Source organism: Paraburkholderia gardini (assembly GCF_907164545.1).
Lineage (GTDB): Bacteria > Pseudomonadota > Gammaproteobacteria > Burkholderiales > Burkholderiaceae > Paraburkholderia > Paraburkholderia gardini.
On the sequence record NZ_CAJQZB010000027.1, the window covers coordinates 1 to 88,554 of the forward strand.

Below are 88,554 nucleotides of genomic sequence, written 5' to 3' on the forward strand. Positions count from 1 at the left end.
GCCCAGGTGGCGGAATTGGTAGACGCACATGGTTCAGGTCCATGCGCCGCAAGGTGTGGAGGTTCGAGTCCTCTCCTGGGCACCACGAAGATAGATCCAGATCAGTTGCTGGACTGAAGTTCACGAAAATGCCCGCTTTTGCGGGCTTTTTTGTTTCTGGAATGCCTCGCGGAGGCTCGCGTCCAACGATAAACCAACGTCGACCATCCACGATCGCTGCTAACGCCCGTTGCAAGGGCGCCCCAAAAATCCGCCCTTTTCGCAACTCGACCTCGTCGCATGTTGCAACCTGTTGATCTATCTTGACCGCGATGTTCAGCGGCAGGATGTGTGCAGGTTGAAGATACAGGACAAGGAATCGCACCTGATTTTCTCTCCCGCGTCTTCGACATGTTTAGCCGGGGCGCGCGGGTACCTGGTGATCAGCCCGGTTATTTGCGCTCTTGCAAAAAGCATCACTGAAAAAGACCCACCGGTGCACCCGCGCTATTTATGAATGGCGCTACGCACGCTCGTCACATCGCGCGTCGTGACAGGCAGCGCCGAGTTGCCCCACGTATTGCGGATGAACGTCAACACCTGAGCCATTTCCTCGCTGCTCAGCCTGTCCGCGAAGGACGGCATCTTGCGCGAGGGCGGCCCGTTCTCCGTGTGCGGACTCGCGCCGCCCTCGACCAGCAGACGCACGAGCGACGTGGTCTGCGGCGCGAGTACCGCGGGATTGCCCGCGAGGCGCGGATACTTCTGCGCGACACCGAGCCCGTTTGACTGGTGACAACGTGCGCAATAGCTCTGGAAGATGCCGGCGCCCGGCCGTTCGACGTCGCCGGTGTGCAGCGCCTGCACGGTTTGCCGCGCCGCGCGCGAATGACTGTCGTAGAGTCCAGCCGGCTCGCGCGGTGGCAAGCTCTTCAGGTACGCGGCGATGGCGTCCAGGTCGTTGTCGTTGAGATACTGCGTGCTGTCCTCGACGACCTGAACCATGCTGCCGAACGTGATGAGCCCCCCGCCGTGCCCGCTTCGCAGAAACGCTGCGAGGTCCTGCGACGGCACCCGTCCGAGGCCCGAACCCGGGTCGCCCGTGAGGTTCGGCGCGAACCAGTGATCGTTGGTGCCGCCCGTCAGATAAAGATGCGCATCACCGTCGTAGCCGCGTTCCTCATAGGCCGGACCGCGCGGCGTATGGCACGCGCCGCAATGGCCGAGCGATTGCACGAGGTAGGCGCCACGATTCCACTGCGCGTCGCGACCGGGTTGCGACACGTATTGTCCATTCGGCACGAACGCCCAGTCCCATAACATCAGCGCCCAGCGCTGGCTGAACGGAAAAGGCAGACGCGTCGGCGGTGTCGGCTGTGCGACCGGTTTGACGCCGTGCATGAAGTACGCGTACAGCGCGCGCATGTCATCGTCGTCGATCTTCGCGAAAGACGGGAACGGCATCGCCGGATAGAGTCGCTTGCCGCCGGGCGCGATCCCTTTGCGCAGCGCCCGGGCAAAGTCGTCGTAGGTATAGCGCCCAATGCCATTGACCGGATCCGGCGTGATGTTGGACGTGTAGATCGTGCCGAATGGCGAGGCCATGCCCAGGCCGCCGGCGAATGGCGCAGGTGGCGCCCCGCCGCCCGGTCGGCCACCAGTGGGCGCTGCGGTATGGCAGCCCGCGCAATCGGCGGCTTTGGCCAGATACGCGCCACGTGCGATCAGTGCCTGATCCGGAACGGCCTGCCCGGCACCGGCCAGCGGCACGGCTGGTTGGGCCGCGCGAAGCGCCGTCGACGCGCCCAGCATGCACGCGAAAACCGCGGCGCAACCCACGGCCACCACCACCACGACACGCAGGCGCTGGCTGCCGGGCCGGCCGTTGAAACGGCCTCGCGTGGCTCGGCGTGCGGATTGGCGCGCGTTCATTTTCACCACCGGCAAGGTGAGACGATCAGCACCGCGATATCGGTGGCGATCAGCGCGAACAGGAACAGGGTGCTGCACATCACCCCTACCCTTGCGAGGAAACCGTCCAGCAGATCTTTTTCATCGCTCTCATGATCTGGCATTCCAGAACGAATCCGTTTGACGAACCGGACGTTGCGCCATGCGACGAAGGCACCCAGACAGCCCAGCATCAGACAGACAAAATTGACCGCGAGAATCGCGGCATCCAGCCACGGCAATATCGGGGCCGTCAGCGGATGATTGCGGGGAAAGCAGCTGTGCGCGGCCAATGCCTCGGTGATGCCCATCTGCATCACCCACGCGAACGGCGCGGCGAGCATGCCGATCAGCGCGTGCGAACCGCGCAGGCGCGGGGTAACGGCCGATGTGGACGACTGCGCTGCTGACGACGCGTGGGTTCTGGCCGGGCTCATGACGCTTGCCTGAATAGATACGGCGTCAGATACAGCGTGGTGAAGATAAACAGCCACACCACATCGACGAAGTGCCAGTACAGTCCGCCGATCGTCAACGCGACGCAACGCCGCTCGTCGAAGTAGCCAAACGCCGTCCACAACAACAGCAGGAACAGCACGACGATACCCACGGCGACGTGCACCATATGAAAACCGGTGATCGTAAAGTAAAGCGAGCTATACAGTTGCGCAGTCAGCCCGTACGGATGGTTATGCCACTCGCGAAACTGGATGCCGATGAACGTGATGCCCAGCACCACCGCCACGCCCATCGAAGCGACACCCCAGCGAAGCCGTCTGCGCCGCACGCAGCGCTCGCAGAACCAGACGAAGCCGCTGCTCGACAACAGGATGCCGGTGTTCAGAATGCCGGGGCCGAGCCTGGGCAGCCCCTCGGGCGGCCATTGCTGACCGGTTTCCGACGCAAGGTACAGATACGAAAAGATCAGATAGCCGAACAGCGATCCCTCGGTGACGATCAGCGCGAGGCAGCCCCACCATCCGCCGGAGCGCTCGCCGGCACTGCCGACCGGGAGTGTGTATTCGCTGTGCGCCGTGACTTCGCCCATGTCAGTCTCCCGCATCGGTCACGGTCTGCGGCTCGCGCTGGATCAGCGCGCGTTCGGGCCACAACCACACCACGATGGTGATTGCGCAGGCGAGCAGCGCCGCCGCCGTAAAGAACCTGGCATGCAACGCAAGTCCGGCGAATACGAGCGTCGCGAACAGGCCGAGCCAGAACGGCGCGTACGAATCGTCGGGCATCTTCAGGATCACGTCCGGCTTGCCTTCAAGCGCCGTGGTGCCGAGCGCCTCGCGGCCTTCGCCCAGCAGGAAGCCCTCGTCGAGCTTCGAGCGGCGGCGCGGCGCTTCACCGGCTGCGCCCTCTTCCATCCGCCCTTCCCACAGCGGATGACGGCTCACGACGAACGGCACCACCGCGAAGTTATACGGCGGCGGCGGCGACGAAACAGACCATTCGAGCGTCGGCGCATCCCACGGGTTGTTGCCCGCGATAGCGCCACGTTTGACGCTATACAGCAGATCGACGAGGAAAATCAGCACGCCGAACGCGAACACGAACGAACCGAGCGAGGTCACCAGATTCACGGTGTTCCAGCCCATATCGGCCGGATACGTGTAGATGCGTCTCGGCATGCCGAGCAGTCCGGCGATATGCATCGGAAAGAACGCGGTGTTAAAACCGACGAACATCACCCAGAAACCGGTCTTGCCAAGCCGCTCGCTCATCATCCGGCCGGTGAACTTCGGAAACCAGAAGTAGATGCCGCCAATCACCGGAAACACGTTGATGCCAAGCAGCACGTAGTGCAGATGCGCGACGACGAAATACGTATCGGTCAGTTGCCAGTCGAACGGTACGGCGGCCGTCATCACCCCCGACACGCCGCCCACCACGAACAGGAACACAAAGCCGGCAAAGAACAGGAACGGCGCGCGCATGACCGGCCTGCCCGTCCAGATCGTCGCGATCCACGCGAACGTCGCCACCGCGCTGGGCACCGCGATCACCATGCTGGCCGCGCCGAAAAACGACAGCGCGAGCGCCGGAATGCCGGTCGCGAACATATGATGGATCCACACGACGAAACCCACCAGCATCGTCGCCACGGTCGAGAGCGCCACCGGCCCATAGCCGACCAGCGGTCTGCGGCAAAACACCGGCAACGCATCCGAGACGATGCCCATCGCCGGCAGCACGACCGCGTATACCCAGGGGTGCGCGAAAATCCAGAACAGGTGCTGCCAGAGCAACGGCCGGCCGCCGTTCAGGACGTCGAAGAAATGGGTGCCCACGCGCCGGTCCATCCACAGCAGAAAAAACGCCAGGCTCACCGACGGCACCGCCAGCAGATTGGCACCCGATGCGGTCAGCGTGCCCCACACCAGCACCGGGATCCGGTCGAGCGACATGCCCGGCGCGCGCATCCGCAGCAGCGTGACCACGAAGTTGATCGAGCCGACGGTGGTCGAAATGCCGAGCAACACCATGCCGAGCGCGTACACGTCGATGTTGGGTCCGGTGTTGTACTCCAACCCGGACAGCGGCACATAGTTGAACCAGCCTGCATTCGGTGCCTCGCCAAGCGGAAAGCTCGCATACAGAAACAGCCCCGCGAACACGAACACCCAGTAGGAGAACGCATTAAGGCGCGGAAACGCCATATCGCGCGCGCCGAGAATCAGCGGCCACAGATAATTCGAGAAACCGGATAACACAGGCAGCGCGTACAGAAAAATCATCGTCACGCCGTGCATCGTGAAGAGCTGGTTGTACTGTTCGGGTGTCAGCACCGTCGCGTTGGGGCGCGCCAGTTGCACGCGCATCAGCAGCGCCTCAATGCCGCCCGCCAGCAGAAACAGAAAGGCCGTCACCAGATAGCGCAGGCCGATGGTCTTGTGATCGACCGTCGAGAACCAGCCGCGCCAGCCGGGGCGTGCCTCCCACAGTTCCCGCAAGCGCGCTTCCTCAGTGCTGCCCGGTTCGATGCGGCCGATGCGCAGCGTACGCGACAGACGTAACGCCTCGGGTCGCGCTGGAGACACGGTGGAATCGGCCATCAGCTGGGCTCCCTGGTCAGTGCAGCGTGGACAGATACGCGGATAGCGCAGCGGCATCGGCCGCGCTCAGCGTAATGGACGGCATCAGCGAGTCAGGCTTGATCCGTTGCGCATGCTGGATCCAGTCGAGCTGATTCGCAGACGTGTTGGCGAGCGCCCCGGCGGCCAGCAGGCGGCGCGAGCCCAGATGCGTCAGATCGGGCGCCTGTACGCCCAGCGCATCGGTGCCGCGCACCGTATGACATCCCGCGCAACGCTCGCCGAACAGCTTCTGCCCCGCCGCCGCGGTAGCGCCGCTCACCGGTTGCGCAGCCTGCCCCTGAGCGAGACGCCACGCGTCGAAATCCTGGGCGTTTTGCGCAACCACTTCGAACGCCATGTGCGCATGCTGCGCACCGCAGAACTGCGAACACTGGCCGCGATAGGTGCCCGGCCGGTCGGCCTCGATCCATTGTTCGTTGATCTGGCCGGGAATCGTCTGTGTCTTGCCGGCGAGTTGCGGCACCCAGAACGCGTGGATCACATCGGCGCTCTGCAATTCGATCTTCACCGGCTCACCGACCGGAATATGAATTTCATTCGCGGTCGCGAAGTTGCGCGCCGGGTCGGGCGAGTCGCTGTAGGTCACCTTCCACCACCAGTCGTACGCGGTGACGGTGATCGTCAGGTTCGGCTGCCGGGCGGGCGCGGCGACGGTTTCGAGGGTCATCAGCACATAGACAAGTGTCGCGAGCAGCACGATCGACGAGACCCCCGTGCCGATATAGATCCACGCCACGCCGCCACTGTCGGGATGCACCGCGGCCGGGTCGGCACGCGGCCGGCGGCGTGCGATGGCGACCAGCAACAGCGTCGCCACCAGTAACGACACCGCTACCGCCAGCGCCGTGAGCATCCAGCCCAGGTGCATGGTGGGCGCCGCAGCGGGGCCAGCCGCGTGCAGGAAGTAATTGAGCGGTGCGATGCCCGGCGCCGGTTGCGCGGCGGCGGGCATAGCGGCAAGCCAGGCTGATGCGGCACACGTGCGCATTGCAGCGCAGCCGCGCAATGCCGCCGTGAACTGTTGCCGTGTCCGCATCCGTCCCGTCTCCATGAGTCCTGGTTTCGCGGCAGGCTGTCCGGAAGGGAAACGTCCTGCGTGTGGGCGAGCAGCAAAAAACGGGCCGTACCCAGCGAGCGGACAAACTCGACGCCGTCCCCGATGGCGGTGACAAACACCTCAGCGCCCTTTTCTTTCACGAATTGCACGGCAAAATGGCCGGCGCCACCGGCGCCCGCATGAATCAGCACTCGCTCGCCGCGCTCAAGGCAGCCATGATCAAAGAGTCCTTGCCAGGCGGTCAGCACCGCGAGTGGCACCGCGCCGGCGACCGTTGCGTCGATTGAAGCGGGACGCCGCGCGAGCGCGGTCGCATCCAGTTTCACGTATTCGGCGTACGCGCCCGGTCCCTGCCCAACAAAGGCGAATACCTCGTCGCCTGGGGCCCACTTCACGCTTTCGCCGGCCTGCTCCACTACCCCGCAACAGTCGCGGCCCAGCGTGTAAGGCAAGTCGTTCTCACGGATCAGCGGATAGTGGCCCGCGCGCGTTTTCAGATCGACTGGATTGACGCCCGCTGCGCGCAGCATGAATGCAGCATCCGTTGCCGCAAAGGCTGATTTCCCGATCCGCTTGTTGACTACCGTCGCCGTCGCTGGCGGGTGCGCCAGCGCGCGATGCGAGCCAGTGTGGTGAGCAAAGTCTGCATTGCACCGCGCATTTTTTTCAAAGCAGCGTTGACTCAGCCGACGATGTGACGGACCGGCCTGGCACACGCATTGCGACGCCTTCCGTATGACGTATCAAGCCGGCGCCAGCTGACCGGCAGGCGCCCGCTATCCAGCGTGCGGGCCGTCAGTCGAGCGCCCCTAGCCAACGATCCAGTAGAGAGCACCACGGCCATGCAATCGATGCCGCTCGTCCCGGACTGGCAAGACTTCGTGATCCGGCTCGCGATAGCGCTCGTCACCGGCACCGCGATCGGTCTGAATCGCGGTGAATCGGGCAAGGCCGCGGGGTTGCGCACGACACTGCTGGTTTGCCTCGCCGCGTGCATCGCCATGCTTCAGGTGAACGTCTTGCTGCCGCAAGCCGGCAAACCGGAGAATTCATTCGTCGTGCTCGATTTGATGCGCTTGCCGCTTGGCATCCTGTCCGGCGTCGGCTTCATCGGTGCGGGCGCGATTCTGCGCAAGGACGGCCTCATCGTGGGGGTGACGACCGCCGCGACGCTGTGGTTCGTCACCGTGATCGGACTGTGCGCTGGCGGCGGTCAGATCGCGCTGGCGGTGGCCGGCACCGCGCTCGGCCTGATCGTGCTGGAAGTGCTCGCCGTGCTCGAACGCCGCCTGCCGCGCGCTCATCGCGCGTGGCTGACCGTCGAATACGCCGCGGCGTCGCGCGAGCGCGGCGTCGTAATCGAGCGTCTCGAACAGCAGCGCTGCGACGTGAATTCGAAGGGCGTGCGCATGAACGCGAGCAGCGGGCTCCTTGAAGAGCGCTTCGAGATCCGCTGGCGCGCGCCGCTGAAGAATGATGCAGTCGAACGTGCCTTGAGCGCGCTCGTCAGCGCCAGCAGCCATGCGGCATCATGGTCCGTCGAGGTGTGAGCGCGCGCATGAACTGCGCCGCGCCGCGAGCCGTGTATGACGCGCTGGCGTCCAACGTCGCCGTGGCGCTCTGCAAATACGCACCGGCGGCCTATACCCATTCCGGTTCGGCATTGGCCGAAGCGATCCACTCCAGCGCCGACTGCATGAACCAGTTTCTGCTGTTGATCGGCAACCGGGCGGCCCGCAATCGTGCGGATGAGCAACACCCGCCCGGTTTCGGCCGTGAAACGCATTTCCATGCACTGATGGTGGCGTTGCAGATCTTTCTGGTGGGCGGCGTCGCGTCGGTCACGGCGGGCGTGGTACGGCTGCTGCATCGTTCGCCGGTCGAGCATCCGTACGGGGTGATTGTCGTGCTGTGCGTGTCGGGCGTGATCGAAGGCGAGGTGGCTCACCGTCACGTGAGGCAAGCCATGCAGGCGTGGCTTGCGCAAGGCCCGAGGTTGGGCGGGTGGTGAGTCTGGTCGTGCTGAAATGGGCCGACGATCTGGTGGTGGCGATCCAGGCTGAATTACGGTCACACGCGAGCACCGACGATCTCGTGCGCACCATCAACCAGATCGAAACCGATCTGAAGAGCGCGTTTCCGTCGGTAAAATGGATATTCCTCGAGCCCGAGTTGCGCGAACACGGTAGTCATCCGCTATAGATATTCTGGCACCGGCTCGTCCGCCATCCTGCGCGAGGGTCGCGACGCGTCCTGCACCCGCTTTCGGGTCCGTTTATTGCGGCGCCATTCGTGAAACCGGCGTGCGCCTGCCGGCCAGCTCGCGAAGGAGTCGCCATGAGTTCAGACACACCCGTCAAGGAATATCGCCATCCAGCCGGCGGCTGGGGTTCGGCCAAAGCGGTCGCCTCGATTCTCGTGCAGGAGCATGTTGCGCTGCATGGCAGCCGCATCCTGATGCATCAGAACAAACCGGATGGCTTTGCCTGTGTCAGCTGCTCGTGGGCGAAGCCTGCCGATCCACATCTGTTCGAGTTCTGCGAAAACGGCGCGAAGGCGACCGCATGGGAGATCACCAGCAAGCGCGCGGATGCGGAGTTCTTTGCAGCCCATACGCTCACGGAACTGGAGTCATGGTCCGGTTTCGAACTCGAATCGAGTGGACGGCTCACCGTGCCGCTACGCTGGGACCCGGAAAGCGACCGCTACGTGCAGACGACCTGGGAACATGCGTTTGCCGACATCGCGCGAGAACTGAAGGCGCTGAATCCGGACGAAGCGGTGTTTTACACGTCGGGCCGGGCATCGCTCGAGACCTCGTATATGTATCAGCTGCTCGCGCGGATGTACGGCACCAACAATTTGCCGGACAGCTCGAACATGTGCCACGAAAGCACCTCGGTCGGCCTGCCCAAAAGCATCGGCGCGCCGGTTGGCACCGTGACGCTCGACGATTTCGCGCAAGCCGATTGCCTGTTCTTCTTTGGCCACAACACGGGCACGAACGCGCCGCGCATGCTGCATCAGTTGCAGGACGCGCGCAAACGCGGCGTGCAGATCATCACGTTCAATCCGTTGAAAGAGCGCGGACTCGTGAGCTTCGCGAATCCACAAGCGCCGCTCGAGATGCTCACCCCCAGCGAGACGGAGATCAGCACCCAGTACCATCAGGTCAAGACAGGCGGCGACGCGGCAGCCATCGCCGGGATTTGCAAGCTGTTGATCGAATGGGACGACGAGGCCCGGCGCACCGGCGCGCCGCGCGTGCTCGACGCGGCGTTCATCGCCGAACATACGCACGGCCTTGAAGATTTCGCGCAGGCGATGCGGGACACCTCGTGGCAGACCATCGAACGCTACTCGCAGCTGACCCGCGCGGCGCTCGAAGCGGCTGCCAGCGAGTACGCGAAGGCGAAAGCCGTGATGGTGTTATACGGCATGGGCATCACACAGCATCACAACGGCGTGCACAACGTACAGATGCTGACCAATCTGCTGCTTCTGCGCGGCAATATCGGACGGCCCGGCGCTGGCATCTGCCCAATTCGCGGCCATTCGAACGTGCAGGGACAACGCACGGTGGGCATCACCGAGAAGCCCGAACTCGCACCGCTCGACAAGCTGGCCGACCTCTATGATTTCGAGCCGCCGCGCGACAAGGGCATGAGCACGGTCGAAGTCTGTCAGGGCGTGCTCGACGGCAAGGTCAAGGCATTCATCGGACTGGGTGGTAACTTTCAGATCGCCACACCCGACCACCACGTGATGGGCCCCGCATGGCGCAAATTGCGGCTCACCGTGCAGATCGCGACGAAGCTCAACCGCAGTCACCTGATCCATGGCGAAGTGGCCTATCTGCTGCCCTGTCTTGGCCGCATCGAAATCGACCGCCAGGCGAGCGGCGAGCAGGCCGTCAGCGTCGAGGACAGCACCGCCTGCATCCACGGCTCGCACGGCTATGCGGAGCCCGCCAGCGAGATGCTGATGTCGGAACCGGCGATCGTCGCCGGACTCGCGAACGCGTTGCTGCCGCGCAATCCGCGCATCGACTGGGATGCATGGGCCGGAGATTACGCGCTGGTCCGCGACGCGATCGAACGAACTTACCCTGACCAGTTCCGCGATTTCAACCAGCGCTTCTGGCAGCCCGGCGGCTTTCACCGGCCGATTGCCGCATGCGGGCGCAAGTGGCAAACGCCGAACGGCAAGGCGAATTTCATTGCGCCAGATACGCTCGACGAAGACGCGGACATGCCGGCAACAGGCGAGGACGTGCTGCGACTGATGACGACGCGCGGCGACAGCCAGTTCAATACGACCGTCTATTCGCTTGACGACCGCTTTCGCGGCGTCAAGGGCACTCGCGACGTATTGCTGATGCATCGGGACGACATGGCACGTCTGGGGTTCGACGAGGGCAGCGAGGTATGCATCGCAACCGTATCGAACGACGGCATTACGCGTGAAATCGATGGCATGCGAGTGCATGCGTACGATATTCCGCAAGGGTGCCTGATGGGCTATTACCCAGAGTGCAATCCGCTGATCCCCCTTTCGCATCACGCGAAAGACAGCCTGGTGCCGGCCGCCAAATCGATTCCGGTACGATTGCGCAAATCGGGGCTTGTGGAGCAAAGCGCATAAGCTCGTTCGCGATGGATGGGCGGCACATAAATGGCGTCACGCCGGGTCGCTTCAATATCTGGCAATCACCGGTTTGCGCCGCCATGGCGACGCCGGCCTCGCGCAGACAATCGCGACGCGCTGGATTCGCACTAACGTCACGTATTACCCGCACTGGCAAAGTTCGTCGAGAACTATGATGTCGACGAACTTGCCGGCTTCCGCGGCATCCGTCGTGACGGCCGGCAAGACATGCATCGACTACATGCGGCGCCGGACAGCCCTTGATCGTCGTTACGCTATGCCGGCACCGTCTGCGCCAGCGCCGCGCGCGACCATACGCGGTGCTGTTCCGCCGCTGCGATAAACGCTTTTAGCACCTCGGCGCCCTGGCTGTCGTCGCCGGTTGCGACGCCATCGGCATGGTCGGGCAGCTGGGCCGCGGCCAGCACGTCGCGCCCCGCCCCGAGCGCGGCAATCGCTTTCAGATGCTTGAACGCTTCGAGCACGAAATGGCGCGCGTCGCCGGATTGTGCCAGCGCTTTTGCACCGGCTTCGCCTCCGCAGACGATCACCGCGTCGAACATGATCGACGGCATTCCGGCAATCGTCGCGTCCGGCCGCAAACCGTCGATCGCAGCGAAGGTCGGCGCGATCAGCAAAGGCGTCGCGCCCTCGCCCCGCAGCGCCTGCTGAAGCGTCCTGATCGATGCAGCATCGGCGCCGGGCGCGGCCAGCAACGCGATCTTGCATGTCTTGATGCCCGGCTTCACGCGATTGAGCAGGCTCAGCGCCGGCGAGGTTCGCGGCTTCGATGCAGGGGGTGCCTTACCCTTTGCTGGTGCGGGCAGGCCCAGGCCGGCCGCGACCTTCGCGGCCAGACCGCCGTCGAAACTGGCAAGAATGTCGTTCACCACACGCTCGCGAATCTCCTGCTTCGTTACCTTGCCGAGTTCGAACTGATACGCGGCGCTGATATGTTCCTGCTCGACCTCCGACATGCTGCGATAGAACAGCGCGGCTTGCGAAAAATGATCGGCAAAAGACTCGCTGCGCACGCGGATCTTCACGCCGTCGACGCGTTCCGGATAACTCTCGAAGCCGCCATCGGACGGTGCCGGACTGGTTTCCTTCGGCCAGCCTCCGTTCAGCGAGTTTGGCTCGTAGGATGCCTGTCCGACGCTGATCGCCTGACGATGCATGGCGTCGCGCTGGTTGTTATGAAACGGGCATACCGGCCGGTTGATCGGAATCTCGTGGAAGTTCGGACCACCGAGCCTGCTGATCTGCGTATCCGTGTACGAAAAGAGTCGGCCTTGCAGCAATGGGTCATTGCTGAAGTCGATACCCGGCACGACGTGACCCGGATGAAACGCGACCTGCTCGGTCTCGGCAAAGAAGTTGTCCGGATTGCGGTTGAGCGTCATTTTGCCGATGATTTTTACCGGCACGAGTTCTTCCGGAATCAGCTTGGTCGGATCGAGCAGATCGAAACCGAAGCTGTCTTCATCCTGTTCCTCGACGATCTGCACGCCGAATTCGTATTCGGGGAAGTCGCCCCGTTCGATTGCCTCCCACAGATCGCGCCGGTGGAAATCGGGATCCTTGCCGGCGAGCTTCTGCGCTTCGTCCCACAGCAACGAACAGGAGCCCAGCACCGGGCGCCAGTGGAATTTGACGAAGCGCGCCTTGCCTTGCGCATTCACGAAGCGGAAAGTGTGAACGCCAAAACCTTCCATTGTGCGCAGGCTGCGTGGGATCGCGCGGTCAGACATGGTCCACAGCACCATGTGCGTCGACTCGGGCACCAGCGACACGAAATCCCAGAACGTATCGTGCGCCGAGCCGCCGGTGGGCATCTCGTTGGGCGCTTCCGGTTTGACGGCATGGACGAAGTCGGGAAACTTGATCGCATCCTGAATGAAGAATACCGGCATGTTGTTGCCCACCAGATCGTAATTACCCTCCTGCGTGTAGAACTTCACCGCGAAACCGCGCACGTCGCGCACCGTATCCGCCGACCCGCGCGGCCCCTGAACGGTGGAAAACCGCACGTAGACCGGAGTCTGAACAGCCGGATCCTGCAGAAACGCGGCTTTCGTGTACCCGGTCATCGGCTCGTATAACTGGAATACGCCGTGCGCGGCGGAACCACGTGCATGCACGATGCGTTCGGGAATCCGCTCGTGATCGAAGTGCGTGATCTTCTCGCGCATGATGAAATCTTCGAGGAGCGAGGGACCACGCGGACCGGCGCGCAATGTGTTCTGGTTGTCGGCGATCTTCACGCCCTGGTTGGTTCGGAGCGCCGCACCGTCGGGACGCACGCGAAACGGGTCGAGATCCTGCGATTTTCTGTCGTCGGACGGCTTTGCGGGCTGACGGCTACCGGTTCTTCCTGCCATGGAAACACTCCTTGCGTTGGCGGCGCCACGCGACGATTCGCATTGGCTCGAACCTCGGAATCAGCAAGCGATGTTCCCGATGAAGTGTGCGTTACTCCCCTCCGGCAATGCGTCCTCGCACTCGCTCCGTATGCGGCGAGCAGGTACACGGGTTGCTTGGAGGTGAAGCATGTGCACCCGTGTGTATCCGGCACGGTGCCTCTGGACGGCGCGTTGCAGCAGCGGCCACGGTATGACGTAGCGCGCAAAGCCGTCCTTGCCATCCATTTGTGGAGACCGCAATGACCCAGACCGTCGGTGACTTTATTGTAGAAAGACTGCATGCATGGGGCGTCCGGCGTATCTACGGGTATCCCGGAGACGGCATCAATGGCGTGTTCGGGGCGCTGAACCGGGCGAAGGGAAAGATCGAATTCGTGCAGGTACGGCACGAGGAAATGGCCGCATTCATGGCCTCGGCGCACGCGAAGTTCACCGGCGAACTGGGTGTATGCATTGCCACCTCCGGACCGGGCGCCTCACATCTGATCACCGGACTCTACGACGCTCGCATGGACCATATGCCCGTGCTGGCGATTGCCGGGCAACAGGCGCGTGCGGCACTCGGCGGCCACTATCAGCAGGAACTGGATCTGGTCTCGATGTTCAAGGACGTCGCCGGTGCGTTCGTGGAGCAGGCGAGCGTGCCTTCGCAAGTCCGGCATCTGGTCGATCGCGCGGTACGGACCGCGTTATCGGAACGCAAGGTCACGGCAATCGTGCTGCCCAACGATTTACAGGACCTCCCCTATGAAGCACCCGGCCGCAAGCACGGCACCCTGCATTCGGGCGTCGGCTATCGTGCCCCGCGACTCGTTCCCTACCCTGACGATCTGCAGCAGGCGGCCGACGTGCTCAACGCCGGCAGGAAAGTCGCCATTCTGGTCGGCGCAGGTGCGCTGCACGCCACGGATGAAGTCATCGCCGTCGCCGGGAAGCTCGGCGCGGGCGTCGCCAAGGCTTTGCTGGGCAAAGCGGCGTTGCCGGATGATTTGCCCTGGGTCACCGGATCGATCGGACTGCTCGGTACCAAACCCAGCTACGATCTGATGAACGAATGCGACACCCTGTTGATGATCGGCTCCGGTTTTCCGTACTCTGAATTCCTCCCGAAAGAAGGCGCCGCCCGCGGCGTGCAGATCGACCTCAAGGCTGACATGCTCAGCCTGCGCTATCCAATGGAAGTCAATCTGGTGGGCGATAGCGCCGAGACGCTGCGCGCCTTGCTGCCGTTACTCGATGAGAAACGGGACCGCGCGTGGCGCGAGAAAATCGAGGGTTGGACTGCCGACTGGTGGAAGACACTCGACAAGCGCGCCCATGAGGCCGGCAAGAACGGTATGAACCCTCAGCGCAGTGTGTGGGAACTCTCTCCCCGCATACCGGCTAATGCAATCGTTACAAGCGACTCCGGCTCCTGCGCGAACTGGTATGCACGCGATCTGAAAATACAGCGCGGCATGATGTGTTCGCTGTCGGGAGGACTTGCCTCGATGGGTGCCGCGGTGCCGTATGCGATCGCCGCGAAATTCGCCTGCCCCGAGCGCCCCGTCATCGCGCTGGTCGGCGATGGCGCGATGCAGATGAACAACATGGCCGAGCTCATCACGGTGGCCAAATACTGGAAACAGTGGGCCAATCCACGCTGGATCTGCATGGTGCTCAACAACAGCGATTTGAATCAGGTGACCTGGGAGCAGCGTGCAATGGAAGGCGACCCGAAGTTCGAGGCGTCACAGGATATTCCATCCGTGCCCTATCACCGCTTCGCGGAACTGATCGGCCTGAAAGGCATTTACGTCGATGACGCCGAACGCATGGGCGCAGCATGGGATGAGGCGCTCGCGTCGGACCGGCCAGTGGTCATCGAGGTAAAGGCCGATCCGGATATTCCGCCTCTACCACCGCATATCACGCTGGCGCAAGCCAGGGCGTTCGCATCGACGCTAATCAGGCGCGATCCGAACGAAGGCAACGTTATCGTCGAAACGGCGAAGCAGGTGCTCGACGCCGTGTTGCCGGGACATCGCGACAAATGATGCCGCGTCTTGCCGAACCATCTCCGGCGTCGCCAGGAACGGATCCATCGCCTGGGCGAGTGCCGATTACCGCGTTGCGGGCGCAAGCGTTTCGTATCCCGACCGATCTGCCGGAAGCCGACGGCACCTTCGCATGGGATGCCACCACGCTCGTGCTCGTCGAGATAGAGGCCGGCGGCCAGACCGGTACTGGCTACACGTATAGCGACGCGAGCATCGTCAAGCTGATTCATGACACGCTTGGTGCATGCGTGCTGGACGCCGACGTCTGGCACATCGGCGCGCTCTGGCTGCACATGCAGCAGCAAGTGCGCAATCTGGGGCGCGCGGGACTCGCCGCTACCGCCATCTCGGCGGTGGATTGCGCGCTATGGGATCTCAAGGCCAGGCTGCTTGGCGTGCCGCTCGTGCAGTTGCTCGGTGCACGGCGCGCGAGCGTGCCGATCTACGGCAGCGGCGGTTTCACGACCTATGACGACAAACAGATGCGCGACCAGCTGACGCGCTGGGTCCGCGAGGATGGTTGCCGCTGGGTCAAGATCAAGGTCGGCACGCAGCCGGACAAGGATCCCCAGCGGGTTGCAGTGGCACGCGCGGCGATCGGAGATGCGGGACTGTTCGTCGACGCCAATGGCGCGCTCAGCGTCAAGGCAGCGCTGCACCTTGCGCAGCAGTTTGCCGCGCAAGGCGTTGAATGGTTCGAGGAACCGGTTTCGTCCGATGACCTGCCGGGCCTCGCGGCGTTGCGCGAACGCGTGCCCGCAGGCATGGAGATCGCCGCGGGCGAATACGGCTACACGCTGGACGACTTTCGTCTGCTGCTCGAGGCGCGCGCCGTCGATGTGCTGCAGGCAGACGTGAGCCGTTGCGGCGGCGTTACCGGCTTCCTGCAGGCGGCAACACTCTGCGAGGCGTTTCATATACCGTTGTCGGCGCATTGCGCGCCGGCCCTGCACCTGCATGTGGCCAGCGCGGTCCCGCGTCTGCGTCATCAGGAATGGTTCCACGATCACGTGCGCATCGAAGCGCTGTTATTCGATGGCGCGCCGACGCCATCGAACGGCGCTATCGCACCTGACATGACACGGCCCGGTTGCGGCCTGAAATTCAGGCACCGCGTCGCGCAGCGCTATCTGATGCAATGAACGGAGGGATCTGGCGAATGGGCTCTCAACGTGTTCCCGGTCTGGTTTGCGCTGCGGTGGGCGCGGCCGCGCTCACTGCCGTCGCCGCGCGAAATGCAGCCGCAATGAAGGCGACGGCGCAGCGCCCGAATTCGACTGCGGTCCCTGTTCCGCGCTTCCAGCACGCGCCACGCGAACTGGCGCACATCACCGCCGCGCGCTCGCTCAATCGCGGCTCCGCCCTTCTCGCCCTCTCGGTGCTCGCCGACAGCGCGATGGAACACTATCGCGGTTCCTTCGACAATTCCGCGATGTATACACCGCTCGTTTCGTCGGCACTCTCGCTGCTTGCGGGCCTGCACGGCGGCGGCGATCCGCGTTCGCACAGGCACACTCTCCGGCACGCCGTTTATCTGACGGCTGCCATCGCTGGCGTGTCGGGCACCGCTTTCCATGTCTACAACGTCACCAAACGGCCTGGCGGCTGGAGCTGGAACAACCTGTTTCATGCCGCGCCGATCGGCGCACCCATGGCGCTGCTGCTCTCGGGCGCGCTGGGCGCGGCCGCGGAACGTCTGCGCGACGAACCCGCCGTCGACCCGCAATTGTTCGGCATGCCTGCCGGACGCGCACTCGGCCTGCTGGTGGCGGCCGGTCTTGCCGGCACGATCGCCGAGGTCGGCCTGCTGCATTTTCGCGGCTCCTTCCAGAACCCGGTCATGTATGCGCCTGTCATGCTGCCGCCCGTCGCGGCCGCATTGCTCGCGCAAGCCGCGCTCGGCGCGCCGTGCGAACGGTGGTTCACACGGCTGTGGCTGCGGATCACCGCGGCGCTTGGCTTTGTCGGCGTCGGTTTTCACGCGCGCGGCATTGCCCGCAATCAGGGCGGCTGGCGCAACTGGAGCCAGAACCTTTTCAACGGACCGCCGCTGCCCGCGCCGCCCGGTTTTTCAGCATTGGCGCTGGCCGGCCTTGCGGCGCTGCGCCTGCGGGAGACGGAAAAATGACCCGGCCCAGAAGCACCCGCTATCCCGGCTACGACGTGCTGAACAAACGCGGCACGCCGTCGTGGGACGACGCGACGCGCGCGGTCATTGACGAGCGCCTCGCCACGCCTCGCGAGCCGCGATTTTTCAACGCCGTGCAGTGGCTGGGCGTGATTCATCTATGCCGCTGCATCGTGCCGCAGGCGGAAGCCGATCCGGTGGTGCCGCTCGCGGCCATGCTCGACGCAAAGCTCACGAAAAACACCGGCGACGGCTATCGTGACGCGCGTCTTCCGCCGACACGCGACGCCTGGCGCATCGGCCTCGCCGCCCTCGACGCCGAGAGTCGCTCGCAGTTCGACTTGCCGTTCCCGAGCCTGGAAATAGCCGTTCAGCACGCGCTGCTCGAACAGATGCAGAGAGGCGACATGCACGACAACGCCTGGCAAGGCATGTCGGCGCAGCTTTTTTTCAGCAAGCACGTGCTGCACGATATTTGTAGCGCTTACTACTCGCATCCCCACGCGTGGAGCGAAATGGGCTTCGGCGGTCCGGCGAATCCGCGCGGCTACGTCCGCATGTACTTCGACCGGCGCGATCCGTGGGAAGCCGCGGAGGCCCAACCGGGCGTCGAAGGTAAAGCACGCAGGGAGAATCGCCGTGCTCGATGACGCCCTGCATCATCCACGTGGCAAGGACGGGCGCGCCCCGGATGTGTTCCGCGCCGGCGCATGGGTGCCGATGCGCGAGTATCGCAATGACGAGGAAGTCGACTTTGCGATTGTCGGCACCGGTGCGGGCGGCGGCACGCTGGCATGCCGCCTCGCCGAACAGGGCTTCAAGGTGGTCGCGTTCGACGCGGGCGCGTGGTGGCGTCCGCTTGAAGAATTCGCATCGGACGAAACACACCAGACCAAACTGTTCTGGACTGACGAGCGCATCTGCGACGGCGACAATCCGCTGCAACTCGGCAATAACAACAGCGGCAAGGCCGTGGGCGGCAGCACCGTGCACTTCGCGATGGTGTCGCTGCGCTTTCGTCCCGAGTGGTTCAAATCGCGCAGCGTGCTCGGCTACGGCGCGGACTGGCCCCTCGACTGGCGCGAGATGTGGCGCTACTACGCGCAGGTCGAAGACGCGTTGAAAATATCGGGGCCGGTGAACTATCCATGGGGGCCGCCACGGCCGCGCTACCCATACCGTGCGCATGAACTGAATGCTGCCGCGCTGGTACTCGCGCGCGGCGCCGAGGCAATGGGCATCCGCTGGACCGAGACACCGCTCGCCACACTGTCAGCGCCACGCGGACTCGCACACCCTTGCGCGTATCGCGGCTTTTGCGTGTCCGGGTGTGCAACCAATGCCAAGCAAAGCGTGCTGGTCACGTGGATTCCGCGGGCCCTGCAGGCCGGTGCCGAAATACGCGATCTCGCCATGGTCGGCCGGATCGCGACGAACGCCGCGGGCCGCGTGAACGGCGTCGACTATCTGCGCGAAGGACGCTGGCAGTTTCAGCGCGCCAAAAACGTGGTGGTGGCCGGCTACGCGATCGAAACGCCTCGCCTGTTGCTGATGTCGGCGACCAGCCGGTATCCCGACGGTCTCGCGAACAGCTCGGGACTCGTCGGCAGGAACCTGATGGCGCAGTCGAACCAGGCGGTCTACGGCACGCTGGATGAGGAAATCCGCTGGTACAAGGGACCGCCGTCGCTGGCCATCACCGAGCACTGGAATTACACCGACACGGGCAAGGACTTCTTCGGCGGTTACGCTTATATGAGCCAGGGACCGTTGCCCGAAGTGTGGGCCGCCGCGCAGAACAAACGCGGCTTGTGGGGCGAGGCACTCGCCGCCGAAATGCAGAAGTACAACCATCAGGCGGGACTGAAGATTGTCGGCGAGATGCTGCCGCAGGAGCGCAACTGCGTCACGCTCGCCGACGAGAAAGATCAGTACGGCCTGCCGGTCGCACGCGTCACATATTCGTGGTGCGACAACGACCAGCGGCTCATCGCGCATTCGCTCGACTTCATGGAGCAGGCGCTTGCCGCAGCCGGCGGCCGCGAAATCTGGCGCGAAACCGACGATACCTGTCACCTGAACGGCACCGCGCGCATGGGTGACGATCCGGCAACGAGTGTCGTCAACGCCGACTGCCGAAGCTGGGATATCCGTAATCTGTGGATTTGCGACGGGTCGGTGTTCCCGACCGTGGGCGGCGTGAATCCTTCGCTGACGATCCAGGCGATTGCCTGCCGCACGGCGGATCGCATCGCCTTGCTCGCCGCGCGTGGCGAACTGTAGCGCGAAGCCGCGATCAACACCGGTGCGAAGCGATGCGCACGGTCCATCAATCAGGAGGCGTTATGCAGCGCAAGCTTGACCGGCCGAAAGTCGTGGTCATCACCGGGGCGAGTGCGGGCGTGGGGCGGGCTGCCGCTCTCGCCTTCGCCCAACGGGGCGCGCATATCGCGCTGTTGGCGCGTGACGCGGCTGCGCTCGACGACACCGCGGATCAGGTCCGCAAGTCCGGCGTGCGAGCCATGCCGGTTGCACTCGACGTCAGCGATGCCGACGCTGTCGAAGCGGCAGCATCGCGCGTGGAAGCGGAACTGGGTCCGATCGACGTATGGGTCAACAATGCGATGCTCACCGTGTTCGGCCCGGTCGCCAGCCTGACGCCGGAGGAGTTCTCGCGTGTCACACAGGTGACGTACCTGGGCTACGTCTGGGGCACGATGGCCGCGCTAAAACGCATGGCGACGCGCAATCACGGATGCATCGTTCAGGTCGGCTCGGCACTCGCCTACCGGTCAATTCCGCTGCAATCGGCCTATTGCGGCGCCAAGCATGCGATCCGCGGCTTCACCGACGCGTTGCGATGTGAACTGCTGCACGAACACAGTCGCGTGCACCTGACGATGGTGCAGATGCCCGCATTGAACACGCCACAGTTCGACTGGGCCGAGAACCACATGCCTCATGCTCCGCAGCCGGTGGCGCCCATCTATCAGCCGGAAGTCGCGGCGCGCGCGATCGTCTGGGCGGCAGCGCACCGGCGACGGGAAGTCTATGTCGGGATGTCCACGGCGAAGGCCATTCTTGCCAACAAGATTGCCCCCGGCTTACTGGATCGTTTTCTCGGACGTACCGGATATCAGACACAGGAACGGGCGGCTCCGGCCAGTGCGGCAGGCCCTTCCAACCTCTGGCAACCGGTGACGGGCGCCCATCGTATTCATGGCCCATTCGACGCGCAAGCAACCGGGCACAGCGTCGCACTATGGCTGGACACCCACCGGCCATTCGCGCTGGGCGCCGCGTTGACCATCGCGGCGTTGAGCTGGCGCCGCTGGTGTCGGCGTCCGGACCGTTAGGCGGGTGTCCCATGGCCATGCGCATCGAGGACTACGCGCTGCTCGGTGACGGCGAAAGCGCGGCACTGGTCGACCGGCGGGGATCCATCGACTGGCTTTGCTGGCCCGCATTCGATGCGGATACGTGTTTTGCGGCACTGCTCGGTGGCCCGCGCCATGGGCACTGGCAAATCGCGCCGCGGGAACCCGTGGCACGCAGTTCGCGACGCTACCGCGGCGACACGCTGATTCTCGAAACGACGTTCGAGAGCCCATCCGGCACCCTCGTGCTGACCGACTGGATGGCGTGGAACGCCCCCCGGCCCGTGCTCGTCAGACAGCTGCGTTGCGAGCGCGGCAGCGTGCGGGTGGTCAGCAAGCTGGCGGCGCGTTTCGACTATGGCAGGGCTGTTCCCTGGTGCACGAAAACCGGCACACGCGTCCAGATGGTGTGCGGTCCGCGAGCGCTCTGGCTCGACAGTACCGCGCGCATCACGTGTGACAGGGACGCGGTACGTGCCAGCTTCGCAATGTCAGCGGGAGAGCAGCGGGACTTCGCCCTGACGTGTTGCCGATCATATGACGACGCACCGCCACGGCCGGACATCGACCCGCTCTTTGCCGACACAAGCCGTTTCTGGACAGACTGGTATGCGCGGAGCAAGGTCGAGGGGGACTACGCCGAGCCTGTCCGGCGCTCGTTGATCACCCTGCGCGCATTGACGAGCACCGCCACCGGCGGCATCGTCGCGGCGCCTACCAGTTCGCTGCCTGAGCGGATTGGCGGCACGCGGAACTGGGACTATCGCTTCTGCTGGCTGCGCGATGCCGGCTTCACGCTGCTTGCACTACTCGGCGGCGGCTATCACGTAGAGGCCGCGCGCTGGCGTGACTGGCTCGTGCGAGCGATCGCGGGTCACCCGGCGCAATTGCAGATTCTGTATGGCGTCGACGGCTCGCGCCGTGTCGACGAGTGGGAATGTCCATGGCTGCCCGGCTACGAGCATTCAGCTCCGGTGCGCTTCGGCAATGCGGCGGTGAATCAACCGCAACTCGACGTGTATGGAGAGGTGCTCAACGCGCTGTATATGTCGCGCTGCGCCGGGTTACCGCCGGATGGCAACGCATGGTCGCTCGAGCAGCGCCTGGTCGATCATCTGCAAGGCATCTGGCGCGAGCCCGACGACGGCATCTGGGAAGTGCGCAGCGGCGCCCGGCAGTTTACGTTCTCGAAAGTGATGGCATGGGTCGCGGTCAATCGGGCGCTGCGCTCAGCCTGCGAATTTGGCATGCCCGCTCCAACCGCGCGCTGGTCCGCGCTGGCCGCCGAGATCCATCAGGACGTGCTCACGCACGGCTTCGACACGCAGCTTCGGACGTTCACGCAAAGCTACGGCAGCCAGCGGCTCGACGCGAGTTGCCTGTTGATTCCCGTGACGGGATTTTTGCCTGTCGGCGATCCCCGGGTCACGGGAACGGTGAAGGCCATCGAAGCCGGTCTGATGGACGAGGGCCTGGTGCTGCGCTATCGCGAAGATGGCATCGACAACGGTCCGTCCAATGACCAGCCGTTTCTGCCATGCAGTTTCTGGCTGGCCCAGGTGCGACAGATGCAAGGTCGTGGTGTCGAAGCGCGTGAACTGTTCGGTCGGTTGCTTGCATTGCGAAACGATGTCGGCCTTCTCGCCGAAAAGTACGACACCGTCCGCAAGCGGCAAGTCGGCAATTTCCCGCAGGCGTTCTCGCATGTCGCACTGGTCAATGCAGGATTGAGTTTGAATGACGATGCCTGCCGCGGCGCGGCAGGGCGATGACGGTAGCGGCTTCTTCCGTCCGCTGCCCAGGCGCCAAGCCGGGATAACGGTCGCTGCCGGCAGCACGGCGCCCTGACGGCGGGTCGGGCATGAGTGATGCTTCAGTGACAACGTCGCAGCAGCATCATTTTTATGCGTTCTGCCATTCTGGAGCAGCCATGACCCCATCCAGTCTTTTGCGGCAACCTGCCGAACAGCAACTCGCCAGCCTGCCGCTGCCCTGCTCGGTCTGGCTTCCCGACGGTCAGCGCATCGGAGCGGCGCAACCGCGGCTGTCGTTCGTCATCCGCGACATGCGTGCGCTCCTGCACCTGACACAGGGTGCAATCGGGCGGCTGGCGGAAGACTATGTGGAAGGCCGGCTCGAGATCGAAGGCGACATGCATGACCTGATGGCGAGCGCCCCTGCGCTGCTCCGCCAGGACCCCACGCAGGAAGCGCCCGGGTGGCTAATGCGCCGGATCCATCGCACCCGCCACGCCATCTGGGCACGCACGCACCATAGCCGGGCGAGAGATGCCGCCCAGATCCAGCATCATTACGATCTTTCCGATGAGTTCTACGCCCTCTGGCTCGACCCGCTGCGCGTGTACTCATGTGCGTATTTTTCAACGCCCGCCATGTCATTGGCCGAGGCCCAGCAAGCCAAGCTCGATCACATCTGCAGGAAACTCATGATGCGCCCCGGTGAGCGTTTTCTCGACGTGGGCGCCGGTTGGGGGGCGCTGCTGCTGTGGGCTGCGGAGCACTATGGCGTTACCGCGACCGGCATCACCCTGTCGAGGAATCAGCACGCCTATGTCAACCGGATTATCGGGCAAAAGGGACTGCGCGGCCGCGTCAGCATGCTGCTGCAGGACTACCGCGACGTCGACGAGTCCATGCCCTTCGACAAAATCGCATCGGTAGGCATGTGCGAACACGTGGGCCGCCCCAACCTGCCTCTGTACTTCGCGAAGATGCGACGTCTGCTCAGACCAGGCGGCCTCATAATGAATCACAGCATTACCGCTGGCGGCACCGATAACTCGCAACTCGATGGCGGCATGGGTGACTTCATCGACAAATATATCTTCCCGGGTGGCCAGCTCGTGCACGTTAGCGTGATGATGGACGCCATGACCCGCGGCCATCTGGAACCCGTGGATGCCGAGTGCCTGCGCCCGCACTACATCCGCACACTCTGGCTTTGGGCCGATGCCCTGGAGGCCCATCTCGACGAAGCACGCCGGATGCTCGGCAAGGATGCAGAAAGAATCATTCGCGCGTACCGTCTCTATCTGGCGGGTTCTGCCATGGGATTCGAGCGGGGGTGGACGTCGCTGTTCCAGATACTGGCGTCTCGCCCCGACGATAAATTCGAAGACCGGTATCCGTTCAATCGCGCATACATGTATACGCAAGGTTCAACAGCCGGGCCAGTGGACAGAGTGGTCGGGTAATGGGCTGACTTCACCCGCTTGCGGCGCGTGGCCGTTCTTGCTTCGGCCCCGGCTTGCGTCAATGCGCGTTTCGGTTCGGGCAGCTCAGCGTGCTCGAAACCGTCGACCGCGAGTACCGCTACCTTGCAGCCTGCGGGTTCATTAGCCATCTGTGTTGCTCCATTGAAAATGCAGGGACTTTCCGCGACAGCCCGGTATCGGTCGCGCTCGCGCAGTCACGGGCGGCTATGGCACTCCCGGCGGCACGGTTACCGGGCGCGGACAAGGTTCGGGCCCGGGCGCCCCGCCTGGCACGATAACGCCGGATGGCAGGAATTCGATGCGCCCGGATGGCACCAACAGCACGAACGGCAACGACATGAACCCGTCGAAGCCGGATACGTTGCAAAACGGCCAATAGACGCACGACCATCGAGGGGCGAGCGGCCGTGCGCCCGGCTTTCACGAGCGTGGCATTCCATCGGCTGGAAGATTTCTTCAAGGCTTGCGGTTTCAGGCCACGCCGAGCCATTGCTCGATGACGGGTCCGCGCTCACCCAGCACAGGATCGCTCGGGGGAAACGGCAGCGCCTCCATCGCAACAAGTTCGTCCGGCGTCAGCCGCTCGCGCCGAATGTCCCACTGCTGCCCGGGTGGGTAGGCGCCCACCACGCGCAGATTGCCGGCTGCTGCCTGCAGGCAATGTCCAGTGCCGGCAGGCAGCAGCACCGCGTCTCCCGCATGCAACGTGACTACCCGTCCACCTGGACCGCCAATGATGAGTTCAGCCGAGCCCGATGCAATGCCTAACACCTCGTGCGCGGTCGAATGAAAATGGTGATAGTCGAAGATGCTGTCCCGCCATCGCGGCGGCCACTGGTTATGTTTAAACAGCGCTTCGAATCCGGCGATCAGATCATCGCCCGCGCCCGGCATCGCCGCCCGGTAAATCGCCACGGCGAGCTTGCGATTGTTTGGCACCCAGTCGCGAGGCGCGAGCGTGAATGCTTCGTAGTGTCCCTGTTCTATCTGTCGCCTGTATTGCATATCGACCGTCCCTGATTCCCGAACTGGTGTGTCCATCAGCATTGCTTTACGCGCTGCCACGGCGAATTTCAGCGAAAAACCCTGCATGGCTCCGGGCATGATTTTTAATGCCTTCGAATCGCTCCGTGGTCCTGTACGCATCAGGAGGTGCGCTGATAACCCGCAATCATTGCCGTGTTGACTGGCTCGAACGGTATGCCTGAATCCGCTGTAATCAGGACACGCTGTTTCGTGCAACTTTTGTACCTGACGCCTGACCAATGCGCCTCGACCACCAGCGCGGTCGCATTTCCATCTCGCACGTTCCATCTGACCGGATGCATGAACAGGACGCCATATCGAACAGGTTTCATGGTGGCCGGCCGGATTTTGCGAATGGCTTCTGGAATGATTCATGCTGCGGTGAACTGGCAAACCGGAGCGACTGAACCCCATCGATCGATGCACAAGGCGGTTCCCGGTCGCCGCGGCCCGCATGAACCTGCATGGCCTGGACAAGCGCCCGCGCAGCCGTATCCAGAACCTCTTGCGAATGAAATCCGGAGTTCGATCATGAACCTGAATGTCGCGCAAAAACTGATCCAGTCTCACCTGGTTCACGGTGCCATGGAGGCCGGCGAGGAGATCGGCATTTCGATTGATCAGACATTGACCCAGGATGCCACCCGCACGCTGGTGATGCTGGAGCTGGAAGCCATGGGACTCGATCGCGCGAAAACCGGGCTGAGCGTGCAGTACGTCGACCACAATCTGATTCAGGAGGACTACCGGAACGCCGACGATCAGCTCTTTCTGCGCAGCGCGGCCGAGCGTTTTGGCCTCTGGTATTCGCGAGCTGGAAACGGTGTGAGCCATCCCTGCCATCAGGAGAACTTCGGCAAGCCGGGCAAGACGCTGCTCGGTTCGGACAGTCACACGCCCGCCGCTGGCGCCATCGGCATGCTGGCGATTGGCGCGGGCGGCCTCGAAGTCGCGCTGGCCATAGCGGGAGAACCTTTCTTCACGCGAATGCCCCAGATCTGGGGCGTGAAGCTCACCGGCCAGTTACCCGACTGGGTCAGCGCCAAGGACGTGATTCTCGAGATGTTGCGTCGTCACGGCGTGGACGGCGGCGCAGGCCGGATCATCGAATATGACGGTCCCGGGCTGGACACGCTCAGCGCAATGGACCGGCACGTGATCGCCAACATGGGCGCGGAACTCGGCGCGACGACGACCGTTTTTCCCTCCGGTCAGGAAGTCCGGCGCTTCCTGCGCGCATGGAGTCGCGAGTCGGACTGGATCGAACTGGTAGCCGAACGCGGCGCGACCTACGATCTGCACGATGAAATCGATCTCGCAAGCCTTGAGCCATTGATCGCGATGCCGTCCAGTCCGGACAATGTGCGCCCGGTGCGTGAAGTCGCGGGCGAGCCGATCCACCAGGCGTACATCGGTTCGTCGGCGAATCCTGGCTACCGCGACTTCGCCGTTGCGGCGACGATGGTCCGCGACCGGCTCGTTCACGACCGGGTCTCGTTCGACGTCAACCCCACCTCCCGCGCACAACTCGAAATGCTGGTGCGCGACGGGCACATCGAGCATCTTCTTCATGCTGGCGCACGACTGCATCAGGCCGGCTGCAACGGCTGCATCGGCATGGGTCAGGCGCCGGCCACGAACGGACTGTCGCTGCGTACGGTACCGCGCAACTTTCCGGGCCGCTCAGGCACGCGCGAGGACAAGGTGTGTCTCGTCAGTCCCGAGACGAGAACACGACCCGGGGCACGACGTTCAAGGTCTGCCATTTCATGTCGCCACGCCAGGTTCAGTATGTGTTGTGCGGAGGTCGGGTGAACTGGATGAAGGAGCGGCTGGCGGGGGCCGCCGCGCATCCCGACGTATGACAGCTATCTCTCCGGAGGTCAGAATGTCCACGCAGCCGACCAGCGCGCAAATCGAAGTATCACGGGACGATCCCGTGATCCAGGCGATATCGGTCCCATACAGCACGCCCGTGTGCAACGGGCGTTACCGGCTCACCGTGCGTGCAAGAGCAGGTGGCCTCAAGGTCGTCGCCACCTGGCAGACCCTCGGTTGCGAAGCTTGCCACGCCGACCACGTCCGGTTCCGCATCGATCGCCGTCACCATTTCGAAGAAGTGACCTTCGCGTTCGCCTCCGTGTCCCCTGACGTGCTCGCTGCGATCGTGACCCGGCTGATCGCACTGCCATGGGTGCTGGACGTGTACTTTTATCCGTGAGCCGTGTGGACGGATGTCATACGAAAGAATTGCAAACCCGCCAGTATTCTTTACCCGCGCCGCGCTGTCGCATCCGGAACGTCACGCCTCCGTCCCGGCACGTGCATGGCCGGCATCGCCGCGCTCCTGCCTGCGTGCCTGCGCCCACATTTGCGCAGCCCGTGCACAGGCCGGCAGTAACTGCTGAAACGACGCAACGACGGGAATCTCGCGTCCGGGTAGCGCGACAGACGAATCCCTGCTCGCGGGTTCGTCTTCCGCCGTCATGCCCAGTATCACCCCACGGGAAACGCGCGCCTCGCTCAAGCGCTGCAGCAGGTTACGCAGATACGGCGGAAACTCGCCCGCGTCGAATGAAATCACGCAGATCATTGGGCGCGAAGCAAGCCGCGCCTCATCGAACCGCCCTGCGGCAAACCGTTCATGGTTCGCCTGCGACGCCTCGAAACCGTGTTTGTTCAGCAGTTGCACGGCGATCGCGACCAGCAGATCGTCGAGCTTGCCGCGGCCGCCGATACATAACACGGGTATGGGCTGCAACGGTTCGTTGTTCGATTCGGTTGTCGTCACATCGCCAGCCCCTACCAGTGCGGCGATGATCGTGTGCGTCGCCGACCGGACCAGCCTGAGCTGAGCCGCCGGCACCACGCCGCGCCGGACGTCGGCGTGAGCGATCCGCAGGCCGGCCAGTACCACGTCGTCGTAATACGCCGCCAGCGAACACGTTTTCAACAGGACGTTCGCCTGCTGCAACGCTTCGACCGGATCGTTGGCCAGCAGCCTCTGATAGAGATTTTCGGCCGGTGTCAGGCCGGGGCGATCGCCGAACAGGACATCCAGGAATTCGAGCCGTTCGACATGGCGGCCCAGCGTCACCGCGCACAGCATCAGCGGCGTCGATAGCACCAGTCCCACCGGCCCCCACAGCCAGCTCCAGAAAATCGCCGCGACGATCACGGCAAGTGGGGAGAGTCCATTGCCACGCCCATACAGCAGCGGCTCGATCAACTGACTCGATACGCCTTCGGTCACGGCAAAGAGACCTGCGGTGGCGAGCGCCATCCACCATCCTGGGCTGACCGCGGTGGCCATGACGACTGCCATGAGCGCCGCTATCCAGGCGCCGACGTACGGCACGAATCGCAGTAGCGCCGTCACGACGCCGAACAGCAGCGAACCAGGCATTCCGATGACCGCAAGGCCGATCGCGACAACAGCCCCGACACCGGCATTGATCGCCAGTTGCATCGCAAAGTAGCGGCTCAGGCGAGCGGCGGCTTCACTGATGGCCGTTGACGTTCGATGCAGGTCGCCCAGGCCGAATAGCCGGATCATCCGGTCGCGCAGGCGCTCGCGCTCCAGCAGGATGAAGATCGCGACCACCAGCACGATACCGGCTGTTTCCAGTGGGCTGACCACCGGCGACAGATAGCGCTGCGCCAGTTCGACTGACGACGGCGTCGGTTCGTGCACTTCGACGGGTAGCGGCGCACCGCCGTCCGCGGAAACCGGACTGTCTTTTCTGTGCAAGTCGCCAGGCGGCGGCGTAAAGCGCTTTAGTGCATTCGATGTCATCGCGAGCAGCGTATCCGCGCGACCGAGGGTATTTTCCTGTATGACATCGATCTTGCGCTCGATGGTCCACTGGTACTGCGGCAGATCTCCCGCCAGTTGGGCCACCTGCGCGCCGATCAACACGCCGACGGCCGACAGTGTGGAAAGTGCGAACAGCACCGCGACGGTCACCGACGGTAACTGACCCATGCGGAACCGCCTGAGCAGCCCAACGAGCGGCGCGACGATGAAGCTCAGCAGCACGGCCAGCGTAATCGGGATCAGCACGCCCCGCCCGACGTACAGGGCGGCGATCACGACCACGCCGCTGGCCAGCGAGTTCAGCGCGCGCAGGCTCTGTGCCGCGGGCGCCAGTTCTTGCCGGCGTGGCGACTGATGCGGTGGCGAGCGGGGTTTCATGCTGGCAGGCGCCGAAATCACGCGAATACCTTGTCCAGCGCAATCGGCAGGTTGTGATTCATCACGCGGCGCAGGTCATGATCGAATTGCCTCCCTTCCCGCAACGCCATACTGATGCCCCACACCAGTCCGCCGGCGATCTGACTCGCCGCGGCTTCCGGATTCGCAATCCGGCCGGCCGCGACGGCGCTAACGATGCGCGTGACGCACACCCCGGTGAACACGGCCGAATGCGTATCCATTGAATACTGCTGTTGCCTGTCTTCAGGACTGTCTGTTGCGTGCCCGTCGAGCCGCTCGATGCCGGCGCGATCCAGCAACGGGTCGATCGTTATCGCATCACATCTTTCGGCGCCGCAAGCCAGTTGCACACCTTCGCGCGGGATCCCGGCATGAGCCGCACGGTCAAACGTTTCGCCGCCGTATTCGCACGCCAGGTTGATCTCGAAGGTTACGGTCACGCGCAGCACATCCGGACCGGCAACGTCCAGTAGAGCCGGGGCGTCGCGCGTGTTCAGCGGGTTCATCTGGCGTTCCTTGATTTGTCGCGGGTGGAGCGGATATCGAATTGCTGCGCATCCCGCGTGCCTGGCAAGGACCCGCCGGATTCCGCCTGCTGGCTGTGATATTTCGAGCCGGTGATCAGCGTTGCAATGGCGGGCAGAACGCTCTCCCGGTGCATGCCGCGGGACAGCGCGGCACGAGGCGCGCACGACGAACGGCCTGCGGAGCGGATGGAATATCTACGTGCCACGCGGCAATTCTTGCAAGGAAACGCGTCGCGCCAATGCTGTTGTGCACGTTGCGCGTCTATATCCGACCGGTATCAACGCATGCCCATCGCGGAAGGCGCCGCGATATGGGAATCGGCCAGCGCGCCGAAGCCCGGTACGAGCGCCGCAGCCCCACCCCGGCGTCGGGCGAGCCAGCCGTTGTAACCGGAACCGATCCAGCGGTAAGCGGATCGTCAGTTCCGCAGAAAAATGCCGGCTATGAAGGGTGTGTCCGCATGAATGAGATCGACCTGAACCAACCCTTTAGTTTTGGACCGCCAGCACACCATCGCTTCGGGAGAACGGACACCGAACAGCACGTGCCCTGCGTCGAACACAAAGTGCGGCACCGTTCCGGTCAGACAGGTTCATGGACCCGTGTGCGAGACGTTTCTCCGTCGGCATGGCCGCGCCGAAGCTCGCCTCGATGCTGTGACGGGCGCGCAGGTGAGCGACCGGCTCCGGTTGTTTCCGTGGCGTCGTGTCACCTCAGCGGTCCTGATTCGCGATCCTGGCTGGCAATTCGGGACAACCCGATTCCATCGCCATCTCGACGAACACACGCATCGCCTCCGTCACATAGCGCTGCTGATGACGCAGCATCAGGAAATCCCGCGACGGCAGAGGCCAACGGAGTTCTGTCAGCGTCCCGGCACTGAGTGAGGAAGCCGCGACCAGACGGGACATCACGGTCGCGCCAGCACCGGCCTCGACCGCGGCGCGTACTGCTTCGTTCGACGGAAGCTCCAGCGCGATCTCGAACCCGGATGGATCGCCCCCCAGGCTTCGCACCATCTTCCCGAAAATGCCGCGCGTGCCGGATCCCGGTTCACGCAGCACCCAGGGACTATCACGCAAGTCAATACTATCGGTGGCCGTCGAATCGCGGCCGGCCCAGGGATGGCTGGGGGCGACCACCAGCACCAGTTCATCCTGGGCAACCGCGTGCACGTCGAGACCGTGGGCGTCCACCTGGTCTTCCACGAAACCGAGATCGACGGCGCCTTCGGCAACCTGCCGCACGACCTGTCCGGTATTCGTGATCGAGAGCTTGAGCGAAACACCGGGACAGGCCGCACGGAAGCGCTGCATCACCTTCGGTATCCAGTAGTTCGCAACCGTCTGACTCGCCGCAAGCGATAATGCACCGCGCCGCAATCCGGCCAGATCGGCCAGCATGTTTCCAGCAGACGACGCACGGGCGAGCACCGCGCGCGCTTCGCCGAGAAACTGCTGGCCGGCGTCAGTCAGCACAATATTCCGGCGAATCCGGTGGAACAGCTTGATGTCGTACTGGGTTTCGAGAGCGGCGATTGAACTGCTCACCGCCGATTGCGATAGCGCCAGCACGTTGGCTGCACGCGTCACATGCTGCTGCTCCGCAACCACAACAAAGACACGAAGTTGATCGAGCGTCATGGCTTTCACCGCACCTCAAACTTTTTACGCGATGCCCAGCACGCGGATCAGCACGAGGCTGATGAGCGCGAGCGCGACGATCGACAGCACCACCGCGAGTGTCACACGGGGGCCGGCTTTGGCGACCATTCGCACATCGACGCCCAGGCCGAGTGCCGCCATCGAAATGATCGTCAATATGTTCGCCGTGCTGTTGATGGGCGGTAACGCGGCCGTCGGAACGAGGTTGGCCGAACGAAGGGCAACCAGTACCAGAAAGCCAATAATGAACCAGGGCACGACTTTGTGCCAGGCGATGCGCGACTCCTTCGACGCACCGGGCAATGCGGCAGCATCCGCACCACGACGCGCACCGATTGACAGGACGAGGATCACGGGACCGAGCATCAGCACACGGACCAGTTTGACCAGCGTTCCGATATGGGCGCTGAGCGCCGAAACAGGGACCGTTGCAGCAAGCACCTGCGGCACCGCGTAGACCGTCAGTCCGGCCAGTACCCCGTATTGCAGGTTGCCAAGGTGCAGCACCGGAATCAGCAGCGGCAGTCCGAGCACGACGATGACGCCCAGCACCGCGGTAAAGGCAATCGACGCGGCCACGTCATCGCTATGCGCCCGGATCACGGGAGCCACGGCGGCGATCGCCGAGTTGCCGCAGATCGAGTTGCCGCATGCGACCAGCAAGGCGATCCGGTGATGCAAGCCAAGAAGGCGCCCGGTGCCGTAGCTGACCACGATGGCCACCCCGACGACGGCCACGATACCTGCCAGCAGTCCTGCCCCGGCCGCGTTAAGGGTCTGGGTGCTGAGCGAGGCGCCCAGCAGCACCACGGCGATTTCCAGCAAGGTTTTAGCGCTGAAATTGATCCCGGCGTGCCAGTGAGACGCAGGCTCCCAGACACTTCGCACAGCCGTGCCGATGAGAATGGCGAGGACCAGTGCTTCCAGCCAGACGCGCCCGAACAGGTGTTGCTCAGCCAGTTGCAACCCGAAAGCGGCCAGCGTGACGGCAATGCACAGGGCAACGCCTGGCGTATGGGCTCGCACCCAGCTCAGGATGCTGAACTCGACCGGGCGCCTTTCGGTTAAAACAGGGGACTCTAGCGGGGTTGACATCGCGCTCTCGATATTTCAGTGCTCAGGGAGATGAGCAAGTATCGCGATGACGGGCTCTATATTCCAACGCGGAATATAGAACGTATTGATCGGTTATATAGAACGATGCTCGAGATGACGGTCGGACGCTCACACCGCCTGGCGGATCACGCGGAGCAGTGCGCCCACAGGCAGCGCTTCCGCAGACGGGAACTGCATCACGCTTTACGGCGCCGCGTGTATCGCCTTGCGCTTCGCAAGCCCGCCGACGCCATGCTTGCCGCCGTAATGAAATCGTTGACCCGATACTCCGGTTGCGCATCGAAACCGCCGATGCGGCCGAGTCTGGCGAGATCTTCCGCGAAGCCGGCCGTCTCGTTGAACTGCGGCGCAATGAATGACAACCCTCGCAACTGGGAAGCCTTCACGGCTTTCGCGCGCACGCGCGAGTGGGCTGTCCGCCGGCAGGGCAACCAGCAGGCGTTCGCGCTGCACGACTTTGGCTGTGACCCCGTCGGGCTGGCTTCTTCGTCGATTGCGAGAGTATCGGACCGGGAAGTGACGACGCACCCAGGCAGTACGAGAAATAACGCCAGCGCCCGCGTCAGCCAGCCGCCTCCAGCCGGAATACGGCAACCTGCCGCCCAAGCTCCCGTGAGTGTTGATCGAGCGCCTGTGCGGCCGCGCTCGCCTGCTCGACGAGCGCGGCATTTTGCTGCGTAACCGAATCCATGAGACCAAGCGCCGCGTCGACCTGCTCAAAGCCCGTGCGCTGCTCGTCAGCTGCATCGACGATCCCGTTCATGATCGCCGCGAAACGCTCCGAGGCCTGAAGCACGTCATGCATCGCGTGCCCGGCGTCGACGACCAGCGCGGTGCCATCGGCCGCCGCGCTGACCGAATCCGCGATCAGCTGGCCGATTTCCTTCGCAGCCGTCGATGCATGCTGCGCAAGCTCGCGTACCTCGGCGGCGACAACCGCGAAACCCCGTCCCTGGGCGCCGGCACGCGCCGCCTCGACCGCCGCATTGAGCGCCAGAATGTTGGTCTTGAACGCTATGCCCTCGATGATGCCGGTGATATCGGCGATCCTGCGCGAACCCGTATCGACGCGGGTCATCGTGCCGCGCATCCGGTCGATTACCTCGTTGCCGTTCTGTGCGGCGAGCGATGCTTCCCCGGCGAGCGTTCGGGCCTGCTGCGCATGCTCGACGTTCTGCCTGACGGTTGCGGTCAGCTCGCTCATGCTGGCCGCGGTCTCTTCCAGCGAGGCAGCCTGCTCTTCGGTGCGTGACGACAAATCGAGCGTTCCAGCCGCAATCTCGTGAGTCGCCACACCGATCGACTGGCAACTGCCGCGCACCGCGTCCACCGTCTGCGCAAGCTGCGCCTGCATCGCACGAAGGCCCTGCAGCAGCATCCCCATCTCGTCCCCGCGATGGCTTGCGATATGCCGGCTCAAATCTCCCGTGGCGATCGCATCGAAATGCGCGAGTGCATCCTTTAACGGTGTCATGATCGCGCGGCGCAATGAGACCCAGCTCCATACCGCGGCCAGTACGCCAGACACGATCATCGCCACCGAGGCCACGAAGAATGCCCTGAAATACCGTTGGGCATCTTCGTAACTGCGCTTCGCATTCGCATACAGCGTGCGCTTCAACTGTTCGTTCGCGGCGCTCATGTCGTTGAAGAGCGGACTGAGCTGTGAGGTGCCGATGCGCTCGGCCGTCGCACGGTCATGCGCCTTGAGTGCGTCGATAAATGCGCTCATCGCCTGGCGCATCGCGTTGCGGCGCCCGCTCGCCGCGTCGATGAACGTCTCCTCGCCCGCTTCGTGCGGCTCGTCGACGAAGCGACGCCATGCGTCGTCGGACTGCCGGAAAAACTCGCTCGCGTGCTGGATCTGATTCTGGGCACGCACATCGTCGAGCTGCACCATCGCCCCACCGAGCACGAGCCGTGTGCGCGCGATCAGCAGTTCCGCGTCTCCGATATGAATGGCGGCAGTCAGCTTGTTTTCGTAAGTATCGCGAGTCGCACGGTTCGCGCGGTAGCCGCCGGCGAGTCCGATCGCACCGATCGCAAGCATCAGCACGGCCAGCACGCCGACCGTGAGCGCGATACGCGCCTGGAGCGACAGCGACCTGCCGCGCCCGGCTGCGCGCATCGGGACGACATCGTCGCGGGGCGAAACTGCATCGGCTATCAGGGTTTGCGTCATGGGAGTGAGCCTGTCGTTCGTGTTCTTTCGTGATCTGACTGATGTCGTGAGGGTCATCCCGACTGTGTTGCGCAACGGTTCATCGCAGCCAGGGCGAGCGTTGCAGATGGGTGGCCTCGAACTCGCGAATCCGGTCGGCGAACACAAGCGTCGCACCGGTTTCGTCGAGTCCTTCGAGCAGCAGCGTTTTCAGCGCGGGCGCAATGTCGAACGACAGCGCGTCGCCGGCCGGCGTGGTCACGGTCTGCGACGCGAGGTCGACGTGCAGCCGGAAACCGGGTGTCGCCTCGACGTCGCGCAACAGTCGTTCAATCCGCGCCGCGCCGAGCACGACGGGCAGCAGGCCGTTCTTGCAGCAGTTGTTGAAGAAGATATCGGCGAAGCTTTCCGCAACCAGCACGCGAAAGCCGTATTGATGAAGCGCCCACGGCGCGTGCTCGCGCGAACTGCCGCAGCCGAAGTTGCGCCGTGTCAGCAACACCGACGCCTCCGCGTATCGTGGCAGATTCAGTACAAAATCCGCCTCGGGCTGACGTGTTCCGGCCGGCTTGCCGTAGTAGCCCGGGTCACGATAGCGCCACGCGTCGAACAGGTGGGGACCGAAACCGGTGCGCGCAATCGACTTCATGAACTGCCTGGGGATGATCGCGTCGGTGTCGACGTTCTCACGATCGAGTGGCGCAACGAGCCCTTCGTGGCTGACGAACGGTTCCATCATCGCCCTCCCGCCGCGGCGAGCAGCGTGCGCACGTCGGTGAAGCGACCCGCGAGCGCCGCCGCGGCAGCCATCGCGGGGCTCACGAGATGCGAACGGCCGCCTGCACCCTGGCGGCCTTCGAAGTTCCGGTTCGAGGTCGAGGCGACGCGCTCGCCCGGTTCGAGCCGGTCGGGATTCATCGCGAGACACATCGAACAGCCCGGCTCGCGCCATTGAAAACCGGCCGCACCGAAAACTTCGTGCAGCCCCTCCTCCTCGGCATGCCGCTTGACCGCCTGTGACCCCGGCACCGCGAGCGCGAGTCGCACGTTCGGTGCAATCCGGCCGCCGGCCGCACGCAGCACATTGGCCGCCGCACGCAGGTCCTCGATGCGTCCGTTGGTACATGAGCCGATGAACACCTTGTCGATCGCGATCTCGCTCATCGGTGTGCCGGACACGAGACCCATGTAGTCGAGTGCGCGTGCATACGACGCGCGCCGGCCCGGATCGTCGACGCGCTGTGGATCGGGCACGCACTGGGCGATGCCGACGACCATTTCGGGCGAGGTCCCCCACGTCACCTGCGGCGAAAGACCGGAAACGTCAAGCCGGAATTCGGCGTCGAAGCGTGCGTCGTCATCCGAACGCAACTGGCGCCAGACGCGCGCCGGGCGCTCCCAGTCGGCGCCCCGCGGCGCATAAGGCCGCGCGCGGCAATAGTCGAGCGTGATGTCGTCGACGGCGATCAGACCCGCGCGTGCACCCGCCTCGATCGACATGTTGCACAAGGTCATGCGCCCTTCCATCGACAGCGCGCGCACCACGGGCCCCGCGAATTCGATCGCATAGCCGGTGGCCCCCGCCGTGCCGAGCTTGCCGATCAGCGCAAGTGCCACGTCCTTCGCGACACAGCCCGCAGGCAACGTGCCGTCGATCGTCACCCGCATCGTGCGGCTGCGCCGCGTGAGCAGGGTCTGCGTGCCAAGCACGTGTTCGATCTCCGACGTGCCAATGCCGAACGCGAGGGCACCAAACGCGCCATGCGTGCTCGTATGCGAATCGCCGCAGACGATGGTCATGCCCGGCAGCGTGCTGCCGAGCTCGGGCCCGACGACATGGACGATGCCCTGGCGCTCGTCGTCCATGCCGAAATGCGTGATGCCGCTACGCGCGCAGTTCGCGCGCAACGCATCGACCTGGATGCGCGACACCGGATCGGCGATGCCCGCGCGCCGGTCGGTGGTCGGTACGTTGTGGTCCGCGACCGCGAGACTGCCCGACGGCCGCCACACCGGGCGCCCTTGCAGCCGCAATGATTCAAATGCCTGCGGACTCGTCACCTCGTTGAGCAGATGCCGGTCGATATAGAGCGTCACCGTGCCGTCCGCATCGGTGCGAACCGTATGGGCGTCGAAAATCCTGTCGTAGAGCGTCTGGCTCATCGGAATGGGTCCTGGCGATGACCGGGCCGCCCGGCCGCCGGCATCGCCGTTGCAGGGGTGTCCCGGAATCCTGTGGAGTTGGCTGCCTCGATGCGCAGCTATCGCGCTCGTCGCGCGCTGCTCACGAATCGCCCAGCGCGGAGTGCCGCAATGGATCGACGACGGTTGTCTGGGCAGCACGCTGCGCGCCGAAACGCGTGCGGTACAGAAGCGCGAGCACGGCCGAAAACACGGCGACGATCAGGAACAGCAGCGCCGCGGCATGAAACAGCTGCGCGACAGGCAGATGCATCGACAACAACAGGCCGCCGATGACCGGCCCCGACACCGAGCCGATCTTGCCCACCGAGATCGCACTGCCGACACCCGCCGAACGGAACGCGGTCGGGTAGATCATGCCGGCTACCGCATAGAGGCCGTATTGCGCCCCGACCACGCAAAAGCCCGTCGCGAACACGGCCAGCATCAGCCATCCCTCGGACGAGCCGTGGCCGAGCAGCGCAACGACCGGACAGCCGATCGCGGGCAGCGAAATGATCGCCAGCACGCCGTGCCGGTCGACGAAGCGGCACAGGATCAACCCGCCGAGTACGCCGCCGACCGAGAACATCGTCGTGATGATGCCCGCGCCGCCCGGGTCGATGCCGAGGCCTTCCATCAGGATCGGCAACCAGTTCTGCAGGAAATAGAGCGCCATCGAGTTCACGATGAACACGATCCAGAGGAGCGGCGTGATCGCGGCGAGACCGTCCGAGAAAATCAGCTTCAGCACGAAGCGCGGCTTTTCCTGCACTTCGCCCGCGACGAACTGCGCGTCGGACGGAATCTGCAGTTCGGGACGCAGCCGCGCGACGAGTTTGCGCACCGTCTCGACGCTGCGCTGCCGGACAACCAGCAGCTTCGCCGATTCGGGCAGCGTGAAGATCAGCAGCACCGCCACCAGCAGCGAGCCCACGCCGCCCAGCACGAACATGACGGGCCAGCCGAAGCGTGAAATCAACGCCGACGAGACGAGCCCGCCCGAACCCGCGCCGATCGAGAAGCCCGAAAACATCAACGTGACCCACGTCGCGCGCAGGCGTTTCGGCGCGTATTCAGCGACGAGCGCGACAGAATTGGGAATCACGCCGCCCATGCCGATGCCGGCAAGAAAGCGCAGCAGCATCAGTTCGTGCAGCGAGGTAGCCCATACCGATACGAGCGTGAGCGCGCCGAAGAACAGGCCGCCCAGAATAATCGCCTTCTTGCGGCCGAGCCGGTCGCCAAGATAGCCGAAGACAAATGAACCGATCAGCGTGCCGAACAGGCCGGCGCCGAACACGGATCCGAAGGCCCCGCGCGCGACGTGCCATTCCTTGATGATCGCGGGCGCCGCAAACGAGACAGCGGTCTGGTCGTAACCGTCCATCAGCATGATGAGGAAACACCAGAACAGCAGACCGACGGCGAACCGCCCCGTCTTCTGCTCTTCTATCAGTGTCGCGATGTTGAAAGTCCGGTCTGCTTGCATGTATCTTCCATTTGCTCGTCGTCAGGCGAGGCCCCTTGCCGGGATGCGTGTGCCTGTGCCATTGCTCTTCATGCCTCGCGGCACCGCCGCCCGCGGAGTCACAATATATGACGTCGCGGGCAACGGCAGAATCAAAAAGTCGCGATGAAGAGATAGAAAAAAGTGAATAAAGCCGTCGCCATCCTCATCTCACCGCTCCATATCGCCTCCACATCAGAACATGTGATTGACGCCAATCCGCGCCACGGTCTGGCTACCCGTGCTCGACGCGTTATAGCCAAACTGCGCCGCCTGCGCGTTCGGCCCCGAGGCCCGCTCGAAGCCGACGCCCGCGTAGATCTGCGTGCTCTTCGACAGATAGTGGGTCAGGAACAGGTTGTACTGGTTGAACGCCAGATCCTCGAACGTCGAATGATCGAATGAGAGACCGAGAATATAGAAACGCGCGCCTCCGCTCAGATCGATGTTCACGCCGGCCTGGTAATTGTGCAGCGACGCCGAGCCCTGGCTGTTTTCGAGCTTGACGTCCGAATACGTGGCATGGGGCGTGAAGTTGCCGATCTTCACCGAGCCGGCGATCGCGAGCGTGCTGTAGCGGCTCGCGTTGAACGACGTGCCCGCGCCCAGCTTCTGGCCGAGCAGCGAGGTGATGCTGAAGGTGCCGAATACATCGGCCGTACGGTTGTGCGACATCGTGTATGCAGCGCCGATCCTGACGACCCCGTTCCCGTACTGCGCACCGGCGCTGTACTGCCGCCCGGCGCTAAAGTCGCCTGACTGGTTGCCGAAGCCATTCATCACGCCCGCCTGAAAGCCGCGGTAGTTGATCGTCTCGTACTTCACGGCATTGTTCATCGCATGCGTGTTGGCGAGACCGTCGAGGTTGCCCGGCGTGTAGAACGACGAGATGCCCGGCACTGAGTTGTTCAGCGCCCCGACGTACTGGTACACGTAGTCGTTGATGTTGCCGAGGCTCAGCGAACCCCAACGGTCATTGGAGACACCTACGTACGCGTTGCGATTGAAGAAGCTGGTCGGATTGATCTGCGCGCCCGTGTTGCTCAGGAAGCCCGATTCGAGCCGGGCGAACGCCGTGTTGCCGCCGCCCAGGTCTTCCTTGACGAGAAAGCCGAAGCGGTCGGGCGTACGTTTGCCGGCGGACTCCTGGATCAGGCTCTTGCCCTTCGAATTCGATACATAGTCGATGCCGGCATCCACGCTGCCGTAGATCGTGACGGACGACTGCGCCCAGGCGGGACAGCTCAGGAGCGCGGCGCAGGCGCCGGCGATTAAACGTGTTCTCAACGGTAGTCTCCAATATTTTTATCAGCCACCGGACGCTGGCTGGCGTCGGCACTTGCGCGCATCACGAAGGGTCTGCTGCCGCGGTGCATTTCACACACCGCCCCTTCTGCATGCTGCGCGAAGTGTAGCCGCTTCATTTCCGCTTTTGAATCGCGAATTGTTTATCAATTAATAGAACAAAATGAATACTGGGCCAGGGTATTTACCAGTCTGCCTTCAAAATACGTATTACACCGCTTTAGCAATGCGTATTTACCGTGCTAACATCCGCCGCGTTAACGCGCTGAAACAACCGCATATCGGAGATATCAGAATGCAGATCAGAGCATTACCGCCCCGGCGCATGATCGTGGGCATTAGCGGCGCGTCCGGCGTCCTGTATGGAGTGAGACTGCTGCAGCTACTCCGGCAGCTCGACATCGAGTCGCATCTGGTGATGAGCCGGTCGGCCCAGGTCACACTGGCGCACGAATCCACCTACAGCGTCGCCGACGTGCGCGCGCTCGCCACCGTCAGCTATTCGAACACCGACATCGGCGCCGCGATCTCGAGCGGCTCGTTCCCGGTCGCGGGGATGATCGTGGCGCCCTGCTCGATCAAGACGCTGTCCGAAGTCGCGACAGGCGTGACGAGCGGCCTGCTGTCGCGCGCCGCTGACGTCACACTGAAGGAGCGCCGCCGGCTCGTGCTGATGGTGCGCGAAACACCGCTCCACCTCGGCCATCTGCGCAGCATGACGAGCGTGACCGAAGCGGGCGCGATCGTCTATCCGCCCGTGCCGGCCTTCTACGCCAACCCCGAATCGCTCGACGACATGGTCGATCACACCCTCGGCCGCGTACTCGACCTGTTCGGCATCGAGACTTCGGTGGTGCATCGCTGGGGCATGTGAGTACATGGCGAGGCATTGCGTCCGCTGCCTCCCCGATTATCAAAATTGATTAATGATTCATTCGGATTATTTTGCTTCTTTAGTGCCAGGCGTTGATTTAAAGTCCTTCCATTGTCATCGGGACCGGCATTTAAAAGATTTATCGATTGATTGATAAATTAACCCGATAAAAGGCGCCCACCACACAAAGAGGTTGAATCGTCGAATGAAGATCGTTATTGCAGGTGCCGGTATCGGCGGATTGACGGCCGGAGCCGCTTTGCTGAAAAAAGGCTTCGATGTCACCATTCTCGAACAGGCGCAGGCGCTAAAGGAAATCGGCGCGGGCGTTCAGCTCAGTCCGAATGCGACGCGCGTGCTGTACCGGATCGGTGTCGGCGACACCCTCGAAGGACTCGCCTGCGAGCCCCCCGGCAAGCGTGTACGACTCTGGAACACCGGTCAGACATGGCGCCTGTTCGATCTCGGCGCAGCCTCGCGCGAAGTGTACGGCTACCCCTATTTCACGCTGCATCGCGCCGATCTGCATCAGGCGCTCGCCGATGCCGTGTACGCGCTCAGTCCGGATGCGATCCGGCTCGGCGAAAAAGTCGAAGGCATCAGGCAGACCGGCGGCAAGGTCGAAGTGCAGACGGTCGCGGGCACGGTGTACGAGGCCGATCTGCTGATCGGCGCGGACGGCGTCCACTCGCGGGTGCGCCGCGCGCTGTTCGGTCCCGACGAGCCGGTTTATTCGGGCGTCATGGCATGGCGCGGCGTGATCGATGCCGAAGCGCTGCCCGAACATCTGCGCACCGCCTACGGCACCAACTGGGTCGGCCCCGGCGCGCACGTCATCCATTACCCGTTGCGCGGCCACAAGCTCGTCAACTTCGTCGGCGCGGTCGAACGCTCGGGCTGGCAGGTCGAATCGTGGTCCGAGCGCGGCACGCTTGCGGAATGCCTGAGCGATTTCCAGGGCTGGCACGAAGACGTCCGCACGCTGATCTCGGCGATCGACATTCCGTATAAATGGGCCTTGATGGTGCGCGAACCGATGGCGCGCTGGAGTTCAGGCAACGCCACGCTGCTCGGCGACGCCTGTCATCCGACCTTGCCGTTCCTCGCCCAGGGCGCCGGCATGGCAATCGAGGACGGCTACCTGATCGCACGCTGCCTTGCACGCTACGAAGACGATTTGCCGCGCGCGCTGGCCCGCTACGAAGCGCTACGGCTCGAACGTACCGCACGCGTGGTGCGCGGATCGGCGGCGAACACCACGCGCTTTCACAATCCGCAACTTGCGCACGCGGAAGGCGCAGCCGAATACGTCGATCGCGAATGGAGCGAGGAGCGCGTCAAGGAGCGCTACAACTGGCTGTTCGAATACAACGTGGATACGGTCGAAGTCTGATCGCCTTCACCGCACAAGGAGACACCGTATGTCCACCCTCCCCCCGATTCTCGGCCTGCATCATTTCGCCTGGCGCTGCCGCAATGCCGAAGAGACGCGTCACTTCTACGAAGACGTGCTCGGCCTGCGACTGGTTCACGTGATCCGCCTCGACCGCGTGCCGAGCACCGGCGAATATTGCCCATACGTGCACGTATTCTTCGAAATGGCGGATGGCTCCAACATCGCCTTCTTCGATCTCGGCGACGACACGGCCGCGGAGCCATCGCCGAATACGCCGCCGTGGGTGAACCACATCGCGCTGCGCCTGTCGTCACTCGACGAACTCGAAACGATGAAGCAACGCCTGATCGAACACGGCATCGAAGTGCTCGGCGTGACCGATCACCACTTCGTGCGCTCGATCTATTTCTTCGACCCGAACGGCTTCCGTCTCGAACTGACGGTACCGGTGGCGCCCGCCGAAACGCTGGCCGGCTATAGAATGCAGGCTCGCTCCGCGCTCGACGCGTGGACGGAAGAACGACAAAACGCGGTATCGGAGACGCGTTCGGCATGACTACCCTGAATTCCACACACGATCCAGCCCGGCGCAGCTGGATCGAATCGGCCAATCTGCCCGGCGCGGATTTCCCGGTTCAGAACCTGCCGTTCGGCGTTTTCGAGCGCGACGGTAAAGCGCGCTGCGGCGTCGCGATCGGAGAGCACGCCGTCGACCTGCGTGCGCTGCATGATGCCGGGCTGCTTGACGGCGACGCCGCGCTCGCCTGTGCCGCGGCTGGCGGCGACAGCCTGAAGCCGTTGATGGCGATGGAGCCGCGTTACGCGAGCGCGCTGCGCCGCGCGCTATCCGACCTGCTGCGTAGCGACGCGCCGCAACTCGCCCGCATCCAGCAGCGCGCCGACGCGCTGCTGCCGCGTCTGGCCGACGTGACGCCGCGGTTGCCGTGCGAGATCGGCGACTACACCGATTTCCTGACGTCGCTGCACCACACCGAACGGCATGGCCGCTACAAGGGCCTGGCCGATCCGTTGCCGGCCGCGTTCAAGTCGCTGCCGATCGCCTATCACGGCCGCGCCTCGTCGCTGCGTGTGAGCGGCGGCGACGTGCGCCGCCCGCACGGCCAGTATCGCGACGCACATGGCGAAGTGCGTTTCGGCCCGGCGCCCGCGCTCGATTTCGAACTCGAGCTGGCGGCGTTGATCGGCCGCGGCAACCCGCTCACGCAGCCGGTTCCGGTCGATGCGGCGCGCGATCATATCTTCGGCTATTGCCTGTTGAACGACTGGTCCGCGAAGAGCATTCAATGGTTCGAGCAGGTGCTCGGCCCGTTTCTCGGCAAGAGTTTTCATTCGAGCCTGTCGCCGTGGATCGTCACCGGGGAAGCGCTGGCGCCATTCCGCAAGCCGGCTGCACCACGCGGCGCGGGCGATCCGGCGATCCTGCCGCACCTCCATGGCGCGCTCGATCAGGCAAGCGGCGGCCTCGATCTCGAACTCGAAGCGCTTCTGTCGACCGCGCGGCTCCGCGAAGCCGGTGCGGCACCTGTGCGGATCACGCAAACGCATCTCGACAACCTGTACTGGACCTTTGCGCAGATGGTCGCGCATCACACCAGCAACGGCTGCAATCTGCGCACCGGCGACCTGCTCGGCAGCGGCACGATTTCCGGCGCCGCCGACGTATCGCGCGCCTGCCTGACCGAACTGAGCAACGCGGGCAAGAACCCGCTCGCCCTGCCCAACGGCGAAACCCGCACGGCGCTCGAGGACGGCGACGAAATCGTGCTGCGCGCACGGGCCAGCAGGCCCGGCGCGGTGACGATCGGCTTCGGCGAATGCCGCGGGCGGATCGCACCGGCGCTCGAACTGAACTATCCCGACGCGCCCGTGCGCCACGAGGAGTCGCACGCATGACGACGCTCAACGGCTTCGTGCAACTCGGCCATGGTCCGCGCAAGGTGTTCGTGCTGAGCGGCTGGTTCGGCAGCTCGAAGGACTGGCAGGCGCTGACGCCGGCGCTCAACCTCGACAGCTTCACCTACGTGTTCTTCGACTACCGCGGTTACGGCCGCTCGCTGGAACGCGACGGCGAATTCACCTTCGAGGAAGCCGCGCAGGACGTGCTCGTACTCGCCGACCATCTCGACTGGGATCGCTTCAGCCTGATCGGCCATTCGATGGGCGGCATGGCGATGCAGCGCGTGCTGCTCGCGGCGCCGCAGCGGGTCGAACGGATGGCGGGTGTGTCGGCCGTTCCCGCGTGCGGTTCGCGGATGGACGAGACGCGTGTCGCCGGGTTTCGCGCCGCGGTCGACGACGTCGCCAGACGCGCCGCGATCATCGCGTACTCGACCGGCAATCGTCTCGCGCCGCGCTGGAGCGCGCACCTGGCCGGCGAATCGGCAAGGCTGTCGAGCCGCGAAGCATTCGCGGGCTATCTGCCGCAGTGGGCGATGCACGACTTCTCCGCTGAGGTCGCGGGCAACACGGTGCCCGTGAAGCTCTTTATCGGCGAGCACGATCCGACGCTCACCGCCGGATTGATGACCCGCACGTGGCTCGCGTGGTATCCGCGTGCCCAGCTCGAAACGCTGCGCAACGCGGGACACTACGCGATGTATGAAGTACCGGTCGCGCTTGCCACGGCGCTCGAAGACTGGCTGAAACAGACGGCCTGACCATACCGGCCGCGTGCCGTGGTCCGGCCCGCGACTGCAGGAGACTCCATGTACGAGACCACCTACCTTCGGGCAAGCTCACTGGACGAAGCGCTCGCCTGGCTGCGCGAACATGAGGAAGCCCGCCCGCTGTCCGGCGGCATGACGCTGATCCCCACCCTCAAGCAGCGGCTCGCGGCGCCCTCGCATCTGCTCGATCTCACGCGGATCGAGGCGTTGCGCGGCATCAGCGTGGCCGACGGCGTGCTGCGGGTCGGCGCGCTGACGAAACATGCCGAAGTCGCGGCTTCGCCAGTGGTCGCCGCGGCGATCCCGGCGCTCGCGCAACTGGCCAGTGTGATCGCCGATCCCCAGGTGCGCAATCGCGGGACGATGGGCGGCTCGGTCGCGAACAACGATCCGGCAGCGGACTACCCGTCGGCGGTGCTGGCGCTCGATGCCAGGGTGGTCACTTCAGCGCGGCGCGTCGCCGCCGACGATTTCTTCGTCGACACCTTCGAAACCGTGCTCGGTGCCGATGAACTGGTGACGGCGCTCGAATTCGCGATCCCGTTGCGTGCCGCCTACGCAAAGTTTCGCCAGCCGGCTTCGGGTTACGCCGTGGTCGGCGTTTTTATCGCGCAGTACGCCGATGCGGTGCGCGTTGCCGTGACCGGCGCGGGCGCTTCGGTGTTCCGCTGGTCTGACGCCGAAGCGGCACTGTCGGCTGATCTGTCGGAAGCGTCGCTGGCCCCGCTCAAGGTCGACCCGTCGACGCTGCCCGACGACGACAACGCCTCCGCCGCGTATCGCGCGCATCTGATCGAAACCTACACACATCGCGCCTTACAGGCGCTGCTCGCGCAATCGTTGCGCCAGCCCGCTTAATTCAGGAGACACAAGGATGGAATTCACCGGATCGCAGACCATCGCCGCATCGCGCGAAGCGGTATGGAAAGGATTGAACGACGCGGCCGTGCTGCAGGCATGCGTGCCCGGCTGCGAGGCGTTCACGGCGGACAGCGACGACGAGTTCAAGGCCGTCGTGGTCGCGTCGGTCGGCCCCGTCAAGGCCCGCTTCAAGGGCACGCTGCTGCTTTCCGAACGCGATGCGCCGAACGGCTACCGGATCGTCGGTCAGGGCGAAGGCGGCATTGCCGGTTTCGGCAAGATGACCGCGGCCGTGATGCTCGCCGACGCGCAGGAAGGCGGCACCCTGCTCACCTACGTCGCCGAGGCGCAGGTCGGCGGCAAGCTCGCGCAGATCGGCTCGCGGCTCGTCACATCGGTCGCGAACAAGCTGGCGAGCGAGTTCTTCAAGCGCTTCAACGCCACGCTGAGCGCGCCGGCGGATGCCGTCGACGCGCAGTGAGCTTTGTTCCGGCGTGCCGCTGCGTGCGCGCGTCCGGACGACACAGAACAGGGTGAACCATGGTTGAAGTCCAATTGCAGGTCAACGGCGTCGAAGTCCGGCGCGAAGTGCCCGACCACACGCTGCTGGTCGAATTTCTGCGCGAGACGCTGCGTCTTACCGGCACGCACGTCGGCTGCGACACGAGCCAGTGCGGCGCATGCACGGTCAATCTCGACGGCGTGTCGGTGAAGTCGTGCACGGTACTGGCCGCCCAGGCGAGCGGCGGCACGGTCGCGACCGTGGAAGGATTGCGCGCGGGCGCAGGCAGGACACTCCATCCGGTACAGAACGCGTTCGTTCAGTGTCACGGATTGCAATGCGGCTTCTGCACGCCCGGCATGATCATGTCCGCCGATTTCTATCTGCGCGAGGCACCCGCGCTCGACGACGAGAGCATCTGTCACGCGCTCGAAGGCAACATCTGCCGCTGTACCGGCTATGTCAACATCGTCGAGGCGGTGCGTCACGCCGCCCGCGAGATGTATCCGGAACTGGTTGGCACGCAGCAGGAGGGCCAGCACTCATGATCGGCAAACCGATACCGCGCGTCGAAGACCTTCGCTTCGTGACCGGCAAGGGCCAGTACACCGACGATCTGCACGTCGACGGCCAGCTATACGCGGCCTTCCTGCGTTCGCCGCACGCGCATGCGGCGCTGCGTTCGGTCGACGTCTCGGCCGCTCGCGAAGCACCCGGCGTGATCGCTGTATTGCTCGGCCAGGACTATCTCGACGACGGCTTCCAGGGTGTCGACCACGTACCCAATCCGGTCGACGCGGTGGATGCGACCAGGAAGGCGTTCCTGACTTCGCTGACCGGTTCGATCTTCAATCAATTCCATATCCCGTTGCCGGTCGACCGTGTTCGCTACGTCGGCGAGGCGATCGCGATGGTGATCGCCGAAACGCCGCTGCAGGCGCGCAACGCGACAGAACTGATCGAGGTCGATTACGACGCGCTCGACGCTGTCGTCAACGGCGCCGATGCGATGCGCGACGACGCCCCGCAGCTATGGGAAGGCGCGCCCGGCAATCTGTGCTTTCAGACCCAGATCGGCGAGCGCGAGACCGCACGCGCGATTCTGGCGAACGCCCATCACGTGGTGCGGCGCGAGTTTCATCACAGCCGCGTCGTCAACTGCCAGATGGAGCCGCGCAGCGCGATCGGCGCGTACGACGCGCAGACCGATGCGTACACGCTGATTTCGGGCAGCCAGGGTGCGGTGCGCCAGAAGCTGTGCCTCGCGGCCGCGCTGAAGGTGCCGCCGTCGCAGGTGCGCGTGGTGTGCCCCGACACTGGCGGCGGTTTCGGCCCGCGCTCGTTCATCTATGTCGAGCAGCTCGCGGTGGTATGGGCCGCGCGCCGCGTGGGACGCCCCGTCAAATGGACGAGCGATCGCAGCGAAGCGTTCCTGTCCGACTATCAGGGCCGCGACGCGATCATCCGCTCGGCAATCGGCTTTTCGAAGGACGGCCGCATTCTGGCTATCGACAACGAATGGATCGGCAACGTCGGCGCGCATACCGTGTCGTACGTGCCGATGTCGAACGGCACGCGCATCATGACGACCGTCTACGATGTGCCGGTCGCGGCGGTCCATGTGAGCGCGGTGCTGACCAACACCGTGCCGACCGCGCCGTATCGCGGCGCGGGGCGCCCCGAAGCGACCCACGTGATGGAGCGCATGCTCGATCTCGCGGCGGACGAACTGGGCCTCGAGCGCGCCGAGATCCGCCGCCGCAATCTGGTTTCGCATGACAAGCTGCCGTACCTCAGCCCGATGGGCCTGACCTACGACAGCGGCGAGTTCGCGCGCAACATGGAACGCGCGCTCGTGCTCGCGGAGTGGGACAGCTTCGAGGCGCGGCGCGCGGCCTCGCATGCGAACGGCAAACTGCGCGGCATCGGCCTCGCGAATTACATCGAGTCGCCGGTCGGCGCGCCGCGCGAGCGCATCGAACTGACCGTGCTGCCGGACGGCCGCGTCGATATCGTGTCGGGCACGCAATCGACCGGCCAGGGCCACGAAACCACCTTCGCGCAGGTGATCGCGCAACATCTGGGCGTGCCGATGCAGGCCGTGACGCTGCGCACCGGCGACACCGCGTTCGTGAGCGTCGGCGGCGGCAGCCACTCGGACCGCAGCATGCGGCTCGGCGGCATGCTGCTCGTCGACACCGCCGCGCAGATCGTCGCGACCGGCAAGCGCGTCGCCGCCGTGCTGTTCGGCACGACACCGGAACAGATCCGGTTCGCCGACGGCGATTTTGTCGATGACGCATCGGCGCGCCGCATCGGCCTTTTCGACGTAGCCGGCCAGATCGCCAGCGACGGCCTGCCCGGCGACGCCGCGACGAGGAAGCTCCATGCCGCGGCCGAGGTCAACGCGCGCGTGCCCGCGCACCCGACCGGCGCGGCGGTCTGCGAACTCGAAGTCGATCCGGACACCGGCATCGTCACGCTGCTCAACTACACCTCGGTTGACGACGTCGGCCAGCCGATCAATCCGCTGATCGTCGAAGGCCAGGTGCATGGCGGCCTCGCGCAGGGCATCGGCCAGGCGCTGTCCGAGGGGTGCTATCTGGACCGCGAGACGGGCCAGGTGCTGACCGGCTCCTACATGGATTACGGCATGCCGCGCGCCGGCGCGGTGCCGCCGCTGCGCGTCGAATTGACCGAAGACCCGACGCACGGCAATCCGCTGCGCGTGAAGGGCGGCGGCGAAAGCGGCATCACGCCCGCCACCGCCACGATCTTCAATGCGCTCGCCGATGCCCTCAGGGAATCCGGCAAGGAAGAACTCGCGATGCCCGCCACCCCCAAGGTGGTCTGGGAATTTATCCACCGGCCCGCAGCCTGAAGGAATCCGTCATGTCTACTGAATTCGTTGCCATCCATCGAAACGGCCCACTCGTCGAAATCGTGCTCGACCGTCCGGAGAACGGCAATCTGATCAACGCGGAAATGAGCGATGCGATCATCGCGGCCGTCTCGTCGCTCGACGACGAGGTGAAGCTCGTGCGTATCGGCAGCAGCGGCGCCGACTTCTGCAAGGGCCGCCAGTCGCCGATGCCGGCCGCCGACGCAAAGCCTTCCGCGGAAACGCTGCGCCGCGTGGTCGCCGCCCCGCCGCTCGCACTCTACGATGCGCTCAAGGCGGTGCGCGTGCCGGTGATATCGGTGGTGCGCGGCGCGGCGCTCGGCGTCGGCTGTGCACTCGCCGGCGTGTGCGACGTCGCACTTGCGGCCGACGATGCCGTGTTCCAGATTCCCGAGATGGAGCGCGATATTCCACCGACGCTCGTCATGTCCGCGCTGATCGGCCGCGTGCCGGTGAAAACCGTCGCGCACATGGTCCTGAGCCGCCAGCGGCTGTCCGCCGCCGAGGCGCTGCAGGCCGGGCTCGTGAGCCGCATCGTGCCGGCGGCGAGCCTAGACGCCGAGGCGAACGCGCTCACGCAGACACTGCTCGGCTGCAGCGCGGTGACGCTGCGCGCGGTCAAGCAGTTCCTGCATCTCGCACCGGAGATGTCCGCCACCGGCGCGAGCGGCTTCGCCGCGCATCTGGCGGCCACCGCGTTGTCGGCCCGCTTCTGATTGCCCGCTTCTGATTGAATGAGGCAGCGGCGCGCGCCACGCGGACCGCCGCCTCCGAAACGACGATCCATCGACTACAACACCGCGCGACACGTTGCGCGAGGAGCCCAGATTGAGACCCAGGACAACGATCCCCTCCACCGCGGAAGGTACACCCGCCCCCGACCTCGAACAGTTCCGCCTGCGACGTTTTCTCGAATCGCTCGACGATACCGAACTCGAACGCCATGCAGCGCCGGTCGATCTCGCGGACATTGCCGCGATCATGGAAGGCAACCCGCGCGCGATCTGGTTCGAGCGGCCGTCCGGCGGCACGACGTCGCTCGCCGGCAGCGTCGCCGCGAGCCGCTCGCGGCTTGCAAAGGCATTCGACACGACCCCGCAGCGTCTGCTCGAAACGGTACGTGAACGGCTGCGCGTGAAGGGCAAGCTCGTCGAGGTGAGCCGCGACGAAGCGCCGGTCCAGCAGGTCGTGCTGACCGGCGACGACTGCGACTTCACCGCGCTGCCCGTGCATCTGCAACACGACCTGGACGGCGCGCCGTACATCTCGGCGTCGATCGACTTCGCGGTCGATCCGGAAACCGGCTGGACCAACGTCGGCATCCGCCGGCTGATGCTGCGCGGTCGCCGCACGGCCGGCATCGACCTCGTCGCGCCGTCCGACCTGCGCGCGATCGCCATCGCGCACGCGAAACGCGGCGAGCGCACGCCGATCGCATTCGCGGTGGGCACGCACCCGATCGACCACGTCGGCGCGACGATGCGCATTCCGACCGACGAACTGGAACTCGTCGCCGCGCTGCGCGGCACGCCGATGGGCGTCGTCAAATGCGTGACGAACGACCTGCTCGTTCCCGCCGACGCCGAATTCATTCTCGAAGGCTATCTGGACGAGCGCGGCCACGTCGAACCGGAAGGCCCGTACGGCGAGTTCCTCGGCTACTACGGCGGCGTGAAGACGAACCCGGTGTTCCATCTGACCGCGATCACGCACCGGCGCGACGCGGTGTTCCAGACCTGCACGATCGGCGGCCGCTCGATGGCGCGCACCGATACCGCGCAACTCGCCGCGCTGCGCACTGAAGTCACTGTGTGGCGCGCGCTCGAAACGGCGGTGCGCGAAGTGAAGGCCGTCTACGCGAACCCGGCGACGGGCGGCATGTTCAACGTGCGCATCGCGATGCAGCAGCGGGTGCCCGGCGAAGCGCGCAACGCGATCGCGGCGGTGTTCGCGTCGCTCGCGAACGTGAAGCACGTGTTCGTCGTCGATCCCGACATCGACGTGTTCTCCGACGAGCAGATGGACTGGGCCCTCGCGACGCGCTTCCAGGCCGACCGCGATCTCGTGCTCCAGGACAGCATGCGCGCGATGCCGCTCGACCCGTCGCTGCTCGGCGCGACGAAAACCGCGAAAGCCGGCTTCGACCTCACGCTGCCGCTGCTCGCGCCGGGCGCGCAGCGCGATCTCGAACACCGCGTGCCGACGCCGCCGGCCTGGCAGGGCGCGCGCTTCGATTCGCTCGAAGCAGCGCTCGAACACGGTCCGAAGCGCTTCTCCGAACTGATGGCCGCGACCGGCACGCGCGATGGCCGCGAGGTGGTGCGCTGGCTCGAGGACATCGCGCGGGAACGCGCGCTCTCGCGCGACGCCGAGGGACGCTACGCGTTCGCCTGACGCGCCGGCAACTGCCGCACGGGCGTCCCGACGTGCGGCAGCCGCTGCGGCAGACGGGATAGAATCGGGCTTGCCCAAGCCCGATACACGAAGGATCTGCTGTCGATGAACCTGTCCCTTAAACAACTCAAGGTATTTCTTGGGGTTGCAAACACGTCGAGCTTCACGAAGACCGCACAGAGCATGCATCTGAGCCAGGCGGCGCTCAGTGCGATCATCCGCGAACTGGAAACGCAGTTGCGGTGCCGGTTGCTCGAACGCACGACACGCACCGTGTCGTTGACCGAGGCGGGCCGCGTGTTCTATCCGACCGCGATGAAGATCGTCGAGACGCTCGAAAAATCGGTAACCGAACTGAACGAGCTGGGGCGCCAGAAACAATCGTCGTTGTTGCTGGGCTGCACACCGATGATCGCCGCGAGCCTGATGCCGCCGGTGCTCGCACGCTTCTCGCAGATCTATCCGAACTCGCAGATCGAACTGGTCGACCGGCCGCCGGGCGAACTGGTGCACATGGTCGAGGAAGGGCATCTCGACGCGGCATTCGGCGTGTTCTTCTCGCAGATCTCCGGCATCGACCGCGTGCCGATCTTTCCGACGCGGTTCGTTGCGGTATCGGCAGACAACGGCGCGCTGCTCGGCGCGGCCGCAGCGCGCGGCGGCATCCGCTGGACCGCCCTCGAAGGCCTGCCGTTGATCGCACTACCGAAGGACAATCCACTGCAGCGGCTGATCGAAGCGACGCTCTCGAAAGAGGAAGTGAACGTGAGCCGGCGCATCGTCGTCGGTCATCTTCAGACCGCGATCGCGATGGCGCAGGAAGGGCTCGGCATCGCGATCATGCCGTCGTTCTGCAAGCATATCTGCCGGCATTACCGTGTGAGGATCGACGCGATCCGGCCCGAGGTCGCGCTATCGTTCTACCGGATCACGCGAGTCGGCCGCGATGCACTTGCGGTACTCGACCAGTTCACCGAAATGTTCACCGAAGCCGCGCAGGAACCCGTAGCCGCCATCGCCGACGACGAGCTGGACTGAGTCACTGGCGGTACGTCATGCGGCGCACAACGCATTGACCGACGCGTCGATTTCGCGCGCCGCCTTCGCCCCCTCCACCCGGGACGCCGCCGGCAGCACCACGCCGTTCTTCGCGGCGGTCACTTCGGAGAGGATCGAGAGTGCGATTTCGGGCGGCGTACGGCTGCCGATGTAGATACCTGCCGGCCCATGTAACCGCGCGACCTCGGCTTCGGTCAAGTCAAACTCTTTCAGCCGTTCGCGCCGCGCCGAGTTGTTGCGTCGCGAGCCGAGCGCACCGACGTAGAACGAAGGCGTCTTCAACGCCTCGATCAATGCGAGATCGTCGAGCTTCGGGTCGTGCGTGAGCGCGATCACCGCGCTGCGCTCGTCAAGCTTCATGCCGAGCACCGTATCGTCGGGCATCGTGCGAACGAGCGTCGTGCCGGGTACATCCCACGTATCGGCGTATTCCTCGCGCGGGTCGCACACCGTCACCTGATAATCGAGCCCCACCGCAATCGACGCCAGATAGCACGACAACTGCCCCGAGCCGATCACCAGCATCCGGTAACGCGGACCGTGTATCGTGACGAACCGCTCGCCGTCGAACGCGACACCGTCGGTCGCCTGGGCGGCGGACAGCGTCGCGACACCGGTTGCCATGTCGAGTGTGCGCGCAACGAGCTCACCCGCTTCGACGCGACGGCATAGCGCCGAGATCCCGCGCGCATCGGACAGCGGTTCGAGCATCAGTTCGATCGTGCCGCCGCACGGCAGGCCGAAACGATGTGCGTCGTCCGCGCTGATGCCATATTTGAGTGGCTGCGGCCGGTCCGGTGTCACAGCGTGGCGGCGCACGCGGTCGATCAGATCGTCTTCGATGCAGCCACCCGATACTGAGCCCGCCACGAGGCCGTCGTCGCGAACGACGAGCATCGATCCCTCGGGGCGTGGGGACGAGCCCCACGTCTTCACCACCGTCACCAGCCACGCGCGATGGCCCGCGCCGAGCCAGCGCACGCTGGCCTTGAGGACTTCGAGATTCACGCTGTCCATGATCGTCTCCGGCTGTCGACCGGAGTTGACGCTTTAGCGCGTTACCCTGGTCCCATGCAAGTTGTTGCGGTCCACGCGGGCAACGCAAGTACACATCGCATCGGCCGACATCGCCGGGAAACGACACAAGGCCAACGACAGCAACAAGCATGAGCGCGGAATGAATACCGGACACCACGCGTCCGGGTTTGCCGTCGAGTGTAGAGAAACCGCGTTGCGCGGGGAATCAGCGATTTTCGATCAATCCATCGGGCTGGCCGATCAATGCAGCCGGGTCGTCACCGGAAATACATCGCCATAAACATTACAAATCACTTAAATAAATATATCTATATCAATACGAATATTTCATATTGCCGACAGAAGATCATGCTCGTTTGCATCGAGTACGAATTTACTCGGGGATTACCATGAAAAAGGGGAAGTTGAATCACGCACCCGTTTAACAGCCGGCGTACACTTTCGCGAAGCCCGCTCCCACGAGGCATGTGAGACACGCCGGAGACCGCGTCGCATGTATGCGGGGTACTGTGGAACAGGAGAACAACGAGATGAGCTGGACACGGGAACAGAGAAACGTCACGATTGCCGCCTATCTGGGCTGGACACTCGACGCATTCGATTTCTTTCTGATGGTTTTTATATTGAAAGATATCGCCGCCGAGTTTCATACGGAAATATCTTCCGTCACCTACGCCATTTTCCTGACGCTAATGGCGCGACCCGTCGGCGCCCTCATCTTCGGACGGCTCGCTGACCGGTTCGGCCGCCGTCCCACGCTGATGATCAACATCGCGTGTTATTCCCTGCTCGAACTGCTGTCGGGCTTTTCGCCGAATCTCGCCACCCTGCTCGTCCTGCGCACGCTCTTCGGCGTCGCGATGGGCGGCGAATGGGGCGTCGGTTCCGCGCTCACCATGGAAACCATTCCGCCCCATGCGCGCGGTTTCGTGTCCGGCCTGCTGCAGGCGGGCTACCCGAGCGGCTACCTGCTCGCTTCCCTCGTATTCGGCCAGCTCTATCAGTACATCGGCTGGCGCGGCATGTTCTTCATCGGTGTGCTGCCCGCGCTGCTCGTGCTGTACGTTCGCGCGCACGTGCCCGAATCGCCCGCATGGCAAACGATGCAGCAGCGGCCACGCCCCGGCCTCATCGCCACGCTGCGGCAGAACGCCAAGCTCTCGATCTATGCGATCGTGCTGATGACGGCGTTCAACTTCTTCTCGCACGGCACCCAGGACCTGTATCCGACGTTCCTGCGCGTGCAGCACAAGTTCGGTCCGGAGATCGTGCAGAACATCAGCATCGTGCTGAACGTCGGCGCGATTGTCGGTGGTCTCTTCTTCGGCGCGCTCTCCGAAAAGATCGGCCGCAAGCGGGCCATCTTCATCGCGGCGCTGATCGCCCTGCCGGCCCTCTGGCCGTGGGCATTCTCGACGACTCCGCTCATGCTCGCCGCCGGCGCGTTCCTGATGCAGATCTCGGTGCAAGGCGCGTGGGGCGTGATTCCGGTGCATCTGAACGAGATCTCCCCCGACGATATCCGCGCGACCTTCCCCGGTCTCGTCTATCAGCTCGGCAATCTGCTCGCCGCGATCAACGGGCCGATGCAGGCGAAGTTCGCGGAAGCGCACGGCAACAACTACGCACTGCCGATGGCACTCGTCGCGGGCATCGTGGCGGTCGTGATCGCCATGCTGATCCTGTTTAGCCGTGAACGACGCGGCATCGATATGACGCAGTCAGCCAGGGAGGTCGCGGCGCTCCACTGAACGCGACGTCCTGAACGCCGGCCCGGTGCCGGCGCGAACATCCGGCAACAGGCAGCACCCGCGCTGCTTTCACCCGTTATACGAGGCCGTTCCGATTTTGTCCGGAACGGCCTTTTTTCATTTGCACGCCACCCGACGCATGCGCTGTCGCAACGCAGCAAACAGCGGCGATCGAGCACTTTTTAGAGGCGTCCACCCACATTCCCGCTTGCTGTTAAAAGCATCGCCTTCTTATCCTGAAAAAAACGTCCGTTTCAATCGGATACTTGAATCGCCTGTTCGCGGTCGGGCGATCGACACTGGGAGGCGCAACATGGCAGTTCGCACCACAGGCCGGCTTGCCGGCGACACGAAGTCGCGCATCCTCGACGCTGCCGAAACCCTCTTCATCGAATGCGGCTATGAGGCGATGTCGTTGCGGCAGATCACGTCGCGCGCCGAGGTCAATCTCGCGGCGGTCAACTATCACTTCGGCAGCAAGGAAGCGCTAATCCACGCGATGCTGTCGCGACGCCTCGACCGGCTGAACCAGGAGCGTCTGAAGCTGCTGGACCGCTTCGACGCGATGCCCGGCTCGCGCCTCACCTGCGAACACGTGCTCGGCGCGATGTTCATTCCCGCGCTGCGGCTGTCGCGCGATCCGCAGGTCGGCGGCAAGGCGTTCCTGCGGCTCCTCGGCCGCGCCTATACCGATCCTTCCTCGTTCATTCGCGACTTTCTCGCGGCGCATTACGAGTCTGTCGCGATGCGTTTCTTCGACGCGTTCCAGCGCGCGCTGCCGCATCTGCCGCGCGAGGAACTCGGCTGGCGTCTGCACTTCGCGATCGGCGCGCTGTCCGGCGTGCTGGCCGGCACGGACACCGAGAGTCTCATCGCCGGGTTCTCGCAGGGCAAGTCGATGAACGACCTGCAACTGATCGCGCGCCTCGCTTCGCTGATGGTGTCCGCGCTGAAGGCACCGCTGCCGGATGCTTCGCAGTTCGCCGCGTTCGCCGCTGTCCTTGGCGATGCCGCCGACGGCAGTGAACCCGACTGCCCAGACACGTCGCCTGCTGGTTCGGACGCGGGCGCTGCCGGTGCGTCCAGCATGCGCGACAACGCGGGTTCCGGCACAACCGCCGACGATCCGCCGCCGCACACGACCGCACCATCCGCTCAATCCGCTCAATCCGCCAGTACAGTCGAACGCGCAGTGAACCATCCGGTCTGACAGTTAAACAGGGTCGACGGGCAATCAGGAACACCCGCGCCGTTTGCGCGGACGTGCCCGATTACACCGTGAAAACAGGGAGAATTCGTCATGCAGTGGCTTATCGTTGCGCTCTTCGTCGTGAGTGCCGGGCTTGTCTTCATGCAGGCACGCGCCGCATGGTGGCTGGCGTTCATGGCCGTGTGGGTCGCCACCGCCTTCCTGACGGGTGCGGCGGGACCGGTCGCCACGACGTGCCTTGCCATCGTCCTCGTGATTCCCGCGCTCGTTCTCGCGCTAAAGCCCCTGCGCCGTTTATGGCTCACGAAGCCCGTGCTCGAAATCTTCCGCAAGATCCTGCCCGAGATGTCGCCAACCGAGCGCGACGCCATCGAAGCCGGCACTGTGTGGTGGGATGCCGCACTCTTCTCCGGGCGTCCGCACTGGGACACGCTGCTCGCTCATGGTCCGGTCACGCTCACGGCTGAAGAGCAGGCGTTTCTCGACAACGAATGCCAGCACCTGTGCGATCTCGCGAACGACTGGGAAACCAGCGCGGTCTGGCAGGATCTCTCGCCGCAAACGTGGCAGTTCATCAAGGAGAAAGGCTTCCTCGGCATGATCATTCCGAAGCAGTATGGCGGCAAGCAGTTCTCCGCGTACGCGCATTCGCAGGTCATCATGAAGCTCGCCACGCGCTGTTCGGCGGCTGCCGTTTCGGTGATGGTGCCGAACTCGCTCGGCCCCGCCGAACTGCTGATGCACTACGGCACCGAAGCGCAGAAAAATCACTATCTGCCGCGTCTCGCGAGCGGCGAGGAAATTCCCTGCTTCGCGCTGACGAGCCCGTACGCCGGTTCCGATGCGGCTGCGATTCCGGATGTGGGCATCGTCTGCGAAGGCACGTTCGAAGGCCGCGAAACGCTGGGTTTTCGCGTGACGTGGGACAAGCGCTACATCACGCTCGGACCGGTCGCGACGGTGCTCGGTCTCGCCTTTCGCGTGCGCGACCCGGACCATCTGCTGGGCGTCGACGACGAACCCGGCATCACCTGCGCGCTGATTCCAGCGACGCATCCCGGCGTGAAGATCGGTCGCCGTCACTGGCCGCTGAACGCCGTGTTCCAGAATGGCCCGAACGCCGGCCGCGACGTGTTCATTCCGCTCGACTGGGTGATCGGCGGACGCGAGCAGGTGGGCAACGGCTGGCGCATGTTGATGGAATGTCTCGCGGCGGGCCGGGCGATTTCGCTGCCGTCGTCGAACGTCGGCATGGCGAAACTCGCCGTGCGCGGCACGGGTGCCTATGCCGCGGTGCGCCGGCAGTTCCGCACGGCCGTCGGCAGGTTCGAGGGCGTGCAGGAAGCGCTCGGCCGCATGGGCGGCAACCTCTACGTGATGGACGCCGCGCGCCGCCTGTCGGCGCAGGCGGTCGATCTCGGCGAAAAGCCCTCGGTGATTTCGGCGATCGTGAAGTATCACATCACCGAACGCGCCCGGAAGGTCATTAACGACGGCATGGACGTCGTCGCTGGCAAGGGCATCTGCATGGGGCCGTCGAATTTCCTCGCGCGCGCCTACCAGCAGGTGCCGATCTCGATCACCGTCGAAGGCGCGAATATTCTCACGCGCTGCCTGATCATCTTCGGTCAGGGCGCGATCCGCTGCCATCCGTACGTGCTGAAGGAAATGGCCGCCACGCGGGAGGCCGATCGCCACAAGGCGCTGCGCGATTTCGACGAAGCGTTCTTCGGACACGCGAGCTTCACGCTATCGAATGCGATGCGCAGTTTCGTTTATGGGCTGACGGGTGGCGTTTTCATCGCGAAGCCGCAGCGCGCGCACGCGCCGCTCGTTCACCACTATCGCGCCGCGACGCGCATCTCGACCGCGTTCGCGCTGCTCGCCGATATTTCGATGTTCGTGCTGGGCGCCGACCTGAAGCGTCGCGAGCGCATTTCGGGGCGGCTCGGCGACGTGCTTTCGCAGTTGTACCTGATTTCGGCGACGCTCAAGCGCTTCGAGGACGAAGGCCGCCAGGAGAGCGATCTGCCGCTCGTATGCTGGGGCGTCGAGGATGCGCTGTATCGGGCGCAGCAGGCCATCGACGGCGTGCTCGCGAATTATCCGAACCGGCTCGCGGCGGGTCTGGTGCGCGTATTCGCGTTTCCGTTCGGTCTGCCGCATCGCGCGCCGTCGGACAGCCTCGGCACGGCGATTGCCGAACTGATGCAGACGCCCGGTGCGGCACGCGAGCGCCTCGTCGCTGATTCGTACGTTCCGCCGGTCGACGTCGATCCGCTCGGCTATGGCGAACTCGTGTTCGCGCTAACGCCGCGCGTCACGCAGATCGAGCAGAAGCTGCGCGAGGCCGTCAAAAGCGGCCTGATCGGGCCGATGCCGCAAAGCCTGCCCGATCTGGCCGCATGGATCGAAACCGCCGAAGGACTCGGCCTGATCGACGGCAGCGAACGCGGCGTGCTGGCCGACTATGCACGCTACGGCGCGGAAGTCGTCAAGGTCGACGACTTCCCGGCCGACTTCGGCATGCTCGCCGATCTGCAAAAGCGCAAGGATGCGCTCGAGCGCGCGATGGAAATGGCCGTCTGACTCGAAACACGCGCCCCGCCGTGCACGCCGCACGCGGGACGCTTCGCACACAGTGAACGCCCACACAGCACACCGCGGAACCGGACGATGAACGACTCCTACCTGAACTTCGTCAACTCGCCATTTGGCGCGCGGCTCGCAAGCTCGCTTGGACTGCCGAAGCCCGAGGTGCTGCGCCGCTATCGCGCGGACCGGCCTGAATTCGAAGGGCTGATTGCCGTCGGCGCGGGACCGCAGCCGCGGATGCTTGAGGCGCTCGCCGGCATGATCGCGCGTACCGGCATGACGGGCGTCGCCCATGAAAGCGCGGGGTTGTGGATTCCCCTCGCGCAACGACACGGAATGTTGACCGGCCGCTTCGAGCCGGTCGCGAGTGGTGCACGTGGAGCGAGCGGTTCGGCGCAAGGCCGCATGAGCGCGCTGCTGTTCGACGCCAGCGGTATCGAGGACACCACGCAGTTCGATGCGCTCTACGCGTTCTTTCACGACGCGTTGCGTTCGCTCGACAAATGCGGGCGCATCGTCGTGTTCGGCCGGCCACCGGAAGCGTGTGCAACCATAAGGCAATGGACCGCTCAACGCGCGCTCGAAGGCTCCACGCGTTCGCTTGGCAAGGAAGCACGTCGCGGCATCACGTCCAACCTGATCCACGTGGCACCCGGCGCGGAAGCGCTGGCCGAAACCACACTGCGGTTTTTCCTGTCGCCGCGCTCGGCGTATGTGTCGGGCCAGGTCGTACGCATCGACGCCGTGCCGCACGCGCTGCCCGTATTCGACTGGAAGCAGCCGCTCGCGGGCCGTCGCGCGCTGGTGACGGGTGCCGCGCGTGGCATCGGCGCATTGATTGCGGAGGTGCTCGCGGCCGAAGGCGCGCAGGTGATCGGCGTCGACATTCCGTCCGCGAAAGAGGCGCTCGACCGTACGATGCGCGCGCTGAACGGCACCGCCCTCGCGTTCGACATCGCCGCACCGGAAACGCCGGCGCAACTCGCGGCGGCGCTCGATGAAAACGGTGTCGACATCATCGTGCACAATGCCGGCATCACGAAGGACAAAACCATCGCGAAGATGACGGCTGCCGCGTGGCACAGCGTCATCGACATCAATCTGGCGGCGCAGGAACGCATCGACGATACGCTGCTCGAAGCGGGCACGCTGCGCCATGGCGGACGGATTATCGGTGTGTCGTCGATCAGCGGCATCGCGGGCAATCGCGGGCAAAGCAACTACGCGACGTCGAAAGCGGGCGTGATCGGACGCGTGCAGAGCATGGCGCCGCATCTGCTCGAACGGCACATCACGATCAACGCGGTCGCACCTGGCTTCATCGAAACGCTGATGACCGCGAAGATACCGCTCGCGATCCGCGAGGCAGGACGTCGCATGAATTCGATGAGCCAGGGCGGCCAGCCGGTCGATGTCGCGCAGACGATCGCATGGCTCGCGCACCCGGCCTCAGCGGGTGTGACGGGTCAGGTGGTGCGTGTGTGCGGCCAGAGCCTGCTCGGAGCCTGACGATGGGCGAGCCCTCCCGCTTCGGCGAGACGCCAGGCGCCGCGCGCCCGGAAACGGTAGTGATCGGGCGTCTGCCGCAACCTGCCGCGCTCTACGGGCGGGCGCTGTCCGGTGTGTTCAAGCGTGGCCGTGCAACGCGCCTGCCGCCGCTGCGGCTCGTGCGCCCGCCGTGCCGCTCGAACAGGCCGCGATCGATCGCTATGCACGCGTCTGCGGTTTCATTCCGGAGCAGGGTCTGCCGTTCACGTTTCCGCATCTGCTCGCGTTTCCGCTGCATCTGCTGATACTCACCGACCCGGCCTTTCCGTGGCCTGCACCAGGACTCGTGCATCTCGCGAACAGCGTGCATCAGCACCAGCCGCTCTATCCCGACGACGTGCTGCGCGTCGAAGTCGAATTCGGTGCGCTGCTGCGTCACGAAAAAGGCCAGGCGTTCGTACTCCATTCGCGCCTCTACCGACGCGGTGAAGCAGTCTGGGACGGCGACAGTGTCTATCTGAAGCGCGGCATCGCGCCGGACGGCGTGAGAGGTTCCGCGCTCGCGCCACTGCAGATCGAGCGCGCCGCGCTGGTTCGTCACACGCGCTGGCAGTTGCCGCCGCAGCTGGGCCGCGATTACGCGAGGGTATCCGGCGACTACAACCCGATTCACCTGAGCACCCTTTCCGCGCGGGCATTCGGCTTTCCGCGCGCGATCGCGCACGGCATGTGGACGCTCGCGCGCGCGGCGGCCGCATTGCAGCCGCCCAAACGCCTCGCAAACGCCGTCATCAGCGGCGAATTCAAGCTGCCGATGTTTCTGCCGGGCGACGCATCGATCTGGACGTCGTCCACCGCGCCGACCATGCGCGAGCTCGAAGTGCGCGACAGCGCCGGCGAAAAACCGCATCTGCGCGCGCGACTTCAGTGGACGCTGCAATGAGCGCCCATGCCATGCGTTACGTTATGTCACGTCACGGCGAAATCGTGGAATCAATGTCGTACGTATTTCGTTACTGCTTTTGCAGCGGTCGATGCAGACGATCCGCCGCATTCGTCTGAATCTATCGATAATCAGGGCATGACCTGAAGGAGCCGAGCATGTCTCACCCGCTTCCTGCCGTGCGGCGCGTCGCCGTCGTCGGCGGCAACCGCATTCCGTTCGCGCGGTCCAACACGGCTTACGCAAGCGCATCGAACCAGGACATGCTGACGTTCACGCTGCAGGGTCTGATCGACCGCTTCAACCTGCACGGCGTGAGACTGGGCGAAGTCGCGGCGGGTGCGGTCATCAAACATTCACGTGACTTCAACCTGACGCGCGAATCGCTGCTCTCCACCACGCTCGCGAAGGAAACCCCTGCCTACGACGTGCAGCAGGCCTGCGGCACCGGCCTCGAAGCAGCGATTCTCGTCGCGAACAAGATCGCACTCGGGCAGATCGAAGCGGGCATCGCGGGCGGCGTCGATACGACGTCGGACGCGCCGGTCGGCGTCAACGAAAAGATGCGCCAGATCCTCCTCGAAGCGAACCGCGGCAAGACAACCGGCCAGCGCGTCGGCGCGCTGGCAAAGCTGCGCCCGCGGATGTTTTTCACACCGCTGCTGCCGCGCAACGTCGAGCCGCGCACGGGCCTTTCGATGGGCGAGCATTGCGAGCGCATGGCGAAGCGTTGGGGCATCGAGCGCGAAGCGCAGGATGCGCTCGCGCTCGAAAGCCACCGCAAGCTCGCGGAAGCCAGCCGGAACGGGTTCCTCAACGATCTGATGACGCCGTATCGCGGCCTGACAGCCGACAACAACCTGCGCGCCGATCTCACGCCCGAAAAACTCGCCGGGCTCAAGCCCGCATTCGATCGCGACGCGGGCACGCTGACGGCCGGCAATTCGACGCCGCTCACCGACGGTGCGTCCGCCGTGCTGCTTGCGAGCGAAGCGTGGGCGGCCGGACGCGGCCTGCCGGTGCTCGCGTATCTGACATGGTCGGAGACCGCCGCTGTCGATTTCTTCGATAAAAAGGAAGGCCTGCTGATGGCGCCCGCGTATGCGGTGCCGCGCATGCTGGCGCGCGCCGGCCTGAGCCTGCAGGACTTCGACTTCTACGAAATTCACGAGGCGTTCGCGGCGCAGGTGCTGTGCACGCTCGCGGCGTGGCAGGATGACGAGTATTGCCGCACGCAACTGGACCTGCCCGGCCCGCTCGGCACGATCGATCGCACGAAACTGAACGTGAACGGCGGTTCGCTCGCAACGGGCCATCCGTTCGCGGCCACCGGCGGACGTATCGTTGCAGGACTCGCAAAGCTGCTTGCTCAACTCGACAAGCCAGCAGGCACCGCGCGCGGACTGATCTCGATCTGCGCGGCGGGCGGCCAGGGCGTTGTCGCCATTCTCGAACGCTAGCGGCACCACGGTGAGCATTAAAATGACAACCACAACAATACAGTCAGACTCAGGAGACAAGCGATGATCCCGACCACGCAATCGCCTTCGACAGGCGCAGCATCTTCGCAGGACGCCATGGGCGGAGCCGCATCGAAGGCATCGACAGTGCCGAACACCGACGGCATCTGGTTCGACTCCTGGCCATCCGGCGTGCCGCACGAAATCGACGTCAACCAGTACGCGTCGCTCGTGCAGTTTTTCGACGAATGCGTCGCGCAGTTCCGCGAGCGCGTGGCGTACGTGAGCGTCGGCGAAGAGATGACGTATGGCGAACTCGCGCGCAAGGCCACCGCGTTCGCCGCCTACCTGCAGGGCATCGGCGTGAAACCCGGCGATCGCGTCGCGATCATGCTGCCGAACACCTTCCAGTATCCGGTGTCGCTCTTTGGCGTGCTGAAGGCCGGTGCGGTGGTCGTGAACGTGAATCCGCTCTACACCGTGCGCGAACTCGCCCATCAGCTCAAGGACAGCGGCGCGCAGACGATCATCGTGTTCGAGAACTTCGCGAAGGTGGTCGAAGAGGCGCTGCCCGGCACGAAGGTGCAAAACGTGATCGTGACCGGGCTCGGCGATCTGCTCAAGGATGGCCTGAACATCAAGGGCCGTCTGATCAATTTCATGCTGCGCCACGTCAAGAAACTGGTGCCGGCCTGGCACATTCCGCAAGCCGTGAAACTACTCGACGCGCTGGCGACCGGCTACACGCGTCCGCTCACCCCCGTGCATCCGACGCATGACGACATCGCGTTCCTGCAATACACCGGCGGCACCACCGGTGTTGCGAAAGGCGCGATGCTCACGCATCGCAACATCATCGCGAACCTGCTGCAGGCAAAGGCGTGGTCCGCCGGTCAACTGACGGGCGATGCCGAGACCGTGCTCACGCCGTTGCCGCTTTATCACATCTTTTCGCTGACAGTGAACGCGCTGATTTTCATGGGACTCGGCGGGCGCAACATCCTGATCGCGAATCCGCGCGACGTGAAGCGCGTGATGATGATCATCCGTCACGAGAAATTCACCGGCATCACGGCGGTCAATACACTCTATAACGCGTTCCTCGAAAACGAAGAGTTCTGCAAGCGCGATTTCTCGAACCTGAAGCTCGCGATGGCAGGTGGCATGGCAACGCAGAAGGCCGTCGCGGATCGCTTCAAGGCGGTGACCGGCCAGCCGATCATCGAAGGTTACGGGCTCACCGAATGCTCGCCGATCGTCTCGATGAATCCGGTCGACCTGAAGCACATGCGCGATTTCGAAGGCTCGATCGGCCTGCCCGCGCCTTCCACGCAGGTTCGTTTCAGGAAGGACGACGGTACGTGGGCGAACGTAGGCGAAGCGGGCGAGTTGTGCGTGAAGGGTCCGCAGGTGATGAAGGGCTACTGGAACCGTCCGGAGGAAACCGCGAAGGTGTTCGACGAAGATGGCTGGCTCGCCACCGGTGACATCGGCGTCATGGATTCGCGCGGTTTCATGCGTCTCATCGATCGCAAGAAGGACATGATTCTCGTGTCCGGCTTCAACGTGTACCCGAACGAAGTGGAAGACGTGATCGCGATGCATCCGGATGTGCGCGAAGTCGCGGCCATCGGCATCCCCGATGCCGCGCAGGGCGAGCGCATCAAGGTGTTCATCGTGCCGCGCAACCGCTCGCTCACGCAGGAGCAGGTCATCGCGCATTGCCGCAAGTTGCTGACAGGTTACAAGGTGCCGAAGGTGGTCGAGTTCCGCGACGAACTGCCGCAAACCAACGTCGGCAAGATCCTGCGCCGTCAGTTGCGCGAAGAGGAACTCGCAAAGCAGAAGCCGGAGTAAGCGCGCACCGGCAAACCGTGCGCACCGGCGTTGACCCGGGAGAGAGCAGGATGACGTATCCGCGGTATCGATCGACGCGCACTGCACCGCACGTCCGTTTCGTCGCATGCGGGGTGCTGGTTTGCGCGGGCATCGTGGCGAATGCTGTCCACGCGCAGGGCGGCACGCCCTCGCCTTTGCTCTCGCCCACCGGCGCGGCAACCACCATCGTCGCGCCGGCGCAGGTCGGCCGGCTGCCCGTCGATCAGCAGGTGCGCTGGCTGCGTCGCGCATCGCAAAGCGGCGCCCTCGAGAAACTCGATGACGCGCAGCTACTCGCGCTGTTCCAGTCGCTCGATTCGCAGACTGTGCCGCGCTACGTGAAGGAAGGGCCAAACGGTTATCCGTCGTATGAGTTCACGATGGCGCGGCAGGAACGCATCCGGGGCGTGTGGCCGGACAAGCCTGATCATATGCTCGTGCGCCTCACGCGCGACCCGCTGCGGATCTACGCGAAATGGCTGCCCGACGGCGCGCATTCGGGCCAGGAAATCATCTACGACGAATCGAAACGCAGCGATGAAATGTACGGCCACCTTGGCGGCCTCCTGAACGTGATGCCGCTGTGGACGTCGCTAAACGGCGCACTCGCGCGCGCCCAGTCGAACCATCAGGTGCGCGATCTCGGAACGGAATACATCGCGCAGCAGTTTCTCTCGGAAGGGCAGAAGTTTGCCGACGCCGGCATCGGGCATCCGAACCAGATCGAGGTGAAAACCATCGACGACGTGCGCGTGGTCGCCTTCACCTATGAAACGCCGACCGGCCAGCCCGCGTTCTACGCAAAAAAGGAAACGCTCGGGCTCGATCTGCGGCATCCGTGGTTTCGCAGCGTCGAATCCTATGACAACGAAGGCCGGATCTTCGAGAAAATCGTCTTCGAAACCGTCACGCCGAAAACCTTCGACGACGCTACATTCGACCCGAAAAATCCGGGTTACAGGTTCTAGGCTTCGTCTTTTGCGTTTCTGGTTTTGCGTGTTACGTCGCGCGGGCGGGTTGCGCAGTCAATGACGAAGTAGGATGCCCCCGTCGACTCCAGCCTGCGTGAAATGTCTCGCTGTAAAGCGGCTCCGCCCATCGTGCGTGCAACGAACTGCGTCAGCACGAAATAATCGGAGCGACGCGTCACGCCGATCAGCAAACCGCGCTTTTGCACGACGTGCGGCGCGAGCGTCGCATACCAGAGCGCGCCGATATCCTCGCCGGTATCGAACGCGGGCAAACCGCTCGCCGCCGCGTGTTCCGCCAGCGCGCGGCCATGTGCGAGCGTCAGGTCATACACCGCAATTGTGCCGGGCATGCGGATCGCGTGCGCAAACGCGGGCGTCGCGCACCCAGCCGCGACGAGCAGCACGCTGTGTGTCATGAACGTGCGTCGATCCATCTGCGTCCCCCTGCGCATGCGTCGTGTGAATCCAGATGCCCACGGTCGTCCGCGTTCACGTTCACGTGTAACCCCGCTTGTCGCGCCATGCGCGCGGCCAGATGCCCTGCTTGCCCGGCGACAGAATGCCCGCGGGATCGAGCGCGTCCTTGACCGTCTCCGACAGCCGCAGCATCGCGCCATCGTTGAAGCTGTATTGCGCCGCGGCGAAATCCATGTACGCGAGGTGCGCGCGATATTCGCCGTAGCCCGCGGCTCGCGCGTCGCTCATCAGCGCGCGCAGCAGATCGCCCGCGACTTCAGGTTGCCGCGCGTCGTCGCGATCGAAAATGATCGCGAAGATGTGATGCAGATGGCGCGTGCCCGCCGTGAAGCCGCCGTAGTAATCGAAGCCATATTCCGCCGCGCGCGCCTTCACCATCGTGTACTGACGCATCGCATCGCGGCCGGTTGCCGGACACACCGGCGAGAAATCGACATGCGCACCCGCGCCGCCCCGCCAGTCGAGCATGCGAAACGCGCTCATCGCGGGAATGCCGGCGAGGTTGCGGTCGCCACCGCCGGCAGGCTGCGCATCGCCCGCGTAACGCGCCGCCGACAGCACCGCGCCCGGCACTCGCGCAAACGCACGATGCACGCTTGCGTACTGCGCGTCGATCACGTCCTCGTTGCCGTAGAGCGCGAAATGCAGGTTCCAGCGGCCGATGTGCAACCGGTCCATCATCGCGAGAACCGCGCGCTCGGGCATCGGCCCCGCACCGTCGTAATACTGCGAGCGCGGTGCAAGACCCGCCGCGCGCCGGATCGCCCCTTCGATCACCGCGTGGTTGCGGATCGTGTCGTCGAGCCGCAGCGGCCGCAGCGTTTCGACGATCGTCTCAAGATCGCTTTCGTTGCGAAACTGGAATTCGCCGAGCAGATACGCAGGCGGTGCCGGCATCAGCCACACGCCCATCTTCGTGACGATGCCGAAGTTCGACTGCATGAACATCGCATCGAACGACGGGCCATAGCCTGGCTTGTACAACTGCCACGACGTACCGGGCTCGATGCCGCCCATGCCTGTGCGCACCACGTCGCCGTTTGCCAGCACGACTTCCATGCCGCACTGCGTCGCGGCATGATCGCCGTACGGCGTATAGCCAAAACCGCGTTCGAGCGTGTTGCCGATCACGCTGCCCCAGCCCGCCGCGGGCGGATCGACCCACAGCCGGTAACCCTTGTCGCGCAGATGCGCGTGGAGATCGAAATAGCTGACGCCCGGTTCGACGAGCGCGTAAGCGAGCGATTCATCGACATGGAGGATCCGGTTCATCCGTTGCAGGTCGAGCACGACGGAGCCGGCCAGACGCGGCGCCGCGCCGCCGTACGCGAAGTTGCGTCCGGTCGAAACGGTCCACAGTGGAATGCGAAACTGCGTGGCGACGCGCAACACCGCGCGGATTTCATCCACGGAAGCCGGCAGCAGCGCGGCCGATGCGGCGAAATCAAACGCCTTGCCGGGCGCAAACGGATCGCGATACGGCGCAAGCCCCGTGGACGACGACACGACGTTAGCGGCGCCGACAATCGACGCCCACGCATCGAGCGCGCGCTCGAAGTTCGCTCCGGATACGGCCGGCGGCAAGATGCGGTCCAAGTCACCCTCCTCGATGCAGGCGGCCATCGACTGTCGACGGCCGACAGCGGTGCAACCGGCACGCACAAACGCCGGTGCGAACGGAGCGTGATGTCACCCGCTAGCGTCGCCCCCGTCCTCCCGACAAGCCGCCGGTCGGCCGCATACCGCCCATGCCGTGAAAACCGCCGCCTGTGCCGTGAAAGCCGCCGTGCATGCCCATGCCATACGATGGATGTCCGTAGTGGATGTGATCCATGTGATGGAAGTGGTGAAAATGATCGACGAAGATAAACGAGGCACCCACGCCGATCGCAACAGGCGGCCCCCAGTACCACGGGTCGTAATACGGATAGTACGGATACGCGGGAACGGGGTAAATGGCGGCCTCGCTGCCGTCGGCGTCCTGCACGATCTGCCAGGTGCCGTCCGGCTGCCGGCACGCGCGTCCGACAATCTGCTGCGTCACACCGTCGATTTGTGCCTCGCCGAAAACAGTACGGCACATCAGCGCCGGATCGTTCAGCGGATCGTCCGTCACCGATTGCGATGCCACCGGCGTCGTGCATGCGATGCAAGTACCCAGCACCGCTCCCAGTCCAGTCAGATTGCGCATGATGCTGCCCTGCCTTGACGGCTTGCGTCGCCGTCCTTGCCGATCCCCGCGCGGTCCTGCCTTTGTATGTCCTTGTTCCTTGTCGTGCGTTGCGTTGCTTCAGTGTCGTCGGGCTGCCAGCGCCACGGGCAAAAAGCACGTTATTGCCATGACTCCGGCCGCCCGCCGAGCTCGCTGCAGACATCGATTGCGATGGTGCGCAGCTTGCCTTCCGAAATCGGTCCGGAAAGCGCGTAGCCCATTTCGTCGCTCACCCAGTAGAACGTGCGGCGGTTGCCGTCGCGGAACAGGCGGAACGCCGTTTCACCCTTTCGCGTGGCGGTGACGTAAAGCGTCAGGCGCGCGCCGAGGTGATTCTCGTACATGAACTGCGCCGCGGGCCCCGCTTCGCCCGGCAGCAGCCGGCCTCCGACGAGCGTATAGCCGTACTCCTGCAGCGATGGCACCGAAAGCGACCGGTTCAGCCGCTTCGAGAGCCACGTGATGAGATGCTCCTCTTCGGACGCGGCCACTTCCACTGGATGCCGGCGCTCCGGCGTGTAGACGGCATAAGCGATATCGGCGCGCTGCGCGAACGTGGGCTCGCCGCTTCCGCCACCGATCAGGCGCGGCGCGATCGGCGCGAGCGTCAGCGCGAGGCTCGCGCCCGCCACCAGCCAGCACGCCGCGATTCCCGCCTGCCCCCACCACGGCCGGTGCGGACGCAAAACGACCACCTGTGGCGCGCTGTTGTGCGCCGCCGATGCGCCGAGCGCCTGCAAGGCGGCCTTTTGCGCCCGGTAGCCGGCGACCCGGCTGGCCGCGTCCGGATCCTGCTCCAGCCGTTCAAGGAGCGCCGCGCGCGCGCTTTCGGGCAACTCGTCGTCGACGAGCGCCGATAGCGCGCGCAGATCCAGCCCGGATGCGCAATCAGGATCGTGAACGTGATCGTGTTCTTCGTCGTTCGTCATCACGCGCCTCTTACGACTTTCAACGGCGGGGTTTTGCGCGCCGGGCCTTCGGTCAGCAGGGCCCGCATGTGTTCACGCGCGCGGGACAACCGCGACATCACCGTACCGATCGGCACCCCAAGCGCCGTCGATGTTTCCTGATACGACAATTCCTCGATACACACCAGTAGCAAAACCTCGCGTTGCTCGACCGGCAGGTAATACAGCGCCCGCTGCACATCGCGCAGCACGAGCCCGTCGACCTCGCCGTGCGGCGCTTCCATGTTTCGCCACGGCGCGCTTTCGTCGTCGACGGCGATCTCGCGGCGCATCCGCAGCTGGTCGATATACAGATGCCGCAGGATCGTCAGCAGCCACGCGCGCAGGTTCGTATCCGGCCGGAACGCCGTCCAGCGGGCGAGCGCGCGCTCCGCGGTGTCCTGCACCAGATCGTCCGCCCACGCGACATCACCCGTCAGCGCGCGCGCATAGCGGCGCAGCTGCGGGAGCCATGAAATGACGTCGGCTTCGAAGCTCGCCCGCCGGGCGTTCAGACGCAGCACAGAGTCAGTAGCCGCCGCTGCTGCTGCCGCTGCTCGACGTGCCGCTGCCCGAGGCGCCCATATCGCCACACGCCGCCGTCAGCGACGAAAGCGCGAGTACGAGAACCGTCAGTGCAGCGGAAAGAATGCGAGGCATGTTCATCAGTCGTCTCCTGCGGGTGGGCACTGGACGGCGCGGGCGCCGCCCCACGGACGTGCGGCAGTCGCGCGGGCCGGCGGGCTCGCCCAGGTTGGGTCGGGTGTCGCGGGTTCCGTCGGACTGGAGGCGCCGGATCATCCGGCGCTCACCATGCAGACTTAACGTTCCCCACCCTGCTTTTATTCCGGCAACCGTTGTCCGCCCCACCCGTGACCGGACATCACAGGCCGCTGCGGCACGTCATTTCGCGCGCGGGACGGCGATAATTCGTAACTACACGTTACACCATACGTTAAGGGGTGCTTCCGGGCGCGCAAGCCGTTATAGTGGGCGTGAGGCCGCCCGCACAGCGCGTTTGTATCCGGTACAGGGTAGAATCGCGGCGAGTAGCCATTCTTATAACTGACCGCGGCGCATCGCTGCCCGCCTCCGAATCGCCCATGCCTTCCGCAGAATCGCATCCGCAAAACGACTTCATGAACGCAGCGCGCAAAGAACGAAAGCGCGTTGAAATTTATCTCGTCAATGGCATTCGCCTGACGGGATGCATCGAGTCGTTCGATCAGTACCTGGTGATGCTGCGCACGCCCGTTGGCCTGCAGGGCATCTACAAACGCGCCATCTCGACCATCCAGCTCGATACCGGCACCCGTCCGGCGCCGCGCGCGGGCCGGCCGTCGCATGGCGAACACACAACGCGTGGGCCGCACGGCTCGCGCGATCACCGTGAGCCGCGCGAACCCCGCGAGCCGCGTGGCCCGTATGGTTCGGGTTCTTCGGGCCCGTCTTCGCCTTCTTCGTCCGCTCCGGATTCAGGTGCGGGCGGCGGATCGGGTCCGGGCAGCTCGTCGGCCCCGCCGGATCGCCCCGCGTCGGACGGCCCGGTCGTCGTGACGCGTCGCCGGCGCCTGTTCGGCAACGCCAACGGTGACGGCAACAACAATAGCGGCAACGAATAACCGGTCCGGGCGGCCGGTCTTCGGGCGCTTCACGCAATCTGGAAGACCGGCGCTACCGGAGGCGATTGTCGAGTCGCTGCAGGATCGCTTCGATCCGCTTCAGGATGACCTCGACGCGCTGCCCCTGCTGCGGCGTCAATTCAAACCTGCATTTCACCGCGAGCACGCGGCGCTGCCAGTAGTCGGGGCTCAGCGTCCGGTCGACCGGTTGCCGCGTCGCCCATTCCAGATGTGCCAGTTCCGCCTCCACCACGTGCGAGGCATGAACGCGTTGCGCCGGCCCCTTCGTTTTCATGTCCATGTCAGAGTCGCCCTGTCCGTATGTCGACGCGAATGGCACCAGCTTGTGCTATCGCCGTGACACAACCAGGACGAGCGATACGGCGCGATTTTTCAGCTTCCGCCGAAAGTCTTCGATCGGGCCTGACGTGACACCGGCACGCGACGCGGAAATGGCCGGACGGCCAGGTGTTCGGTGCACATGTCTTTGCGCTATGCTGGGTGTTCCACCTCTTCGAGCGGAGCGCAATCATGTCGAAACCCACAACCCGTGCGCCGGAGCCGCAGCCGGAGCCGGCCGATCCGACAGACGACCGTCTCGACGAGGCGCTTGAGGAAACCTTTCCCGCCAGCGACCCAATCGCGGTTCATCCCGAAGAGGATGAAGACAAGGCGCGAAAGAGTGCCGGTCGTACGTTGCACTGACCGGGTCATGGCGCGCCATGCGCTGACCATGGCAACACGGTATGGCCGCCCGGACGGGTCCGCGCAGTCGCCGATGACCGGCCGCGCGCGAGCCTGGACGTCCCGGAGCGTCCAGCACAAGGAACGACACCATGCCGACCGGCACCGCCCGTTTCCTGCGTCCACGCGACGGTCAGGAAGCGCGGGTTACCTATGTCGAACTGTTCTTCGACCTGATCTATGCATTCGCGGTCACGCAACTGTCGCACCGGCTCGTCCACGACCTGAGTGCGTTCGGCGCGCTGCAGACGCTCATTCTCTGGTTCGCGGTCTGGCTCGGCTGGCAGTACACGTGCTGGGTCACCAACTGGTTCGATCCCGAGCGTATTCCGGTGCGGCTGCTGCTTTTCGCGGTGATGCTGGTCGGCATGGTGATGGCCGCCAGTCTGCCGCTCGCCTGGGGCGAGCGTGGGCTGGTGTTCGCGATCAGTTACGTGACGATCCAGGTGGGCCGAAGCATCGTCGTGCTGCGTTTTCTGGGCAGCCAGCACGCGCTGACGGCGAACTTCCGGCGCATCTGCGGATGGCTCGTGATTTCGGGTATCGCCTGGATCGTGGGCGGGGTTCTTGAAGGCCCCGGGCGTTTCGCGTGCTGGGCCTTCGCGGTGCTCTGCGAGTACCTGTCGCCCATGTTCGGCTTTCCGCTGCCAGGGCTCGGCCGTTCGGGCGCGGCAGACTGGCGTTCAACCGAAGGCGGCCATATCGCGGAACGCTGCCAGGCGTTCGTGATACTCGCGCTGGGCGAATCGGTGCTGGTGACCGGCGGTACGCTGTCGGACATCGAGGCATGGAGCGCGCCTGCCGTCATCGCGTTTCTGGTGTGCTTTTTCGGCAGCGTCGCGATGTGGTGGGTGTACTTCGACTCCAGCAGCAGCGCCGGAAGCCGTGCGATCAGACGCTCCGGCGAACCCGGGCTCATGGCCGCGTATTTCCACTATGTGCATGTGATCCTGATCGCCGGGATCATCGTCTGCGCCGCGGCCGACGATCTCGTGATCCTGCATCCGGACGAGCGTATCGCGTGGGCAACAGCGTGGCTGCTCACCGGTGGCCCGGCGATCTTTATCGTGGGCAACGGACTATACAAGCGGGTCGTGTACGGCTGGTTTCCACTGTCGCATTGGGTCGGGCTTGTCCTGCTCGCAATCGTGTCACCGTTCGCGCTGCACACCGACCTGCTGATGACGGGCGGCCTCACGACCGTCGTCATGATCGTCGTTGCAGTATGGGAGAGTGTGTCGCGGCGCCGCCTCGCGCGGGCGGAAGCAGCGGGCACACAGTAGCGTGGCGGCGCGCCGGAAATCGCCCGAATGGAGAGCTGGGGCGTCGCTGCCGCATCGGTCACCGGCGTATCAACCCCACGACGCGGCGACGCAAGACAGCAACGAAGTTTGACAGGACAGCCAGCAGCAAACGGACACGCCCCGTCCGGCGAACCGGGAACGGAGCGAGTCGAATGCCTGACTGAACCGCGTTAAAACACAGCGCCCATGATGCGCGGCCAGCGCCGCGCCGGGCGCTACGCTCGATTAACGCGAAACCGGCAGACCGGATTCCAGCTGACGCTGCAGGTTGCGCACCTGACGCTGCGCCGTACGCAACTGCTCCTGTGCGGCAAGCTTCTGCGTCTGCAGCGCGGCGGCTTCGTCGCGATTCTGCTTCTGCTGGTCAGCGACGATGGCCTGTTGCTGGCGTGCAACGGTCAGATCAGCCTGGAGGCGGTTCGCGCGGTCCTGCGACAGCGCGACCATGCGTTCCGTGAATGCCTTCTGCGCGTCGAGCCGCGCGCGGCGGATCTCGACGTCGGAAAGCTGCACGGTCTGACGGGCGAAGTCGCGATAGATCGCTTCAGCGCGGCCTTCATCCGACGTCTTGATCACGCGCCAGAAATTCTTCTGCTGGAACAAGGCGACATACCACGTCATCTCCTTGCCGTAGAAGAACAGGCTCGCGCCGTAACTGCCGTTATGGGTCGTGCGCAGCTCGCTGAGTTCCGATCCGTTGATCATCTGCTGCAGCTCGGCGACATTACCTGTCGCCGACTGCTTCGCCTCATCGGCGGTCAGCACGACCGGCTGTGCCGGCGCTGCGGAAAGTACGGAACTCGCGGCAGGATCCGCAGCAGGCAGAGCGGTGGTTTCGCTTGCGACTGCAACGTTTGCGACAGGTTCGGGACTCGTCTGTGCGCAAACAACCTGCATTCCCCCGATCACTACCAGCCCTGCCAACCCAACCAGCTTCAGGTGGCGAACTTTTGACTTATGGTCCATGTTTTTTTGTGCTCGAACATTTGTTTTAGCCTATCTGTCTCATTATTACTCACTTTCACGGGTTTCGGGTTCTTCATCAAAAATTTGGTACTTCCGTATCTTTTCCCACCACACCTTCCGGTTGATGACGCGGTGCGGCCAGGCAGCCCACGTTCGCAGCGACGCCCCCGCGACAGGAAAGCGCCGTGCCCGGGTAGCGTCCGGGCATTGATTAGAGGGCCCACTATCAAACGGCACAGGTGCTTTCACGTATTCTGCCCGGACCCCTTTCAAGGCCTGGCGTCGCCTGACACTCACCACGACGCCGCGCGACTCCAGTCGCGACGATTTTCAACAAGGAGGAAGACAATGACTCAACTGACGCATCTGACGCGGCGCGCCCGCACTGTGGCGCTAAAGTCGGCGAAACATCTTGCGGTGGCTGGCGTCCTGATGGCGAGCGCCGTTGTAGCGATGGCGCAGAGCGCAACCGCAATCGGCACGTGGCAGACGATCGACGACCACACCGGTCAACCGAAAGCGCTGATACAGATCACGTCTGACGGCAACGGCAACCTCACAGGCAAGATCATCAGGGGCCTCAACCCCAACGACAACCCGGACCGTCGCTGCACCGCATGCACGGACGAGCGCAAGGACCAGTTGATGCTCGGCATGACGATCATCAACGACATGAAGAAAGACGGCGATGGCTGGGACGGCGGGCACATCCTCGATCCGGAAAACGGCAAGCTGTACAAGTGCAAGATGCACCTGGAAGATGGCGGCCAGAAACTGGTGGTGCGTGGCTATATCGGCGTATCGCTGCTCGGACGCTCGCAGACGTGGATTCGCCAGCCATGAACGCTGGAATAACGGTAGTGGCAGACGGCGCGTAGTACGCGTCAAAGCCCTGGCTTCAGACGAAAAAAAGCGGCCGACGATCGTAATCGTCGGCCGCTTTTTGTTGCTTTTCCCTTTGGGTCAAAACACGTGCGTTTCGTCATGCCGCGTGCTTGTAGGGCGACCTGACGGGTGGAACCCGCGAAGCGGCTGGCACGGCACTTTCATTTGACGCTCGGGCATGCAGCACGCCGGCAGGATGATGCGGGAAACCATTCCCGAGACGCGCGGCCTTCTGTTCAGGATTCGCGTGCACGCGCATGCGGGCCTGCATCGTGACGTAGAGATCTTCAGCGGCAGTAGCGTACAGATGGTCCATCACATGTTTGAGCACACCTGACTCGTGCCACGCCTTGAAGCGGCGATGGCACGTCTGGTAAGACGGGTAACGACGCGGCATCGCCGACCATGTCGCGCCACTGCAGATCACCCACAGCACGCCATTCAGCACGGAGCGCGTGTTGGCAAGAGGACGTCCGCGCAATTCGGAGCGCGGGCGCAGTTCGGGCAGCATCGAGGCGATGCATTGCCATTCTTCGTCGTTAATATCGCGGTAAGGGGTCACGGGCTTCTCCTTTATCAGAACCGTAAGGAGAAGATATAGAGACAGCCTGCACGCGAAAATCAGAAGAGTCTGAATCTCGAAAATGGCTTGCGAGACTTACGTGCGGCAAGCGTCAGGTGTGCCTTGTCTGCGTGCGCCGGGTACCGTCACGCGCCTAGGTCAGCGACGTATCGACAATTCGTCGCGGCGTGTCCAGATATTCCTTCGACTGCATTTCGACGATCCGCGAGGCCGTTCGCGTGAACTCGTTCGCCATCGGGCCATCGACGTACAGTTCTTCTGGCGGCACGGCGGCCGACATCAGCAGCTTGACCTTGTGATCGTAGAACACGTCGATGAGCCAGGTGAAGCGCCGGGCTTCCGATTGCATGCGCGGCGTCATCTGCGGCACGCCCGAGAGGATCACGGCATGGAAGCGGCTCGCCAGTTCGAGATAGTCGTTCTGCGAACGCGGGCCGCCGCACAGCGTCGCGAAATCGAACCACACGACGCCGTCCGCGCGGCGCAGCGCCTTGAGTTCACGTTTCTCGATGTGCAGCAGCGGGCTTTCGTCGGGCACGGCCGCGAGACGCGAGAACGCGTCGCGCAACGCCTTGTCGGCGGCCGCGCCGAGCGGCGTGTGATACACCTCGACCTGCGCCAGCGTGCGCTGCCGGTAGTCGATGCCGGCGTCGACGTTGATCACGTCGAGCTTCGACTTGATCAGCTCGATGGCGGGCAGCACCCGGTCGCGATGCAGGCCATCGGGATACAGCGTGTCCGGATCGTAGTTGGACGTCATCACGAACTGCACGCCGTTCTCGAACAGCTTGTCGAGCAGACGGTAGAGAATCATCGCGTCCGCGATATCGGAGACGTGAAATTCGTCGAAACAGATCAGCCGGTAACGCTTCGCGATGCGTCGCGCGAGTTCGTCGAGCGGATCGGCCTGCCCTTTCAGGTCCTCGAGTTCGCGATGTACTTCGCGCATGAACTCGTGGAAGTGCAGACGCGTCTTGCGCTGCACCGGCACGATCATGAAGAAGCTGTCCATCAGGAAGCTCTTGCCGCGCCCCACGCCGCCCCACATGTAGACGCCGCGCGGCAGGTCCGGATGGATGATCAGCTTCTTGAACGCGTTCGAGCGGCGCGACTTGTATTCGGTCCACTCGTCAAAGCACCGCTGCAGACGGTCGACCGCCGCGCGTTGCGCCGGGTCCGATTGATAGCCGCGCGTCTGCAATTCTTTTTCGTAGTATTCGGTGACGTTCATGATGTTGCAGCAAAAAAAGAAAGGCGGGAGGGTTGGAACCCGCCCGCCTTCGGAGTGCGATGCAAGGCGCGGTCAGCAGACCGCATGCATTACATGTTCAGCGCGCGTTTATCGACAGCCAGCGCAGCTTCACGCATCACTTCGGACAGCGACGGGTGCGGATGGCAGATGCGGCCGAGGTCTTCGGACGCGGCCTTGAATTCCATCGCCACCACGGCTTCCGCGATCAGGTCCGATGCGTTTGCCGAGATGATGTGTACGCCGAGCAGCTCGTCGGTCTTCGCGTCGGCGATCATCTTGACGAAACCCTCCGCCTTGTTGATGCCGAGCGCGCGGCCGTTCGCCATGAACGGGAACTGGCCCGTCCTGACTTCGCGGCCTTCGGCCTTCAGCTGCTGCTCCGTCTTGCCGACCCACGCGATTTCCGGTTCGGTGTAGATCACCCACGGAATGCAGTTGTAGTCGATATGCGGCTTCTGGCCGTCGATGATTTCGGCGACCAGCACGCCTTCGTCTTCGGCCTTGTGCGCGAGCATCGGGCCACGCACCACGTCGCCGATCGCGTACACGTTCGGCACCGCCGTCGCGCAATGATCGTCGACGTCGATGAAGCCGCGCTCGTTCGCCTTCAGGCCGATCGCCTCGAGACCGAGGTTGTCGGTGTTCGGCACGCGGCCGATCGATACGATCAGGCGGTCGGCGTCGAGCGTCTGCGCGTTGCCGTCCTTGTCCGTGTAAGCGATCGATACGTTCTTGCCGGTCGCCTTGATCTCGCCGACCTTCACGCCGACGTGAATATCGAGGCCCTGCTTCTTGAACTGCTTCGCGGCTTCCTTCGCGAGTGCCTGGTCCGCCGCGCCGAGGAATTCCGGCAGCGCTTCGAGCACCGTGACGTCAGAACCGAGGCGACGCCACACCGAGCCGAGTTCCAGACCGATCACGCCCGCACCGATCACGGCGAGCTTCTTCGGCACGGTGTCGAACGTCAGTGCGCCTTCGTTGTCGGCGACGATCTTGTTGTCGACCGGCACGTTCGGCAGATGGCGCGCCTTCGAACCCGTCGCGATGATCACGTTCTTCGCCGTGACGACTTCGGTTTCGCCCTCGCCGCTGACTTCGATCTGCACGCCGGCGTCCGTCTTGCCGGTGAACTTGCCGTGGCCTTTGAGCCAGGTGATCTTGTTCTTGCGGAACAGGAATTCGATGCCCTTCGTCATCTTCTCGACGATGCCTTCCTTGCGGGCCAGCATCTTCGAAATATCGACCTTCACGTCCGACACGGAGATGCCGTGGTCGGCGAGGTGATGCGAAGCGTTTTCAAATTCTTCCGACGACGCGAGCAGCGCCTTCGACGGAATGCAACCCACGTTCAGGCACGTGCCGCCGAGCTTCAGCGTGCCGGCCGGGTTCTTCCACTTTTCGATACATGCGACGGTCTTGCCGAGCTGCGCGGCACGGATAGCGGCGATATAGCCGCCCGGGCCGGCGCCGATCACGACGACGTCAAATTCCTTGGACATGACAATCCTTTCGATGACGCAGCGAAGCGCAGCCATGTTTCATGGCGCGCGTCGCTGCGGTTTCAGGCTGATGCGAGAAGCGCCGTCACGCAGATGGCGACGGTTACGCGGATTTACAGGTCGAGCAGCAGGCGCGCCGGGTCTTCCAGCGCATCCTTCATCGCGACCAGCGACAGCACCGCTTCGCGACCGTCGATGATCCGGTGGTCGTACGACAGCGCCAGGTAGTTCATCGGACGGATCACGATCTGGCCGTTTTCGACCACGGCGCGTTCCTTCGTGGCGTGCACGCCGAGAATCGCGGATTGCGGCGGGTTGATGATCGGCGTCGACAGCATCGAGCCGAACACACCCCCGTTCGAGATCGAGAACGTGCCGCCCGTCATTTCCTCGATCGACAGCTTGCCGTCCTTCGCCTTCTGACCGAATTCGGCGATCTTCTTCTCGATGTCGGCGAGGCTCAGCTGATCGGCGTTGCGCAGGATCGGCACCACCAGACCGCGCGGCGAACCGACCGCGATACCGATGTCGAAATAGCCGTGATAGACGATGTCGTTACCGTCGATCGATGCGTTCACCAGCGGGAACTTCTTCAGCGCGTGAACAGCGGCCTTCACGAAGAACGACATGAAGCCGAGCTTCACGCCATGTTCCTTCTCGAACCTGTCCTTGTACTTGTTGCGCAGGTCCATCACCGGCGCCATGTTCACTTCGTTGAACGTCGTGAGGATGGCGTTGGTTTGCTGCGATTCGAGCAGACGCTCGGCGATACGTGCACGCAGACGCGACATCGGAACGCGTTGTTCCGGGCGGTCCTTCAGCCACGCGTCGGCCGAAGCCGGCGCCTTCACGTCCGGCAGCGACGGCTTTGCAGCCTTCGGTGCGGCGGCCGGTGCCGGTGCTTTTGCAGGCACCGGCGCCGAGCCTGCGGTCAGCACGTCGCCCTTCGTGATGCGGCCGTCGCGGCCCGAGCCTGCGACGTCGCCCGACGACAGGTTCTTTTCCGCCATCAGCTTGCTGGCAGCAGGAGAAGCCGCCGTGTTCGCACCCGTCGCGGATGCCGCCTGGGCCGGTGCGGCAGCGGCGGGCGCCGTAGCCGCCGCCGGTGCAGGCTTCACTTCTGCTTCGACAGCAGCAGCGCCTGCCTTGCCTTCAGTGTCGATCATCGCGATGACCTGATCGGCGATCACGGTGTCGCCATCGTTCGCGATGATTTGCGCGAGCACGCCGGCCGACGGTGCCGGCACTTCCAGCACGACCTTGTCGGTTTCGATTTCGATGAGAATTTCGTCCTGCGCGACCGCTTCACCCGGCTTCTTCTTCCACTGCAACATGGTGGCTTCCGAGACCGACTCGGAGAGCTGGGGGACCTTGACTTCTACAATAGCCATTGTGATTTTTTCCTGAATACGTATCGGGTTCTCTGAACCCTGTGCGAACCGTCTGCGAACCGTGTATGAACCTTCAGACGCGGCGCGGGAGAACGCAGTGCGTTCTCCCGGTTCGGTTCATGGGGTTATTTAGCGATCGACGCGCTCTTCAGACGGCCGAATGCACCTTCCACCAGCGCCTTCTGCTGCTCGTAATGCTTTGCGTAGTAACCGACTGCCGGCGAAGCCGAAGCCGGACGGCCGCTGTATGCCAGCTTCTGTCCGTCCTTCATGCCTTCCTTCAGATGGTGCTCGATGTAGAACCACGGGCCCTGATTCTGCGGCTCGTCCTGCACCCACACCACTTCGGTCGCGTTGTCGTACTTCTTCATTTCCGCTTCGAACTGCTTGTGCGCGAACGGATACAGCTGTTCGATACGGATGATCGCGACGTCATTCGCCTTCGCTTCGCGACGATGCGCGACGAGGTCATAGTACACGCGGCCCGAGCAGGCAACCACGCGCTTGACCTTCTTCGCGTCGATCTCGTCGCTCACCTCGCCGATAATCGGCTGGAACGCGCCCTTCGCCAGTTCGGACAGATCCGACACGGCTTCCTTGTGGCGCAGCAGCGACTTCGGCGTGGCGACGATCAGCGGCTTCCTGAAGAGGCGGATCATCTGGCGACGCAACAGGTGGAAAATCTGCGCCGGCGTGGTCGGCTGGACGACCTGCATGTTGTGATCGGCGCACAGTTGCAGGAAACGCTCGATACGTGCCGACGAGTGCTCCGGACCCTGACCTTCGTAGCCGTGCGGCAGCAGCATCGTGAGACCCGAGACACGGCCCCACTTCACTTCGCCCGACGAGATGAACTGGTCGATCACGACCTGCGCGCCGTTCACGAAGTCGCCGAACTGCGCTTCCCATGCGACGAACGTATTCGGCTCAGCCGTCGAGTAGCCGTATTCGAAGCCGAGCACGGCTTCTTCGGACAGCACCGAGTCGATCACCGTGAACTTTGCCTGGCCTTCGGCGATGTTCTGCAGCGGCACGTACGTGCCGTCATTCCAGCGTTCGCGGTTCTGGTCGTGCAGCACCGCGTGACGGTGCGTGAACGTGCCGCGGCCCGAATCCTGGCCGGTCAGGCGCACCGCATAGCCCGAAGCGACGAGCGACGCGAATGCCAGATGCTCGCCCATGCCCCAGTCGAGTTTCGCTTCACCGCGACCCATCGCACGACGGTCGTTGATGACGCGCTCGACGAGCGGGTGAACCTTGAAGTTATCCGGAATCGTGGTGATGCGTTCCGCGAGGCGCTTGAGTTCGGCGAGCGGCACGGCCGTGTCGGCCGCGTCGGTCCATTTGCGGTTCAGGAACGGCACCCAGTCGACCGCGTACTTGCTCTTGTAGTTCGAGAGCACCGGATCGATCGTGTGATGGCCTTCGTCCATCGCCTGACGGTATGCCTTGACGTAGTTGTCTCCGTCTTCGGCGGTGATCACGCCTTGCTGCACGAGCTTTTCAGCGTACAGCGCGCGCGTGCCCGGGTGCTTCGCGATGGTTTTGTACATCAGCGGCTGCGTGACAGCCGGCGTGTCCTGCTCGTTGTGGCCAAGCTTGCGGAAGCAGATGATGTCGATCACGACATCCTTGTGGAACTGCATCCGGTAGTCGATAGCCATCTGCGTGGCCAGCACGACGGCTTCCGGATCGTCGCCGTTCACGTGCAGCACCGGCGCTTCGATCATTTTGACGACATCGGAGCAGTACAGCGTCGAGCGCGTGTCGCGCGGGTCGGACGTCGTGAAGCCGATCTGGTTGTTGATGACGATGTGCAGCGTGCCGTGCGTGCCGTAACCGCGCGTCTGCGCGAGGTTCAGCGTTTCCATCACGACGCCCTGGCCCGCGAAGGCCGCGTCGCCGTGGATCTGCACCGGCAGGACCTGCAGGCCCTGATCGTCGCCGCGACGGTCCATCCGGGCCTTCGCCGAGCCCTCGACCACCGGGTTCACGATTTCAAGGTGCGACGGGTTGAATGCGAGCGACAGGTGAACCGGGCCGCCATCGGTCGAGACGTCCGACGAGAAACCCTTGTGGTACTTCACGTCGCCAGCCGGCAGATCGTCAACATGCTTGCCTTCGAATTCAGCGAAGAGGTCAGCCGGCATCTTGCCGAGCGTATTGACCAGCACGTTCAGACGGCCGCGGTGGGCCATGCCGATGACGATTTCCTGCACGCCGTTCGCGCCGCCGTGACGCACCACTTCGTCCATCGATGCGATGAAGCTTTCGCCGCCTTCCAGCGAGAAACGCTTCTGACCGACGTACCGGGTGTGCAGGAAGCGCTCGAGGCCTTCGGCTGCCGTCAGACGGTTCAGGATGTGCTTTTTCTTTTCGACGGAGAAATTCGGCGTCGAGCGGATCGACTCGAGCTTTTCCTTCCACCAGCGCTTCTGCTCCGGATCGCTCAGGTACATGTACTCGGCACCGATCGTGCCGCAATACGTATCGCGCAGCGCCTTGATGATGTCGCGCAGCGATGCCTGTTCGAAGCCGAAATACAGATTGTTCGTGTTGAACGTCTGGTCCATGTCGGCTTCGGTGAAGTCGTAGAACGCAGGTTCAAGCTCAGGAATGCCGGGGCGCTCGCGGCGCTTCAGCGGATCGAGATTGGCCCATTGCGAGCCGAGAAAACGGTAGGCGCCGATCAGCGACTGGACATAGACCTGCTTGCGCGCGGTGGCAAGGTCTTCGCCGCCGGTGGTGGCCCGGGGAATAAAGGCATTCGCCTTCGCCCGCTGCGCAAACGACTCGACGATCGGGCCATGAGCCACGTCGTTGCCATTGCCGCCGTCCGATGCCGGGACGTTCTGCAACGCGTCGAAATACTCACGCCAGGTCTCGGGCACTGACGCCGGATTATCGAGATACGCCTCGTACTGCTCTTCTACATACGGAGCGTTGCCGCCGAACAGATAGGAGTTCAGCTGGAGTTGCTTCATCATTTTTTACGCTCACCTTTCTTCGAGTTTCTCGAGAAATAGCGGGTTACTCAACCTTCCGCGACACGGCCTGACCGTTTGGCGGATTGCGCGAATCAAGTCTTGCTTGGAAGGACCTTAACTTGCATCCTGAAAATCATAGCACAGAACGCATACTCTACATAGCTGGCATGCTGGGCTAAAGTCTTGCCACAGCGGGGTTTTGCTGCATCCGCACGCAGGGTTTCAGGGGTTTTCGGCTCCCTTCGCCGGATCGTCGCGAGACCCCGGCGGTTCGCGCCGGCCCACGCCCGGAAACGACAAAAGCCACCCGAAGGTGGCTTTTGTCTGACAACGAGACGTTTATTGACGCCTTGTCGACGTCAACCGAAGTTAATCGGTTGCGCCCTTGCGGCTCGCGCTGCGGCGCTCGTGTTCCTTCAGATAGCGCTTGCGCAGACGGATCGATTGCGGCGTGACTTCGACCAGTTCGTCGTCGTCGATGAATTCGACCGCGTATTCGAGCGACATCTGGATCGGCGGCACGAGGCGCACCGCTTCATCGGTGCCCGAGGAGCGCACGTTGGTCAGCTGCTTGCCCTTGATCGGGTTCACGACGAGGTCGTTGTCGCGGCTGTGAATGCCGATGATCATGCCTTCGTACAGCGGCTCGCCCGGCGACACGAACATACGGCCGCGATCCTGCAGCTTCCAGAGCGCGTACGCCACGGCCGCGCCGTCGTCCTGCGAGATCAGCACGCCATTGCGACGCTCGCCGACCGCGCCTTCCCGGACCGGCTGGTACGAGTCGAACGTATGGCTCATCAGGCCCGTGCCGCGCGTGAGCGTCAGGAATTCCGACTGGAAGCCGATCAGGCCACGCGCCGAAATGCGGTACTCGAGACGCGTACGGCCACGACCGTCCGACGCCATGTCGAGCATTTCGCCCTTGCGGCGGCCCAGTTCTTCCATCACGCCGCCCTGGTGGCCGTCTTCCATGTCGACCGTCAGGTTTTCGTACGGCTCGTGACGCACGCCGTCGACTTCCGTCATCACCACGCGCGGACGCGACACAGCCAGCTCGTAGCCTTCACGGCGCATGTTTTCCACGAGAATCGTCAGGTGCAGCTCGCCGCGGCCCGCCACTTCGAACGTGGTTTCGTCGCCGGTTTCCTTCACGCGGAGCGCGACGTTGTGGTTCAGTTCCTTCATCAGACGGTCGCGGATCTGGCGGCTCGTCACGAACTTGCCTTCACGGCCCGCCAGCGGCGACGAATTCACGAGGAAGTTCATCGTCAGCGTCGGCTCGTCGACCGTGATCATCGGCAGCGCTTCCGGCACGTCCGGCGAGCAGATGGTCACGCCGATACCGATTTCCTCGATACCGTTGATGAGCACGATGTCGCCGGCTTCAGCCGATTCCACCTGGACGCGCTCCAGACCCTTGAACGACAGGACCTGATTGATCTTGCGGTTGATGATCGCGCCGTCCGGGCCCGAACGCACGGAGACCGACATGCCGGGCTTGATCGTGCCGCGCGTGATGCGGCCGACACCGATACGGCCGACGTACGTCGAATAATCGAGCGACGTGATCTGCAGCTGGAGCGGGCCTTCCGGGTCTGCCGGGCGAACCGGCACGTGTTCGAGAATCGCTTCGAAGAGCGGACGCATGTTGCCTTCGCGCACGCTCGGATCGAGGTCGGCATAGCCATTCAGGCCCGATGCGTAGACGATCGGGAAGTCGAGCTGTTCTTCGCTTGCGCCGAGCTTGTCGAACAGGTCGAACGTCTGGTTGATCACCCAGTCGATACGCGCGCCCGGGCGGTCGATCTTGTTGATGATGACGATCGGCTTCAGGCCGAGTGCCAGCGCTTTCTTGGTCACGAAGCGCGTTTGCGGCATCGGACCCTCGACGGCATCGACGAGCAGCAGCACCGAGTCGACCATCGACAGCACGCGCTCCACTTCACCGCCGAAGTCGGCGTGGCCCGGGGTGTCGACGATGTTGATGTGCGTGCCTTCGTATTCGACCGCGCAATTCTTCGCAAGAATCGTGATGCCGCGTTCTTTTTCGATGTCGTTCGAATCCATGACACGTTCGGCGATCTGCTGGTTCTCGCGGAAGGTGCCGGACTGGCGAAGGAGCTGGTCGACGAGCGTGGTCTTGCCGTGGTCGACGTGGGCAATGATGGCGATGTTACGAAGGGCGCGGGTCATAGGAACCTGGAGACAGTTGAGTGCGCCAGATCGCTTCTTGAAACTGCCAACAAGCCCAAAGCGCACTTTTGGGAACCTGAAATTATAGCACGCGAACGTGAAGCTTTCCGACCCGCCACGTACTCCGGCCGTCAGAAAGCCTTTCGGCAGGCCCTTTTCGCCCGCGCAGAACCGCCCTCCAGCGCATTCATCACAGCACGACGCGTCCGCAACCGCCCGCCCCAACGCTGCGCTCCCCGCACAGATCGATTATGGTTCTTGTCTGTGAAAGTTCCTTGCCTAAGCTGTAATAACGCTTGCCGCGTCAACTAACCGCACCTATAATCCTGCCTGGTCAATCATTGCTGTCGCAGAGAATCATGACTGATCCGAACCCGGCGTTACCGCCCGAAATCAGCGAATACCAGTTCGGCGAAAGCGTTGGCTACCTGCTCTCGCGTGTGAAATCGACCATGTCGAACATGATCACGCAGCGCACGATAGCCGAACTCGGTATTACGAGCACCCAGTGCAGCATCCTGTTCATGGTCGCGAGCGGCAAGTGCCTGCTCGCCGCCGAGCTGGCCCGCGAATACGGCATCGACGCAAGCGCCGTCACCCGCCTGATCGACCGGCTGGAGAAGCGCGGCCTGCTGACACGCGTGCGCAGCTGCGAAGATCGCCGCGTCGTCCGGCTAGCCCTCACGCCCGAAGGCCAGGCGATGGCGGCCCGCATGCCCGCCATTTTCAACGGCACGCTGGACAGGCTGCTCGCAGGCTTTACCCCCGAAGAAGTGGGTTTCCTCAAGAGCATGCTGCGCCGCGCGCTCGCCAACAGTGGCGACGCCACGTGGCTTTCGCGCGATGCCGCCACCGCGGCGGCCACGTCGTCCGAGACCCGATAAATAGTTGCAGCGTCCATCATTACCATCACTCAAAGAAGAGTCGAGCGAATGAAATCCCTTTCCCTGTCCGCGCCGGCGCTGTCGAGCCGGGCTGTTGTCGCCGCGGCGGCGACAGCACTCGCCCTGTCGGGCTGCGCGAACTACATCGGTATCAAGAGCGACAAGCAGATGGCGTCGGCCGCGCAGTACGAATCGGCGCAGAGCGTTCCCGCGGAGGGTGGCCAGTGGCCCTCGCTCGACTGGGCGAACCAGTTCGGCGACCCGCAACTGCCGGCGCTGATCGCCGAAGCACTCGACGGCAGCCCGTCGATCGCGCAGGCGCAGGCGCGTATCGCCAAGGCGTCGTCGTACATCGAAAACACGCGTTCGAACCTGTATCCGAAGGTGGACGGAAGCTATTCGTGGACCCGCGAGCTGTATTCGGCGAACGCCCTCTTCCCGCCGCCGTACGGCGGCACGTGGTTCAGCGAGAACAACGCGCTCGCGAGCGCCTCGTGGGACCTGGACCTGTGGGGCAAGAACCGCGAAAAGCTCGGCCAGGCCGTCTCGCAGGAAAAAGCCGCCGAAGCCGACATGCAGCAGGCGCGCGTGACGCTCGCCTCGTCGGTGGCACGCACGTACAACCAGCTCGCGCAGCTCTACGCGCTGCGCGATATCGCCCAGCGCGAAATCGACAATCGCCAGACGATCGGCAAGATCACGAACGGCCGGGTTCTGGCCGGTCTCGATACGAACGTCGAACGGCAGACGGCCAACGGCAATATCGCCACGAGCCAGGCGAACCTGACTGAACTCGACGGCCAGATCACCACCGTGCGCTACCAGCTCGGCGCGCTGCTCGGCAAAGGGCCGGACCGCGGCCTGCAGATCGCCAAACCGGTGATGAACGCGGGCGCGCAGGTCGTGCTGCCGGACAACCTGCCGGCCGACCTCGTGGCCCGCCGCCCGGATATCGTCGCCGCGCGCTGGGAGGTCGAAGCCGCGACGCACGACATCAAGGAAGCGAAAGCGGAATTCTTCCCGGACATCAACCTCGCGGCCGGTTTCGGTTTCGATGCGTTCGGCTGGGGCCGCTTCCTCACCTCGGCGAGCCGCCAGATCCAGTTCGGCCCGGCGATCCATCTGCCGATCTTCGATGCCGGCGCGCTGCGCTCGCAACTGAAAGGACGCTACGCCGACTTCGATCTCGACGTCGCGAACTACAACCAGACGCTGATCAATGCGCTCTCGGATGTGGCGACGCAGGTGTCGTCGATCCGTTCGATCGACCAGCAGTCGGGCGACGCGCAGCGCGCGCTCGACGCGTCGTCGAAAGCGTACGAACTTGCGGTGATCCGCTACCGCGCCGGCCTGTCGCCGCAACTGCAGGTGCTGACCGCCGACCAGAACCGCCTCGCCGCCGAACAGACGGTGACGAACCTGAAGATGAAGCGCCGCGACATGCAGATCGCGCTGGTCAAGGCGCTCGGCGGCGGGTTCGACGCAACGCAGACCGGTCTCGTGGTGCCGACCGACGCCCCCGCTTCCGCCGCACACGCATCGAACTGAGCCGGACCGAACGCCCATCCGGATAAACGACGAAGACTGAGAGAATACGGAGCACATCAATGAGCACCCCCCAACAGCCCGCGCCGGGCACGCAACCGGCAAACAACGGCAAGCGCCGACGGATGATGACGCTGCTCGTCATCGTGATCCTGATCGCCGCGATTGCATATGGCCTGTACTACTTCCTCGTCGCGCGCTTCCACGAAGACACCGACGATGCCTACGTGAACGGCAACGTCGTGCAGATCACGCCACAGGTCACGGGCACGGTCGTCTCCGTGAACGCCGACGACACGCAGACGGTCAAGGCCGGCGATCCGGTCGTCGTGCTGGACCCGGCGGATTCGCGCGTCGCGCTCGAATCGGCTGAAGCGAATCTCGCGCAGGTCGTGCGCCAGGTGCGCGGCCTGTTCGCCGACGACAGCCAGTACCTGGCCCAGGTCGCCGTGCGTCAGTCCGATCTGTCGCGCGCGCAGGACGACCTGAAGCGCCGCATGACGGTGGCGCAAACGGGTGCGGTTTCGCAGGAAGAAATCTCGCACGCCCGCGACGCCGTGAAGAGCGCGCAGGCCGCGCTCGACGCCGCGCAACAGCAGCTCGCCGCGAACCGCGCGCTGACCGCGAACACGACGGTCGCCAATCATCCGAACGTGCAGGCCGCGGCCGCGAAGGTACGCGACGCGTATCTGAACAACGCGCGCAACACGCTGCCGGCACCGGTTACCGGATACGTCGCGAAGCGTTCGGTGCAGGTCGGCCAGCGCGTCTCGCCAGGCACGCCGCTGATGGCGATCGTGCCGCTGAACAGCGTGTGGGTCGACGCGAACTTCAAGGAAGTGCAGCTGACGCACATGCGCATCGGCCAGCCGGTCGAACTGACGGCTGACGTCTATGGTTCGGGCGTGACGTTCCACGGCAAGGTCGTCGGTTTCTCGGCCGGCACGGGCTCGGCGTTCTCGCTGCTGCCGGCGCAGAACGCGACGGGCAACTGGATCAAGGTCGTGCAACGCCTGCCGGTGCGTATCGCGCTCGATCCGCAGGAACTCGCGGCGCATCCGCTGCGTATCGGTCTGTCGATGCAGGCCGACGTGAACATCAAGAACGAAAACGGCGGCCAGCTCGGCAACGCGCCGAACACCGTCTATCAGACCAACGTGTTCGACCGGTACGGCGACCAGGCCGATGCCGAAATCGCACGCATCATCGCGGCGAACGCCGGCCCGAACGGCGGCCAGTACAGCGGCGCGCAGGCAGCCGGGCGCGGCGCAAAAGGCGCGGCGAAGCTGATGTAACCAGCATCATGGCGCTTGCCGCCACACCAGCAATACTTCAAAAGGTTTCATGGCTCAGGCTCAAGTCCCGGGGCCGCCCCCGGGGGGGGGGGGGCGGGTGGTGGGGGCGG

Annotated in this window: 72 protein-coding genes, 1 tRNA gene and 4 pseudogenes; 42 read left to right on the forward strand and 35 right to left on the reverse strand. The window is 64.1% G+C overall.

Annotated elements, in window-relative coordinates; genetic code table 11:
- A tRNA-Leu gene (locus LPA37_RS18490) sits at nt 1–85 on the forward strand.
- A gap of 401 nt (nt 86–486) precedes the next feature.
- On the opposite strand, the gene LPA37_RS18495 is transcribed toward LPA37_RS18490, so the two are convergent.
- The 6 genes from LPA37_RS18495 to LPA37_RS18520 are packed head-to-tail and all read right to left on the reverse strand — an operon-like array spanning nt 487 to nt 6,620.
- On the reverse strand, nt 487–1,911 hold the full coding sequence (locus LPA37_RS18495; protein ID WP_407672559.1) for a c-type cytochrome: 1,425 nt from the start codon (nt 1,909–1,911) through the stop codon (nt 487–489).
- 2 nt (nt 1,912–1,913) lie between these two features.
- Nucleotides 1,914–2,423, reverse strand: a complete 510-nt coding sequence (locus LPA37_RS18500) for a hypothetical protein (protein ID WP_229013292.1) — start codon at nt 2,421–2,423, stop codon at nt 1,914–1,916.
- Nucleotides 2,363–2,977 (reverse strand): cytochrome c oxidase subunit 3, encoded by a 615-nt coding sequence (locus LPA37_RS18505; RefSeq protein ID WP_228982419.1) that lies wholly within the window; start codon nt 2,975–2,977, stop codon nt 2,363–2,365. Before LPA37_RS18505 ends, LPA37_RS18500 begins: the two co-directional genes overlap by 61 nt.
- A 1-nt stretch (nt 2,978) precedes the next feature.
- Nucleotides 2,979–4,991 carry a cytochrome c oxidase subunit I gene (gene ctaD, locus LPA37_RS18510; protein ID WP_229013293.1) on the reverse strand — a complete coding sequence of 671 codons (2,013 nt, stop codon included), beginning with the start codon at nt 4,989–4,991 and terminating at the stop codon, nt 2,979–2,981.
- 16 nt (nt 4,992–5,007) lie between these two features.
- Nucleotides 5,008–5,955, reverse strand: coding sequence for a cytochrome c oxidase subunit II (gene coxB / locus LPA37_RS18515; RefSeq protein WP_229013328.1), 948 nt, complete (start codon nt 5,953–5,955; stop codon nt 5,008–5,010).
- Nucleotides 5,865–6,620: an alcohol dehydrogenase catalytic domain-containing protein gene (locus LPA37_RS18520; protein WP_229013294.1), complete on the reverse strand. Its 756-nt coding sequence runs from the start codon at nt 6,618–6,620 to the stop codon at nt 5,865–5,867. Before LPA37_RS18520 ends, coxB begins: the two co-directional genes overlap by 91 nt.
- Nucleotides 6,621–6,932: 312 nt before the next feature.
- Here LPA37_RS18520 and LPA37_RS18525 point away from each other — a divergent pair, with 312 nt between their 5' ends.
- The 4 genes from LPA37_RS18525 to LPA37_RS18540 all read left to right on the forward strand — a co-directional run bounded on the left by LPA37_RS18525 (nt 6,933) and on the right by LPA37_RS18540 (nt 10,734).
- Nucleotides 6,933–7,640 carry an MgtC/SapB family protein gene (locus tag LPA37_RS18525; RefSeq protein WP_228982424.1) on the forward strand — a complete coding sequence of 236 codons (708 nt, stop codon included), beginning with the start codon at nt 6,933–6,935 and terminating at the stop codon, nt 7,638–7,640.
- Complete coding sequence (locus tag LPA37_RS18530; RefSeq protein ID WP_229013295.1) at nt 7,622–8,101, forward strand: cation diffusion facilitator family transporter; 480 nt, start codon at nt 7,622–7,624, stop codon at nt 8,099–8,101. The genes LPA37_RS18525 and LPA37_RS18530 overlap by 19 nt, the downstream gene beginning before the upstream one ends.
- A complete protein-coding gene (locus LPA37_RS18535) occupies nt 8,095–8,292 on the forward strand; it encodes a hypothetical protein (RefSeq protein ID WP_229013296.1) in 198 nt (65 codons plus the stop codon). Before LPA37_RS18530 ends, LPA37_RS18535 begins: the two co-directional genes overlap by 7 nt.
- Before the next feature lie 135 nt (nt 8,293–8,427).
- Nucleotides 8,428–10,734, forward strand: a complete 2,307-nt coding sequence (locus tag LPA37_RS18540) for an FdhF/YdeP family oxidoreductase (RefSeq protein WP_229013297.1) — start codon at nt 8,428–8,430, stop codon at nt 10,732–10,734.
- 278 nt (nt 10,735–11,012) lie between these two features.
- Here the strand turns inward: LPA37_RS18540 and katE are convergent.
- A pseudogene (gene katE / locus LPA37_RS18550) lies at nt 11,013–13,157 on the reverse strand (catalase HPII); the annotation flags it as partial.
- A 242-nt stretch (nt 13,158–13,399) separates the two neighbouring features.
- Between katE and LPA37_RS18555 the strand changes: the two are divergent.
- From LPA37_RS18555 to LPA37_RS18590, 8 genes are all read left to right on the forward strand, one after another.
- A complete protein-coding gene (locus tag LPA37_RS18555) occupies nt 13,400–15,196 on the forward strand; it encodes a thiamine pyrophosphate-requiring protein (RefSeq protein ID WP_228982429.1) in 1,797 nt (598 codons plus the stop codon).
- A complete protein-coding gene (locus LPA37_RS18560) occupies nt 15,196–16,341 on the forward strand; it encodes an enolase C-terminal domain-like protein (protein ID WP_407672564.1) in 1,146 nt (381 codons plus the stop codon). Before LPA37_RS18555 ends, LPA37_RS18560 begins: the two co-directional genes overlap by 1 nt.
- A 17-nt stretch (nt 16,342–16,358) precedes the next feature.
- The gene (locus LPA37_RS18565; RefSeq protein ID WP_229013299.1) at nt 16,359–17,327 is read left to right on the forward strand and encodes a hypothetical protein; all 969 of its coding nucleotides are present in this window, start codon (nt 16,359–16,361) and stop codon (nt 17,325–17,327) included.
- Nucleotides 17,324–17,977 (forward strand): gluconate 2-dehydrogenase subunit 3 family protein, encoded by a 654-nt coding sequence (locus LPA37_RS18570; protein ID WP_228982434.1) that lies wholly within the window; start codon nt 17,324–17,326, stop codon nt 17,975–17,977. The genes LPA37_RS18565 and LPA37_RS18570 overlap by 4 nt, the downstream gene beginning before the upstream one ends.
- Complete coding sequence (locus LPA37_RS18575; protein ID WP_228982435.1) at nt 17,967–19,610, forward strand: GMC family oxidoreductase; 1,644 nt, start codon at nt 17,967–17,969, stop codon at nt 19,608–19,610. Before LPA37_RS18570 ends, LPA37_RS18575 begins: the two co-directional genes overlap by 11 nt.
- Before the next feature lie 62 nt (nt 19,611–19,672).
- Nucleotides 19,673–20,683: an SDR family oxidoreductase gene (locus tag LPA37_RS18580; protein WP_229013300.1), complete on the forward strand. Its 1,011-nt coding sequence runs from the start codon at nt 19,673–19,675 to the stop codon at nt 20,681–20,683.
- Nucleotides 20,684–20,700: 17 nt separating this feature from the next.
- Nucleotides 20,701–22,476 (forward strand): glycoside hydrolase family 15 protein, encoded by a 1,776-nt coding sequence (locus LPA37_RS18585; RefSeq protein WP_229013329.1) that lies wholly within the window; start codon nt 20,701–20,703, stop codon nt 22,474–22,476.
- 158 nt (nt 22,477–22,634) lie between these two features.
- Complete coding sequence (locus tag LPA37_RS18590) at nt 22,635–23,918, forward strand: class I SAM-dependent methyltransferase (RefSeq protein ID WP_229013301.1); 1,284 nt, start codon at nt 22,635–22,637, stop codon at nt 23,916–23,918.
- Between the two features lie 44 nt (nt 23,919–23,962).
- Here LPA37_RS18590 and LPA37_RS18595 read toward each other — a convergent pair.
- Both LPA37_RS18595 and LPA37_RS18600 read right to left on the reverse strand, forming a co-directional pair.
- A pseudogene (locus LPA37_RS18595) lies at nt 23,963–24,067 on the reverse strand (type 1 glutamine amidotransferase); the annotation flags it as partial.
- Between the two features lie 343 nt (nt 24,068–24,410).
- Nucleotides 24,411–24,944: a cupin domain-containing protein gene (locus LPA37_RS18600; protein WP_228982523.1), complete on the reverse strand. Its 534-nt coding sequence runs from the start codon at nt 24,942–24,944 to the stop codon at nt 24,411–24,413.
- A 552-nt stretch (nt 24,945–25,496) separates the two neighbouring features.
- On the opposite strand from LPA37_RS18600, the gene LPA37_RS18605 reads away from it, so the two are divergent.
- Both LPA37_RS18605 and LPA37_RS18610 read left to right on the forward strand, forming a co-directional pair.
- Nucleotides 25,497–26,780: an aconitate hydratase gene (locus LPA37_RS18605; RefSeq protein ID WP_229013302.1), complete on the forward strand. Its 1,284-nt coding sequence runs from the start codon at nt 25,497–25,499 to the stop codon at nt 26,778–26,780.
- A 73-nt stretch (nt 26,781–26,853) separates the two neighbouring features.
- Nucleotides 26,854–27,186 carry a hypothetical protein gene (locus tag LPA37_RS18610; protein WP_229013303.1) on the forward strand — a complete coding sequence of 111 codons (333 nt, stop codon included), beginning with the start codon at nt 26,854–26,856 and terminating at the stop codon, nt 27,184–27,186.
- An 81-nt stretch (nt 27,187–27,267) separates the two neighbouring features.
- On the opposite strand, the gene LPA37_RS18615 is transcribed toward LPA37_RS18610, so the two are convergent.
- The 10 genes from LPA37_RS18615 to LPA37_RS18660 form a co-directional block, all read right to left on the reverse strand.
- A complete protein-coding gene (locus LPA37_RS18615; RefSeq protein WP_229013304.1) occupies nt 27,268–29,160 on the reverse strand; it encodes an AI-2E family transporter in 1,893 nt (630 codons plus the stop codon).
- Nucleotides 29,161–29,177: 17 nt separating this feature from the next.
- Nucleotides 29,178–29,687 carry a molybdopterin cofactor-binding domain-containing protein gene (locus LPA37_RS18620; protein ID WP_229013305.1) on the reverse strand — a complete coding sequence of 170 codons (510 nt, stop codon included), beginning with the start codon at nt 29,685–29,687 and terminating at the stop codon, nt 29,178–29,180.
- A 735-nt stretch (nt 29,688–30,422) separates the two neighbouring features.
- The gene (locus LPA37_RS18625; RefSeq protein WP_228982446.1) at nt 30,423–31,352 is read right to left on the reverse strand and encodes a LysR substrate-binding domain-containing protein; all 930 of its coding nucleotides are present in this window, start codon (nt 31,350–31,352) and stop codon (nt 30,423–30,425) included.
- Between the two features lie 24 nt (nt 31,353–31,376).
- Nucleotides 31,377–32,468, reverse strand: a complete 1,092-nt coding sequence (locus LPA37_RS18630; RefSeq protein ID WP_228982449.1) for a YeiH family protein — start codon at nt 32,466–32,468, stop codon at nt 31,377–31,379.
- Nucleotides 32,469–32,665: 197 nt separating this feature from the next.
- Entirely contained in the window at nt 32,666–32,875 is a 210-nt protein-coding gene (locus tag LPA37_RS18635; RefSeq protein ID WP_228982451.1) for a hypothetical protein, read from the reverse strand.
- A 176-nt stretch (nt 32,876–33,051) separates the two neighbouring features.
- Nucleotides 33,052–34,671: a methyl-accepting chemotaxis protein gene (locus LPA37_RS18640; RefSeq protein WP_228982455.1), complete on the reverse strand. Its 1,620-nt coding sequence runs from the start codon at nt 34,669–34,671 to the stop codon at nt 33,052–33,054.
- 79 nt (nt 34,672–34,750) lie between these two features.
- Nucleotides 34,751–35,386, reverse strand: a complete 636-nt coding sequence (gene leuD, locus LPA37_RS18645) for a 3-isopropylmalate dehydratase small subunit (RefSeq protein WP_229013330.1) — start codon at nt 35,384–35,386, stop codon at nt 34,751–34,753.
- On the reverse strand, nt 35,386–36,813 hold the full coding sequence (gene leuC, locus LPA37_RS18650; RefSeq protein WP_229013306.1) for a 3-isopropylmalate dehydratase large subunit: 1,428 nt from the start codon (nt 36,811–36,813) through the stop codon (nt 35,386–35,388). Before leuC ends, leuD begins: the two co-directional genes overlap by 1 nt.
- Before the next feature lie 121 nt (nt 36,814–36,934).
- Nucleotides 36,935–38,323: an MFS transporter gene (locus tag LPA37_RS18655; RefSeq protein ID WP_229013307.1), complete on the reverse strand. Its 1,389-nt coding sequence runs from the start codon at nt 38,321–38,323 to the stop codon at nt 36,935–36,937.
- A gap of 213 nt (nt 38,324–38,536) precedes the next feature.
- Nucleotides 38,537–39,628, reverse strand: coding sequence for a porin (locus LPA37_RS18660; RefSeq protein ID WP_228982460.1), 1,092 nt, complete (start codon nt 39,626–39,628; stop codon nt 38,537–38,539).
- A 313-nt stretch (nt 39,629–39,941) separates the two neighbouring features.
- On the opposite strand from LPA37_RS18660, the gene LPA37_RS18665 reads away from it, so the two are divergent.
- The 12 genes from LPA37_RS18665 (at nt 39,942) to LPA37_RS18720 (ending at nt 52,300) form a co-directional block, all read left to right on the forward strand.
- Nucleotides 39,942–40,520 carry a UbiX family flavin prenyltransferase gene (locus LPA37_RS18665; RefSeq protein ID WP_228982462.1) on the forward strand — a complete coding sequence of 193 codons (579 nt, stop codon included), beginning with the start codon at nt 39,942–39,944 and terminating at the stop codon, nt 40,518–40,520.
- Between the two features lie 205 nt (nt 40,521–40,725).
- Nucleotides 40,726–41,913 carry an FAD-dependent monooxygenase gene (locus tag LPA37_RS18670; protein WP_228982465.1) on the forward strand — a complete coding sequence of 396 codons (1,188 nt, stop codon included), beginning with the start codon at nt 40,726–40,728 and terminating at the stop codon, nt 41,911–41,913.
- Nucleotides 41,914–41,941: 28 nt separating this feature from the next.
- A complete protein-coding gene (locus tag LPA37_RS18675; protein ID WP_228982467.1) occupies nt 41,942–42,472 on the forward strand; it encodes a VOC family protein in 531 nt (176 codons plus the stop codon).
- Nucleotides 42,469–43,830: a fumarylacetoacetase gene (fahA, locus tag LPA37_RS18680; protein WP_229013308.1), complete on the forward strand. Its 1,362-nt coding sequence runs from the start codon at nt 42,469–42,471 to the stop codon at nt 43,828–43,830. Before LPA37_RS18675 ends, fahA begins: the two co-directional genes overlap by 4 nt.
- Nucleotides 43,827–44,594, forward strand: coding sequence for an alpha/beta fold hydrolase (locus tag LPA37_RS18685; RefSeq protein WP_229013309.1), 768 nt, complete (start codon nt 43,827–43,829; stop codon nt 44,592–44,594). The genes fahA and LPA37_RS18685 overlap by 4 nt, the downstream gene beginning before the upstream one ends.
- A gap of 48 nt (nt 44,595–44,642) precedes the next feature.
- Nucleotides 44,643–45,461: an FAD binding domain-containing protein gene (locus LPA37_RS18690; protein ID WP_229013310.1), complete on the forward strand. Its 819-nt coding sequence runs from the start codon at nt 44,643–44,645 to the stop codon at nt 45,459–45,461.
- 16 nt (nt 45,462–45,477) lie between these two features.
- Nucleotides 45,478–45,945: an SRPBCC family protein gene (locus LPA37_RS18695; protein ID WP_228982474.1), complete on the forward strand. Its 468-nt coding sequence runs from the start codon at nt 45,478–45,480 to the stop codon at nt 45,943–45,945.
- Nucleotides 45,946–46,004: 59 nt separating this feature from the next.
- Nucleotides 46,005–46,514 (forward strand): (2Fe-2S)-binding protein, encoded by a 510-nt coding sequence (locus tag LPA37_RS18700; RefSeq protein ID WP_229013311.1) that lies wholly within the window; start codon nt 46,005–46,007, stop codon nt 46,512–46,514.
- Complete coding sequence (locus LPA37_RS18705; RefSeq protein WP_229013312.1) at nt 46,511–48,847, forward strand: xanthine dehydrogenase family protein molybdopterin-binding subunit; 2,337 nt, start codon at nt 46,511–46,513, stop codon at nt 48,845–48,847. Before LPA37_RS18700 ends, LPA37_RS18705 begins: the two co-directional genes overlap by 4 nt.
- A gap of 11 nt (nt 48,848–48,858) precedes the next feature.
- Entirely contained in the window at nt 48,859–49,584 is a 726-nt protein-coding gene (locus LPA37_RS18710; protein WP_229013313.1) for an enoyl-CoA hydratase/isomerase family protein, read from the forward strand.
- Between the two features lie 112 nt (nt 49,585–49,696).
- Nucleotides 49,697–51,262: a UbiD family decarboxylase gene (locus LPA37_RS18715; RefSeq protein WP_228982480.1), complete on the forward strand. Its 1,566-nt coding sequence runs from the start codon at nt 49,697–49,699 to the stop codon at nt 51,260–51,262.
- A gap of 105 nt (nt 51,263–51,367) precedes the next feature.
- Nucleotides 51,368–52,300: a LysR family transcriptional regulator gene (locus LPA37_RS18720; protein WP_228982482.1), complete on the forward strand. Its 933-nt coding sequence runs from the start codon at nt 51,368–51,370 to the stop codon at nt 52,298–52,300.
- A gap of 15 nt (nt 52,301–52,315) precedes the next feature.
- On the opposite strand, the gene LPA37_RS18725 is transcribed toward LPA37_RS18720, so the two are convergent.
- A complete protein-coding gene (locus tag LPA37_RS18725) occupies nt 52,316–53,338 on the reverse strand; it encodes an XdhC family protein (RefSeq protein WP_229013314.1) in 1,023 nt (340 codons plus the stop codon).
- A gap of 551 nt (nt 53,339–53,889) precedes the next feature.
- Here LPA37_RS18725 and LPA37_RS18730 point away from each other — a divergent pair.
- The 8 genes and pseudogenes from LPA37_RS18730 (at nt 53,890) to LPA37_RS18765 (ending at nt 65,652) form a co-directional block, all read left to right on the forward strand.
- Nucleotides 53,890–55,110, forward strand: a complete 1,221-nt coding sequence (locus LPA37_RS18730; protein WP_229013315.1) for an MFS transporter — start codon at nt 53,890–53,892, stop codon at nt 55,108–55,110.
- 313 nt (nt 55,111–55,423) lie between these two features.
- Entirely contained in the window at nt 55,424–56,320 is an 897-nt protein-coding gene (locus LPA37_RS18735) for a TetR/AcrR family transcriptional regulator (protein WP_229013316.1), read from the forward strand.
- 90 nt (nt 56,321–56,410) lie between these two features.
- Nucleotides 56,411–58,909, forward strand: coding sequence for an acyl-CoA dehydrogenase (locus LPA37_RS18740; RefSeq protein ID WP_229013317.1), 2,499 nt, complete (start codon nt 56,411–56,413; stop codon nt 58,907–58,909).
- Nucleotides 58,910–58,996: 87 nt separating this feature from the next.
- Complete coding sequence (locus LPA37_RS18745) at nt 58,997–60,424, forward strand: 3-oxoacyl-ACP reductase (RefSeq protein ID WP_229013318.1); 1,428 nt, start codon at nt 58,997–58,999, stop codon at nt 60,422–60,424.
- Nucleotides 60,425–60,426: 2 nt separating this feature from the next.
- Nucleotides 60,427–61,346: pseudogene (locus tag LPA37_RS18750) on the forward strand (MaoC family dehydratase).
- Nucleotides 61,347–61,504: 158 nt separating this feature from the next.
- On the forward strand, nt 61,505–62,806 hold the full coding sequence (locus LPA37_RS18755) for an acetyl-CoA C-acetyltransferase (RefSeq protein ID WP_229013319.1): 1,302 nt from the start codon (nt 61,505–61,507) through the stop codon (nt 62,804–62,806).
- A 63-nt stretch (nt 62,807–62,869) separates the two neighbouring features.
- On the forward strand, nt 62,870–64,663 hold the full coding sequence (locus tag LPA37_RS18760) for an AMP-binding protein (RefSeq protein WP_324251777.1): 1,794 nt from the start codon (nt 62,870–62,872) through the stop codon (nt 64,661–64,663).
- Nucleotides 64,664–64,713: 50 nt separating this feature from the next.
- Entirely contained in the window at nt 64,714–65,652 is a 939-nt protein-coding gene (locus LPA37_RS18765) for a DUF1571 domain-containing protein (protein ID WP_228982498.1), read from the forward strand.
- Here the strand turns inward: LPA37_RS18765 and LPA37_RS18770 are convergent.
- From LPA37_RS18770 to LPA37_RS18795, 6 genes are all read right to left on the reverse strand, one after another.
- Entirely contained in the window at nt 65,649–66,089 is a 441-nt protein-coding gene (locus LPA37_RS18770) for a hypothetical protein (protein ID WP_229013320.1), read from the reverse strand. The genes LPA37_RS18765 and LPA37_RS18770 overlap by 4 nt on opposite strands.
- A gap of 61 nt (nt 66,090–66,150) precedes the next feature.
- Nucleotides 66,151–67,728, reverse strand: coding sequence for an FAD-binding protein (locus tag LPA37_RS18775; protein ID WP_229013321.1), 1,578 nt, complete (start codon nt 67,726–67,728; stop codon nt 66,151–66,153).
- A 100-nt stretch (nt 67,729–67,828) separates the two neighbouring features.
- Nucleotides 67,829–68,323, reverse strand: a complete 495-nt coding sequence (locus tag LPA37_RS18780; protein ID WP_229013322.1) for a hypothetical protein — start codon at nt 68,321–68,323, stop codon at nt 67,829–67,831.
- 140 nt (nt 68,324–68,463) lie between these two features.
- Entirely contained in the window at nt 68,464–69,273 is an 810-nt protein-coding gene (locus LPA37_RS18785) for an anti-sigma factor family protein (protein WP_228982504.1), read from the reverse strand.
- Entirely contained in the window at nt 69,273–69,806 is a 534-nt protein-coding gene (locus tag LPA37_RS18790) for a sigma-70 family RNA polymerase sigma factor (protein WP_228982533.1), read from the reverse strand. Before LPA37_RS18790 ends, LPA37_RS18785 begins: the two co-directional genes overlap by 1 nt.
- Before the next feature lie 13 nt (nt 69,807–69,819).
- Nucleotides 69,820–69,957 (reverse strand): hypothetical protein, encoded by a 138-nt coding sequence (locus tag LPA37_RS18795; protein ID WP_228982505.1) that lies wholly within the window; start codon nt 69,955–69,957, stop codon nt 69,820–69,822.
- Nucleotides 69,958–70,394: 437 nt separating this feature from the next.
- Here LPA37_RS18795 and hfq point away from each other — a divergent pair, with 437 nt between their 5' ends.
- Nucleotides 70,395–70,913, forward strand: a complete 519-nt coding sequence (gene hfq, locus LPA37_RS18800) for an RNA chaperone Hfq (RefSeq protein ID WP_229013323.1) — start codon at nt 70,395–70,397, stop codon at nt 70,911–70,913.
- Nucleotides 70,914–70,965: 52 nt separating this feature from the next.
- On the opposite strand, the gene LPA37_RS18805 is transcribed toward hfq, so the two are convergent.
- Nucleotides 70,966–71,214 carry a hypothetical protein gene (locus LPA37_RS18805; protein ID WP_228982507.1) on the reverse strand — a complete coding sequence of 83 codons (249 nt, stop codon included), beginning with the start codon at nt 71,212–71,214 and terminating at the stop codon, nt 70,966–70,968.
- Nucleotides 71,215–71,444: 230 nt separating this feature from the next.
- On the opposite strand from LPA37_RS18805, the gene LPA37_RS18810 reads away from it, so the two are divergent.
- The gene (locus LPA37_RS18810) at nt 71,445–71,618 is read left to right on the forward strand and encodes a hypothetical protein (RefSeq protein ID WP_228982509.1); all 174 of its coding nucleotides are present in this window, start codon (nt 71,445–71,447) and stop codon (nt 71,616–71,618) included.
- 131 nt (nt 71,619–71,749) lie between these two features.
- Complete coding sequence (locus tag LPA37_RS18815) at nt 71,750–72,940, forward strand: low temperature requirement protein A (protein ID WP_229013324.1); 1,191 nt, start codon at nt 71,750–71,752, stop codon at nt 72,938–72,940.
- A 246-nt stretch (nt 72,941–73,186) separates the two neighbouring features.
- On the opposite strand, the gene LPA37_RS18820 is transcribed toward LPA37_RS18815, so the two are convergent.
- Both LPA37_RS18820 and LPA37_RS18825 read right to left on the reverse strand, forming a co-directional pair.
- On the reverse strand, nt 73,187–73,927 hold the full coding sequence (locus LPA37_RS18820; protein ID WP_228982514.1) for a DUF2968 domain-containing protein: 741 nt from the start codon (nt 73,925–73,927) through the stop codon (nt 73,187–73,189).
- A gap of 45 nt (nt 73,928–73,972) precedes the next feature.
- Nucleotides 73,973–74,056, reverse strand: a pseudogene (locus tag LPA37_RS18825) (helix-turn-helix domain-containing protein); the annotation flags it as partial.
- Nucleotides 74,057–74,275: 219 nt separating this feature from the next.
- On the opposite strand from LPA37_RS18825, the gene LPA37_RS18830 reads away from it, so the two are divergent.
- Nucleotides 74,276–74,770: a DUF2147 domain-containing protein gene (locus LPA37_RS18830; RefSeq protein ID WP_407672562.1), complete on the forward strand. Its 495-nt coding sequence runs from the start codon at nt 74,276–74,278 to the stop codon at nt 74,768–74,770.
- Nucleotides 74,771–74,909: 139 nt separating this feature from the next.
- On the opposite strand, the gene LPA37_RS18835 is transcribed toward LPA37_RS18830, so the two are convergent.
- The 6 genes from LPA37_RS18835 to typA form a co-directional block, all read right to left on the reverse strand.
- A complete protein-coding gene (locus LPA37_RS18835; protein ID WP_228983953.1) occupies nt 74,910–75,374 on the reverse strand; it encodes a transposase in 465 nt (154 codons plus the stop codon).
- A gap of 154 nt (nt 75,375–75,528) precedes the next feature.
- On the reverse strand, nt 75,529–76,626 hold the full coding sequence (zapE, locus tag LPA37_RS18840) for a cell division protein ZapE (protein ID WP_228983951.1): 1,098 nt from the start codon (nt 76,624–76,626) through the stop codon (nt 75,529–75,531).
- An 89-nt stretch (nt 76,627–76,715) separates the two neighbouring features.
- Complete coding sequence (lpdA, locus tag LPA37_RS18845) at nt 76,716–78,146, reverse strand: dihydrolipoyl dehydrogenase (protein WP_228983948.1); 1,431 nt, start codon at nt 78,144–78,146, stop codon at nt 76,716–76,718.
- A 113-nt stretch (nt 78,147–78,259) separates the two neighbouring features.
- The gene (gene odhB / locus LPA37_RS18850; protein ID WP_229013325.1) at nt 78,260–79,537 is read right to left on the reverse strand and encodes a 2-oxoglutarate dehydrogenase complex dihydrolipoyllysine-residue succinyltransferase; all 1,278 of its coding nucleotides are present in this window, start codon (nt 79,535–79,537) and stop codon (nt 78,260–78,262) included.
- Nucleotides 79,538–79,662: 125 nt separating this feature from the next.
- Nucleotides 79,663–82,524 carry a 2-oxoglutarate dehydrogenase E1 component gene (locus LPA37_RS18855; protein WP_228983943.1) on the reverse strand — a complete coding sequence of 954 codons (2,862 nt, stop codon included), beginning with the start codon at nt 82,522–82,524 and terminating at the stop codon, nt 79,663–79,665.
- A 369-nt stretch (nt 82,525–82,893) separates the two neighbouring features.
- Nucleotides 82,894–84,720, reverse strand: a complete 1,827-nt coding sequence (gene typA / locus LPA37_RS18860) for a translational GTPase TypA (RefSeq protein WP_228983941.1) — start codon at nt 84,718–84,720, stop codon at nt 82,894–82,896.
- A gap of 359 nt (nt 84,721–85,079) precedes the next feature.
- Here typA and LPA37_RS18865 point away from each other — a divergent pair, with 359 nt between their 5' ends.
- Genes LPA37_RS18865 through LPA37_RS18875 form a run of 3 tightly spaced genes read left to right on the forward strand, consistent with a single transcriptional unit; the run spans nt 85,080 to nt 88,444 of the window.
- The gene (locus tag LPA37_RS18865) at nt 85,080–85,604 is read left to right on the forward strand and encodes a MarR family winged helix-turn-helix transcriptional regulator (protein WP_228983939.1); all 525 of its coding nucleotides are present in this window, start codon (nt 85,080–85,082) and stop codon (nt 85,602–85,604) included.
- A gap of 48 nt (nt 85,605–85,652) precedes the next feature.
- A complete protein-coding gene (locus tag LPA37_RS18870) occupies nt 85,653–87,152 on the forward strand; it encodes an efflux transporter outer membrane subunit (protein WP_228983937.1) in 1,500 nt (499 codons plus the stop codon).
- 59 nt (nt 87,153–87,211) lie between these two features.
- A complete protein-coding gene (locus LPA37_RS18875; protein WP_229013326.1) occupies nt 87,212–88,444 on the forward strand; it encodes an EmrA/EmrK family multidrug efflux transporter periplasmic adaptor subunit in 1,233 nt (410 codons plus the stop codon).
- Nucleotides 88,445–88,554: the final 110 nt, after the last annotated feature.

What these genes read in the sequence shown, in the direction of transcription:
- LPA37_RS18745 (WP_229013318.1), top strand. Translation starts at nt 58,997, where the DNA reads ATGAACGACTCCTACCTGAACTTCGTCAACTCGCCATTTGGCGCGCGG.
- LPA37_RS18780 (WP_229013322.1), bottom strand. Translation starts at nt 68,323, where the DNA reads ATGCGCAATCTGACTGGACTGGGAGCGGTGCTGGGTACTTGCATCGCA.
- LPA37_RS18755 (WP_229013319.1), top strand. Translation starts at nt 61,505, where the DNA reads ATGTCTCACCCGCTTCCTGCCGTGCGGCGCGTCGCCGTCGTCGGCGGC.
- LPA37_RS18615 (WP_229013304.1), bottom strand. Translation starts at nt 29,160, where the DNA reads ATGAAACCCCGCTCGCCACCGCATCAGTCGCCACGCCGGCAAGAACTG.
- zapE (WP_228983951.1), bottom strand. Translation starts at nt 76,626, where the DNA reads ATGAACGTCACCGAATACTACGAAAAAGAATTGCAGACGCGCGGCTAT.
- LPA37_RS18875 (WP_229013326.1), top strand. Translation starts at nt 87,212, where the DNA reads ATGAGCACCCCCCAACAGCCCGCGCCGGGCACGCAACCGGCAAACAAC.
- LPA37_RS18865 (WP_228983939.1), top strand. Translation starts at nt 85,080, where the DNA reads ATGACTGATCCGAACCCGGCGTTACCGCCCGAAATCAGCGAATACCAG.
- LPA37_RS18605 (WP_229013302.1), top strand. Translation starts at nt 25,497, where the DNA reads ATGAACCTGAATGTCGCGCAAAAACTGATCCAGTCTCACCTGGTTCAC.
- LPA37_RS18765 (WP_228982498.1), top strand. Translation starts at nt 64,714, where the DNA reads ATGACGTATCCGCGGTATCGATCGACGCGCACTGCACCGCACGTCCGT.
- typA (WP_228983941.1), bottom strand. Translation starts at nt 84,720, where the DNA reads ATGACCCGCGCCCTTCGTAACATCGCCATCATTGCCCACGTCGACCAC.
- LPA37_RS18600 (WP_228982523.1), bottom strand. Translation starts at nt 24,944, where the DNA reads ATGCAATACAGGCGACAGATAGAACAGGGACACTACGAAGCATTCACG.
- LPA37_RS18795 (WP_228982505.1), bottom strand. Translation starts at nt 69,957, where the DNA reads ATGAACATGCCTCGCATTCTTTCCGCTGCACTGACGGTTCTCGTACTC.
- LPA37_RS18630 (WP_228982449.1), bottom strand. Translation starts at nt 32,468, where the DNA reads ATGTCAACCCCGCTAGAGTCCCCTGTTTTAACCGAAAGGCGCCCGGTC.
- odhB (WP_229013325.1), bottom strand. Translation starts at nt 79,537, where the DNA reads ATGGCTATTGTAGAAGTCAAGGTCCCCCAGCTCTCCGAGTCGGTCTCG.
- LPA37_RS18655 (WP_229013307.1), bottom strand. Translation starts at nt 38,323, where the DNA reads ATGCAAGCAGACCGGACTTTCAACATCGCGACACTGATAGAAGAGCAG.
- LPA37_RS18565 (WP_229013299.1), top strand. Translation starts at nt 16,359, where the DNA reads ATGGGCTCTCAACGTGTTCCCGGTCTGGTTTGCGCTGCGGTGGGCGCG.
- LPA37_RS18665 (WP_228982462.1), top strand. Translation starts at nt 39,942, where the DNA reads ATGCAGATCAGAGCATTACCGCCCCGGCGCATGATCGTGGGCATTAGC.
- fahA (WP_229013308.1), top strand. Translation starts at nt 42,469, where the DNA reads ATGACTACCCTGAATTCCACACACGATCCAGCCCGGCGCAGCTGGATC.
- lpdA (WP_228983948.1), bottom strand. Translation starts at nt 78,146, where the DNA reads ATGTCCAAGGAATTTGACGTCGTCGTGATCGGCGCCGGCCCGGGCGGC.
- LPA37_RS18805 (WP_228982507.1), bottom strand. Translation starts at nt 71,214, where the DNA reads ATGGACATGAAAACGAAGGGGCCGGCGCAACGCGTTCATGCCTCGCAC.
- LPA37_RS18495 (WP_407672559.1), bottom strand. Translation starts at nt 1,911, where the DNA reads ATGAACGCGCGCCAATCCGCACGCCGAGCCACGCGAGGCCGTTTCAAC.
- LPA37_RS18690 (WP_229013310.1), top strand. Translation starts at nt 44,643, where the DNA reads ATGTACGAGACCACCTACCTTCGGGCAAGCTCACTGGACGAAGCGCTC.
- LPA37_RS18620 (WP_229013305.1), bottom strand. Translation starts at nt 29,687, where the DNA reads ATGAACCCGCTGAACACGCGCGACGCCCCGGCTCTACTGGACGTTGCC.
- LPA37_RS18570 (WP_228982434.1), top strand. Translation starts at nt 17,324, where the DNA reads ATGACCCGGCCCAGAAGCACCCGCTATCCCGGCTACGACGTGCTGAAC.
- LPA37_RS18760 (WP_324251777.1), top strand. Translation starts at nt 62,870, where the DNA reads ATGATCCCGACCACGCAATCGCCTTCGACAGGCGCAGCATCTTCGCAG.
- LPA37_RS18670 (WP_228982465.1), top strand. Translation starts at nt 40,726, where the DNA reads ATGAAGATCGTTATTGCAGGTGCCGGTATCGGCGGATTGACGGCCGGA.
- LPA37_RS18720 (WP_228982482.1), top strand. Translation starts at nt 51,368, where the DNA reads ATGAACCTGTCCCTTAAACAACTCAAGGTATTTCTTGGGGTTGCAAAC.
- LPA37_RS18735 (WP_229013316.1), top strand. Translation starts at nt 55,424, where the DNA reads ATGGCAGTTCGCACCACAGGCCGGCTTGCCGGCGACACGAAGTCGCGC.
- LPA37_RS18710 (WP_229013313.1), top strand. Translation starts at nt 48,859, where the DNA reads ATGTCTACTGAATTCGTTGCCATCCATCGAAACGGCCCACTCGTCGAA.
- LPA37_RS18610 (WP_229013303.1), top strand. Translation starts at nt 26,854, where the DNA reads ATGTCCACGCAGCCGACCAGCGCGCAAATCGAAGTATCACGGGACGAT.
- LPA37_RS18810 (WP_228982509.1), top strand. Translation starts at nt 71,445, where the DNA reads ATGTCGAAACCCACAACCCGTGCGCCGGAGCCGCAGCCGGAGCCGGCC.
- LPA37_RS18725 (WP_229013314.1), bottom strand. Translation starts at nt 53,338, where the DNA reads ATGGACAGCGTGAATCTCGAAGTCCTCAAGGCCAGCGTGCGCTGGCTC.
- LPA37_RS18705 (WP_229013312.1), top strand. Translation starts at nt 46,511, where the DNA reads ATGATCGGCAAACCGATACCGCGCGTCGAAGACCTTCGCTTCGTGACC.
- LPA37_RS18740 (WP_229013317.1), top strand. Translation starts at nt 56,411, where the DNA reads ATGCAGTGGCTTATCGTTGCGCTCTTCGTCGTGAGTGCCGGGCTTGTC.
- LPA37_RS18830 (WP_407672562.1), top strand. Translation starts at nt 74,276, where the DNA reads ATGACTCAACTGACGCATCTGACGCGGCGCGCCCGCACTGTGGCGCTA.
- LPA37_RS18855 (WP_228983943.1), bottom strand. Translation starts at nt 82,524, where the DNA reads ATGATGAAGCAACTCCAGCTGAACTCCTATCTGTTCGGCGGCAACGCT.
- LPA37_RS18625 (WP_228982446.1), bottom strand. Translation starts at nt 31,352, where the DNA reads ATGACGCTCGATCAACTTCGTGTCTTTGTTGTGGTTGCGGAGCAGCAG.
- LPA37_RS18640 (WP_228982455.1), bottom strand. Translation starts at nt 34,671, where the DNA reads ATGACGCAAACCCTGATAGCCGATGCAGTTTCGCCCCGCGACGATGTC.
- LPA37_RS18520 (WP_229013294.1), bottom strand. Translation starts at nt 6,620, where the DNA reads ATGCTGCGCGCAGCGGGCGTCAATCCAGTCGATCTGAAAACGCGCGCG.
- LPA37_RS18675 (WP_228982467.1), top strand. Translation starts at nt 41,942, where the DNA reads ATGTCCACCCTCCCCCCGATTCTCGGCCTGCATCATTTCGCCTGGCGC.
- LPA37_RS18525 (WP_228982424.1), top strand. Translation starts at nt 6,933, where the DNA reads ATGCAATCGATGCCGCTCGTCCCGGACTGGCAAGACTTCGTGATCCGG.
- LPA37_RS18530 (WP_229013295.1), top strand. Translation starts at nt 7,622, where the DNA reads ATGGTCCGTCGAGGTGTGAGCGCGCGCATGAACTGCGCCGCGCCGCGA.
- LPA37_RS18770 (WP_229013320.1), bottom strand. Translation starts at nt 66,089, where the DNA reads ATGGATCGACGCACGTTCATGACACACAGCGTGCTGCTCGTCGCGGCT.
- LPA37_RS18590 (WP_229013301.1), top strand. Translation starts at nt 22,635, where the DNA reads ATGACCCCATCCAGTCTTTTGCGGCAACCTGCCGAACAGCAACTCGCC.
- LPA37_RS18585 (WP_229013329.1), top strand. Translation starts at nt 20,701, where the DNA reads ATGCGCATCGAGGACTACGCGCTGCTCGGTGACGGCGAAAGCGCGGCA.
- LPA37_RS18560 (WP_407672564.1), top strand. Translation starts at nt 15,196, where the DNA reads ATGCCGCGTCTTGCCGAACCATCTCCGGCGTCGCCAGGAACGGATCCA.
- LPA37_RS18580 (WP_229013300.1), top strand. Translation starts at nt 19,673, where the DNA reads ATGCAGCGCAAGCTTGACCGGCCGAAAGTCGTGGTCATCACCGGGGCG.
- LPA37_RS18870 (WP_228983937.1), top strand. Translation starts at nt 85,653, where the DNA reads ATGAAATCCCTTTCCCTGTCCGCGCCGGCGCTGTCGAGCCGGGCTGTT.
- LPA37_RS18685 (WP_229013309.1), top strand. Translation starts at nt 43,827, where the DNA reads ATGACGACGCTCAACGGCTTCGTGCAACTCGGCCATGGTCCGCGCAAG.
- LPA37_RS18540 (WP_229013297.1), top strand. Translation starts at nt 8,428, where the DNA reads ATGAGTTCAGACACACCCGTCAAGGAATATCGCCATCCAGCCGGCGGC.
- LPA37_RS18695 (WP_228982474.1), top strand. Translation starts at nt 45,478, where the DNA reads ATGGAATTCACCGGATCGCAGACCATCGCCGCATCGCGCGAAGCGGTA.
- ctaD (WP_229013293.1), bottom strand. Translation starts at nt 4,991, where the DNA reads ATGGCCGATTCCACCGTGTCTCCAGCGCGACCCGAGGCGTTACGTCTG.
- leuC (WP_229013306.1), bottom strand. Translation starts at nt 36,813, where the DNA reads ATGAGCCAGACGCTCTACGACAGGATTTTCGACGCCCATACGGTTCGC.
- LPA37_RS18505 (WP_228982419.1), bottom strand. Translation starts at nt 2,977, where the DNA reads ATGGGCGAAGTCACGGCGCACAGCGAATACACACTCCCGGTCGGCAGT.
- LPA37_RS18730 (WP_229013315.1), top strand. Translation starts at nt 53,890, where the DNA reads ATGAGCTGGACACGGGAACAGAGAAACGTCACGATTGCCGCCTATCTG.
- LPA37_RS18700 (WP_229013311.1), top strand. Translation starts at nt 46,005, where the DNA reads ATGGTTGAAGTCCAATTGCAGGTCAACGGCGTCGAAGTCCGGCGCGAA.
- LPA37_RS18555 (WP_228982429.1), top strand. Translation starts at nt 13,400, where the DNA reads ATGACCCAGACCGTCGGTGACTTTATTGTAGAAAGACTGCATGCATGG.
- LPA37_RS18785 (WP_228982504.1), bottom strand. Translation starts at nt 69,273, where the DNA reads ATGACGAACGACGAAGAACACGATCACGTTCACGATCCTGATTGCGCA.
- hfq (WP_229013323.1), top strand. Translation starts at nt 70,395, where the DNA reads ATGCCTTCCGCAGAATCGCATCCGCAAAACGACTTCATGAACGCAGCG.
- LPA37_RS18815 (WP_229013324.1), top strand. Translation starts at nt 71,750, where the DNA reads ATGCCGACCGGCACCGCCCGTTTCCTGCGTCCACGCGACGGTCAGGAA.
- LPA37_RS18820 (WP_228982514.1), bottom strand. Translation starts at nt 73,927, where the DNA reads ATGGACCATAAGTCAAAAGTTCGCCACCTGAAGCTGGTTGGGTTGGCA.
- leuD (WP_229013330.1), bottom strand. Translation starts at nt 35,386, where the DNA reads ATGGAACCGTTCGTCAGCCACGAAGGGCTCGTTGCGCCACTCGATCGT.